The following is a 115,343-nucleotide window of genomic DNA, read 5'->3' as shown; positions in this document are numbered from 1 at the left end:
AGGGCGATTCAACAGGGGGCGGGGTATGGGAAATTCTTGGCGCTTACGCGATTATGTCTTCGCTGCCTTCATGACCATTGGCATGGTGATTTCCGTCGTGATTGTCGGTCCCTTTGCGCCAACGGGCTTGCAACTTCTGGCTTGGGCACCGTTTGGTAGCATTTTTATGACCTTGGGGATGGCACGGTTGCAACGTCGCGGCAGTGTAGCGTTAATGATTCTGCCCTTGGGGTTGTTGTTGGGGTTGATTTCTCCGGTGATTACAGCCTATCTGGCAGCAACGGTGGCAGTCACGGAGATCGTCATGATATTGGTCGGCAACTATCGCCGTAAGTGGAATCGGTTGCTGGGCAATGTTTTATTTTTTGCCAGTGCGAATTTAGGCGGATTGTTATTGGGTGCCTACTTGATCAAAGGTGAAAAGGCAGATCCCTTTCTAGAATTAGTCACCCAACCGATTGTTTTGATGGCATTGACGATCGCCGCTGGCGTGGGGGCAGCAGTGGGTTGGTGGCTGGGTGAATTAGCCATCCAGCAGTTGAGAAAAGCCGGGAAGATGGATGTTGACCTCTAACTCCACTACGTCTGATCGTCTGTTTTTGCGCCAGATCAATCCGTTACTAAAAATTTTGCTGTGTTTGGCGTTCACAAGTCTGGCATTATTTCTCCACGAAATCCCATCATTGGCGGTGTTTGTGGGGGTATTGTTGCTGTTCTCGTTGATTTATGTGCGAATTCAGCTCAAATTCTTACTGTATAGTGCGATCGCCCTGCTTGCATTTATCGTACTTTCGACCTGGTTGCGCGACTTAGAGACGTCGATTGTGAGCGCATTGCGACTGATTGCCCTTTTGCTGCCGATGCCGTTACTTGCCAGCAGTACCCCCCCTGGAGATTTGGTCACGGCGCTACAAACAATTCGTTTACCTGGTTTTCTGGTGCTGAGTTTGATGCTGATTTGGCGTTTTGTCCCACTGATTCAACAAGAAGCCCAACGGATCATCGACGCCAATCAATTACGGGGGGTGGATCTTGCCCGACAACCAATCCATTGGTTCTCTGGATTGCTGATGCCCCTGATTTTTCGCATCGTTGCCTATGCCGATGATGTCACGGTCGGGTTAGAAACACGCGGCTATGATCCAGATGCACCCCGCAGTATTGGAAAACCGTTGCGCTGGCAGTTTCAAGACACGGTGGTAATGCTGGGCGCAGCCCTGTTGATGGGGGTAGTGGGATGGGTAGAATGGAGGGTCTAAATGGCAGCACTGGCACCCATCATTGAAGTCGTCGATTTATCCTTTCGGCATATTGGGCGATCGCAACCAACGATTACAGGGGTGAATTTCAAGCTTTATCCCGGTGAAATTGTACTGATTGCCGGTGCAACAGGCAGTGGCAAAAGTACGTTGCTGAATTGTATAGCGGGTATTGCTCCGATTCATACAGGGGGCGAGATCACAGGCAGCATTCGCTATGCCGCAGAAGAGATCAATGAGTGGTCTGTACGACAGCGATCGCGTCATTTCTGCACCTTGTTGCAAAATGTAGAAACCCAGATTTTTACCGATCGCGTCTCCGAAGAAATTGTGTTTGGCTTAGAAAATTGGAATATCTCCTCAGCACAGATTCCGACACTGGTGAATCATGCATTGGATGAGTTTGGGCTACAGGCTCAGCGGCATTGGTCGATCTCTCAACTTTCTGCCGGACAAAAGCAACGATTGGTGTTGGGTGCCATGCTGGCAATCGGGCAACCCGTTTTGTTGTTAGATGAACCGCTGGCTTATTTAGATGCCAAGGGGGTGGCATTGTTGGTAAAACTTTTGCGCGATCGCGCTCAGCAAGGGCAATCGATTGTATTAGTCGAACATCGGCTGGATGTTGTCCAAGAGATTTGCGATCGCGCCTTTTATTTTGTCGATGGGCAGTTGCAAGAAGGCTGGCGATCGCTACCCGTGACTGATGGGGCAAACCCCATGAATCAAACTCCCATCCTCTCTCAAACACCTGTACTCTGCACCCGAGAACTCAGTTGGGGCGGATATCCAGCATTTCCCGATTTAAGCATCAATCCTGGAGAAACTCTGTTTCTCAAAGCAGACAATGGTTGTGGTAAAACCACCTTACTCAAACTCCTGAGCGGGTTACTCAAACCAACGACGGGGAGGATTGAAGTACTGGGACAGGATATCACCCAACACAGTGTGATTCAGCGATCTCAACAGATTGGCTTTGTCTTGCAAAATCCCAATCACCAGCTTTTTGCCGATAGTGTTCGGTCGGAAGTCTTGCAATCTGGCGTTTCACCCAGTCTTGCCGAAGCCCTATTGACCGAGCTAAATTTGCATGATTTCGCTGACAAACATCCCCAAGCGCTATCGCAAGGGCAGAAACGACGATTGGCATTAGGAGCGGTATTAGCAAGACAACCTCAGATTTGTCTGCTCGATGAAATTGTTGTCGGTCAAGACCCCCACTCCCTTTCATTGATGCTAAACGTATTGAATCAATTTACTCAACACGGAGGTGCCGTGATTTTAACGTCACACGATCCCCTGGCTGCCGCTGCCCTGAACGCCAGAGCCGTTGAGCTTTAGCTGACGCTGCTGATTTATGAATGTGCAGGTGAAACCAAAGGTTTCACCTGCACATTCATAAATCACCGTCCTAATTAAGCAGTCAATTGCTATATCTGTCTAAAACAACCCAATTTGCAATCATCTTTGAATTGATGAAGTCGTTCATACAACAGTTCTGTGACTGCCTCAATCCGTTGATCGGAGCTGAGTGACGGACGCTGTTGGGTTGCCAACTGTTTCAGGGCTGAAGCTGCCGACTTTCGCCTCGACCAATCGCGGATGGCGCGGACTGGAGCTAATGCATCTACTTGCTTGCGGGGATGATGCAATCGCTGAATCTGGCTGGGTTGATACTCGACCCCTACCGATGCACACCAATCCTGCCACTTAAACGACAAAATGCTTGAATGGCTGACAATCGGAATCCAGGGCACTCGCAATGCATCCGCAATAATTGCGCCGTGCATCGCTTCGGTCAACAAGACTTCTGTTTGGCTAATCTGAGCTAATACGCTTTCGGTAGACCCGCGTGGGTCAATATAGCCAAACCCCAAATCTTGACAAACCAGTTCCCACGCGTTGCCCGCCAGCTCAAAATGAGGCATATAAGCAAAGCGATGAGTTTTGGCAGTATCAGCCTGAAACACTTTTCGGATCAAGGCTGCGCCATCGGTGACAGCTAATTCGGGTGAAACCCCCAACGCTTGCGCCGATAGGGGACCACGGAGGCAATAGATTTTGTATGTTTCATCAATTTCGGGTAAGCCATTGCCATAGCCAACCCCTGTGCCAAAAATGATTCTTTTTTTGGCGTGCCGTATGCGAGCAGGGAGTTTGTTATTAATTAATGTACCAATGCCAACAAACGTTGCTGTTTCATCGTGATCAAAAACGCCAGGAATCAGGCGATCCCAGAGCCAGGGATTGAGATCGTCACCGAAATTTTGGGTGCCATCCGGTACTTTGTGATAGAACAGCTTCATGCTCGACTTTCAACCTCATCAAGGGTTCCGGCATGGGGTAAGGTTTCAGTATGCCAAAGCACCAATGGTTTTCGTAGTGTTTGAATGCGGAGCTTGAGTAAGCGATACTGAAATTTCAGATACTTCAGCCCTTTATTCAATACCTTTTGCACCCAAAACAAGTGGGGATATTCAATACTGTGATGCGCTTTGAAGTAGTCCAATTTCTCGTTAGGGTTTGCCTGTTTGTTCTTGATTCTTTCTTTTTCAATGTTGTCTTTAAAGAATTGAAATCGATCGACCGAATCAAGTCGAATAGGGAATTGAGTCTGGCTAGCCGCTAAGCCGATGACGTTGCCATCGCCATCATAGACCCCATTCATTTCAAAGTACATTGCTATTTTTCCCCATTGTTTGAGGAAACTGGCTTCGATACCCTTATCTTTTCTAACTACGAAGAAGAACTCATGAATCCACTTGGTTTCTTGCAAATTGAGATGAAGCGTCTTTGCAATATCTTCGATGATAGTAAGTTCTTTTAAGCCTGCTTTGCGAGTATTGTGTTTGAGAATACCACAACCATGCCGTGCTGTAATTCCGGGTTGCCATTCAATATCCTCTGGAAAGGCACCCAAGAGCCTGACATCAGAATCTAAAAAAATACAAGTTTCAAACAAACTCAATGCTTTTTCTACCGCAAACCGTTTATCGTGATAGCCTTTGATGCTCTCTAGATGATGCTGCACTGCCAGGACATTGGGACACTGAGAAAAATCACTGGGCTTGTCTGTCAAGATGACAAACAGCGTTTCGGGCGAGTGTTGTTGAATGTCTTGTGCAAGAAACAGGGCGTGGGTGCGATACCGTTTGCCGACTGCCAGCGTACAAAAACAAAAGTCCTTAGGCATAGTTTGAGTTTGTTCTGTAGAGATTAGAGAGGTTAGATAGTCTCTTAGACGGAAGAATTAGGGTTTAAGAGGCGATCGCATGGATTAACCTTGCCTTAAAAATTGTCGGGAGATAGTTTAGAATTCCCGCAATTCTACGTTCATTCACAGATCAAACCTATAGCATGGACAGACAGGTCAGGATGAAACGAGAAAAGTGCATAACCCTGAAATCACGGCGATAGCTCCTGACGACAGCTCGCTGGAGACATTAGATTGCTATAGATTAAGGATAAATAGGTTAACACCCGATCTAAAAATTTGCGGATTTCTACTCAGACTTTTACGAACGGTTTTACCTCCTTTAGTTCCCCCAACAGTTCAAAGTGGCAGATTTGATCAAGTCCACGATCCTGATTGAGTCCCTGGAAATTTGAGCCAGTATTCATTCATTTCTTCATCCGTTCTAGCCCATCTTCCTGACATAAAAGATGAGTTTTTTAATACTTTAAAAAAATAATTGAATCGCTACCCTCTGCTATGAACTTTCAGAAACCCGTATGGCTGACACCGCCAATGATACAGGGATTGGGTATCAAGGTTGCAAGCGTGTCTAGGCACAGATTACAGCTTAGATTATTGATAAATCCCTGGTAAAGTCCAGCCATTCCGCTATCAAAATCGGGTAACTCCACAACCCTCATCCCAACCCTGCACCCCTTGCAGGAGATCAATACCGTCAGGGATCGTAGTATTCATGCAATGATTTTTTGTTTCGCAGGCGTCGCCCGCGAAACAAAAAATCGTTCCTTTTTAGGATTACCCCGTCAGGGTTCAGGTGAGGATCTGAGTCAGCCAGCGCACAACCAGAAAGGAAACGCTCAAAATTAAAGCGATCGCCAAAATTGTCCCTAAGATAAAGACGACAATAAACCCCCGATTGCGGCGGCGGCTACGACCGACCTCAGGCACCTGCAAATGATCTTCGAGTAGGCGAATATTCTTGGAGTTCGATTTCCAGGCAACGTCAAACACGTCACCGACGACGGGAACCGTACCAACCAGCGTTTCTAACACAATATTGAGAACCATTTGCCCCAGGGCTGACTTGCTGGCTCCCATTTGAGCTGCTTCAATCACAATCCACGCGGAGAGAATTAGCCCAACCGTATCACCGCCGCCCGGAATCAGACCAATGATGGGGTCTAAGCCAATGCGATAGTTGGTTCCAGGAATGGCGATCGCCTCGTCCATCAACCGACTGAAATTGCGTAAGCGTTCTAACCGGAGCGCTTTGGGATCTACGAGGGGAGACGAAGACGAAGACCTTTTGGGCATAGTGACATCCAACGGATAGGTTGAATTTAAGCGTTAAGAATAGGGACGAATTCTCATTTTTTGAGATTAGCTACAGAAATTACATTAAAAAATATAGCCTTTGTGCTAACTTTTATGAAGTTGCCGATGAGTTATTAAAACGGTTATGAGTTTCGAAATCCCTGAATCTATCAAAGTCTACAGCCAATTTGGTCATCCGCTGATCATGTGGGTGTTGTTGGCACTCACGATCTATGCTTTATATCTGGGCGTTCAGATTCGTCGTACCCGAGCCGCAGAAGGCGACGTTAAAAAGCAATTGATTCAAGGCAAATTTAATATTCGCCACCACCAGATTGGGTCGATCTTATTGGCTTTGATGGTGTTGGGCACCCTGGGTGGCATGGCTGTCACCTACATTAACAATGGCAAACTGTTCTTAGGATCGCATCTGCTGGTGGGCTTAGGCATGACCGGATTGATTGCAACTGCTGCTGCTCTGACCCCTTACATGCAGAAAGGACTGAACTGGGCACGTTACAGTCATATTTTCCTTAACGTCACCTTGTTGGGGTTATTTCTGTGGCAAGCGGTGACCGGGATGCAAATTGTCCAACGGCTGATCGAAAAAATGACGGGCGTGGCTTAGAATCGCCAACTCTATTGGTTTTGCGAGAGCAACGGCGTCGCCGTCGCTCTCGCAAAACCAATGACAGGTCGATTTATCCACCATCCATAGAGTCACCCATAAATGAAACGAGCGGTCTGAAGTTGGGCGTAAGGCGTTGCCTTGCGCCCAACTTCAGACCGCTCGTTTCTGTATCGCATTGTGATCGCAGATCAGGAGAAAGCCCGTCTCATGGCACACTAGCTTAATCGGTGATGTTTGAGATCTGTCGTGAATTGTTAGAAAAGGCGCACTCCGAGCCTTTCCTAACAATTCACAACAAATTTGAAACACTACCCTCAGGATCGTGGATTTAATAAAACTGAAGATTTATGTTTGGAAGCGCAGCTCCGCCGCGCTTCCAAACATAAACGTCCGGGGTTTAATTAGTTTGGGATCCTTAATCAACCGTGCGATATTTAGATGCTTGAGCTGTGAACCTACCGACGAATTCTTTACCCAATTCACCGACTACTCCCTCCTCTGTGAAACTGCCGTCTGAGCAGTCAGTTGTCACCCAAAATCGTAAAGCCGATCACTTGCGGGTTTGTTTGGAAGAAGATGTGCAGTGCCATCAAACCACGAGTGGTCTGGAACGCTATCGCTTTACGCATTGCTGTTTACCAGAGCTAGATCGCCGGGATATTGATCTAACAACCTCATTTCTGGGGAAATCTCTAGGCGCACCCCTGTTGATTTCTTCGATGACAGGTGGCACCGACTTTGCTCAGATGATTAATTATCGCCTTGCGATCGCAGCACAGCAGTATGGGATTGCGATGGGGGTCGGGTCGCAGCGGGTGGCGATCGAAAATCCAGATGTCAAATCTACGTTTGCAGTGCGTTCGGTTGCACCCGACATCTTGCTGTTTGCCAATCTCGGTGCAGTGCAGTTGAACTATAGCTATGGCATCGATGAATGCTTGCGAGTCATTGATTGGTTGGAAGCAGATGCGCTGATTTTGCATTTAAATCCGCTCCAAGAAATTGTGCAAACCAATGGGGATACTAACTTTCGGGGATTGCTGGCAAAAATTGCGATGCTCTGCGAAACATTGCCCGTGCCGGTGATTGCTAAAGAAGTCGGCAATGGTATTTCGGCAACAACGGCAAAGCGGTTAATCGAGTTGGGAGTGAGTGCGATCGATGTGGCTGGAGCCGGAGGTACGTCGTGGGCACGGGTAGAGAGCGAACGGGCAAAAGATTCATTGCAACGGCGGCTGGGTAAGACGTTTGCTGACTGGGGTATTCCGACCGCAGACTGTGTCAGTAGTATTCGGGCGATCGCCCCTGATATTCCGTTAATTGCTTCTGGAGGATTGCGGGATGGTTTAGATGCTGCCAAGGCGATCGCCCTGGGTGCCGATATAGCAGGGTTAGCCTTTCCATTTTTACAAGCGGCGGCTGAATCAGAAGCGGCTTTAGATGAATTGGTCAATGCCCTGATAGCAGAGATCACGACCGTTTTATTTTGTACGGGCAGCGCTACTGTGCAGGCATTGAGACAACCGGGAATTTTGCAAAAGCTAGGGTAGAAACAAGATAAACCACGATTGCTTAATACAGCAGTTGAGGGGGTTGATCAAGACAAGGGTTGTGTGAGAACCCGCGTTCCGCGCGGGTTCTCACACAACCTGATGATTTAACCGTCTCGACGGTTCCGATCCCGACTAAAGGAAATCGAGCGCTGCATAGAGAAACAACCCAAAATAGAGCACACCGAAGGTGAGGGCGGTGTATTGTTCAATAGCCGTATGACGCATGTAGATGAGTTTATTTCTCAGATCTTTTTCCCTCAACATATTTTCCTGACCATAGCAGGGATAGGGTAAAACGCGTTCCATGTCTTGGATGACTTGAATCTTGCGCCAAACCAGACGAGCATAAGATCGGATATAGATTGTCCATAGAATACATAGCACTACGCCCAAGAGTCCGATCGCTGCAATCACCAAACGTTGAGCCTGGGAAAAGACATTTTTGTCGATGGCAATTGAGAGAATCAGCAATAAGCCAGACAAGAGAGAAATGTAGAAACTGTTCATTTGACTGCGTCTGGCGCTGATGCGATCGTGCATTTCAACATAGAGTTTGTATTGCTCGACCAGGACACTATAAAAATGGTCCCCATATTCTTGCTTGAAGGTATGGAGGGACGCCATCTCATCCTTTTCAAACCCTTGGGTTAGAGAAGGTGGGCTATTTTCTGAAGGGCTATAACTCATGACTGCAACCCAAGGGTTCGATATGAAACACGCGCAGATACTTCGCCTTTTAGGATCGGCGTTTGAGAAATCCAGGCTATCCCAAAATTCTGCCAGAGGCAGAGCGTTTCTGAAATTTGCCATTGCCGGGTTGACCCAGCCAGCGATCGCCATCGACAATCAACTCTCCCCGTAAGAAAACTTTTTCAACCTTGCCTACCACGGGTCGTCCTTCGTAGGGCGAATAATCTACGTTGGAATGGTGGCTGCTGGCGCTAAGCGTATGGGCTTTGTTGGGATCAAAGAGAACCAGATCCGCATCGCTCCCTACGGCGATCGTGCCCTTGCGGGGGAATAGCCCAAACATCTTCGCGGGTGCGGTCGAAGTCAGTTGGACAAAGCGATTCAACGTAATTTTGTGGGTGTTTACACCCCCGTCATACAACAGCGGGATGCGAAATTCGACACCGGGCGCACCGTTGGGAATTTTTTCAAAATTGTCTCGGCCCAGTTGCTTAGATTTGTAGACGCCATAGGGCGTTTCGTTGAAGCAGAAAGGACAGTGATCGGTAGAGACAATCTGCAAATCATCAAAGCGGAGTCCGCGCCAGAGAGCATGTTGGCAGGTGTGAGGACGTAAAGGCGGTGTCATCACATATTTAGCCGCTTCGAAGTCAGGGCGATCGTATTCTTCGATCGTCAAAAATAAGTAGTGGGGGCAAGTTTCAGCAAACGCAGGAATACCGCGATCGCGTGCTTCGACGACGGAATCCAGTGCTTCTTCGGCAGAGAGATGGACAAAATACACGGGCATTTCAGCTAACTCTGCCAATCGAATACCCCGATGGGTGGCTTCTGCTTCCATGATTTGGGGACGGGTGAGGGCATGATATTTGGGCGACGTGTTGCCCTGTGCCAGCGCTTCTTCGATTAACACCTGGATCACTCCCCCATTTTCGGCATGGAGGTTGATCATGCCGCCATCTGCCCCTACTGCTCGCATAGCCCGGAAGATATCGGCATCATCCACCATCAACACACCGGGGTATGCCATAAACATTTTGAAGCTGGAGATGCCGTCATGATTGATCAAGTCGGGCAATTCCGCTAAAGAAGCGGGTGTGACCTCGGTAAGAATGATGTGAAACCCATAGTCTACGCAGCATTGGGGTTCAGCCGTAGCCAGCCGTCGATCGAGGGCTTGTTTGGGCGTTTCCCCTTTTTTCTGAAGCGCAAAATCGACAATCGTCGTCGTCCCTCCAAAGGCTGCCGATCGCGTTCCTGTCTCAAAGCTATCGACCGTTTGCGCTGCTCCTAGCTCAAATTCCATGTGAGTATGAACGTCGATGCCACCCGGCAGCACCAGCAATCCCGTTGCATCATGCAAGATGGCAGTGTCGGAGTTAATTTCACGGGCGATCGCTTCAATTCGTCCGTCTTTGACCAAAATATCTGCTCTATAGTCATCTACCGCCGTGACAATTCGACCACCCTTGATCAGCACCTCAGTCATTACACATACTCCTTACAACCTTATAAACAGGACGGATGCAAGAGAAAAAAAGCTTAGGATCACAAATGAATTAACCTGTAATTCTCTTTGAGAGAGCGACGGCTCCGCCGTCGCTCTCTCAAAGAGAATTGGGTTTTATTAAATTCACGATCCTTACCCTGTTTTTCTCCTGCATAGGTTTAAGTTGCCAAAGATACTACATCTACCTGGGTTAGAACTGTAAGGGGACAAACTTCTCTATGATTTGTAATCTGTGATCTGTAATCTGGGGTCTAAACCAATGGCAGGGTCTTGCACCCCATCCTCATCTTTAGGCATATAACAATAGCCGTACGCCTAAAGCTGTTGTAGATGTCAACCTGAGGGCTAATGTTTTAGCAAATTCTTTTTTCTAGCATGAGAAGGCTCATTGAGGCAGTTTCAATTTAGTTGAAACGCTTTAGCAATCACCCTCGCAGCAGAAAAAGAATCATGTTTTTCCACAAAAAAGAACTTATCCACAGCGTCAATATTAAAGAGGCGAACCCCCGTTATGCCCAGTTGTTGCTGGAACAATTTGGTGGTGCCACGGGCGAACTATCTGCGGCGTTGCAGTATTGGGTGCAATCCTTCCATGTTGAAGATGCAGGCATTCGCGATATGCTGCAAGACATTGCCATCGAAGAATTTAGCCACCTTGAAATGGTCGGTAAATTGATCGAAGGACATACCAAAAATGTTGACCAAACTGAAGCATTCAAAAGCACGCTGTTTGCCGTGCGCGGCGTGGGACCTCACTTCCTCGACAGCCAGGGCAGTGCCTGGACGGCTAGCTACCTGAATGAAGGCGGAGACGTAGTTCGCGATCTGAGAGCAAATATTGCCGCAGAAGCGGGCGCACGCCAAACGTATGAAGAACTGATCAAACTGGCAACCGACGAAGAAACCAAACAAACTTTAGTCCATCTGCTAACACGGGAGATTTCCCATACCAAGATGTTCATGAAGGCGCTGGAATCGTTGGGCAAACTGGATGATCCTTTCTTTGGCAACATTCAACCCGACGAAACTGTTGATCTGTACTTCAATCTGTCTTCCAATGGTGGCAAGGATGAACGCGGTCCCTGGAACTCAGATGAAAACTTTGAGTACGTCGCTGACCCCATGTCCAATTCACAGCCTCAGCCTCAGCCTCAACGCCAATAGAAGCGACAATTGCTGACATTGCTATCCATCCTGGATACCAAATCTAAACAGTAGTCAGGATCAATGAAAGTTGCAGATGGAAACATACTCCTGAGCTGCAACTTTTATTTTTTTAAGCTCTGTATCACCTCACAGATGTTGCGGATTTAATTGATGAAATTGGGTGTAGGTGCTGCGCTTCGCGCAGCACCTACACCCAATTTCATTGCTGGATTAAGCAATGTCACCATACGTCATGAAATTGAGAATGGGGATGGGTTGGAAAATGGTGCGCCGTTTTCCAACCCATCCCTTCTTTGGGAATTTAAACCTGTGACGTTAGGCGATTGAGAATCTGGGGCATTCTGGTGTAATACCCGTTAAAGCACACGACTGTAGCCAATATTAATGAAGTTGTGTTTCAAATTGAGGTGGTAATCTCTTGAAATGCTACCCGGTGAGTGTTTCAAACCGTTGAATCTTTTCCGATACAGCATTTCTAAACTTTAGGAACGTACCATGCGAAAAACTGGATTGATGAACTGGTTATCCAGCTTGCGTGTAAACCAAAAAATTGGACTAGGTTACGCGCTAGCACTGGGGATTGCGGTCTCAGGAACCATCATTGGTTTCAATATCGGCGATCGCTATAAAGACCAGGCAAACGTGCAGGAAGATCAAATCCGTAACGAAATGGAGCTACTCCATCGTTTGCAAACGGGCATTCTCCAGACACGAACCCATCAACAACAATTGATTCCGCTGGTGCTGTATCCAGAACAGTTTGACCAGGAGTACGCTCATATTCTGAACCATCGCCACACCATTGAGCAAACTTGGTCGGGACTCAAAGAATTCGCGGATCAAACGTCTATTCAGACTAAAGTCCGCTCTGTTGAAATTCCCCGGTTGATACGAACCTATAATGGGATACCAGAACAATATCTGGCAGAATTAGAACGTCTTGTTTTGCAAATTCATGCCCTCGATTTGGAATCACCAGACACAGTTGCCAACGCTCAGAAACAATTGCTGGATTTTACAAATAGCGATTTAGCACTGAAGTTAGATGCGATTTCTGATGAGCTGGTGGGGGTGATTGAACATAGCTATAACGAAGTTTTGGAATCAGAAATTCAAAGCCGTAATGCTAGTAATGTTGCTCAAAGAATCGTCATTAGCAGTATTGTCTTATCCATCGCCATTGCAATTCTATTAGCCACGTTAATCAGTCGAGCGATCGCTCAGCCGATTCAACTCTTGACCCATGTGGCAAAACAAGCCACCGAAGCCGCTAATTTTGATCTCAAAGCCAGCATTGATAGTAACGATGAAATTGGTGTGCTTGCCCATGCGTTCAATCAACTGATTGATTCAGTCAAACACTTACTGGAAGAACAACAGACTGCTAATCAAACCCTTTCTGCTTATAGCCAAACTCTAGAACAAAACGTAGAAGAAAGAACCCAAGAACTCAGTGCTAAAAATCAGCACTTGGAAGAATTATTAACCCAATTGCACCAAACCCAAATTCAGATGGTGCAAAGCGAAAAAATGTCTAATTTGGGGCAATTGGTTGCGGGAGTTGCCCATGAAATCAATAACCCCGTTAACTTTATTCATGGCAATCTTACCCACGTACAGGACTATGCCCATAATTTACTGAATTTCATTCAACTGTACCAAAAGCACTATCCTCAACCAGCTCCAGAAATTGAAATAGAAGCCGAACACATTGATCTAGAGTTTTTGCAAGAAGATTTACCCAAAATTCTAAGTTCCATAAAAATTGGGACTGATCGCATTTATCAGATTGTGCGATCGCTACGGAATTTTTCTCGCTTGGATGAAGCTGCTTTTAAAGCCGTTGACGTCCATGAAGGCATCGATAGTACCCTGTTGATCTTGCAACACCGACTCAAAGCCAAGTCCGATCGCCCCGAAATTAAAGTCATTCGTCACTATGGCGCATTGCCGTTGATCGAATGTTATGCCGGACAGGTCAATCAAGTTTTCATGAATATTTTGGTGAATGCCATTGATGCCTTAGAAGAGCAATGGTATGGTCAAATGCACCTGGCAGACCCAGATGATGACAGCGAGCAGGCAGCAACCCATCCTCCCCTTCTGCCAATGCTTACGATTCGGACAACGGTTATGGATGCGCAGTGGGTGGAAATTGCGATCGCCGATAATGGGGTGGGAATGCTCGAACAAGTGAAACACCAGATCTTCCAGCCCTTCTTTACAACCAAGCCGCTGGGGCAAGGCACCGGCATGGGGATGTCGATCAGCCATCAGATTATTGTCGAGAAACACGGAGGTAGCTTGACATGCCATTCAACCCCTGGACAAGGAACGGAGTTTATTATCCAGATTCCTGTGCAACCGCCGATGGCTAGCGCGATCGCCACGGTTTGCAGCTAACCAGAACATAACCCAGCCACCAAACGATCGCACGCTCTAGTCTGGATTAATGTGTTTGGGTTCGTCATCCTCATCCCCGTGGGTGGGTTGATTTCGGTTACTGCCCTCCACTTCATCAGCATTAGATGGATGAGACAGGTTGGATAAGTTAGATTTAGGCACCTCCGGGATGGCTTTTCTGCGCCGATTTTGTAGCCCCTTAGCCGTTTGTTGGAGTGCTGCCAAGTAATCTTCATTTTTTAATGCATCATCGTTGTCTCGCCGAGCCTTAACATCCAAATCAAGCGAATGAGCAGGATCAACCGGAGTCGGTGGCTGGGGTGAGGGTGCCGCCGGTGGTTGAGGCTTGTCGCCAGTCGGCTTGGTCTCTGATGCAGGGCGTCGATTTCGCATCAATTTGGCAGTCTTACGCAAATCCTGGAAGTAATCGCTTTCTGTAATTTCTGCGACTTGCTTTTCGCGTTTTTCTTGATCGATTTCGATATTGATCTTGAGGAGCGTTTTAACCTGCCGATAGACCGTCTGTCCGTAATCGCTCTTGTTAAAGCGATCGAGTAAGACTACGCCCACCGCTGTACCTGCTAAAGCGATCGCCCCCGGCACGAGAGGTACCCATCCCCCTTGGGTAAACAAAACCCAGCCGATGGCGTAAAGGGTGCCCGATGCCACCCCCAACACCAAGCCAAACCGTAGGGGATGGCGTAAGTACCATGCCAAAATGCCGCCAACGATCGACCACCCCAAAATCCACAGGATCTCGATCGGTTCTGACCAATACCAAATTAGCGATCGCCCATCTAACACAGCACTGAGAAGCTGGCTTACTGCCTGGGCATGAACTATCACCCCCGACATCTTTTGGTTATCTTCTTTGCTAACGCTATAGGGCGTATAAAACTCGTCCTTAAACTGAGCGGTGGTATAGCCAATCAACACCACTCGATCTTTGACCCACTCAGGTTGGATACGACCTTGCAAGACATCCAATAAACTCACCTGGCGAGCAAATTCATTCCCAGACCGATAGCGCAACATGATCTGATAGCCATTGGTATCCACCCGGTAGTAGCCTGCCATTCCAGACTGTAACCGTGAAATGACCGTTGATCCCAGCAAAAACTCACCCGTTTCTGTAAAGCCCGGTTCAATGCCATCAACGGCAAGATAGTGCATCACCAACCGCAGACTCAGCGTCGGAATGGTGTTGGGGTTATTGTCGATGGCAGGCTGATTGCAAAAATGTTTGACCTGTGTACCGGGAGGGGGTGGCGGCGGTTCCATGTATAGTAACCCCCGACGCAACACGCCGCCCGAATCGATAATTAAATCTGAAAGCCCTATCGTTGTGGGTGACACCTGCGGTGGTGGTGGGGTACCGGGATCATCGGACGCACTGGCTTTACAAACAACAACAACATTCGGGTTTGCGGTTAACTGTTGCAACAACTCTTCCCGACCGGGCGGAATCGGAATATCGCGTGAGATATCCAGACCAATCACGCGCGGTTGATAGGTTTGTAGTTTTGCCAGAAGTTGTGCCAGGGTGCGATCGGAAATCGGCCACTCTTGCAATTGTTGTAAATCACTATCGGTAATGCCGATAATCAATAGCCGATCATCGTCGGGTTCTTGAGGTTGCGACTGGATCTGGTGATCGTACGCAGAGAGTTCCATGCCCTGAAGTAAACCCAGATGACGGGCACTTACAACGGCAGTCGTCAGCAGCAGACTCATAAAAATGACCGGACGACCGACATTTTTGAACCATGAACTGAGACGATTAAAATGGGTCAGTCTGGAAGAGATCATTGGGTACGAAATCAGACAATATTTATCTTTACAGCGCTTGGCGCTTGGATATGTCTAGTGTTGCAAACACGAAATTTTGCAACATGGGGGTTTGGGGGCTGCGCCCCCAAGAGGGGGTTTTACCCCCTCCACCCCCTCTAAAACTTTTAAGTTGGTGTACTAGTTTCTTCGTATACGGCGCTTCGCACGGCATGCAAAGAAACGGTGGCTTTAGCAATTAAACATTGCTGTAAGGATGACAAATGCGAGCGACGACGCCCTCGTCCTACGAAAAAAAAGCTTGCGGTTGATTAAACTCACGATCCGCAGCATCACAAATTAAACAAAACCCGGACGTTTAGTAATTGGCAGCGTGGCGTCGCCACGCCTTCGATACTTAAATCGTTGGTTTTAATAAATCTGCGTCCTTTAGGATCATAGATTAATTAATTGGTAATTCTTTAGAGCTAATGTTCTATAGCGCTTCGCACCCGGATAGATTACGGTCGTCGAGTGAGAGCCGTGCGGCGCGCGGTTCTGATTTAAAACCATGTACGTCATACCATTGAGGCTGGCTATAGGGGCATGGGTAATTGTTTTGAAATGCTCATGGTGCAAGCGCTTCAAGCCAATTGCTAACCAACCAGGTCTGTCACCCTGTTTCAGCGATCGCGACATGCCGTAGATGCGTAGACTTGATTATGGAACATGGATCCGTCAAAGAAAAGTGTCATCCGTATTAGACGTCTAAATCGATACAAAGCTTTAAGATTATTGAACATCCTCATGGATTAGGCATCAGAGATCATAAATTGGGTGCAGTGTATTGCAGCAATGACAGTTGGGTTAGGTTTGCTGCGAAATTTGTTTCCACCGATTTGTATGAAGCAATGGTAAGCAACAACAGACTGGGACTTGTTTTACCCGACGTTTCGCTAGGGTTGCAGGGTTATGCCCGTCCTGTTCTGTAATTTGCGAGCCGCACTAACTCACCCCCCAGAGAATGTAGATGACTAGGTTATTTATGCGCCTTACGACGCTTTCTACGGCACTGTTCCTAAGTCTAGGGATGGTGTTAACCAGCAATCAAGTGTTTGCTCAAGGTAGTGGGTTCAATGCCCCCCCGGTGGGGGCACCTGGCAATCGAGAAGCTGGGTCTGCCCGCTCTGGGTCTTGTACAACGAGCGATCGCGGCTTGGTAGCACTGATCCCCGAATCCAATGTCGGGTTAACCACGGAAGCTTACCCGACATTTTTTGCCTACGTCCCACCCAGTTCTGCAACATCCGCAGAATTTTTGCTGTATGAGGAAGGCACCGATCGGTTGATCTATAGCCAGACGTTGACCTTTCCTGCCAGCCGTTCGGGCATTATCAGCATACCGCTCCCTTCCGATGGCACGGCTTCACCCTTAGAAGTGGGACACACCTACTATTGGTACTTTGCGCTAGTGTGCAATCCCTTAGAACGAGCAGACGATGTCACAGTGCAAGCCAATGTGCAGCGAGTTGCGCTGATGTCGCTGGGTGAGGAGATCGTGAGTCAGTTGGCGATCGCCAGTCTGCAAGATAAGCCCCGCATTTATGCTCAGGCAGGGATCTGGCAAGACTCGCTCAGCCAGTTGGCATCTCTGACCTGTGCCCATCCGAGTGATATGGCGTTGAAACAGGAATGGACTGCGTTATTGGAAGCGGTTGGCTTAGGCGCGATCGCCAACGAACCCCGATTTTAAGCCTCGTTTACAGCATTTTGCCCTAGAAAAATTGGTAGTGATATTCATGTCATGAGCTTTTGTTGCGCGGGCGACGCCCGCGCAACAAAAGCTCATTATTTTTTTAGGACGACCTTAGCTGCAAACTGTGGCGATCGCCGCTATTGATCGGGAACTAAATACCCGTCAAACCTGAGCGTCAGACGCTCCGACGGAGTGAACCAGGTCGTGTTGTGATCGCCTTAAATTGGTGCGAGATACGTAGATTAACATTGTGTCATAAAAATAATTTTCCTAAGAATATATACTGATTACAGCTCTGTAATCCCATTTATTATCCTGAATGGATCTTAAAGTCGTGGATAAATTGAAACTCAATGGTTTTTTGAATGTAGGGCGAAAGCATACCTTGAAAGAACAAGAATTTAGTTTCGATTCATCCGCAATCCTCCGCATTCAAGTATTTTCTTCTCTACCTTGATATAGCTTTACGTAGTCACGTTAGGACGTTGGGGTGTGGGGCGGTGCCCCACGCAGGGGTTTTACCCCTGCACCCCGTCCTAACCTAAGTGCGTAGCGCTATAGCTTGAAAAACAAGCGTAAAGTAACGAATTATGAACCGAACTTTGCATCTTTGTATGGTTGGGCTGACGGTTGGGTTATGGGTACCTGTCAGCGTTGTTGCGTTGAGTCAGTCACCAGCGATCGCTGAAGTTTGTACGCAACAAACCAGCCCTGATTCCCTTGATCTTGAGATTCGCAATGCCACGAGTAGTCCCATTACAGTGCATTGGATCGATACAAATTGTCAGGAAGCCTCAACCAGTGACCCGATTGAACCTGGCAGAGCATTCAAGGGAACGACCTATCCTGGTGATGCCTTCCACATCCGCAATGCTGAAACAGGTGAGCTTTTGCAGGAACTTGTCGTCTCTGAAAGCAGTTCCAACTTTACGATCGGGCTTATCGAAGATGCAGATCCCGGAGCCGCATTTTTAGCCACCTTGAATCAGGTACGCGCAGGCAGAAATTTGCCACCGTTGGAGTATGACCATACTCTCAATCAGTCTTGTCAATGGCTGGCTACTCTCATGGGTCAATATGATGTCATGGATCATGATGCAGTCGTGGTGGGTGGAAGCAGTTATCAAAATATGAGATACCTGGGCGATCGCCTCACCCATTTTGGTTGGCAAGGAGGTGGTTCTGCTGAGGCTTTAGCCGGTGGCTATTTCTCGCGAATCGAGACAGCAGGGAGTACATGGGTTTTAGATTGGAGCAGTAGCGACACCCATTACCGTCCGTTTTTGTCGCTCGATAATCAAGTATTTACCCATGTTGGTTTTGGCTATGCTCCTTCGGCTACCAAGCCAAATGAATATTATGCATGTGCTGTTTTCGGAAATCCTGGTGGCGATCCCTGAGTCTTATGGATGCGATCGCCGTCCTCTATAGTACGTCTGAATAGTGGTATATATGTAATGATTTTTTGTGGCGCAGGCGTTGCCTGCGCCACAAAAATCATTACTTTTTTAGGACTACTCCGAATTGAAAGAAGTGGTGCAGCCCCCGTTCGGGGGCTGCACCACTTCTTTGTCCTAATTTCTATAACTGCGCGATCGCTTCTTTTTCTTAAGGGCAACATCAAGCACTAACTTGCGCCTTAACTTAGAAAACTTGAGTGGTATGAATTGGGCGATCGCTTAACAATGAACTGTAACGAGCGGGTCGCAAATTCACCCCGGCACAGAAAACACCATGACCACCCAAGCTAATCAAAACAACGTTGTCATTGTCAATCAAGATGATGATCTCGATGGGTTCGATACAGTACCCGGAGAACAAACGGCGATCTGCGTCCATAGCAACGGTGTCGGCGGGGCGTTCACATCCTCAATGATGCACGCTCTGATTGTAGATGATCAAACGGCAACATTTCGGGCGACTGAAATTCCCCGCCCAGAACCCACAGCAAATCAGGTTTTGGTGCGAATTAAGGCGAGTGGTGTTAACCCGCTCGATAGCAAAATTCGTACCGGGAAAGCTCCCCATGCCCAACAGGTGCTTCCTGCTGTGCTAGGAATTGATTTAGCTGGAATTATTGAAGCCGTTGGTTCAGACGTCACTGCATTTCAGGTGGGGGATGAGGTATGTGGCATGACGGGCGGAGTCGGCGGATTGCAAGGGTCGCTGGCTGAATTTGCGGCAGTCGATGCCGATTTGTTAGCGAAGAAACCAACCAACCTTACCTTTCGGGAAGCTGCTGCATTACCGCTGGTGTTTTTAACCGCATGGGAAGGACTCGTCGATAGAGCCAATGTCCATGAAGGTCAGAAAGTCCTGATTCTGGGTGGGTCTGGTGGTGTCGGTCACATCGCTGTGCAGATTGCTAAAGCGCGGGGTGCCCAAGTATTTGCAACAGCTTCCGCAGCTAAACATGACCTGGTGCGACAACTAGGTGCTGTACCCATTGACTATCGCAGTATGGCGATCGCCCAGATCGTCCAAACGTTTACGGATGGGCAAGGTTTTGATGTGGTCTACGACTCAGTGGGTGGTTCCACACTAGATGATGCGTTTCAAGCTGTGCGCAATTATGGTCACGTTGTCAGTAACTACGGTTGGGGCAATCATTCCCTATTGCCCCTCTCGCGCAAGGCAGCAACTTATTCCGGTGTGTTTGTGCTGTTGCCTCTGTTGACAGGTGAACGTCGTGCCCATCATGGCGAAATTTTGCGTCAGGCAACCCAATTAGTAGAAGCCAATCAGCTGCGTCCTATCGTTGACCCACGCCATTTCACGTTAGAAACGGTACTGGCTGCCCACGAAGCGGTGGAGCAGGGCACTGCTGGCACCAAAATTGTGATTGATTTGTAACCGCTTACGCTGATTATAGATAGTTCACATGAACAGCTTCCCAGTCGGCTTTTGGTTCATGAGTGATATGAAACAGTACTTCAACGTGTCGCCCTTCTGCATCCAAACCAATAACCAGTAACCCTCGGCTAGTTTCTTCCTGAGCAAAAATGCCTTTTAGATCCGAGAACTTCATGCATCTCCTCCTGTCAGGAACCTGGACGTTTGGCAGCAACGGGTTCAGAACGTTCGTATTGGTCACGGTGGCGTGCGGCTAGTTGCAGATACTCGGGATCCGTCTTCGCCAATTGCCATTTCTCATAGAAAATCTTGGCAGATTCAGCTTTGATTGGATCTTCGGTACGAGGCAGAACGGTCTTAGAACCTGTTGCGTATTTGCGTCCTGACTTGTGATTGGCATAGCGACGCGATCGCGTGTGTCCCATCTGCAAAAATTTTCGTGCCATGTCCATACCCACGAACATCTGCCGAAGTCTAGCTAAAAGACAACCAATTTGGCATTGCTGAATAACGGACTGAATTGAACGTGGAACCTTGGTTTCACGTTCAAATTTATCCCCAAAATCAGCGATGCCCTACGTTTGATGCAGTGTTCTTATCTTGACTGAATCCCTGGCAGATGGAATCGCTCTGCTGGCATACTGCACGCCCAACACCCCATAGTGTGTTAATAAACTGAATGAGGATTGTAGATCGGCTGAAACCAGGTTAGTAGCGCGGCGTCGTCGCGCTACTAACCTTAAAACTTTGGGGTTTAGGTCATTTACAATCCATCCATCAAAAATCCATCGATCAAGAATCCGATTCCAGAGGAACAGAGCCGTGCCCTTCCACAACCAACGTGTGACACCATCTGACCGACAAATGGCAATACGGCTACAGGACGATCGCCAATTAGCATGGTCGGAGTGGGGTTCTGAGGAGGGGATCCCGGTTTTGTTTTGTACGGGGGCGGGAATGAGCGGTTCCCTGGGGTTTGGTGCGACTCATCTGCCGGTGTTGGGATTGCGACTGATAGCGATCGACCGACCGGGATTGGGGCTATCAGACCCTCACCCCAACAAAACCCTATCTTCCTGGGTTGATGATGTGGGGGAGTTGATTCATAGCCAAAATCTCCACACGGTTCTCGCCGTTGGCTTTTCTCAAGGAGCGCCCTTTGCCTTGGCGTTGGCAGCAGCAGGACTGGTAGACGCGATCGCCATTGTGTCAGGACAGGATGAACTGTCGCATCCGAGCATCAAACCGCTTCTGCATGCCGATGTAGCCCAAATGATTACGGCTGTGGAACAGGATGCAGCAGCATTTGAGGAGCATTTTTCTCAGATTGTGACCTGGGAAGGACTATGGCACCTGATTATCAATATGAGTGCAGAATGCGATCGCGCCTTGTATCTGAGTGATGGCTTCAGTCAGGCTTACCAGCGTTGCCTCCAGGAAGGATTTTCTCAGGGATCAGAGGGGTATGCCCGCGATCTGGTGAATGCGGTGAGTGCCTGGTCGTTTGCAGTGGAGGACATTACAGTTCCAGTAGATCTCTGGTACGGCGGTTTGGATACCAGTCCGGTTCACTCTCCTGATTTTGGCGCGACGCTGGCTGCTCGATTACCCCAGGCTACCCGCATCCTCGATCCCAACGCAGGTAGCTCGATTCTGTGGACGCGATCGCATGATATTTTATCGAGGCTGAAAGCTCATTTGTCAGCAACAAACAGCACGATCGTTGATGTGGTTGCCTGGATTTGCATTCAGGATCGACAGGTTTTATGTGCCCGGACGACGGGTAAAGATGCGTTTTATTTTCCCGGTGGAAAGCGAGAAACGGGTGAATCTGACTGGGAAGCACTGCGCCGAGAGGTGCAAGAGGAACTCAATGTCAGCCTGATTGCTGAGACGTTGACCGAGGTAATGATTGTGCAGGAGGTTGCCCATGGCTACACTGAGCCAACTCAGGTGACGATGCGCTGCTTTCAGGCGGAGTATAGCGGTGACATTGTTGCTAACTCTGAAATCGAAGCGATCGCATGGCTGAAGTACAGGGATGTAGACCAATGTGCTCCGGCGACTCAGCGGGTACTGGAGTATTTGTATCAGCAGCAGTGGATTGATTAGAGGCGATCGCTAACGTGTCGCAATCGCTGTTCCAAAAAACGGCGTTCGCTATCATTGGTCACTAATTCTAATGCCCGTGTATAGCTTTGGATTGCATCCTCGAATGCACCAACACGCCGTAATAAATCGGCACGAGTGGCATGAAATAGATGGTAGCTATCAAGCTCCGGGGCAAGGCTATCAATCAGCCCCAATGCGGCGGTTGGACTTTCTGCCATGGCGATCGCCACGGCTCGATTTAAGGTGACAATGGGTGATGGCTGCAAGCGTTCCAGTACTTCATAGAGTCGTACAATCTGTACCCAGTCTGTGTCTTCGGCGCGTGCGGCCTGACAATGAAGTGCGGCGATCGCCGCTTGCAGAGCATACACTCCCGTTCCACCCCGTAGTGCTTCTTCTACTAAAGGCAATGCTTCATTGATTTGTGAATGATTCCAACGGCTCCGATCCTGATCTTCTAGCAAAATCAGATCGCCAGCTTCATCCAGACGGGCATCACGCCGCGAGTCGTGTAACAGCATCAATGCTACCAGTGCTGTGACTTCTGAAGCAGGTTGGGATGCCAGCAATTGCCGTAGCAGTTGCCCCAGACGAATCGCTTCGGTACACAGGTCAGCCCGCGCCATCAAATCTCCTTTGGTCGCCGCATAACCTTCATTAAAAATGAGATAGATGACCGTCAGCACTGCCTCTATCCGAGGGGAGAGATTGGTTGTTTCAGGTACTTTATAGGGAATGCCTGCGTCGCGAATTTTGCGCTTAGCTCGGACTAATCGTTGTGCCATGGTTGCGGTCGGCACGAGAAAGGCGCGGGCAATTTCGTCAGTTTCCAGTCCGCCCAGCATGCGTAATGTCAATGCCACCTGAGTCTCGATCGCCAGTGCAGGATGGCAGCAGGTGAAGATTAATCGCAAGCGATCGTCTGGAATTTCATCGCTATCGTAGGTTGGCTCTTCGCTGGCTGGAATTAACCCCGATGCGGCGTACCATTCCAATTTTTCGGTCAGTCGTGCCTTGCGTCGCAGGCGATCGATCGCTTTATATCGAGCCGTGCGGATAATCCAGGCGCGAGGCAGATCGGGAATGCCGCTATGTTCCCATTGATTCACGGCTGCCGCAAACGCGTCTTGTGCAGCTTCTTCAGCCAGATTAAAATCTCCCACCAGACGAATCAGGATGGCGACGATTCGCCCCCATTCAGCTCGATAGACAGAGGCAATCACCCGAGCAGGGGAACTACCTGGCAACGCCCGAGCACCATCTGAGTTTGGGGTTGAAGCCATACCTGTCATAAAAAGTCACAAAGAATGTTGGGCAGGGTGTCGATCTAAGCGATCGCCGTTCGACTGACGTATACCAACTCCCTAAACTTAAGCTACAGATAGGGGTTGAAAGGGCACTTCCTGCTCATGGGGGATTCCATTCCCCACCCCCTCCAGCAAAATTTGTAGTTAGGATCACAAATTAATGAAAACCCGGACGTTTATGTTTGGAAGCGCGGCAGAGCCGTGCTTCCAAACATAAATCTTCGGTTTTATTAAATCCACGATCCTTAGATTTAGAGAATTTGTATTACGAAGAAATGCAATTACAGAAATAGGATGGCGGATTAGAACAATTGTACTATAGAATGGGTTTTTCAGAGATGTCGATTTGAGCCATTCCCGCTCGACTCATTCATGGCTTGACATATTCAGGTTAGGGCGTTGGGGTATGGAGCAACGCCCCACGCAGAGGTTCCATCCCTGCACCCCGTCCGCACCTGAGTGCGCAGCTATACAAACAAGGTAAATCTCGATCGTACTCAATGACCTGATAAAAAGTTTTCTGTGCCGTGTCGATTTGAGCCATTCCCATTCGACTAAACCGTAAAGGAGGCAATTGAATGAAATATTTGCTGCTGATCTATATGGATGAAAACGCCATGAGTGACACTGAGCGAGAGCATTGCTATCGGGAATCTGCCCAACTCGCTCAAGACCTTGATGCTAAGGGACAATTTCTGGCGACAGCTCCCCTTCATCCTGTTTCAACGGCAACTAGTGTTCAAGTACGGCAAGGCAAATCCCTGGTGATCGATGGTCCATTTGCCGAGACTCGTGAGCAATTGGGTGGGTTTTTCCTGGTTGATGCTCAGGATTTGGATGAAGCCATTGCGATCGCCACCCGCATACCCGGAGCGCGAGTTGGCACAGTTGAAATTCGCCCTGTTCTGGAAATTGTGGGACTTCCAGAGTCGTCATAGTTGCACCCGTCGTCATCATTGCATTCACTGTCAAACCAACCTGCATCTCAAATGCAAGGAGAAACAATCATGACAACTGCAAACACACTCACCGCCAGCGAAGCTGAGATTCGCCAATTAATTGCCGCGCAACAGCGTGCCATTTGTGCCAAAGATATCACCCAAATCATGTCTCACTATGCCAATGAGATCGTGATTTTTGATGTCAAACCCCCTTTCCAAACCAGTGGCAGAGAAGCGGTTCGCCACTTATGGGAAGACTCTTTGCCATGTTTCCCAGACTCGTTTGAGATGGAAACCCGCGACCTGGCGATCGCAGTCAATAACAATTTAGCGACTGCCCATTGGCTATTTCGCTTTAAGGGCGAACAAAACCATCCTGCTACGCAAATGTGGATGCGGGCGACGGCTGTGTGTCAGAAGCATCACGATCATTGGCAGATTTTACACGAACATATTTCAGTGCCATTTGATCCGTCCAATGCGCAAGCAGTGTTCACCCTCAATCCCTAAGATCACCTTTCCGAGCGGGTTTGGCAAACTCATGCAACCCCCAAAACAATCGATTTAAACTTGTCCGCGACACAAACATTGTCACGAAGGAATCGTCATGAAAATCAACTCTTATCTCATGTTTAACGGCAATTGTGAGGCTGCATTCAAGTTCTATGAACAATGTCTGGGTGGCAAGATCACCATGATGATGACCCACAAAGAAGCACCCTCCGCCGCAGATATCTCACCGGAGTGGCATGACAAAATTATGCATGCGTGTCTTGAATTAGAAGATCGCTTCCTCATGGGGTCTGATTGCCCACCCGAGTATTTTGAAAAACCTCAAGGCTTTTGCGTTCAGATCAGCGTGCCCGAACCAGACGAAGCAGAACACATCTTTCATGCTTTATCAAAAAACGGCAAGGTGACGATGGCGATCGCTCAAACATTCTGGTCTACTCGCTTTGGCATGTTGATTGATCAGTTCGGCACACCCTGGATGGTCAACTGCGAACAAGCCGTTTGAGCGTTTAATCACCCGTCACCTCTAGTACAGCAAAACGAAAGTTTTGTAAGGGGTGAAGGGGTTCCATCCCTTCTTGGGGGCGCAGCCCCCAAACCCCCATGTTGCAAAATTTGGTGTTTGCAACACTAGTTTGACAGACTATCCAACAACGACACCGGAGAAACCATGAGTACTCAAATTTTCGTCAATTTGCCTGTCAAAAATCTCCAACAATCCATCAAGTTTTTTACGCAACTTGGATTCAGTTTCAATCCCCAATTCACCGATGAAACTGCCACCTGCATGATTGTCTCTGAGAACATTTTCGTGATGCTTTTGACCCATGAGAAGTTCCAGACATTTACACCCAAAGCGATTTGTGATGCTACCCAAAGTACCGAAGTACTGACATGCCTATCGGTTGAGAACCGAGCAAAAGTGGATGAGATGGTTCGTCAAGCTGTGGCTGCGGGGGGCACAACTTATAACGAGCCTCAAGATCACGGATTTATGTACGCCCACGGATTTCAAGATTTAGATGGGCACATTTGGGAACTGGTATACATGGAACCCAACGCGATGGATCAGGCTGAAGCTGTCAAGGAAAAAGTGGCGATGTAAATCATTCCAGCACCATGGTTTTTGATCTGAATTCAACCATTACACTGTGGAGATTCACAATGATTCAGAATGCAATTGCACATCCAAAAATTGTCGAACCCAACGAGTGGCTAACGGCTCGTAAAACCCTGCTTGAACACGAGAAAGAATTGACCCGGCATCGCGATCGCATCAATGCTGAACGCCGCCGCCTACCGATGGTCAAGCTCAAAAAAGAATATACTTTTTCGGGATCAAACGGTGCCGTCAAACTGGCTGATATGTTTGACGGACAAACCCAACTGATCATCTACCACTTCATGTTTGCGCCAGAGTGGGAAAAGGGCTGCATGGGTTGCACTGGCTACGTCAATGCCCTGGGTGATCTGTCCATGCTGAATCAACGGGACACAACCTTTGCACTAGTTTCCCGTGCCCCGTTGCCCAAATTGGAAGCCTACAAGCGGCAGAAGGGATGGACAATTCCTTGGTATTCCTCCTTTGACAGCGATTTCAACTATGACTTCCACGTCACACTGGACGAAAATGTTACCCCCATCGAGTACAACTACCGCGACAAAGCGGAGCTAGAGAGATTGAACGGTGCCGACGCCATGCAGGGTGAGAGTCACGGGCTCAGCGTGTTCTTCCGCATGGGGGACGATGTGTTTCACACCTACTCGTCCTATGCCCGTGGCGTTGAATCCCTCACCGATACCTACAGCTTGCTGGATATGACCCCCTACGGACGGCAAGAAGACTTTGAAGATTCACCCCCTGGCTATCCGCAACATCCAACCTATGGGTAAAGGTGTCGCACGTTTCAGCTGATTGGAGTGCGATCGCAATTCCCTATCATTCATCCCAAGGAGACAAACCATGGAAACTATCCAAACCGAACAAACCACACCCATGCCTGCTCAGCCTCAGAAAGAACATCAATGGCTCCAAAAACTCGTCGGTGAGTGGACCTATGAAACCGAAGCAATCATGGGCCCCGATCAACCTCCTGTCAAATCAACCGGAACGGAGACCGTGCGATCGCTGGGCGGACTCTGGATATTGGCAGAAGGACAGGGCGAAATGCCTTGTGGTGGCTCTGCAACAACGTTGATGACGCTCGGTTACGATCCACAGAAACAACGCTATGTCGGCACCTGGGTCGGGTCGATGATGACATATCTCTGGCACTATGACGGTGAAATGAATGCAGGGGAAACTGTGCTGACGCTCAACTCTGATGGACCTGTCATGACAGGTGAGGAGAAACTTGGAAAGTACAAAGATGTGATTGAGTTCAAGAGCAACGATCACCGGATCTTGACCTCCCATATGTTGGGCGAGGATGGGCAGTGGCAACAGTTTATGACTGCTCACTATCGACGAACGCAATAAGGCGGATCATTCCGTTAATGAACCCCAGTCCTGCACAAAGACTCAGCCAAATCATGACATCCAGCATGGCGCGGAAGAGTTGCTGATAGTTGAAGGTGCGATCGCTTGTCATGCCCACGAGCCAGGGCATGGCAAGCACTACAACTAAAGGAAAAAACATCCATGCGATACCCACAATCATCTGCCATTCGGGTATCGTATGGATGTTTCGTTTCCATTGCGGAAAATGCAGATCTCAGTTTCCAGGGTTGGCTGAGCAGTAGTTGTTTTGAGTTGGAATGCCAGCAAGATCAACGTCCCTAGCAAAAGCAACCCGTAGCGCAGCCGAAAACGCATCTTTATCATCATTTTCTTCCTCTGCGACCCTCCTTCCATCAATGAAATTTGGAGTGAGTGCCGCGCTCCGCGCGGCACTCACACTGGCAAATTAATCTGATCTGCTGCCGCAAATAACTGATGAATCAACGCAATGTGGAGAGCATTCATATTTTTCGCCCAACCTGTAATCCTCACAATGTCCATCGGATAGTTGTGCCAATTTGCCCGGTTTGAGTGGCAATCAGTTGTGTCCCATCAGCCGTGAATTGGAGAGAAAATGAAGCTGGTAATTTACTTAATACACCTTTAAAGAAGGACGCTGATAGATCTTCTCCTAATACACCTAATAGCTGTCCTTGACGATTCCAAACCCGAATGAGGTTATCTCCACTGGCATCTGCCATCTTCTCACCCAGCGTCGCAATTTGAGTGCCATCTGAGTTAATGGCGATCGCATGGATTGAACCCTCATGGGCTTTCACCGTTACCCCTGGATTGCTTTGAGCATCCCAAACCCGCAATATGCCCATTGAACTGCCTGTAACAACCTGACCCTTGTTGCTCAATTGAATAGACGAAATCGTTTCCGCAGGATTTACGGTCCAGTGACTAAACTCAGCTTTCAACTGCCCTTGCGAATCCCACAGTTTCATGCGTTCTGAGCCCGCTGCTAAAATAGCCTGACCATCGGGGCTAAATTGAGCCATAGAAAATTTTGGCTGATCTTGATTCAAGGTTAGCTGTGGATTTCCTTGCAGATCAAGGACTTGCACAACACCCTTGCCCACTGTCAGGAGATGTTGGCTATCGGGACTAAACTGCATATGTTGATACGGATGTGAGTTATGCGGATGTAAGCCTACCTGCAACCCTTCAAACGATGCTAATTGCGTAGCTTCAATGTCGAGCAACCGGGCTGTAACAACCTGCTCTGGTTGTTGACCTGGGGGAATGACATCAGGATATTCGATCGTCAGAATATAATTGCCATCAGGGCTAATTTGCAGGTTTTGGACATGTACTTGATGACCATCGAAACTGGCGAGTGGATTGAGTTGGCTATCCCAGATTCGAGTGGTGCGATCGCTACCACTTGTAATAATTCGTGAACCATCAGGACTAAATTTCACAGGTCCAACCAACCACCGGAGTTCACGGTTTGCTAGTGGATTGGCATCAGCGTCCAGCACAGTCAGAGTGCTCCGCTCTTCCAATCCGTTCTGTTCCAGGCGATTTAGAACTTGAACGATGCGATCGCCCTCAGGGCTAACAGCACCCACTGGAGTGAGCAACGTAGCATTATGATTCGGTTCAACATTTGTGGCAGCTTGCAGCACGGCGTCAGGAGGTATACTTCCATCCACTTGAATGACATTATTGGCTGACGGTTCCGGTGTAACGTTTACTTTCTCAACAGTCGTGGGAGACTGATTGACGCACGCTATCAAAAACAGAGTGACTGTAAACGCCGCGATATTAGACCATCTTCGCTTCATTTTTTTCATGCTTTGAACGAGTAAATTAATTAACATTGCAGCTACTCCTAGCTATAACGTCTTGAATCTTGAATGGCGTTGCTGGTTTTGAGGATGAATTTGAACGGGAAACCGAAGGTTTCCCGTTCAAATTCATCCTGATTGAGCAATACCTCTTGAACTTTGAATAACTTGTCTAAAAGTAGTGGGTGTTGCCAAGCCAAACTGAAGGAATCAACGCCATTTCGCCACGCTGATATCAGTGCTGATGCAATTGTTCATCTAATCGATGTTTTGCGTTTAGGGCAACTAATCTTGTCAAGACATTACACTCGATTTCAAGAAAATTAGTCGTAGAAAAATCGCATCTCTAACCATTAACCGTACGTCTTATTCGGAGAGAAATCGGAAGACGCGATCGCGAATGGAATCGTAAACGTATCACCAAATATTACCTAATCGATCGCGTTTTTGCCAAATATGTAGCTCATTGGATACAGATGTCAGTACAATATGCCAAATGAGAGATAACATTGACTGCTTTTAGGTACAGAATGAAGCAGCAATGCCTCTGACTTGCCATTTGAGTGAGCGAAGACCTGGATCAGGAAAGCGAAACAAAGAGATCCGATATCCGTTAGCCCGTTGTTCTAGCCGTTTTGCTCCAATATGGCTAAGGATCGTGAATTTAATAGAACCGAAGATTTATTTTTGTCAGCGCGGCGGAGCCGCGCTGACAAAAATAAACGTCCGGTTTTTAATTAATTTGTAATCCTAAAGAGATGCTCAGGTATACCCACATTTATACAAACTATTTGGACATAAGCGGGGCACTATGGAATCAGCTTCATTCATCATCATTTTCATCCAAATCATATTCTTTTTCTGGTTTATCGAAACGCTTGGGAAAATCAAATCATATCTACGAGATATTCGTGATATTGCTCAGCGATCAGAAAGAGATCCTTAAGCCTTCAGCTTGAAGTCGGGCATATTCCGTGTCAATATCATCTACAACCAAAGCAATTAGCAAACCATTTGCCCGATGTGCTTGCATATGGACAGGTTTGAAGCTTTTTAATCCCGTTCTTAGAAAAAGACTTGATTTACTCCATCCACATGCAAACGTTGATTACAAGATGGCTAAACCAATCAGACTGATCAAGCAACTAAATTGAATGCCTAAGCTCAATACTCGTAGTTTTGGATCAGCACCGATGATGTGAATCATAGAGTGTAATAGTCGAAACGTAATATAGATACCGACAAGCAGATCGATGCTATTTCCAGAAACCCCTCGCATTGTTAACAGTAAAACCACTCCTAAATATAGGGGTAGGTTTTCAACCAGGTTAGCCTGCACTCGAAATAATCGCCACATCAAATTATTGTCATCGATCGCTGCAAACTCTTTGGGACTGCCGCCTGCTGCTAGATGGCGAATTCTGACAACCAGCAAAACAATCACAATTGCGATCGTCCAGAGTATAAAAACGACCAATCCCCACAGTGGAATGGTCATCGGTTGAATCGATAAGGATTGGGCGATCGCCAGACCTGCATGGTGCTCAATTTGCATGTTTCTTCTCCCATAGAATCTACGTCTACTGTAAAAAGTTAGTGCAGCAAGATTCTAGAAAAAAGTTGCGAAGCTTTGGGATATTATTGCGATGCGTTGGATGCTAATCGCGATCGCAGCAGTTGTTTGGGCGTCACACCCATATAACGTTTGAAGTAGCGTGTTAAATGGCTCTGGTCACAAAAGCCTGTTTGGGTCGCAATTTCAACAATACTGAGTTCACTATGGTATAAAAGGTGTTTGGCTTGATTCAATCGGCACTGCAAAATGTATTGGTGAGGCGTGATTCCCAAACTTTGCTTGAACAGTCGCAAGAAATGATAGGGGCTGATTTGGGCGATCGCCGCTAGCTCAGCTAACTTCAAATCATGATGGAGATGATGGTATATATACTCTTTCACCAGTGCTAATGTAACGTCAGACAAACCATTGGCATAACTGGAGAGCTTGGGTCGAGTCACACAATAAGTTCGCAATAATTGCACAGCTAATGCAGTTTTTAAGCTATCAACCAGTAAGTGACTGCCCATTCCTCCCAGTTCAGCTTCTTGCCTCAACGTTAAAAGAATGGTTTGAATCAATGGGTCAGACTTGCTCATAAACTGAGGTTGTAATTCGATCTGGTCAGGATTGACCCATTCTTGACCCATCTGTTTTAGCAAGGTTGGCTCAACTGCCAGCACTATAAATTGAGCCGGAGCATCCCAACCGCAGGAATGGGTTATCCCCGCTGGAATAATTGCAATATCTCCAGCCCCCCGTCTTTCGCGCGATCGCTTGCCATCCAGCACTCGGATCCCTGGTGCATTGGTGTTGTCTGAGTCAACTAATCCGCACGCCAGCACATGCATTGTGTGGTGATGTTCATCCGTGGCAAAGGTTGGTTGTTGGTGCAGTTCGAGATGTAGCCCATGCCAACCCAAACTCTTTAAAACAGCAGGATTGGGGACAATTTGATCCGAGGCGCACTCCTGACCATAATCCAGTAGTTTGACAGACGGCGTTGGCTCTCTCATAACCTGTCGCAGCTAAAGGATGTCTCCATTGTGCCTGATTTTTATGGCTGATGATCCTGAAGTCTATGTTCTATTGAGCTAGTCAACCCGAATCAAATGGTCAGCCTATCCGTGGGTTCCACCAGATTCGGTCTTCCATTTGCAATAGATGAGTGATCGCTAGGCTTAGCTGGTCATTATTATCAACGTCTTCTCGACTTAAAGGAAGCGATCGCTCTCTTGCCCATCCCTCAATACGATCGCCCTTTCCTCCATCATCCTTTCTCCTTTCTCAGTGCGATCGCCCTAGTATAAAAAGCGCTCGGAATTTTGTGTAAACCTCGGTTTTAAGAACGAAAAATCAAGGGTTTCAATCCTATCTGACGCGGTTTTCTGAACACTCCCGCATAATTGGCTCAAGGGCAAGTGTTTTTCGTAAGATATCTTTAACTCTTCAGTAACGCGCGGAAGCCTGCTTGATTAAAATGGTCATCTGTCGTCAGTGCCTCAGAAATACCACGCTCTTGCATGACAACAAATGATACACAGTCAATAAGTCCCCACTGTTTATCTAAACGATCTCTAAATAGGTTGAAAGCAGCGTTGTAGAGGTCGCTTGATAATGGAACGATCTCGACGTTAGGATCAGATGCCAGTGATTCGAGTAGTTGAACCGCTGCGACTCGATATCGTTGTTTAGAGAGTGCATTACCAATTTCTAACAGTATTGCTTGCGTTGTCACTAGGCGAGTGCCATTCTTTTCAAATTGATTGGCAAGATCGACTGCCCGTGCGTGGCTCTGGTCTGTGGTGGCAGATAGCGCAATAGCAAACGATGTATCCAGAAAAACTTCAGTCATCTTCCTGGGTAGTATCACCGTACAAATAGTGATCTAAATTTGCTGACCAATCTGGTTCACCTTGTAAATGAAGCGATTTGGCAGTCTGAAGAAATGATTTTGGGGTAGTTGGTTTTTCTGGCGATACGCTTTCAACGGTGATTCGTACTCGTGTGCCAGCTTTTAGATTTAAGGGTGCTGTTGGATGAAAAGTGGTGCCATCAAAGACCGCTTCGACAACCTGAATCATGGCTTTTTCCATAGCTGTCACCTCCATCAAAATTGCTGGATCAATCAACGTAAACCGACCTACTCCTCAAGTTTAACGGATGCCGTTCCCATCTGTGATGTCCTTGGGGCTTTCAACGCGATCGCCCCGGCATAATTGGCTTAATAGCGATCGCCTTTTCCTCCATCATCCTTTCTCCTTTCTCAGTGCGATCGCCACTTCCCGAATCCCTTCGGCAATCTCTTGAAAGGCGGCATCGCGATCGCCCTCATGGTTTAATTTCCCGGAAGCTGCTGACGGTTGCGATCGTAGATTTCGTAAAGTCTTTTGCCCACTTCAATCGGAATGCCTGCGGGGGGACAGATGATTTTGACTCCTTCCACTCCACCTGCAAACAATATACTGAAGACATCTTGCCAGCGTTGCCAGTTTTGGGGGTTGTTTTGGGGCATCCTGGCGAAGCCATTGAGCAAGATTTCAAAGATTTCTGCGTCCGGTTTATTGGGATATTGGGTGCGTAATTTTGTCAGGAGTTGGGCAAGCTGTTGGGTAGCTTCGGTGCTGGGTTCTGGAGCATAGTTATGTTGAATACCCACTTGATCGCCCTGAATTGTTACATCTCCCGTGTTGATGTTACCGACCTGGTTGATGTTGAAAATCGGTTGGTTTTTAGAGGGTTCAGTCATGGGATTAAGGGGTTGAATTTGGGCAATGGTGACTAAAGCATCCATAATGGCGAGTCGGACTGCGCTATCTGGATCTTGAAGGGCGATTTGGCAGAGGAGGGGAATGCTCGTTTCTGCACCTAAACGACCAAGAGATTGAGCGGCTCGAATGCGAATGGTGCTATCTGTTGCATCAGTAAGTAGTGTGCAGAGGGTTTCAATGATGATTTGACGGTTTTCTGGGGTCACGAATTTTTACCCTATGCCACCGACCAATCCACTGCGCTACCCATTTTGCCAAGCGCTTCGATTGCTCGTTCGCGCACTTGAGTGTTGGGGTCTTGGAGAAGTTGAACAAGGGCTGGGATGGCTGTTTCCTGGTTGAGTTGACCGAGAGCGATCGCAGCACTTTGACGTAGGGTTGAATCGGGGTGTTGGATAGTTTCGAGTAAGGGTGTGAGAACCGTTTCGGATGGCATATTGCCGAGGGCGATCGCAGCATTTTGGCGGACGAGTGCATCGGAGTCAGCCAGGAGCTTAAGCAAGGCTGGAACGGCAGCAGGGCGTTTTAGATGACCGAGCGCTTGCGCAGAACGACTACGAACGCTGGGGGCGAGGTCTTGGAGGGCAGTAATGAGGATGGGGGTGATACTTTCGCTGCCAATGTCGCCGAGCGCGGTGGTGATACTTTCCCGAACGCTAGGGACAGGGTCTTGAAGGGCTGTGATCAGATCGGGGAGGATGGTATCGTTGCCAAGTTTACCAAGGGCGATCGCGGCATTTTGGCGGACAAGGGGTTCGGGGTCGTGGAGGGCGGCGATCAGTTGAGGAATGATTGCTGGATATCCCAGTTGCCCGAGGGCTTGAGCGGCTTTGGCGCGAATTTCTGGAAGCGGGTCTTGCAGGTTAGTGCAAAGGGTATCGAGCACCAGTTGTTGGTGAGCGGGGTTTTGAATCATGGGTGCTGCTCTCCGATTTGATCGCCGTGGATGCTGACGCTACCTGTGTTGAGGATGCCGATTTGATCAATATTGTAGATTGTGGTGGTGGGGCTACTGCTACTTTGGCTGACGGGGCGATCGCCTTTCTGCGCTGCCAGACGGGCTTGAAAGATTTCATAGTTGTAGAACTTGCAGTTGGCTTGAATTCCAAGGATGACGAGATAGGCAGTTTGACCAGAACTTGTGGGGATTAAGGTGAGCAAGTGTGGCAGGTGAGAGGACAACACCTCTACATGATTCTTAGCAATAGAGACTAACGTGTCAGCCGTGCTCCTACGCACATAGTCGTTTGCATCTTCGATTGTTTTGAGCAGTCCTGGGAGCGCCGCCTTTGACCCCAGCTTCCCTAACGCCTCAGCCGTTCTCAAACGCACATCGTCGTTTGCATCTTCGAGCGCTTTGAGCAGTCCTGGGAGCGCCGCCTCTGACCCCAGCTTTCCTAACGCCTCAGTCGCTCTCAAGCGTACATCGTCGTTTGCATCTTCGAGCGCTTTGAGCAGTCCTGGGATCGTCGCCTCTGACCTCAGCTTTCCTAACGCCTCAGTCGCTCTCAAGCGTACATCGTCGTTTGCATCTTCGAGCGCTTTGAGCAGCCCTGGAATCGCCGCCTCCGACCTCAGCTTCCCTAACACCTCAGTCGCGCTCCTACGCACAGCGACGTTTGCATCTTCGAGCGCTTTGAGCAGCCCTGGGATAACCGCCTTTGACCTCAGCTTCCCTAACGCCTCAGTCGCTCTCAAGCGCACATCGTCATTTGCATCTTCGAGCGCTTTGAGCAGCCCTGGGATAACCGCCTCTGACCCCAGTTTCCCTAACGCCTCAGTTGCGCTCTTACGCACATCGTCGTTTGCATGTTCTAGCGCTTTGAGCAGCCCTGGGATAACCGCCTTTGACCTCAGCTTCCCTAACGCCTCAGCTGCTCTCCAACGCACATAGTAGTCTGAATCTTCGAGCGCTTTGAGCAGCCCTGGGATCGTCGCCTCTGATCCCAGCCTTTCTAACGCCTCAGCCGCTCTCAAATGCACAGCGACGCTTGCATGTTCAAGTGCTTTGAGCAGTCCTGGGATCGCCGCCTCAGAACCCAGCTTCCCTAACGCCTCAGCCGCTCTCCAATGCACCTCGTCGTTTGCATCTTCGAGTGCTTTGAGCAGTCCTGGGATCGCCGCCTCCGACCTCAGCTCCCCTAACGCCTCAGCCGCTCTCCAACGCACATTGTCGTTTGCATCTTCGAGCGCTTTGAGCAGTCCTGGGATCGCTGCCTCAGAACCTAGCTTCCCTAATGCTCCTGCCGCTCTAAAACGCACATGGTAGTTTGCATGTTCGAACGCTTTGAGCAGTCCCGGTATCGCCGCCTTAGAACCCAGCTCCCCTAACGCCTCAGCCGCGCTCCTACACACAGCGACGCTTGCATGTTCTAGCGCTTTGAGCAGTCCCGGTATCGCCGCCTCAGAACCCAGCTTACCTAACACCTCAGCCGCGCTCCTACACACAGCGACGTTTGTATGTTCTAGCGCTTTGAGCAGTCCCGGTATCGCCGCCTCAGAACCCAGCTTCTCTAACGCCTCGGCTGCTCTCCTATGTACGTAGTAGTTTGCATCTTCCAGCGCTTTGAGCAGTCCTGGGATCGCCGCCTCAGAACCTAGCTCCCCTAACGCCTCAGTCGCGCTCTCACGCACCTCGTCGTTTGCATCTTCTAGCGCTCTGAGCAGTCCTGGGATCGCCGCTTCTGACCTCAGCTTCCTTAACGCCTCAGTCGCGCTCCTACGCACCTCGTCGTTTGCATCTTCTAGCGCTCTGATCAGAACTGGAATGGCAGTTTCAGACCCAATGTTTCCTAACGCATCTGCTGCCCTCAAACGTACTACAAAATCTGCATCTTCCATCGCCTTGAGCAGAGTTGAAATGGCGGTTTCAGACCCAATTCCCACTAAATCATCTGAAGACTTATTTTCTAATGAAGAGTTGTAGAGTTGGAAACTTGTTAAGACGTTCTTGGCACTGCGATGTACAAACGATTGGGGATGATTAAGAGCCTTCCGCAATCCTACAACAGCATATTCCTTTAACTGAGTATTTCTGATTGCTTGTTCTGCACTATGGCGAATATCTGCGTAGACATCTTCCATAGCCATTAGTAACCCCTGAATGGCACTTTCCGAATCAATCCACGCCAAAGCATGAACTGCACTTTTTCGCCTCTGGGGATCTGGTTCTTTAAGTCGCTCAATTAAGTTTGGCACGATTGCATTGGTTTGCATCCTTGCGTAAAGCTGAAGCATAAACGATTCGGGAAACTCTAAGGTATCGATTAGTTGAATCGTGTGCTTTTGAAACTCCGGTTGCACCTCTCCAGCCAACCGCGCCCCCAACATCAAATCCACAGCCAATGCTAGCTCCACCAACCGCATCACCAATGCCTTATCCGTCACTAGCGCTAGCATCAAAGCCACTGGCTCTGTCCATTTCAGGTAATTCAAATACTCCCGCTGCAAGGTGGCGTCATCCAACATATCCAACTTTGCCAACAACCACTCTGCTGCATAGTATTCCTGAATCAACTGATGGCGAAACTCCACCAGCTCGCCATTGCGCTGGAGCAAATGATGCTTGAGTAAGTCATCCAATGCCTTGCGAGGTGCCAGCGGATCGGCAGTCTGCAAATAGTTGGCAAAAACTTGATAGATTTCGCTGGGGGCGATCGCCACTCTTAATTCCGTTGGCTTTTCCCCCTGCATCATCCGCGCCGCCAATACTTGCAGCAACTCTGGCCACAGACGGCGATCGCTCTCCACTACCACATCCTGTTTCAACTGCCGCTCATAGCCCTGGGTAAACGCCCGAAACACCTCACCCAAATTTTGGGGAATGGTCTGGGTCTGTTGAAACAAACTGCACAGCATCCAAAGCAGCAATGGTGTTTGCCCAAACTCCCGCAACCGATCCTTGAGTTGCCGCAGCATCGCCTCCGCCTGCTCTGGCACATACGCCCGGATAAATGCCTGCATCTGGGATTTCGTCAGCGGTTGCATCTCCAGCTTGCGCTCAATTCCCAGATCGCCCCCCAGGCTCAAATCTCGCGTGGTGAAGATCATTGGCACCTTGGGATGATCGCGCCGAAACGCAGAGAGTTGGGTACGCGCCTCCTCTGACGGCAACTCATTCACCCCATCAAACAGGAGGAGTGATTGGTTCAACACAGTTTCTACTTGATCGGAGGTAACCGCAAGATCATGGCGCTTCAACGCATTAACGATTAGCTGAGCGATCGATCCTTGCCAATAGCGCAATTCCACCAAGATGGGGATGCGCAGCGATTGGGCTGAGACCTCGGAGGTTTTCAAAACCTCCGAGGTCTGGGTTGAGATCTGGGAATTTGCCTCTTCTAACATTAGCCGCGCTAACGCCGTAGACTTCCCTGAACCCGGTCGCCCCACCAACAGCACAGGCTCCGGCTTTTCCCCTAGGGCATACTTCCGCAACCCATCTAAAACCGAAAACCGTTCGACTTTTTCTTTCTCTTGCTGCTCCTGTTCTCGCTCTTGTTTTGTCACCGTCTGCACCATCAGCCCAAAGTCAAAAATCGGGGCGGATTCTTGGTTCTGGCGTTGTTTGCCTTCAGCGTCGGTCAGCGTGTAATACTGCCACCACCTTTCATAGGTAGCGGTAAGCGATCGCAAATAGGGCTGAAAGTCGATGTCCGACGGTTGCTTCACTCCATGACTCCAACGGCGATCGCCACTCTGACAGTCAATTCTAAAATTCTAAGAGGTTCTGATGGGTGCTTCACAACCAATTCCATCTTTATCGCCATCAAAATGATGCGGGTCAGATTCTACCACTCGAAAATTGGTATAGGAAACCTCGGCACAATCCAGATCGGGTGGTGGCGGTGGAATACAAACATCAGGATAGGCAGGACTACAATTTTGCTGCGCCAAACTGGGAGAGGCGATCGCTACCACAAACATAACCAACAGACTCAGCAAACCCAACAACACAATCTTTAACAAACTCATACAGTAAACCAGACGAAATACGGCGTTTTCTAATCTTTCTGAAGGTATCCCATTTTTCGGGAAAAGATAGTGATATCCATGTGATAGTTTTTTGTGGCGCGGGTGTTGCTCATCCCGGTCGCAATTTGTCATCCTATTGATCAGGCAGACGATTGGGATACTAGAGCCATGAAGATTTTGTTGGTCGAGGATGATGAAGCGTTGGCAGAGTTGGTCGTGCGATCGCTAACTCGGCACCTTTATACCGTAGAACTGGCAGAAGATGGGCAGATGGGGTGGGAATACGTTCAGGGCACCACCTACGACTTGATTGTCATGGATGTGGGTTTGCCGCATCTGGATGGCATTTCGTTATGTCAGCGATTGCGCTCTGAAGGCTATCTCACCCCCATTTTGTTAATGACGGCGAAGGATAACAGCAGCGAACGCATTCGGGGACTGGATGCTGGAGCCGATGACTATGTGACCAAACCCTTTGATTTAGGTGAACTTCAGGCACGAGTGCGGGCATTATTGCGGCGGGGTGATGCACCTCGGATGCCGATTTTTCAGATTGGTCAGTTGCAACTCAACCCCGTCAGTTGTGAAGTCACGTTTCGCGATCAGCCGCTCAGCCTGACGCCAAAAGAATACAGCCTGCTAGACCTGTTTATGCGTAACCCCTCGCGGGTATTTAGTCGGGGGCAGATTATTGAACATTTGTGGACGTATGATGATCCACCCCAGGAAGATAGTGTAAAAGCTCACATCAAAGGCTTGCGCCAAAAGATGAAAGCCGCAGGGGCAGCCGACTGGATCGAGAATGTTTATGGCTTGGGATATCGGCTGAAGCTGCAGGAGGAAGGGGTTAAGGATAAAGGGTTGGGAGTGCAGGAGGCAGGGGAGCCGCAGAGCCAGAGAGCAGAGCAATCAACACGGGCAAATAGTCCACCCCTAACGGAGAATGATCAAGCTATCATCCATCCTGATCAATCCCTCACTTCTGACTTCAATCAGGCGATGGATAACCTTTGGGAACGTTATCGCGGCTTGATGGCGGAGCGCCTATCCATCTTGCAGCAAGCGGCAGCAGAATTGCAGCTTCATCCTTTGAGTGAAGCATTACGGTTGTCGGCAGAACAGGCAGCCCATAAGCTGGCTGGCGTTTTGGGCATGTTTGAACGCGATAGCGGCAGTGATTTAGCCCGAGCGATTGAGCAGCTTCTAATAGATGCGGCAACGGCTCCGACGCAACTTCAAGAAAACCTACCTGCCTTAGTAAAAAACCTTGAGCAAGTATTGGATTTATCGGCAGCGGCGATCGCAGACCAGGTTATATCAGAGGACATGGGCGATCGCTCAAGCTTGCCTGATTCAGCCCGATTGTTATTGATTGATGCGGATCCGCAATTAGGCGCAGAGTTACAACCATTAGCACAGCTTGATGGACAAACCTGGGAGCAGGTTGAAACATTGGCGCAAGCCAGGGAGATTTTATATCAGCATCCCATCGATCTGGTGGTACTCAGCGTGGCGGATGTAGCGCAGCAGCAACAGAGTTTAGCACTGATTGCTGAATTAACGGCACGAACCCCACCTGTTCCCGTGTTGGTATTAGCAGCGGCAGATGGATTGATTGATCGAGTCGTGATTGCTCGTGCCGGGGCACAGAGATTTTTGGTCAAACCCATGACGACAGCCCAGATTTGGGGTGCGGTCTTGCAGGTCTTACAGCGATCGCGATTGCAAACGATTCATTTACTGGTTGTGGATGATGATCCAATATTTTTGGCAGCCTTGCGGCGCTTGTTAGAACCCTGGGGAATGCGGATGACCGCACTTGATCAACCATTGCGATTTTGGCAGGTCTTGCAAAATACGGTTCCCGATTTACTGATTTTGGATGTAGAAATGCCAGATGTTACAGGCATTGAGCTGTGTCAAGCCGTTCGCACAGACCCGAACTGGCAAGGGCTACCCATTTTGTTTCTAACGGCGCATCAAGATACAGAAACGATTCAACATATTTTTGCGGCTGGGGCAGATGATTACATCATCAAACCTGTGGTGGGTCCGGAGTTGTTGAGTCGGATTACAAACCGCTTAGATCGTAACCGTTTGCTGCAAACCCTTTCGACCAAAGATCCGTTAACAGGGTTAGCCAATCAACATCAGTCGAGTCAAGATCTAACGCGATTACTCGACCAATCGATCCGCGATCGCACACCCTTTTGTTTGGCAACGCTGAAAGCAGCTCAGCTATACCAAATTAATGCTCAGTATGGTCACACCATCGGCAATCAAGTATTGCAGCGGTGGGGGCGTTTATTGCAAGCCGCATTTCGCGGCGCTGAAGTGACTGGCTATTGGGGATATGGCGAGTTTGTGGTGGGGTTGCCCAGTCTCAACCGTGCTGAAGCAAGCGATCGCCTATCGGATCTACTGGCTAGCCTGCGCCATCAAGTGTTTACAACAGACGATGGTACTCGCTTTCAGGTGAGTTGTGACGTTGCCCTGGGAGAATACCCAACCGATGGATTAACAGTACAATCGCTGTATCAGCAGACGAGTCACGGGGGCTTACATGAGTAGTCATTCAACCCAGTTAGTCAAAACACTACAAGCTACCCTGGCAAAAATGGAAGCGTCTTTAGGGGCGATCGCAGAAGCCATTGTTTGGGTTAATCAGGCGGGTGAGATTGAGTGGTGCAATCCCATGTTTGAGCGTCTGGTTGAGCGTGATGCTGATGCCATTTTAGGTAATCGCCTGAGCGCTATTTTGCCCCTATTTCAACAAAATCAATTAATTGATTGCGATCGCTATCCTGACGTGCAATTGCTCCAACATCATTACGAAACATCTGACTATCAATTTTTTAATGGCGATCGCACACTCGTCTTAGAAATTTTAGGGGATTGCCTCGTGTTTTCGGAGACGCAACGAACTGCCATCCTGATTTTGCGCGATGTCACCCAGAGCCAGCAACAACAGGAAGCCACTCTCTCTTTACTACAAACTACGCTAGAATCAACGGCTGATGGCATTTTAGTGGTCGATCGGGCACGCAACACCCCCGTCTACAATCAAAAATTTTTGCAGATGTGGAGGATGCCAGAAGACCTGATGCAACCCAATCGAGCCGATGAGCGGTTGCAATTTCTGGCAGATCAGGTGAAAGAGCCGGAACCATTTCTCAACAAAATTTGGGACTTGTTTTTAAAGCGTCCGGACGTCATGACCGTCGATCTGATCGAGCTAAAAGATGGGCGGGTGTTTGAACGCTATTCACAACCCCAATGGCATGGGGAGAAGATCATTGGACGGGCGTGGAGTTTTCGTGATATCACCCAGCGACAACGGCAAGAAGAAGCGTTACAACAACAAGCTGCCACGATTCAGCAATCTGAAGAACGATATCGGGCAATCTTTGAATATGCAGTCGTAGGAATATATCAATCGACCTATGATGGGCAGTATCTTAGCCTCAACCCGACCCTGGCTGAGATGTATGGCTATGATTCACCCGAAGAGATGATCGCGGCGATACAAAGTATCAAGCAGCAGTTATATGTCAATCCATCAGAACGCGATCGCTTCATTCACATCCTCGAAACCCAGGGCACCATCAAAAACTTTGAAGTAGAAGTCTATCGCAAAGATGGCAGTACGATATGGGTGTCTGAAAATGCCCGTATGGTGCGCGATGCAGCGGGTCATTTGCTGTATTACGAAGGAACCAGTATTGAAATTACCCATCGAAAACGAGCAGAAGCGGCGTTAGAGCAATCCTTATCTCTCCTTAAGGCAACGTTTGAATCTATTACAGACGGGGTATTGGCGGCGGATAGCCATGGCAAAACAATCAGTTACAATCAACGCTTTTTTGAGATGTGGGCGTTTCCAGAAGTGCTACGAGACGATCAAGCCAACCGTTTGCTTTATGCGGCGGAGCAACTGAAAGATCCAGACTATTTTTTGCGGCGGATTCAAGAGTTATATGCCTCCCCTGAGGCTGAAAGTTACGACATCTTAGAACTGAAAGATGGTCGTGTTTTTGAACAATATTCTCGCCCCCAACAGGTCGGCGAGCGAGGCATGGGTCGGGTTTGGAGTCTCCGAGACATTACTGCTCGCAGACGGGCAGAAGAAGATTTGAGGCAGCAGCAAGAGTTATTACGAACGGTGATTGATACTGACCCCAACATGATTTTTGTTAAAGATTGGGAAGGTCGTTACTTACTGGCAAACAAAGCTGCTGCGATGTTTTATAACACGACGGTTGAAGAACTGATCGGCAAACGAGACATTGATTTGCATCCAGATGCAACCAGTGTGGAACGATTTGTTCAAGAAAATCAAAACGTGATTGCAACAGGGCAGGAGTTATTTATTGCAGAAGAACAGATCACAACGGCTGCCGATCACGATGAATGGCTACAGTGGCAAAAACGACCACTCAAAATGCCAGGAAGTAACACCATTAGTGTCTTAGGAATTGGCGTTAATATTACGGAACGCAAGCGGGTTGAAGAAGCGTTACGCAGAAGTGAGCTAAAGTATCGCCATATTTTTGAAAACTCTCAGGTGGGCATTTTCCGGACGCGGTTGGAAGATGGTCTGATCCTGGAAGCCAACCAACACTATATCGAACGGACGGGATATGGATCGGCAGACGAGGTGATTGGTAAAGTGCGTGCATCTGATCTCTATGTCAACCCAGGCGATCGCCAGGATGTGATTAACGAATTACTTCAGTATGGCGAATACAAAAACTACGAAGTGCAGTACCGTAAACAAGACGGCTCATTGGGTTGGGGACTTTACTCAATTCGGTTAAATCGGGAAGAAAATTGTATTGATGGTGTCGAAACCGATATTACTGAACGCAAGCAACTGGAAGAAGAACTCTGGCAATCTCAACAATTTCTTACGAACATTATCGATAACATTCCACTGGCTATTTTTGTTAAAGATATCCGTCATGATTTTCGCTATGTTTTAGTCAATCAAGTTTCAGAAAGAATCTTAGGATTTTCGTCGGCACAGGCTATTGGCTTCAATGATTATGAGTTAACAAGTCCCGATAAAGCCGATATTTTTAAAGCCGAAGATCTGGCAGCCGTCGAACAAAGAGGCTTGGTTGAAAATAATGAAATTTGGATCGAACATCCCACAGGCGATCGCCTGTTAGTGCGGGGCTGGAAGTTTCCATTGTTCGACCCTCAGGGCAACCTCACTTATCTGGTAGGGATTGCCGAAGATGTCACAGAACGGCAGCGACGAGAGCATGCATTGCGGTTGATTGTTGAAGGCACTGCTGCTACCACCGGCGATGAATTCTTCCAGTCGTGTGTGCGGTATTTGGCTGAAGTTTTGCAAGTCCGCTATGCGCTGGTGACGGAGTTCATGAATGAGCAACAAACCCGAGTGCGCACCCTGGCAACTTATGGGGGAGGCATTTTCAGTGAAAATTTTGAATATGACCTGCACGGCACCCCCTGCGAACGAGTATTGCACGGGCACATTTGCTATTGTGCAGAGAAGTTGCAAGAGCAGTTTCCAGAAGAAGCATTATTGCAGGAAATGAATCTGGAAAGTTATCTGGGCGTGCCCCTGACAGATGCGTCTGGCAGGATTTTGGGGCACATTGCGGTGATTGATGTTAAGCCGATGGCAGCAGATTCAAAACGTGAGCTGATTTTGCGAATTTTTGCGGCTCGTGCAGGGGCAGAATTAGAACGCAAACGTGCCAATCGGTCGTTACAGTGTCGGGCACAAGTCGAAGGGTTACTCAGCAGTATTTCTCGCCAATTGATTGATCAGGATGCTGAAACAGCTATCCAGTTTACCTTAGAGGCGATCGGCCGACAAACCGGAGCAGAACGTAGTTGCCTGTTTGAATATACCCCCGATCAAAATGAATGCTACCTCACCCATGAGTGGTATGGGGTGGGCATGAAACCCTTAGATCCTCTGATGTTAGGCTCTGTGGTCGGAGAATTGCCGCAATTTCATAGTCTGATTGTTGGCGGTAATGCGATCCAAATCCCCTTTATTGCAGAATTGCCCAGTGACATTCCCGAGCGCAAACTATTTGAAAGTCAGTCGATTCGTTCGGTCGTGGCAGTCCCGATGGCACATGGGGAAAAGGTCGTAGGTTTCTTAGGATTGGATACCGTTCACTTTACAAAATCGTGGAGTGAAGAAGAAATCAATTTATTGCGATTGGTAGGTGAACTGATCGCGATGGGGCTTGCCCGCCATAAAGCCGAAGAAGCCCTGCGTGTGGCAAAAGATGCGGCTGAAACCGCTAACCGGGCTAAAAGCACATTTCTGGCGAATATGAGTCACGAATTGCGCACCCCCTTGAACGCAATTTTAGGCTTTACGCAGTTAATGGAACGAGACAGATCGTTAACCAGTCAACAACGAAACTTTTTAGCCACGATTAACCGCAGTGGAGAACACCTGCTCAGCTTAATTAACGACGTGTTAGATATGTCGAAAATTGAAGCGGGTCGGATAACGCTGAACGCCAATTCGTTTGACCTCTTGCAACTATTGCGTAGCCTTCAAAGCCTGTTTCGATTGCGTACAGATGTTAAACAGTTAAACCTGATATTTGACGTTGCCGATGACCTGCCGCAATACGTCCTTACCGATGAGGGTAAACTTCGCCAGGTTCTCATTAATCTTCTGGGAAATGCAGTGAAATTTACCCAGGTTGGCGGCGTAACTCTGCGGGTTACCGTTTTACCTGCAACCCCTGCTAATCCGACGGCTTCAGACACACTTCTGCTTCAGGTTGAGGTCGAAGATACGGGTCCCGGCATTTCCCCCGGCGATTTAGATCATTTATTTCGCCCCTTTATTCAAGGCTCTAATCATGACCATACCAGGGAAGGAACGGGTTTAGGGTTAAGCATCAGTCACCAATTTGTCCGCTTGATGGGAGGCGATCTCCAGGTCACAACTCGATTGGGACAGGGGTCAACCTTTCATTTCACTCTGCCTGTGACCGTGGTGGATGCATTAGCCGACCAGATGCGACCCCTGGAGACTCGCCGCGTTGTGGGTCTTATTCCGGGACAGATGCCCTATCGCATTCTGGTGGTAGACGATCGCCAGGAAAATCGTAATCTGATTGAACAATTATTGCGGCTCGTTGGCTTAGATGTCTGTAGTGCGTCTGATGGGCAAGAAGCGATCGCCCTTTGGCATAGTTGGCACCCTCACCTGATCTGGATGGATATGCGGATGCCTGTCATGGATGGCTATGAGGCAACGCGACATATTCGGCAACTGGAAGCTGCCAACCCCGACACCCCTCGGACTATTATTATTGCCCTGACCGCCAGTGCCTTCGAAGAACAGCGATCGCATATTCTTGCCGCAGGTTGCGATGATCTGGTGCGCAAACCTTTTCGAGAACACCTGATCTTTGACAAAATGGCAGACTATTTGGGGGTGAACTATGTCTATGAAACAGGCGATCGGCTTGACGTTGAAGCTGAACAATCCATTGCCGATGCATCATCGTTGCCCCTGGATGCCACTGCGTTACACGGGATGCCCCCAGAGTGGATTGCAGAGTTACATGAAGCTGCCACTCGCGTTAATGCTCGCTTGATCTCACAATTGCTAGACCAAATTCCCGTCGAACAAAAAGCGATCGCCATTGCCTTGAGCGAATGGGTTGACAGTTATCGGTTTGACCTGATTTTAGAACTGACCCAACCCTATCTATAGCAACCGCAGAGCTAGTTAGGACAGGGGCGCGGGGGCTAGTACATATTTAGCGAATCAAACAGTGGAATATCAAGCCTTTCACCCTCATCCCCCAACCCCTTCTCCCATTAAGGGCGAAGGGGAGCAGAACTTGGTTTCAAAGTCCCTCTCCCTCTCTGGGAAAGGGATTTAGGGTGAGGGCTGACGAGACTAGGATCGCTATAGTGTGATGCAGTTGTCCTGTAATCTTGCGGTCGGTGCCTACTCTGCCAGAGAGCGGCGATCGAATCACTCGTTCTAGGGCTACTATGGATTAACCTTAATAAAGAACATTGTCAACGACAATGTTCTTTGCTTTTTTAGTGCGACCCCAATTCTATGCGATATCTAATTACGAGCGCTCTTCCCTACATCAACGGCATCAAGCATTTGGGCAACCTGATTGGCTCTATGCTCCCTGCGGATGTATACGCTCGCTTCCTGCGCCAGGAGGGCGAATCAGTGCTGTTTGTCTGTGGCACCGATGAACATGGCACCCCGGCTGAGCTAGCCGCCTTAGAGGAAGGATTGGATGTAGATGCGTATTGCAAACGGCAATACGAACGTCAGGCAGATGTCTACAGTCGCTTTGGGTTGTCGTTTGACTATTTTGGGCGGACGTCTTCCCCGGAAAACCATGAGCTGACCCAGCATTTCTACCAAAAGCTAGATGAAAACGGCTTTATGGAAGAACGGGAAATCAGCCAGATGTATTCGCTTGAAGATCAGCGGTTTTTGCCCGATCGCTATGTGATTGGCACCTGCCCCAAATGCGGCTACGAATCTGCCCGAGGCGACCAGTGTGAAAACTGCACCTCGGTGTTAAATCCCACAGATTTGATCAATCCTCGATCGGCAGTATCTGGTAGCACCAATCTAGAAATTCGCCAGAGCAAGCATTTGTTTCTTAAACTGGATCAACTGAGTGATGAAGTGCGGACCTGGGTCGATCAGCAAACCGATTGGCCACTGCTGACAAAATCGATCGCCATGAAATGGCTAAATGAAGGCTTGCAAAGTCGTTGCATCACGCGCGATTTGAGTTGGGGAGTGCCTGTGCCCCGACAAGGGTTTGATGGCAAGGTGTTTTATGTCTGGTTTGATGCTCCCATTGGCTATATTTCTGCGACCAAAGCCTGGGCAGCGCAAGCTCCCGAACGCAATTGGCTGAGCTGGTGGCAAGATGCCCCCGATGTTCGCTATGTGCAGTTTATGGCAAAGGATAATTTGCCGTTTCATACCATCATGTGGCCTGCCATGATCTTGGGCACACGGGAACCCTGGACGATGGCAAATTATATCAAGGGCTTCAACTGGTTGAACTATTACGGCGGCAAGTTTTCTACAAGTTCCAAACGGGGCGTGTTTTTAGATCAGGCACTGGATATTGTCCCTGCCGATTACTGGCGCTATGCCCTGATTGCTTCGGCACCTGAATCCTCTGATTCTGCATTTACCTGGGAACAGTTTCAAACCAAGATCAACAAAGATCTGGCAGATAACTTAGGAAATTTCATTAACCGCATTCTCAAATTTGCCGTCTCTCGGTTTGATGCCACCCTCCCCGAAGGCGGTACACCCGGAGAAGTAGAACAGCGACTGGAAGCAACTTGCAAAGAGTTGGTTAGTACGATTCGAGAGTGTTTGCAAAATCTGGAGTTTCGCAAAGCCGCTGATACACTCTGTGCCTTGTGGACCGCAGGCAATCAATACATTGACGAACGCGCCCCCTGGGCATTGTTTAAAACCGATCGAGAAGAAGCAGCGCTGGTGATTCGCACCTGTGTGAACTTGATTCGGATTTATGCGATCGCCGCTGCACCGTTTATTCCTTTCACCGCTGAGGCGATCGCAGATGCCCTGCATTTGTCCGAAGCCGAGCGTTCGAGTAGCTTTGAAGCTGCCGTTGATTTCACGGTCTTGCAAGCAGGGCGATCGTTTGATGTGCCCCCCCCCCTATTCCAAAAGCTGGATGACGACCAGATCGCAGCCCTTAAAACTCAATATGGTGGCGACAAAGCGTGATGCTATTGCTCAACGCCGACTATTGCCACGATTTTTGACTTTACCCTGTCCCCGCCCATTGCCATTGCCATTGCCACGCCCCCGCCCATTGCCATTGCCATTGCCATTTCTATTATCCGAACGCGGTCTGCTCACCTGACTGGGTCGGGCGGGTTGGCTTCTGGCAGACGGGGTTGGCGGAGATGGGGCAGCAGCGGGGCGCGGCGGATTGGAGCTGGGTGCAGCCGGAACAGCCGCCGGGTTAGGTGGAGTGCTGACGGGAGTGGCAACGGGAGCGCTCGGTAGGGTTGCTGGCTCTGCTACGGGCTCTGCTACGGGCTCTGCCACCGACGTTTTCAGAGTAGATGCCAGAGGTTGGATCTGCTGAGCAAAAGCCGTTACCGTTGTCTGAGCAGGCTTAGATGGTGTCGAGGCGGAGGTTGGCGCAGAGCGGGGACTCAACCCGATCGCAATCAATGCCATGGGACCCAACAACAACAGTGATAAAAGCCCTGTAGTCCAGGGTTTGCGGGATGGGTGTTGGATAGCCTCGGAGACGTGGGCAAGCGTCTGAGTTGCCGCAGCTACAAGCGGTTGCCGAGGAGCGATCGCCACGGTGGGTGCAGTAGATGGCACCATGGGCACAGGGGCGATTGCCGCTGTAGATTGCCCAGAGGCAGCTTCATGGGTGAGTTCATGGGTCGCAGCCAGGGCTGGAGTCGGGTAGCCCGAATTAAGCTGGGGTTGGGGCAGCAATGCTAACCATTGATCAACCGTAGCAGGACGGTGCTGCGCTTCCATCGCCATCCCTTGCAAGATGGCTTGATTAAGAGACGCACTCAAGTCAGGTCTGTAGTGTTTTGGTTCGACCAATGGACTGCGATCGCGCAAGATCGCAGCGACTGGGATTTTTGTCGTCAATAACGTATACAACGTTGCTGCCAGACCGTAAATATCTGTAGCGGGTGTACGTTTTGCTTGCGGCAAATATTGTTCAATCGGTGCGTATCCCGTAGAAATGATGCCAGTATGAGTTTGCGTTAACCCCGGTGTAAATTCACGCGCAATGCCAAAGTCAATTAAGACAACATCGTGGGTTCCTGCACGCACGATAATATTTTGCGGTTTGACGTCTCTATGCAGCAATCCATGCTGATGAATCACGGTCAGAGCCGCACCCACTTGGCGAATATAATGCAGAGCGATCGCCTCTGATACTGTACCGTTCGACAGCACCATTTCTGCCAATGTATTTCCCGGAACGTAGTCCATGACAATATGGGGCAGATCATCTTCCACAAAAAAATCGATCACCCGCACAATGTTGATATGAGAGAATTTTGCTAATCGTCGGGCTTCTTCTTGAAACTGCTGTTGCGAGGCAGCAAAATCAGGATCTTGCCGCAGCCGGTCATTCAATGTTTTGATCACCACGGTTTGATGCAACACAGAGTGGGTCGCTTTGTAAGTGATCCCAAAGCCACCACTCCCCAATGTTTGATTGAGGATGTATTTACCCTGCTGTAATGTCTTACCAATGGGGTGGGTCATAGCAACAAACAAAAACCACGGTCTCTAGCAATTCTCAATAACATGGGATACTCGTTGTTGTGTGAGAGCCGCGCAGAGCGCGGCTCTCACACAACAACCACGACCTAACCAGGTGCAAAGCGCTGTAGTCTGATAGGCTGGGATGGGTTTGAAAAATAACCCACACCGTTGAGACATATCGTCCCAAGATACTAGTCTTTGACTCTACCCGTCGAGTTCCCCAGGACATAAATCGGGATAAATCGGGTAAATTCTATACAGATGAGGGTCGTCTGACAAAAAAGAGCGCATAAAATAAAGCTGCCATAACCCAAAAAATCAACACACTTAGTTTTGGATCTCCGGCATCATTGGCATTCCAAATGGCGGGAGACGGCAACGCTGAATCTTTCGTATTAACCACTAACGCCACAAACAAATTATTGGCGGCGTGCATCCCTAATGCTAATTCCAAGCGGTTATCTTTTAGGGTAATTACAATAAGAAATACACCCAATGAGAAGTAATACAAAGCTAACCAAATGACGCCCCGTTGCATTTCTGGATTGCCAAAATGTAACAGCGCAAAGAGTGAACTATTCAACACAATCAACGCCAGCGGATGCCGGGTCAGCAAGGCTAAACTTTGTAAGATATACCCGCGAAATAACAATTCTTCAGCCGATGTTTGCAAAGGTGTCATCACCAATGCCACTGGCAATAATATAAACCACTGAGCTGGATCAAAATGTAGTGAATAGTTGCCAGGAGCCAGATAATAATCGGCTGCGGTTAAGATAGCCAGCAACAAAAACCAGACGCCAAACCCTGCCAGCATGCGACGCCACTGAAATGAAGCATCGGCACTAATCAGGCTACGAAATTTTCGTTGGTGTAGCGATCGCACTACAATAAACAGTCCTAAAAACAGGAACAAAAACGATACATTGAAAACAATGTAAGACCCCACGGATGGGGTTATCAAAAAAACTTGTAATTGTTGTTCAAACAGTTGGGGTGAGCTAACGATAGAGGCTCCCCCATCGGGGTTTGCGATCAAAAAAGCAATGAGCGCAGAAATACCGGAAAAAACAATTCCCAACCCCCACCAACACAGCAAAATGATCAAGATGCCGAGCAGATAGCGCCACCAATTATTTTTGCCCTGCCGAGCTGCACTGAGAAAACTATGGCTCATGGGAGTTGCCGCTAACGTCGCTAAAAAGGATGGATCAATGGGCAATCTGAATGCCACTGGTAATCGATTGGGTGACCCATAATTCTAGATCCGGATCGGGAAATAGGGCGCGGATTTTAGCTTCTATGGCTTGCGCTTGTGCCAAAGACTCTGCCAATGCAAACAGCGTCGGACCTGACCCCGACATCATTGCCCCCAAACTATCTAACGTCTGCATCGCATCGCGAACCTTGGCGACGGGTGGATAGTTGGGTAACACTACTTTTTCTAGATCATTGTGCAGTAATGCGCCGATCTGGGCGAAATTACGCTGACAAATCGCCGCGACAATGGGGCCTGAGTGGACTTCTCGGCGGCGTCCTTCCAGGCGATCGCCCTCTGAAATATAAGACGCCCCAAACTGCTGACGATAGGTTTGGTATGCCCAGGCAGTAGAGACTGAAAGGCTGCGATATTTTGCTAACACGACATACAAACTGTCTAAACCGGGCAGGGGCGAGAGTTGTTCGCCTCGGCGGGTGGCGATCGCCGTACCCCCTTCAATACAAAACGGCACATCCGACCCCAGCGTTGACCCCAGTTCTTGTAGCTCAGGCTGGGTTAACCCCAAACCCCACATTAAATCAATTCCCACTAACACCGCAGCCGCATTGCTGGAACCCCCGGCTAACCCAGCCCCGACCGGAATCTGCTTGTGAATAGAAATTTCTAAGCCACCGTATTGATTAAAGGCTTCCGGGAATAATTTCGCCATCAACACCGCTGCCCGATGTGCCAGATTGGTCTGGTCTGTTGGCACGTCCGGATGGTCGCAGTGAATCCTAAAGTGATCGGTACCATTTGCCCGCAGATCAATGCGATCGGCTAAAGCAATACTCTGGAGAACCATCGCCAATTCGTGATACCCATCTGGGCGATCGCCCAGAATTTCAAGGTAAAGGTTAATTTTGGCAGGGGCAATAAGAGAGTAAGCGTGCATTTAGGGTACTAAAGGTGATGAAAGGGTAGGAAGGTTTGCAGGTTACGGGTTCGGCGCTACTGGCTTTCCTTCCCCAGTCTATTACTCAACGTGACCCATTCAGCGACACTGAGGTCTTCGGCACGAGCCTGAGGGTTTACCTGTAAGTCGGTCAGAACTTGGGTGAGGCGATCGCTTTCAATCAGACCCTTCAGATTATTTTTCAGCATCTTACGTTTTGCACTGAATCCGAGCTTCACCAGCGTTTCTAAATCGCGCGGAGATTCAGCAACTAACTCAGGTGGGCGCGGTTTGAGGCGAATGACGGCAGAATCAACCTTTGGGGGTGGATAAAAAGCTTTAGCCGGAACAATGCTGATCAACTCGCACTGGGCAAGATATTGAACCCGCACCGATAGCGCTCCAAAACTACGAGACCCCGGTTTGGCACACAGCCGTTCAGCCACTTCTTTTTGCACCAGCAATACAAGGGCATCAAATGGGTTGGGGTTGGGGTTTGAAATGGTTCCGAGTAAGGTTTCGAGAATGGGACCTGTAATGTAGTAGGGAAGATTGGCAACAACTTTATTGGCATGTTGCCATTGCGGAAAATTGGCTAAATAAGCTGCCAAATCTAACGTCAAAATATCTCCCTCAAGCAACAAAAAATTAGTTGCCGAACGAAACTTTTGCACCAGTTTTTTACACAAATCACGATCAATTTCGACGGCAACCAAAGACTCAACTCGCGGCAATAACCGAGTCGTCAAAATACCTGTGCCGGGTCCAATTTCTAATAGGCGATCGCTTGAACTCAACTCCGCAGCTTCGACAATTTGTTTAAGTGCTGCTTCACTCTGCAACCAGTGTTGAGCAAATTGTTTTCGGGGTCGAGCCACCATGTTCTGTTTCTATCTCCGTTAATGTTTGGCATTTATAGCCAAGGGGTGAGGCAATTGGAATTACAGCTTGAAGATTGTTTATAAAGGCAACACGCTCCTAGGGACTGAGAGTTAAATAACGTCGATGATTTGTTGTAGGGGCGAACGGCTGTTCGCCCTTACGAACGATTCAATAGTCGATCTGATTTAATCCACGATCCTAAGAGGATGTTTGAAAAGTGGTTGGTTGTGATTTTCGATACCAGCTGAGCCCCCTAGCCCCCGCGCATTCGCGCCGCTGCGCTAGAAAAAGGGGGGAAACTGGTTCTAAAGTCTCCCTTTTTAAGGGGGTTTAGGGGGATCTGAAACATTTTGATACCAACAGTGGGACTTTTAAAACACCCTCTAAACAATCTTCAATCGGGTAAGTGAACTGCTGATCATAGCTCTCATCCTCCTCCCTGGCTACCCGGACGATGAAATTCAAATTGTCTCCGCATCCTCAATTCATCGCCCCACCAATGTGATACCCCGTAGGGCGGTGTGCAAGTTCGTTCAGTACAGAAATGTGTGTGGACGCTCCGCGCCCCACAACACCGTCCTAAATCAACCTGCACAGCGCGACAGGGTTTGAGAGAGCGACGGCTACGCCGTCGCTCTCTCAAACCGAATGACAGGGTACTCGATCTGTCATCCGTAGTAACGCTCAGCATCAGTTAAGGATTAAAACAATACGTCTCAATCTATGTCGAGAGGAGTATCATACTCAGAATCTAGTTAAGAGATTATTAAATAATACGTTTACCAATGGCGATCGCAAATTTAACTCAAGCGTTGGAGTGACAAAGGATTGTAGCGACATTCTTGATAAAGAACCCCCCATTGTGCCTCCAGAATCCGTAGCTAAATTTGTGGCAATGTATACACAGTGTTTTTAATTTTTATTCCCTGTTCTTTAGAACTTTTAACATAAGGCTAGTGTTGAGTATGAATACTAAATCTGCCTCTCCTGTTGCTCAATCCCTTGGATTTTCTAAGTTTGCCTCCAATTCTCTAACCGATACTGCTCATCTGGCGCAAAAAAACGCGCACTCCCTCGCTTCCCTGTGGGCACGCAAATACATCCACTCTACGACCGCTCCCGTTGCCGATGCTCAGGCTGTAACGAACCTGTCGAGAAGTGGTGAAAGCCTGGAGTCGTTGCTGTCACCTGAAGGGCGTCACCACACCTCCAGCAAGTTAAAGAAGTACTTAACCCAAGCCAGTGCATTGGCCTGGTCTACCACAGAAACCCTGTTGGCAGAAGAGATTCAGAGTCACCAGATCAACCCAGATTTGATCAACCCCTGGCACATTGCGGCAGATTCGCACAACTTGTTTCACAAAGCCCTCGATACCTATGCCAATTGTGAAACGCCACAGCGGCTATCGGTTAGTGTGGGGCGGGATTTGGGGCAGGTTCGACAAAAATTTACGGCAGTTGACCCGCGTGTAATCGGGTTTGTCAGTATGCAATTTCACTACACGGGCAAAAATTTGCTAGAGCGGTTGTCGCCCTTAGAGCGATCGCTGCTGACGCCCTACTTCAAAGTCATGGACGACCACATGTATATGCCGTTGCAAAAGGCATACGAAGCGGCTGCCTGCCATGCCCTCACCTCTCCGGCACTGGTTGCTGTGCAACGGTTGCTACCCATCAGCACGGCGATCGCCTACTCGATCTGCAACCAAATCAGCCAGGTTTACCCTGCATATCAGACCTACAGCGGCTCGCTGAGTTCCACCTCAGTGCGCATTTCCAGCCTGCGAGATGCAGAAATGTTCCAGGTCTATTTATGCCTCTGTGCCTTAGAAGGCGATATGCGCTCAGTACAACAAGAACTATTCCCGCTTTGCGTCATGTTGTACCCCAAACTCAACGTCAAATGGAACCTGGTGCAAGATATGTTGCAACACCTGGAGTGGGAAATTCACGATCGCCTGGAAAAATCAGATGCTACCCTGTTTTTGCCCTACTTGCACACGTTAATGGACATGTTTTCTCCAGAAGTCTTCGGCAATTTTGGGATGCCTCAAGCGTCGTAGAGTGATACCGGGTTCAAGGCATTGCTTAGGAGCACAAAGTCACTAAAACCCGGACGTTTATGGGTTGTCAGGGCGACGTCACCCTGACAACCCATGATCCTTAGACAGACGAGTTCAGCGAGGGCAAAACCATGACTCAGCTTTACTTTATTCGGCATGGATTGGCAGGTGACTTTGGCGATTATGCTGACGATAACCTGCGACCGCTGACTAAAGAAGGACAGGAAAAGACTCGTCAGGTGGCGAGACGGCTATCGCAACTGCAACTCCGATTTGACCTGATCGTCACAAGCCCGTTAGTGCGAGCCAGACAAACTGCTGATATTTTGCAAGAAACGGGGTTGGCAACGCACCTGGAAGAATCAAGGGATCTGGCTCCGGGAGGTCGATTTGAAGACTGGCTGACGTGGTTGGGGGATTGGCAGCAGTTAAACCAACCTACCTTAGCGCTGGTCGGACACGAACCGACCTTAAGCCATTGGGCAGAACAACTGATTTGGGGAGACGCAACGGGGCAGTTGGTGCTAAAAAAAGCCGGTGTGATTGGGCTAACCGTACCGGAGTCGGGCAATCCGGTGGGCAACAGTGAATTATTTTGGCTGACGCCACCCCGGCTGTTGTTGTAAAAAATCTTCAGTGTGAGAGTTGCGCTTCGTGCAGCTCTCACACCTAATTTCATCGCTGGATGCAATCATGCCTCTGGAAAGCCGTTAAATCGTGATTCTTCTTAAAGATGTAAAGCACGCCACTGCAAAACCACTAAAATATTGCTCTTAATCATGTGTGTAGCCTCTGCAATTGAGTTAGGACAGGCGATGTGTGGAAACGCTACGCTCTGCGTAGCGTTTCCACACATCATTAGCCTTGCGAAGAAGCCTGAGGGTTGAGTCTGCCCCCCTTAACACCATCAGGGTGATTGTCTTGTAAGGGAAATTTTTATGATGATTAGCCAATTTACTAAGCGTCTGAAGCGGTGGCGATCGCTTTTGATCACGGTTATGGTGGCGCTGACGGTGGTGCTGGTGACGAACTGTGGCGGTTCACCGGACACAGCCAGTTCACCCGATGCAACGGGTTCATCTGCGGCTGAACCAACCGCTCTGGTGTTTGGGTTAGGCGGTCAACCTGCCAACCTGGAACCGGGGAATATCACCGATAACAATTCGATTTACGTTCACGATCAGATTTACGATCGCTTACTGGGGTTCAAAGACGGCACGACCGATCTACAGCCCGGTCTGGCAACCGAGTGGTCATCTGATGATGGCAAAACCTGGACATTTAAACTGCGCGAAGGGGTCAAGTTCCACGATGGCACGGACTTCAACGCCGAAGCCGTCAAGTTTAACGTCGAACGCTGGTGGGATCCAGCGGCACCCACAGGCTATCGAGATGCCGGACGGGGCTATGAAATCTGGCCCGGTTTGTTTGGCGCATTCAAAGGCGATGAGGCGTCGATTCTGCAAGCCGTTAATGTGGTGGATGACTACACCGTTGAGTTTGTTTTAGCTCAGCCGTTTGCCGCGTTTCCAGCGGCGATTGGGTCGGGTTACTTTGGCATTGCCAGTCCCAAAGCAATTCAAGATGCTGGGGCTGATTATGGGGTTGCAGGCTCAACTGCTGTCGGTACAGGTCCCTACATTTTGGAAGAGTGGCGATCGGGCGATCGCATCATCCTCAAAGCCAATCCCGATTATTGGGATGGGGCACCCACCCAGGCGCAAGTTGTCTTTCGGTTTATTACCGAACCGGCTGCCCGGTTAGCAGAATTGCGATCGGGTTCTGTCGATTTCACGGTAGAACTGGCTCCCGATCAGCTCGAAGAAATCAAGGGCGATGCCAATATCGAACCTGTCTTCCGAGAATCATTTAACGTCGGTTATTTTGCCCTCAATACCAGCTACGAACCGTTGTCTAAGCTGGAAGTGCGAAAGGCGATCGCCATGGCAATTAATCGCGAAGAAATTGTCAAAGCCTTTTGGGGAGATACTGCCGTCGTTGCCGATCATTTCCTGCCGCCATCGATGGACGACTACACCGATCAGGAGTTCAAAGGCTATCCCTACAACCCAGAAGAAGCTAAAAAACTGCTGACCGAGGCAGGCTATGCCGACGGCTTCCCTCTGGAGCTATGGTATATGCCTGTCTCTCGTCCTTACTACCCCACCCCGAAGCCGATCGCTGAAGCATTTGCAGCCGACTTGAGTGAACTGGGTATTCAAATCACCTTCAAAACCAAAGACTGGGCAACCTACATCGAAGATAGTAAGAAACCACCCGGATATCAGTCGTTTATGCTGGGCTGGACAGGGGATTATGGCGATCCCGACAATTTCTACTACTACCACTTTGGACCTGGTGGCACCTCTGACCTGGGCAATTGGGAAAACCAACAAGTGTTTGATCTACTCGACCAGGCACGCGCTGTAGATGACCCGACCGAACGAGCAAAGCTCTATGGCGAAATGGACAAAATCACCTCAGCAGAGGCATTGCGAATTCCGATCGTGCATTCGCGTCCGTTGCTGGCAAAGCGCAAGGGCTTAGAGAATTGGGTTCCCAGTCCCTTAGGCTCAGAAAAATTCAACGCGATCACCAAGAGCTAAGAGAGTGTTTTAAAGGTTCTACGGTTGGTAGCAACCTGTTTCAGATCCCCCTAAATCCCCCTTCAAAAGGGGAACTAAAGCTTATACCAGCGAATCGTAGGGGCGAAGCATTCGAATCCTGATTTTTCGCCATTTACTAAGGATTATGGATTTAATAACCCGTAATTTTTGGGTAAGAGCGCACCGCGGTGCGCCCCTACAGAGCACTTGACTGATAGGAATTAGATAATCCGCGATCCTAAGGATTAGCTAGCGAATGCTTCGCCCTTACAGAAGCAAGGGATTTGTCCGCCAATACTATCTCCCTGAGTCAGGTGTGTTGGGCGATCGCCATACCTGACCAGCAGTATTGGATTGCTTCGTATGTGAGAGCCGCACGGAGTGCGGCTCTCACACCACATCCATAATCTGGGGTTCCATTCAAACTATTATTTTTAATTCAGAGCTTTATGCTGCGATATATCGCCCGACGGTTGCTGGGTTTGCTGCCTGTGATCTTTGGGATCACGTTGCTAGTCTTTGCGTTTTTGCATCTCATCCCCGGTGATCCCGTAACGGCAATGGTGGGCGAACGGGCAACCCCCGACCAAATTGAAGCCCTGCGCGAACAAATGGGGCTGAACCAGCCACTGCCGCTACAATATCTGACGTTTGTGGGTAGCCTGTTGCGGCTCGATTTTGGCAACAGCATTGTCACAGGCATTCCCATTCGTGAAGAAATTGGTCGGCGTTGGGCAGCCAGCTTTGAGCTATCGACAGCCGCCATGATATTTGCGGTATTAATCGGCATTCCCGCTGGAATTATCGCCGCTGTTTATAAAGATAAATGGGCAGATAATCTGGCAATGATTGGGTCGTTGATTGGCGTCTCAATGCCCGTCTATTGGCTGGGGCTGCTGTTGATTTATCTATTTGCGGTGAATTTAGGGTGGTTGCCGCCCAGCGGTCGTCTGGGGGTGAGTGAGGGCTTTGCCTTCAAACCGTTGACCGGATTTTATGTCTTGGATGCGGTATTACAGGGCAATTTTCCTGCACTGAAAGACGTATTGGCGCATCTAATCTTACCGGCGATCGCTCTGGGTACGATTCCATTGGCGATCGTTGCCCGACTGACCCGCAGTGCCATGCTCGAAGTCATGTCGCAAGACTACATCCGCACGGCCAGAGCCAAAGGCGTCTTAGAACGCTGGGTGATTCTCAAACATGCGCTAAAAAATGCCCTTTTACCCGTGATCACGATTATTGGCTTGCAATTTGGCACACTGCTCAGCGGTGCAATTTTAACCGAAACCATCTTTTCTTGGCCGGGCTTAGGCTCCTGGATTTACAACGCCATTCTGGCAAGAGATTACCCTGTGGTTCAAGGTGGCGTCGTCTTCATTTCCGTTACCTTCGTCTTGATCAACCTGCTGGTCGATCTGTCCTATGCCCTTTTCGATCCCCGTATTCAGTACAAGTAAAGACTCACAGCGATACGGATTACAGCGCTTCGCGCTTGAGTATGTTTAGATTTTTTGTTGTGTGCCGCGCGCCGCGCGGCTCTCCCTCAACACGTTGTGCTTGACGCCAGAGAGAATCGCTATATGGCAACCGTCGAGACAGTTAAATCAGGAGATTGTGTGAGAACCCTCGCTCCGCGAGGGTTCTCACACAACACCCGTACTTGACACCAGAGAGAATTGCTATAGTTTATGGGATAAAACTGCCATCGACTAAAGCGAACCCAGTACGGACACGGTATAGTGATGACGACGTGTACTAAGCTAAATCAGAATGCTGTTGGCAGCAGCTTTCTGCGTACCCAGTGATTCTTAATACCAAGTGATACTTAAATGAACGTTTTGCTTTTGTATCCCTGCTTTCCAAAAAGTTTCTGGTCATTTGAAAAGACAATCGCTCTGCTCAATCGCAAGGCAATGCTGCCGCCGCTTGGCTTAATCACGGTTGCCGCCATTTTGCCACAGGAATGGACATTTAAGCTGGTCGATCGCAATGTCCGCCAGGTGACAGAAGCGGAGTGGGCATGGGCGGATCTGGTGATTATGTCTGCCATGATCGTGCAAAAAGAAGATTTGCTAGACCAAATCCGGGAAGCCAAACGTCGCAACAAGCCTGTTGCTGTAGGTGGTCCCTACCCGACTGCCTTACCCCAAGAAGCGGCTGAAGCCGGGGCAGATTATTTAATCTTAGATGAAGGCGAAATTACCTTACCCCTATTTGTGGACGCGATCGCTCGCGGCGATCGCTCAGGCACCTTCCGGTCAGGTGGCGAAAAACCTGACGTCAGTCAAACCCCGATCCCCCGGTTCGATCTGCTGGAATTTGACGCCTATTCGGAAATGTCTGTGCAGTTTTCGCGGGGTTGCCCATTTCAGTGTGAATTCTGCGACATCATCGTTCTCTACGGTCGCAAACCGCGCACCAAAACCCCTGCCCAACTATTAGCAGAACTCGATTATTTGTATAGCCTGGGCTGGCGACGCAGCATTTTCATGGTGGACGATAATTTCATTGGCAATAAACGCAACGTCAAGCTGTTCCTCAAAGAACTATTGCCCTGGATGGTCGAACACCACTATCCCTTTTCCTTTGCGACCGAAGCTTCGGTGGACTTAGCCCAAGATCAGGAATTGATGGATCAAATGGTGGCGTGCAACTTTGGTGCCGTATTTTTGGGCATCGAAACGCCCGACGAAGCCAGCCTCACGCTCACCCAAAAGCATCAAAATACCCGCGATTCGCTCAGTGATGCAGTCTTGTCCATTACCCGCACAGGCTTACGGGTCATGGCTGGGTTCATCATCGGTTTTGATGGTGAAAAGAAAGGAGCAGGCGATCGCATTGTCAAATTTGTCGAACAAACCTCCATTCCCACCGCCGTATTTAGCATGTTGCAGGCATTACCCGATACTGCCCTGTGGCATCGCTTAGAAAAAGAAGGGCGACTGCGCAACAAGTTTGCCAATATCAACCAAACTACGTTGATGAACTTTGTGCCCACGCGACCGCTCGAAGAAATTGCCCAGGAATATGTTGAAGCCTTTTGGCAATTGTATGACCCCGAAAAGTTCCTAGACCGAACCTATCGCCACTATCGCTTATTGGGCGAGGCAACCTATCCCAAAAAGGGCAAAGGATCTCGCAAACCGATTAATTGGGTAACCATTCGGGCATTGCTGATCATCTCCTGGCGGCAAGGCGTTTTACGCAAAACCCGGTGGCAATTTTGGCGCAATCTCTGGAATATGGCGCGGTTCAATCCAGGGGGGATCAGCAGCTATCTTGCAGTCTGCGCTCAAATCGAACATTTTCTGGAATACCGTCAACTGGTGCGCGATCAAATCGGTGCCCAGGTGGCTACATTCCTGGAAGAAGAAGCTCGCCTGAAAGCCACAGCGCGTGAAACTGTTGAAGAAAAGGCGATCGCCTGATCATCCTGACACCCTTAAAACTCATGACTTTTTTGGGGAGAGTACGGCTTTGCCGCACTCTCCCCAAAAAAGTTATTCAGTTCCTAAGCGTGTAGCGCTTGACTAAAAATAATGGTGCAGTACGCATTAGACGCACCACACCATCATTTCTCATAAACCGCTCTGCAACCTCTGGTGTTGCAACAACGAGCATGGAGGGATTCGAACCCCCGACCCTCAGGACCGGAACCTGATGCTCTATCCACTGAGCTACATGCCCTTAAACCTTAAGAGAGTATAGCACTTTGCCAACATCCATGCCGTATAAACTGTTATTTGTTTGTTTGGGTAACATCTGCCGCTCTCCTTCGGCAGAAAATATTATGAGACACCTGGTCGCTCAGCAACAGTTAGGCGATCGCATTGTTTGCGATTCTGCGGGAACGTCGAGCTACCACATTGGCAGTCCACCCGATCGCCGTATGGCAGCAGCAGCCAGCCAACGAGGGATCACCCTGACCGGACGAGGTAGACAATTCCAACGGTCTGACTTTGAAGACTTTGACCTGATTTTGGCAATGGATCGAGACAATTACCACGATATTCTTGCCCTCGATCCCAAAGGATTGTATCGAGACAAAGTAAAGTTGATGTGCGATTTTTGTCGGCAGCACTCTGACCAAGAAGTGCCCGATCCCTATTACGGAGGTGCCGAAGGCTTTAACTACGTCATCGACCTGTTGTTAGATGCCTGTGGCGGTTTGCTCGAGAAATTAAAGTCAAAAGGTGAATTCCACCCGTAGAGATGTGATTAATCGCGTCCCTTTCAATAAAACTTGGGAATTGATGGTGGTCAGCGCGGCGACGCCGCGCTGACCACCATCAATTCCCAGATAAATCCACGACCCTAATTCACCAAATGATGCTCAACGGCAAACCGGACTAGCTCTGCACGGTTGCTAGTATTGGTTTTTCTTAGTAAATTGCTGACATATTTCTCGACCGTACGAGGGCTGAGGTGCAGGCGATCGCCAATTTGGTTATTAGAAAGCCCCGCCGCTAAAAACTCTAAAACGTCATGTTCTCGTGTGGTGAGGTCAAGTTTCGTCTCAAACTCGTAGTCTTTGACCACAGAGGTGCCTTTTTCTGAGTTAGATGGCGTAGATTGCGATCGCACCCGCCACTCTGATTGGATGATCTGCGATCGCTCTAGTAAATTTCGAATCACAGCTCCTAGCTCTTCTAAATCAAACGGCTTGGGCAGATACGCATCACAGCCCAGCTGATAGCCTCGAATTCTCTCTTCAGTGTTCGTCCGAGCGGTCAAAAAAATCACAGGTAGTAAGCGGAAAGCCGGTTGTCGGCGAACTTGGCGGACAAACTCATAGCCATCAAGCCGTGGCATCGTGATATCCGTCACGATCAAATGGGGTTGATATCGATCAACCATTTCTAAAGCCTTTTGACCATTTTCGGCGGTAACAACGATGTACCCCGCAATTTCAAGATAGTCACCGATGGATAGTCGAGTTCCCGGATCATCATCCGCAACAAGAATGGTTAGAGGCATGGGCAACAAACCAATAAGGAACTCATTTGAGTGTGGATATCTCAGTCCATGTTGTTAGAGATAAGAGTTTAAAATTCAGGCTTGCAGGGTTTTCGCCAGACACAGACGCAAATCTGCATACCTTTATTCTTGAACTTGGTTATGAAAAGCAGTATTTAGTACTAAGGAGCACAACTTCAATAAAACCCGGACGTTTATTTTTGTAAGCGCGGCGTTACCACTCCCCTAAAAATAAACCCTCAGTTTTATTTGATCCATGACCCTTAGGAATGGATAAATAAAAAACTAACCCATTTATAAGATATAAGATATCTCTCATGATTAGAGTTCAGAGAATTATTCCAGATTACTGATATGATAAGCCTGAACAAAACTTTAGGATTCTTCATAAGGAAATTGGCGCATACACCTAGTTTTCCCAGATTGTGGTGTAGGAGATAGCAGGAGTGCAAGAGAATTTACCGAGCTTAGCGATTAGCACCCATCAGCAACGCAGCCAGCCAGAACCTATTCGCATCGGGGTTATCGGAGTTGGCAATATGGGTCAGCACCATACGCGAGTTCTGAGCCTATTAAAAGACGTTGAATTGATCGGGGTTTCTGATGTTAACGTAGAACGCGGATTAGATACAGCAAGTAAATACCGCGTTCGTTTTTTTGAAGACTATCGAGACTTGCTCAAATATGTCGATGCCATCTGTATTGCAGTGCCCACCCGGCTGCATTACGAAGTGGGCATGACCTGTCTTCAGGCGGGCGTCCATGTGCTGATCGAAAAGCCCATAGCCGCCAGCATTGCGGAAGCAGAATCTTTAGTAAATGCAGCGGCTCAGTCTCGCTGCATTTTGCAAGTAGGGCATATTGAGCGGTTTAACCCTGCCTTTCAAGAGTTAAACAAAGTCCTCAAAACAGAAGAATTGCTGGCGTTAGAGGCTCATCGCATGAGCCCGTATTCGCATCGGGCAAACGATGTCTCTGTGGTACTGGATTTAATGATCCACGACATCGATTTGCTATTAGAGCTGGCAGGAGCCCCTGTGGTGAAGCTAACGGCGAGTGGTAGTCATGCGGCTGATTCGGGTTATTTAGACTATGTCACCGCAACCTTAGGGTTTGCCAACGGCATTGTTGCCACGCTGACCTCCAGTAAAGTGACCCATCGAAAAATTCGCCGGATTGCAGCACATTGCAAAAATTCACTGACAGAGGCAGATTTTCTCAATAACGAAATCTTGATCCATCGTCAGGTTACGGCAAATTGCCTGACTGATTATGGGCAAGTGCTTTATCGGCAGGATGGGTTGATTGAGAAGGTTTACACCAGCAACATTGAACCGCTCCACGCTGAGTTAGAACACTTTGTTAACTGTGTCCGGGGTGGGGATCAACCGTCAGTCGGCGGCGAACAAGCTCTCAAAGCACTGCGGCTTGCCAGTCTGATTGAACAAATGGCGTTAGATGGGCAAGTCTGGAACCATTCCAACTTAGAAATGTCAGCCTTGGAAGCTCAAACGGTTTTGTTTAGCTAGCCCCACCAAGGGATTCGTAGTTCACTAAAATCCCAATAAAATCCAAGTTTCGCTGTGGCACAGCAGAGCCGCGCCACAGCAAAACTTGGATTTTATTTTTTTAATCTTGGATGCCAGAGATCAGGTTAATCGTGTCCAGTTCGCGATCGCTGACTGCCGCATAGGGCACATAGCCTTGATCCAAAACCTTTTGCCTAAACTCATCAATTCGATTACGGTTGCTGCCCTGGTAGCCATTGCCATTATCGACATAATCGACCACCAGCACAGCTTTGCCAGCATTATCAATCCGTTCCAACCATTTCAACCGAAACTGAATGTCTGAAGTGGGTTGGGGTTGGGTTTCGTTATAAAACAAGTCCTCAACGCCAATGCCGCTAATAGTTTTGAGATAAGCGCCCGTCTGGTCGTATGCCAAAATATTCTCGCCATTTTGGGGAACGATAGCAAAGTCTGGTTTACCCAGGGTTTTTCTCGCGTAGTGGGCGATGCGTTTGACAAAGGTAATCATCCGTTGAGCCGCAACCGAACGAGTTAACGTCAGCCCTTCATCATTATTATTGTCGCTCCAATATTCAAACGCATCGATGATATCCAGATAGACGCCATCAAATCCGGCATTGACAATTCGCTTAAGATACCCAAAAACAATGTTCTGCCAGGCTTTGAGCCAGTACCGAGTTTTATAATTGCCCTGCCAATCGGGGTTGGTCAAGCCTAACCAGGAAGGCGCATCGCCATCGGGCTGGTTAAGCTGCGTATGAGCATCCAGAGAAACCCACGTTTGTTTGAAATAATACCGATAATCTTCGGCTTCCCCAATGCTTAAATATGCCAACACCGTTTTTCCCTGCCGGTGCAACGAATTGATCTGTTGACGAGTATATCGACCCGACTGACTGCCATCTTTGGAGTAGTCGATAGTGACCACATCAAAATTGCTGGCACGAATCTTGGGAATCGAGGCGTTTTGCAGTTGGTATAACCAGCGATCGCCCAATGTGTTGGTAGCGGCTTGGGTCGAAAGGGTTGGGCTGGAGGAAGACCGCGTCTGGGGGTAGATAGGCAACATGGTGAATGGCAACGGCTAATGGGGACAACCGAGCGATGATTTTCAATTGTAGGAAATCGGGTGGCTAGCTGCCTACAAAAGGCGTTCCCCAAAACTCCCAATTTTCTTTGTTAAAGGGCGATCGCCACTTGTAAATCAGGGCAGATTCAAGCGCCTGCCGCAGCCGTGTTCGCTCCGGCGCATGCGACCAAAAACAGATATTCACCGAGACTGGCAACTTGTGAGGGCGATGTGCCATCACATAATTCATTAAATAGCGTTTGCAGTCATGCTCCCCTTTCCAGCGTTGATTAGACTTGATGGTTTCTCCGACATATAAGAGAATCGGGAGTTCATAGTCAATCACAAAATAAAGGGCAGCGGTGCCTTCATCGTAGGCTTTCCATCGCCAAAATGCTGTGTTTTGCTGGGGCAAACTAAACGGCTGGATGGCATCGGGGTCAGTTTGTTCAGCAGAGAGAGGTAACTCAAATAAACTACCTTGCTGAAGCGGTAAACTCTGCTGAATCCCTTGCTGATACTGAAAGATGCGCTGCTTCCATGCCACCAGGGTTGCCGAACTCATTTCAAGTGACTGGGGTTGCTGTCCTGAAATCCGGCTCTCTCTTAACTCTTCGTCAGAAAATAATAGGGGCTGATTATTGAGGCTGGTCAAGTCTGACCTCCACATTTAGAGTGTTTTCACTAAAAACTACACTATATGTGGAGCTAAATTCAAGAGGAGAAATTTCTGCGAACAGTTTTTATTGGAGCTAGTACAGCAAAACGAAAGTTTTGTAAGGGGTGAAGGGGTTCCACCCCTTCTTAGCCTGGATTATTCATGACCCCTTCTAAGAAATGGCTGAACTGCTTATCCAGAATGGCTTCTAGCGATTCTTCGATTTCGACAGTGTGTTTTTATACATGAAACTTGAAACGAAACGCGCAGAAGGGTTTCAGAATTGTCAAAAACTCTGGTGAATAATCCAGGTTAGGGGCGAAGCCCCCAATCCCCTGGTGTTGCAAAATTTGGCGTTTGCAACACTAGGGTTATAGCGCTTTGCGTTCGGATAGAACCCGATCATTATTTGAAAGCCATGCTCCGTATGGCTTTCAAACGATAATTTGCATTTCACTCGATTAAAAACTGCTATAGCGATCCTATTTGATTTGTGAACCTGATCCGTTGTGAAAGCGCCCGCCCTTCGGGCGGGCGCTTTCACAACGGATTTAGGATTGCTATATATCTAAAAAATCTACCCAATATCGTATTTACTATCGCGACGATCTAATAATCGACCTGTGTAACTATCATTTTATGAATCACCAATCCATCAACCTGTCATTCGTTTTGAAAGAGCAATGGCGTCACCGTAACTGGCTGAAAACGAATTGAAATTTGATTCAATCCAACCCTCTACGTAGATCAACAGAAAGAATGGCACACTCCATTTTTAGGATCTCCGTATCCTTAGCACGCACAGCCTAAACATTAAAGCATTGGCTAGGGTCTAAGTACTTATTTGCTTTGCTGAGAGGTATATTTGTTTACTACTGAGGGCTTTCTCGATCAAACGCGCTAGGCTATGAATCGACGATTATCTAATGAGTAGTGCATCTATCTTGGTTGGTAAAAAAGAAGAATTTCTTACAAAAAACTGACTAACTCTTATCTCTCAAACTTGGCGATCGCACCCCATTAAAACCAACACACTTACGTGTAAACACAGGACATGTCCGGCTGATTCAAGCGAACCAATGATTCTCTGAAGCTTCAATTTTAGAGATCTTTCTTGAAGTTTATGTAATGGTACGAGTTTACCTAGAGACAAGGACAAGGTTTCATTAATAACATAGGCACAAGTAAGGGAATTCATTGATTCGCATCTCCAAAGTATTTAGCTTGCTGCATCTCCAAATAAGTCTGCTGATTTTAGGCACCTCATCAAACCAACGGATCGACACAACTTACTGATACAAGGAGAACTATGAAGCTGAAATCTGTTGCTGCGTTCACGGGATTACTTGCTGGTAGCTTGCTGGCTCTCTCTTCTACCCCGGCGCAGGCTTTTTCGTTTACGACTAATTTAGGGGCAGGCAGTGCCGCTCCCAAAGGAGACATCTGGTTAGATTCAGTTGAACTAGGAGACGGTTCGGTTATCGATAACTTCTCACTCGTCAACACTGCCAAGATTCTCTATAACGATCCCTATTCGGGTGGCAACAGTGGAGCCGCTAGCTCTGATATTGGCGACAATGCAAATGGGGCAAAACAAGAAGCGGCAAGTGAAGCAACGGTTGTCGCTAGCTTGGGAAATACAAACCTCAACAACATTATTGATACAGAAGATAATGGCACCTTTAAGATGAACCTGTTCTTCGACAGTGCTGTCGATATGCTGTTCTTCTGGGAACGCGGCATGAACAGCCGTCTGGGAGTGCAAGCCATTGATGCCAATGGCAACCTGTTAGGTAATTTCCTCCAAGTCTATTCCAAGGATTGGGACTACGCAGGCTTCGGCATCGACACCAAGGAAATTGTTGGCACTCAACGGGTGGGTTCGTTGGGTATTAGTCTGGCAGATTTGGGTGTTTCGGGTCCTATTGCCGGGATTCAGTTGTTGGCAAACGGCAGCTACTACAACGGGCCTGACTTTAAGGTTGTGGGTTCGTCAGCTGATGTCCCTGAGCCTGCAACGCTAGCAGGAATTGGGCTGGTTGCGGGTGCGATGGCGTTATCTCGTCGTCGTAAGGCATCTCAGGAAGCATAGACCGGGTTGGCAAAGCCTTGCCGCTCGTCTCATTCTGCATATTAAACCGTAACGGATCAAGGGTATGGGGCTGCACCTCCATACCCTTTGTCCATTCATACCGCTATACAGTGCTGATTTGGGCTATGAAATTGGGTGGGCGTGCTGCGCTCTGCGCAGCACGCCCACCCAATTTCATAGCCAGATTAAGCCTGTGGTTTAATCTCTAAACCCTGGCTGGATGATTTGCGGATAATATTGACTGCAACATGACCGCTAAAGTCAGGAATCGGCGGCGTCATTTTACACAAATGAACTTGCACCTGATTGACTTTTTGAGATGTGAGAATTTTGGTTGCGATCGCCTCTGCCAGGGTTTCGATCAATGAAAATTTCTCCGTTTTGATCAATTGCTGCACCGCTACAACATTACTGCCATAGTCGTAAGTGTCTTCTAAGCGATCGCTTGCACCCGCTGGAGCTAAATCGAGCCAGAGTTTTAAGTGAACTTCAAACCATTGCCCCAGACGTTGTTCTTCAGACAAAAAGCCGGTGTATCCATAGGCACGAATCCCAGTGATTTCTATAAAATCGCCTGTCATGTCATTTACTCAGGCCCCTAACGAACCTTCCAAAATTTGCATAATGTCATCCACCGGGCGACCTAAAATTCGGGCGAGGGGGGTCAGCAGTGTGCTATCGATATCTTCTTCGCCAAAGAAAATAGCTTCTAACTTTTCTGGGGGAAGTCGGTAAGAATCACAAAACCGAGAAAATTCTTTATCGCTGACATCTAGTTCGTCCTGGCGATCGCGTAAGAGCGCGGCGATCGCCGCAATTCCCGATTTGGGAGCCGCTGTTTTAGAGAGATACCGATGCACTAACTCATCAATCTGCGTCGAACTGCCGCCAGATAAACTGATCAAATCGTAGCAGGCAAGCCTTAAAGCTTTGCGCAGCTTTTCATCATCATTGAGAACCTCGACAATGCGAACTGCAAAGTCTGGTTTACAAAACCCAACCACTTCGTCTTCATAGGTCACAGATACATAGCTATCGGCAGGATAACACTGCCAAGCTGGAGGTTCATCGGGTAGCACCATGACTGATTCTCCGTAAGCAAACCAAGATTATAATATTCTGCTACCTACCCATCGCAACCAAAAGATACAGCTTATTATTCCAAAAAGTTGAATTGCTGTAGTCCACATCATAGACCTCTCATAGTCCGCCATAGGGTGCCTATGAAATGTGGGGTGAGTGCCGCGCTGGGCGCGGCACTCACCCCACATTTCATAGCCCAAAGCAGCGACGCTGAATTCTTTATAGAGTGGCTACAGATGTTATAACAGACGTGTAGGGTTCACAAAACATCTATGGCAGGGATTTATAAACTGGAGATTGCAGAGAGTGTAGAAGACCTTAAACAATTGTTGCGATCGCAAAAAAGTGGCTCAGACAAAGAACGAGTCCAGCTGTTGTATTTACTCAAATCTGAACAAGCAAAAACGGTACAAGCCGCTGCTGCAATCCTGGGACGACATCGGGTAACGGTGCAAGAGTGGTTGAGACTTTACCGCAAAGCAGGGCTTTCAGGCTTACTCACTCACAAACCACGAGTTGGGCGGCAGCATAGCATTCCGCAATGGGCACAAGATGCCCTGAACAAACGCCTGCATCAGGAAGAAGGATTCAACAGTTATGGTGAGATTTGTCAGTGGTTAGAAAGCCAACTGGGCATCGTCTCTCCTTACAAAACCGTGCATCAATTGGTGCACTACCGACTAAAAGCCTCTGCCAGAGTTGCTCGTTCCGCCAGTACCCAGCCATCAGATGAGCCAGTGGAAGGGTATACAAAATCAGTCTAAGAACGCAATCAATCCAATTGAAAAGAGCTGGCAATCGCTCAAGCCAGGACTTCTACAGGAGTAACCCGAACCCCCTGACCAGTGATATTAGTTCAGCGAAAACAGTTGTAATTAATGACCTGGACTAACCGTCCCTTTCTCAGGATGTGTGAGACGCTAGCCGTGACGCATTGCAGGCACTTTATCGCTATAGCGACTCAATTGCCGTTTTTATGCGCTTGAGTGCTTCCTGGATATTGTCCAGAGAATTCGCATAGGACAAGCGCAGATACCCTTCCCCCAGGTTGCCAAAAGAAGTCCCCGGTAAAACAGCAACGCCAGCATCTTGCAGCAGATAGTCTGCCAATTGGTTACACGATAGAGGCAATTGGGTCACATTCGGAAAAACATAGAAAGCCCCCGCAGGCTTGCGGCAAGAAATACCCGGAATGGCATTTAAACCCGCGACGATCGCATCTCGTCGGTGTTGAAACTGTTTCACCATTTCGACGACGGTATCTTGAGAACCCCGCAGAGCAGCAGCACCCGCAATTTGAGTAAACGAACAGGTGCAAGAATTGGAGTTAATCATCAATTGGGCTAACTTGTCGGCGATCGCTTTGTGGGCAACGCCATAGCCAAGCCGCCATCCGGTCATCGCATAGGTTTTAGAATGACCGTCTAACAAAATCGTGCGCTCTTTCATCCCCGGTAAGCTGAGGATGCTGTGGTGAGTTTGGTCATAAAGAATGCGCGAGTAGATTTCATCAGACAACACATAAAAATCATGCTTTTGAGCAAGATAGGCGATCGCTTCTAAATCTTCCAATTGCAGCAACCCCCCCGTTGGATTTTGGGGTGAATTGAGGATTAACAGGCGAGTCCGATCGGAAATCGCTGCTTCTAGATCAGGCAAGCGAAAGCGAAAATCGACCTCTTCTCGTAATGGCAGCGCAACAGGTTTACCCCCGACAAATTGGATAATGGACTCATAGACCGGAAATCCTGGATTGGGATAAATGACTTCATCACCGGCATTGACTAACGCCAGGATAGTAAAGAAAATAATGGGTTTTCCGCCCGGTGTAACAACCACTTCATCGGGATTGATGGGGATTCCTCGTGTAGTTGTAATGTAATCGGCGATCGCCTGCCGCAGTTCAATTAACCCTGCCGCCGGTCCATACCCTGTATACCCTTGCTGAATAGCTTGAGAGGCGGCTTCGCAAATTGATTCCGGCGTTTTGAAATCGGGCTGACCAATTTCCAGATGAATGATGCTGCGACCTTGGGCTTCTAATTGTTTGGCTCTTGCCAGCACTTCAAATGCAGACTCTGTACCCAATTGATTCATCCGCTCGGCAAACTTCATGGTTCCCTCTATCAACGTTACAGACTTCTCTTTTCAGGGCAAACTAAATGACATCCACATCAGTTATGTAAACAAGCAATAACTTTTTATGAGGTTTGCCTGAATCGACCCCATAAGAAGTTATTGCTTGCGTCCTTTTAGGCATTGCTGGGTCTACGTTAAAAATTGAAAGTGCACCCAGGGTCTGCCATTCCAATCGCTACCCAGATCCAGCATTACACCCTTTTACTCTTGGTTGTTAAAAATCATGGATTTAATCAAACCCAACGTTTATTTCAGCGGCACTCCTGAGGATCACCCACCTAATCAGCTGTAATTCTTTTTAAGAAAGCGACGGCTTCATTGAACACGATCCTAATAGCAATTGAGTGGTTAAGGAGCGTGAAAAACTAGTACACCAACTTAAAAGTTTTAGAGGGGGTGGAGGGGGTAAAACCCCCTCTTGGGGGCGCAGCCCCCAACCCCCCATATTGCAAAATTTGGTGTTTGCAACACTAGTATTACAAACCTTGAGTTTTGCACCATGAGGGTTGGAGATTGCACCTATGAAGTATTCCCCTCCCTCTACCCTTTACGAAACTCTTAAGCAAGTCTACTGGAGCTAAAACCTTGCGCCACCAGCGCACTAGTGGGGCGTTTGGCATAAATATCGAGATTAGCTTTTATCCCCTAACCCCTCCTCCTGTGGGGAGAAGGGGAGCCGGGTTGAAAGTCCTTCTCTCCAGGGGAAAGGGATTTAGGGTGAGGGCAAGAAAGGCTACTGTTTTTTAGACCATTATGCGAAGCACCAGTGCAGCGATTGAAGAGTGCATCTTACTACCTACCTAATAGTTTAGTCGGAGATAAACTCAGTAGTGCAAACACTACATTTTGCAACAGCAGGTCTTCGTAATTTCACGCAAGTTTTGTCTCGCCATTCATAAAGTCTGGAACACAACTGTGGGTTAAAGGGCGCTGTCCCCTGCCTTTTGAACAATCCATCCCCGAGTTGAGTTAGACACAGTACAATTTGTCACTTTTGTTTTTTAAGAGGTATAATCTCTTGTTTTACCAATATTGCAGAATGTGACTTGTGCTATCGAAAGGGGTTCAATCGCTGAGCGCGCCGAGTCTATTGACTAACCTCCGCTGAGTGATCAAAACAATATAGCGATGTGCAAGGTCGTTCAGTACAGCAATGGTGTTGTGGAGCGCTGTGCGCTCCACAATAGCGAACTGAATCAACCCACGCAGCGCTATAGATTTCATGCCATCGAACATTACACTGCTCCATACAACCCATGAACCCAGACATTGACGCGATCCTTTCTGAGCAATCTGAGTCGGAATGGGTTCTTCGACTAGATTTGACGCAAGCTACAGGTGCAATAGCCGCTATGTCTATCGATCCGACCGCTTTAGTTCCCCCTCATTTATCGTCTGTCGAAAAGCTAGAAGGCATTTTGGATGCCCTTTCAGACAGTCTCGTGTGGACTGATGCCAATGGTAAGGTGGAGTGGTGTAATACTGCTTTTGCAACCCTGCTCCACAAAAAACGTCAAACCTTGTTAGGGCATAGTTTAGTCAGACTGTTACCCCTGGCTCATCAAGGGCAAATATTAAGCCGTGAAGCCCATCCAATTCACCTGGCACTCACCCATGCCCAGAGCGGTTCAGATCTATATGAGTTGCGGCAGGCGCATAGTATTCGCATCTTAAACATTTCTTGGGCAAAGTTTACGACTGCCACCCAGGCATCAGGGGTCGTTTTGACGCTCAGTGATGCTGCCCATCAAACGCTTCAGCGATCGCAGATTCCTGCAAAACGCAAGCGCAACGCCCCAACTCCGGTTAAATTGGCGGTCGAAGCATTACCCAATTTGCCCATAGAAGCGTGTGGTACCCACGATGCACTGACGGCTTTGCCCAATCGCCTCCTATTTATCGATCGCCTACAACGCACGGTACCGCTGGGTGAGCAGCATCAAGATAAGCGGTCTGCCCTGATGCTGCTCGATATCGATCGGTTTAAGGTAATCAATGACAGCCTGGGACGACAGGTTGGCGATCAGTTGCTCAAGGCGATCGCCCAACGGTTGACCGATCTACTTACCCCCGTGGATATGGTGGCGCGGATCGGCGAAGACGAGTTTGGCATTTTGCTAGAAGACATTCCCATCACCAGCACAGCCACGCAAATTGCAGAGCAGATCAAGCGAGATTTGGGGTTGCCGTTTAACCTCAAGGGTCGTGAAGTTTTTATTACCGCTAGCATTGGCATCATCCCCAGTATTGCCGGATATCAACAGACCGAAGAATTGCTGCGCGATGCAGAAATTGCCATGTATCAGGCAAAACAATCGGGGCGAGGGCACTATGAAGTGTTTAACTCAGCACTGCAAGCCCAGGCACTGGCAGTATTGCAACTAGAGACAGACCTGCGACGGGCGATCGATAATCAAGAATTTCAACTGCATTACCAACCCATCTTCTCGCTCAGAAGTAACGAAATTATTGGACTAGAAGCATTGATCCGCTGGCAGCATCCGATCCGTGGCTTGGTATCTCCGGCTGACTTTATTCCGGTTGCCGAAGAAACTGGCTTAATTGTGCCCATTGGGTATTGGGCATTGCGTCAGGCGTGTTGGCAACTGCGGAAGTGGCAGCAACAGTTTATTTTCAATCCATCGTTATTCATTGCTGTCAATATTTCGGGAAGACAGTTTGCCCAGCCCGATTTGGTTGAGCAGGTCGGGCTGATGCTGCAAGAAACAGGTCTAAATTCTAAAAATCTAAAACTAGAACTGACCGAAAGCACCGTAATGGAAGATGTAGAATCTGCCACAACGATGCTGTCTAAACTACATAATTTAGGAATTCAACTATCGATTGATGATTTTGGGACGGGATATTCGTCGCTGGCGTACCTCAGCCGTTTTCCAATTGATACACTCAAAATCGACAAATCATTTGTGAATAATGTAGATTCTGACCCAGAAAAGATGGCAATTATCCGCACGATCGTGATGTTGGCGTGGAATTTGGGGATGGATGTGGTTGCAGAAGGGGTAGAGACAACCAAACAGCAGGTGCAATTGAAAGCATTACAGTGTGAAAGTGGGCAGGGATATTTCTTTTCTAAACCGCTTAACTATGAAGCGATGACCGAGTTTTTGAGCCAGCATCTTTAGGGATTGTGGATTGAATAAACCCCAATTCTTTTTGAAAGCGTCGGCTCATCGACGCTTTCAAAAAGAATTACAACGAAACATTGATTCTTTATTTCTTTTGCACACATTTGCACACAAAACTACTTCTCCGGTCTTAAGTGCTTGTGTCGCAGACCCAACAGTGGCACAGTGAGTTTGGTCTGCGCCTTTTGCTGCCATCACCGGCTAATGGGTCTAAAATTGAGCCAGAATCAGGAAAATTGGGTGTGCCAAGGTTGAGAGGTAAGCACTATAAGGGACTGGAAGTAAAATAAGAGCCTTGAGGTCATTTTTACGGATACATCCGCCCCGATAGTTATAGCGCCTCGTACCTGGATAGATGACGGGTACTGAGTAAGAGCTACGTAAAGCGTGGCTCTTACTCAGTACATGCCACTTCACACTACTGAGAATTACTATAGAAATTCATATAGACCATATAGACTTTTGGGCAAAATACGGATAACCCGCGATTTGGCTGACTAGCGATCTACAAACGCTATGCTACGTTTATCTCTTAGAGAGCTTATATTCACAAATGGGTAATTAACAAAATCCGGCTTTCCTGGTTTTAGGTCTGCATTAATCAGAAAACAGATCGATTGCTTTACTCTGTTAATTTCCTGGAAGAAGAGCAACCCAAAAAAATGCCCAAGGTGATTTTAGTCATTGATGACGATATTCATATTCGAGAAACTATCCAAGATTTTTTAGAATGTGAAGGATTCCAGACAATTATTGCTGAAAATGGCAAAAAAGGAATTCAACTTGCCGTTGAAAATTTGCCTGATTTGATCATTTGTGATATTCAAATGCCCGAAATTGATGGGTATCAAGTGTTAGAGTCGTTGCAGGAAAACTCTCTAGCCGCAACTATTCCCTTTATTTTTCTAACGGCAAAGGTTGGACGACCCGACATTCGGCAGGGCATGACCTTGGGTGCGGATGACTACCTCACAAAACCTTGTCTTCCAGACGAACTATTACAGGCTATTCAAAGACGCCTAAAAAAGCACAGTGCGTTTCAGGCGCAAACGCAAGATCAGCTAGACCAATTGCGGCAAAGTATCGCTCTTTCGTTGCCTCATGAATTGTGTACGCCTCTATCTGGTATTTTTACGACGGTTGAGCTACTACGACTGTCTGCAAATGAACCTGAAAAAGTTTTAGAACTAGCCGATATTCTCCAGACCTCTACAGAACGCTTGTATCGTCTAGTCCAACAGTTTTTAGACTATGCCAAGCTGGAACTTTTAATGCGTGACCCGGTGAAGCGGCAAACCTTGATTCAAGACGATACTCATAATTCTCAAATTGTGATTGAACGGGTTGCCCAAAAAATTGCTGAGCGAGTAGAACGACAGACGGATCTGAAACTAGATCTAAAAAATGCTGCGATCGCCATTCCGATATCGGAAGTCCAAAAAATTTTGCAAGAGTTGATCGACAACGCCTTTAAATTTTCCGACCCCGGCACTCTGGTGAAGATTGTGAGCCAGCCCGATTCAACCTACCTGGTGATTGAAATTACCAATGAAGGGCGCGGCATGACGCCTGAGCAAATTCGCAATGTGGGTGCGTATCAACAATTTGAGCGTCGGTTTTATGAACAACAAGGGGCTGGGTTAGGGTTGGCGATCGCCCAACGCTGGATCGAGTTATATCAAGGGACTCTGTCTATTGTGAGTACACCTGGGCAACAGACCACCGTAAAAGTGTTGCTGCCGCTGTCCAACGCTTGATTGCTGATGGGCTAACAAGCATATCCCTTTTTGAGAGAGCGACGGCTCCGCCGTCGCTCTCTCAAAAAGAATTTTTCGATCGAGTGGAGTATGGATTATTTTTCAAAAGCCATGCTCTGCATGGCTTTTGAAAAATAATTGGGTTCTGGTCGAGTGCGAAGCGCTAGATAACTCCGTCTACAAAGACGATACATCCCAGCCAAAGGCAAGTTGACCCGCCAGGGTGCGTTGGGCGTCTTCGCGCAATGGATGATAACGAGCTCCCTGGATATCGCGGAACAATTTCTCTAGACCCTGTTTGCGATAGAACGCACTGCCTCCGGTAATATCCATTGCCAGATCGGCTACATTCAGCACAGCTTTGGCAACCAGGGTTCGCCCGGTCATAACTTGATGGGTTGTTTCAAAACTGGGTTGACTGGCAACCGCCGTCGAAATCATATGCTGAAGAGCTAATTTTGCTGCCATTAACTCATTCTCTAACCCTCCTACCTTATAGCAAAGATGCTCATCAGTGCGATGCTTCATGGTTAGTTCAATGGTGCGATCGCGTATGGCTTCAGCAACGCCCACGTAAACGCAATACACCAATGGAATCGCAATCATGGAGATCAGATGAAAGATAAAATGCCATTTCCCTTGTTCTCGGCGTAATGCGATCGCGGCATCGGGTACAAACACATCCGATAACACAACATCATGGGAACCTGTACCCCGCATGCCCATTGCTTGCCAGGTGGGTTCTATCGTAACGCCCTGCGCATTCATCGGCACGGCAAAATGTAATACAGTTGCCCCTATTTCGGGATCTTGGTACACCGCACTGGTCATTAATAAATTTGCCGCAGGCGCACCACTGGCAAATACTTTACGGGCTGTAATCAAAAACCCACCGTCTACTTTGGTAGCTGTTCCGGCGCTCTGCAACCAATCCGAGCCACCACTGCTGAGCAAGATCAGCTGTTCGGCTGCTACCCGTTTTAATAAACCCTCTACAGGTGCATTTTGATGCTGCCACCGCCAGGTAGGTACCATTACTTGGTGAGTATGCATCGAAAATGCTAGCGCGGTTGAACTGCAATGGCGACCTAAGATGCGCAGTACGGCACATAGATCGCTATAGCTGGCTCCGCCACCCCCTAATTCCGCCGGAACACCGGCGGCTACTAATCCAGATAATTTTAATTGGGCAATATGATCGGCAACAAATAGATCATGCTCATCTGCTTCAATTTCTTTAGCAGCGAACTGGTTTCCTAAAGAAGTTGCCAGGGCTAACCAATCTATTTTTTCGTATGGATTCGTCAATGGAGTTTGTAGCGCTAACATCGAACCGTCTCCTTTAAATCTTGTGATGATCTCATTCTGATTTGCCGGATAAGGTGATACAAGTTCAATATCTGAACCTGACCTGAAATCTCCCTGGAAGCGCCATGAGAAAGGGATATGGACAATTTTGTCCGGTAGCAAAAGCGGCTGAAGTATTGGGCGATCGCTGGAATCCTCTGGTACTGCGAGAGATGCTCTATGGCAATCGCTACTTTAATGACATCAGTCGAGGGGTACCGTTGATGTCGCGTGCCCTGTTAGTGCAACGACTCAAAGAGCTTGAGAAATTGGGAATTGTCGTGAGCCATGAAAAAGAGACAGGTCAGGGATATGAGTATCGACTTACACCCGCTGGAGAAGCCTTGCGACCGATTATTGAAGCTATGGGCGTTTGGGCACAACAATGGGGCAACGAACAAATTGCGCCAGAAGATTTAGACGATGCGTTGTTGATGTGGGGCATGAGGCGGCGCATCAACTTAGAAGCCGTACCAAGGCAGAAAATGGTACTTCAGTTTGACTTTCGAGGGCTAACCAAAGGAAAAAAGACTCAGCGCAGTTGGTGGCTCGTGATTGAAGATCAGGAGGTTGATGTCTGTCAAAAAGATCCGGGCTTTGATGTGCATGTCTTAATTGCAGCAGATTTGAGTGCCTTTACCCATGTCTGGATGGGCTATACCCGTTTGCAACCAGAACTTCAGCAAGGGACGATTTGTTTTGAGGGCGATCGCGATTGGGTACGTCAACTGCCAACATGGCTCTATCTCAATGGTGAATGGCGCTATGGTATGGGCATTGATGCGTCTGCGTCGCAGTTGATGCAAACCTATCAGCCTATTGTCCTAGACTGCAACGAAGTCCCCCAGACTGAAGCTCGCCCGGTATAGGTTGGGCGATCGCTCAATCGTTCTAGCTGCGCCTTTACAAATCTCGGTGGGTGAAGGCTTTGGCATGGTCGCCAGTGTAAGCGGCAACAATATGTCCATCCCCTACCAATTGATATTGATAGGTCACTAAGCCTTCTAAGCCAACAGGTCCACGGGGTGGCATTTTTTGGGTGCTGATCCCCACCTCAGCCCCAAACCCATAGCGAAAGCCATCGGCAAATCGGGTAGAGCAATTGTGAAATACGCCAGCGGCATCTACTTGCGCCATAAAGGACGCGGCTGTTTCAGCGGTTTCAGTAACGATCGCTTCGGTATGACGAGAACCGTAGGTGTTGATATGGGCGATCGCATCTTCCAGCGACTCCACCACTTTGATCGACAAAATCAGATCACAATATTCCGTTGCCCAGTCTTCATCGGTGGCAGGTAGGATGGCTGTGGAAAGCGTTAGCTCTGCGGTTGCTGCCAGGGTAGGGGCATCGCCACGTAATTCAACCTGTTTGGCTTGCAACGCGGGGATGACAGCTTTCAGATACTCAGGGGCGATCGCCTGGTGTACCAATAGCGTTTCGATCGTATTACAAGCAGATGGATATTGGGTTTTGGCATCAACGGCGATCGCCACGGCTTTTGCTACATCGGCGGTGCGATCGACGTATAAATGGCAAATGCCGTCGGCATGACCCAGCACTGGAATGCGCGTATTGTCCTGGATGAATCGGACAAAACTATTGGAACCTCTGGGAATGATCAAATCGACATACGACTCTAACCGCAACAACGCCAGGGTTTCTTCGCGGGTTGTGAGCAATTGCACCGCTGCCGGATCCACCCCAGCTTGTTCTAACCCGTAGTGAATCGCTCGGATCAGGGCTTCGCACGAATGAACTGCCTCTTTACCGCCTTTGAGAATGACGCCATTGCCAGACTTAATTGCCAGCGATGCGATCTGCATCACGGCATCGGGACGGGCTTCAAAAATTACGCCCAGCACCCCCAGTGGACAGGCGATCCGGCGCAACTCTAAGCCTGTATCCAGTTCTCGGTGAATCTGCACAGTACCCACTGGATCGGCTAAACGACCGACATCTCTGACCCCTGCGATCGCCGCTTTCAGCTTTTGGGCATCTAACTTCAGCCGACCATATAGCGATGTTGCCAACCCCTCAGCCAGGGCAGCCGTGCAGTCTGCCTCGTTAGCTGCCAAAATTTCTGGCGTAAAGTGTTCCAGGGCTTGAGCGATGTGTTCAATGGCTTGATTACGCGCTGCCCCGGATAACACTGCCAGTTTACGAGCGGCGTCACGGGTTTGCTGAGCCAGATCGGTCAAGGAAAGGGGTGCAGTTTGGGCGAGTGTCATCTTACGTCTGTATGTCTAATTGGGCGGTCGCGACCTATTGTTATCCTATTGGATCAGGGCTTCAGTTGTGTCTCTGAAGCAGAGCCAAATTCTACAGCAATCCTATATGGCTTGTGAGAGGCGCACCCCGAAGGGGTGCGCCTCTCACAAGGGGGTGGAGGATCAGGATGAAAGGCGCGTTGATCCCATCCATTACGCCGTGCGGATCACGCCATTTTCGGGATTGACCAGCCGCAATAGCTTTTGTTTAATTTGAATGTCGAACACTTCCCACTTAATCCGGGTGTATTCGCTATTTTCATTGAATCCCGAAAGAAATCCCATGGGGATCTCAAACCCTCCTGCCATCGATCGCCCCCCCCCAAAGAACCGACCTTGCGTATCTTGTCCGAAGGCTTCTTTGATAAACTCATCGGGATCAAGGGTCAACTTATTGGTACGTAAGGAACCAATCACCACTTCTAAGTCTTCGTCTTCGTCGTGAACGATGCCATAGACGACAGCTGTATGGACGTTTTCTTCAGTCACCAGAAAATCGGCAGCTTGTGGGATCGCATCGCGATCGTCATAGCGCAAATAACCAACCCCTGCAATCGAAAAGTTGTTTTGTAAAATGCGGTTGCGTAGCGATCGCTCAATCACATCCATCACACGTTTAGAACGAGAAGCTTGCAATACCGCATTGAGTAACTGCGCGTCGTAAAAGCGACTGAGATACCCTGCTGCCAAAAAATCTTCTTCCTGCGCTTGCATCAGCCGATCCGTATCCGATCGCAAGCCATGCATCAATGCCGTCGCGCATTTGACATGTTCACTAACGCTGCTGTCAAGTCGCAGCAAACCTGCTTGTAGATATTGGGTAAAAATCGTCGCCGTTGCTCGCGCCTGGGGTCGAACGTCGATAAACTCGGCATCTAAATCACCCTGCATCGTGTGGTGGTCAATTACAACGGTGATGGGCACGTTGCTATGCTGCATTAAATCCAGCAGTTGGGTGGTAGTGCCCTGGTTGTCGATAAACACACACCCCTGGTAGCCCGATAGATCCTTATCCCTTGCCATTTGGGGGGTCAACCGTTGCACAGGCAAGCCTGTAATTTTTACCAGGGCAATATTTTCTTGATGGCTCAGCGTGCCCGCATAGACAATATCGCAGCGAATTTTATATTGCTGGGCAATCAGCTTGTATGCCCAGGCACAGGATAAGGCATCGGGATCAGGAAAGTCCTGCAAAATCACGAGTTGGCGATCGCCCTGATGGCGTTCCAAAACCGCCTGCAAATCTGCAACTTTTTGTTCGCCTAGCCGCTTGCCTTGGGGTGCGACAAGCCCCCTGTCTTTGCCGACTGAATATTCGATCTGAGTATTACCCAAAACCCCAGATTCTTTAGTGGAACTTATGCCGTCAGTGTCAGTCATTATCGGTAAGAGATTTAACGACTTTAATGAATCAGTTTGCATACAAGGGTTCAATAAAAAAGTTGGTAGATTTGCCTGCAAGTTCATCCTTGCAGATTGACAGGATATCGAAAGCCTGACGTTCAGTCTTCTCAGGTTGGATGCGCTCTATAAGCTCTAAAAAAGTGTGGAGTGCAATTAACTGAACGATAGGTTTAGAAGCAGAAGAAAGAGAACCCCCCCTGTGGGGAAAAAATTTGAGATCCTCTGCTGGCAGTCAATTGAAATTACTCACGCATGGCTTAACAAAATTGGGTCGAGAATAAAAGCACGGGTGGGATCTTTATGCCGGTACCGTTTTCACGTATACCTAAAAGATCCTCCCTGGTTTGTAACATTCTGTACGCAGATGAATGGATAACAGATATCGTAGGGAAAATCTTCAGGAGAAAAGATTTATCACTAAAACGCTGTCTTTAAAGGGTGCTTAAACAATTTAGATAATGTTTTGTTTCGTATGAGCTGACGATAGGCTGAGTTTTGATAATAAGGGTTTTGATCCAATCTATCTAAGTCATACCAAGTTTTGTCGTCCATCGCTATTCGCCAAGATGCGTAGGGCTAAAGGGGGACGTTGTGGCGTTCTTTGTCCTCCATAGATGGGGGCTCGATAAGCGGCTTGACAGCGTGATTTAACCTCACTGTTGAGACCCCAGCCGAGCCGCAACCTGCCGGATAGGACGCTACACACTCAGGATCAACACGACAATGGGTTGAAAAGCGGCACCCTACCCGGCTTTTCAACCTATCACCCGTCTTAACTGAATTGAATAAAGCTATCTCTGTCCTCCAAAATCCCACCCCCAATCTTGAACCAGGACGAGTGGGAACGATCGGTTATCTACTTAGATCTTGGCAAAAAAATCAGTGAGTGGCACTCTACCGCAGGAATAAGCTAAAAGGGTTAGTCAATTGTGCGATCGCTTGCTCTATCAGCTGACCTGGGGCGAGAACACGACCTAAACGCCAATCACATACTTTTGCCACTCTTTGTGGAGACCACTCTTAATATGCTTGGTCACTTCAAAGTAAAGACCACTGTAAGGTTTATGCGGCGTGTGTCGGAGCAACATACTGGCTTCTCTGGGGGTGCGGTTGCCTTTTTTGACGTTACATCGAACACAGGCGGTTACAATATTTTCCCAGGAATCGTTGCCACCTCGCGATCGCGGAGTCACATGATCTAACGTTAGCTCATCTCCTGCATAACCGCAGTATTGACAAGAGTGACTATCTCGGTGGAGGATATTTCTTCGGGTCAGTGGGATTTCTTTGTAGGGCACGCGTACATAATGACGCAGACGAATCACAGACGGCAATGGCACTTCGTTATAAATCATCTTGCCATTGTGCTCTATCTGCTCCGCCTTACCTTTGAGCAACAAGACGACCGCTCTCCTCCAACTCGTGATGTTGAGGGGTTCATAGGACGCGTTCAAAACCAGAACCTTGCCCATTGATGCTATTAGTTAGATCAAAGATTTTTACAGATACTAACACAGTTAGCGCTTTCTCAAGCAGATTCGCCTGATCTAGCTGTTAGCTGGCTTCGTGTTTTCGTGAAAACAGCCTATCAGACTCAAAGTTATAGCGCTACGCATTAGGGTTAGGACGGGGGTGCAGGGGTTCCGCCCCTGCGCCCCCACCCCCCGATGTCCTGACTAAATTGCGTAGAACCATAGAGTCTAAAAATAGAATAAAATCCCAGCTTTGTTGCGGCGCGGCTCCGCCGCGCCGCAACAAAATTGTTTTTCTTAGAACCACAAATCTTCAGGCTATAGAATCTATCCGAACGGTTATTCGAAGAGTTGATGTTTTGGATCCTGCGGATCCGAAACATCGACCCTTCGAATGATGAACATGACCAGGTTGAACTATGGATAGCAAAGTTAAAACGCAGGTCTGGGTCGTTGACCAGGGAAACGGGCGATCGCGCATCGATCAGCTGGCAACCGAAGAACCGCTAGAAATTCGCCTGGTGCATCCCCAACGCACCGTTGCTATCACCATGCGCACACCGGGGGCTGATTTTGAACTGACTGCCGGATTTCTCTATAGCGAAAATATTGTGCAGCAGCGACACGATATTCAAACGCTGCGGTATTGCGTTGATCCCGATGTAGACGGTGAACAGCGATATAACATTGTCAATGTTTTGCTGCGAGATGGACTTGATGCGGATTTACAGCCGTTAGAACGGCACTTTTATACCACCAGTGCCTGTGGCGTGTGCGGCAAAGCAAGTTTGGATGCGTTGAAGGTGCGAGGATGTGCGATCCTGTCAGATTCGATGACAGTGAGTGCATCGGTCGTCTATAGCTTGCCCGATCAGCTGCGATCGCGACAAACTATTTTCTCCAGTACGGGCGGACTGCATGCGGCTGCCCTGTTTGATCTCGACGGCAACTTACTGTCGTTAAAGGAAGACATCGGACGACACAATGCCCTGGATAAACTCATCGGCACAGCATTACTCAGTGGAGAATTGCCCTGGCGCGATCGCATTCTCCTGGTGAGCGGTCGATCTAGCTATGAAATTTTGCAAAAAGCTCTGATGGCAGGCGTTTCTATCGTTTGTTCTGTTTCTGCACCGAGTAGCCTTGCTGTTGCGATCGCTGCCGAATTTAATATCACCCTGATCGGGTTTTTACGCGGCGAACGCTTCAATATCTATACAGGTCGGCAACGGATTCTATAGTAGTCGAGGGGTTGATGAGGACAACGGTTGTGTGAGAACCCACGCTCCGCGTGGGTTCTCACACAACCTCCTGATTTAACTGTCTCGACGGTTGCTATATAGCAATCCTGTTTGATTCGTGAAAATGATCAGTTGTGAAAGCGCCCGCCCTTCGGGCGGGCGCTTTCACAACTGATTTGGAATCGCTATATCTCTTGACTAACGAAATGTTGCCAGAATGGAAGGATGAACCTGTAAATGTTTGACCACTAAACTATGTAGCCAAACATTCCACAACATCATTGCCAACGCCGTTGCCAAGGCTGCTCCAGCAATACCAAACCAACGAATACCAATCCCATTCAAAAGGATATTTACCAGGGCACTCACGCCCATCACCAGTGCAGATTGAGATTGGTGTCCGGTCATCATCATCAAATACCCGACTGAACCGGCTCCTACATTCACCAACTGTCCCACAATCAAAATGATCAGAGCCGTCTTGGCAGCAATAAATTCAGTGCCAAACAGTTGCAGTACGGGTTCAGCAAACGCCATTAAGCCAAGACCGATCGCCAATGCCGGATAAAACATCCACCGAGCAATCGTTGAGACCAATTGCTGCAATCCCTGGCGATCGCCCTGGGCGTAGAGGGAGGCAATCATTGGAGCCGAGATGGCATTGACTGCGCTCAAAATAAAGTGAACCCAGAGGGAGGTTTTAAGCGCAGCACCATATAAACCGACGGCTTTAACCCCCAACATGGAGCCAATCATTAACGTATCAGATTGGCTTAACACTAAATACGAACCATCAAATAACATCAGGGGGAGTGCAACGTGCCACCATTGATCGAGCGCAAAGACAGGATCGGCTTGAAATACATCGGTTGGCAATGTCCGCTGAAATACTACGGATTGCACCATCAGCACTCCCAACAGTGACACCATCGCCAGAACAATCACAATGGTAGGGTTCAAATCAGATCGAGTTTGCCACAGACCCGCGATCCCTACTAAGACAATCGGCTGAGCGATCGCCGCAGGGGCATATGCCAACACAATTTGTTGAAAGGCTCGAATGATTTGCTGCTGAAGATTGATCAACGCCATTAACGGAATCAACCAGACTCCGACGAGCAAGGGGGTTGCATAGGGCAATATGTGGCGTCCGTTGAGCCACAGCAACACACCCGTGCTACACAATGCTGTGACGCAACTGGCAATTACCGTTTGTTGCCAACTACCCCGCAACAGACCTCGCAGCCGTGACCAGTCTTGCTTGACCCGATACTCAGACACAAACCGTAAGGCAGCAGTGGGTAAGCCCAACCCTGCCAGTAAAGCCAGGGAAATATCAAGGGCAATGACATACTCATAGATGCCGTACTGGGTCACCCCCATCCACCGCGCCAGCAAGATTTGAGCCGTGTAAAGGCTAACCAGGCTGATCAGTTGTACGCTCAGCGACGCTCCTGCTCCTCGGACTAGTGTGCTCAAGATTTGCGATCGCTGCAATGTCACCCAAAACTTGGGCAAGCCAAACTGGCGCATTCCTCTTTTCCGGTTTAGGAACTATATTAGCCTACTCCCCCCAGGTTCAGCCTCAACGCAATCCAGCTGACTAGCACAATCAAGCCAATCGCCCGACGAAAGTAATTGACACCTTCAAACAGTTCTTGCCATGCCCAGGTAAACAATGTGCCAAATGCCACTAAATCCAACGCCGTTCGGATGGTGCCATTGGGGAGGATGAGTTGCAGCAAGGTTGCCGCTAACCACACCAAAATTGGTAGATTGGGCATCTGAGCAATTACAATTTGTCCACTACTATCTCGAAAAGTCCGATCGAATAGTGTAGTTTTCTTTGCTTCAGGCGTTTCTAGATCACGGTTTAATTGAGCTGGCATTGGTTCTATTTCAACTCGTATTTGAGCTTAATACTAGTCCTGTTCCATAGGACTGCGCCTATACCAAGCGTTAGATTCAATCAAACAATTTAAGATCATTCATTCATCAACCTGAAATAACATTGAGAGAGCGACGGTTTTGCCGTTGCTCTCTCAACGTGATTTCGTGGTGCTTCCCCATCTCATACCCATACGAACGGTTCTAGCACCGGCATCGCTCATACCGTCTCTTGTTGTGCGAATTCTTTTTGAACATAGTCACGTAAATGGGGACGTAGCACATTGGTAATCACTACACCAAAAACTGCGCCGCCCAATCCACCTCCGATCGCACCGCCGATAATACCTAAAAAGCGAATCCCAACCGCAACCAATATTCCCAATACAAACAGGCTTGCCCAGGTTTGCCAATACTTAAAAGCATACTTGGAGTAGCAGGCTTTCCAGGCTTGTTGACGCTGCTTGGGGGTGAGATTCGCCAATTCAGGAATATCTTTAGTAGACCAATACATTTGCATAATTAAAACACTCCATCGATGAAGAATTTGAAATTACATATCGTAACGTTGCGCTTGGGTAGAGCCAGATGATGCATTTGAAAACCTGATTCTGCAAGCTGTTCAACCCATAGGGATGGTATTCATGAAATAATTTATGGTTAGAGAAATGATTCTGCCTGGAGTATGTTTTAAAAGTTGTTTTTTCGGGCGCTTCGCGCCCGAAAAAACAACCCTCTTAGCGAGTTTTAAAACACGCCCTAGCAAAAAAAGATGACTTTTTTAGGGCTATCCAATCTCTCTTTAGCAATACCGTATTTTTGGGTTCACATTATACCGATTTAAACGGAACTTAATGCTTGAAGATACGGGTTGAGCGCTCTATCCATACAGGGTTCTGAACTAACGTCATGCTGGGAATGGGAGTTTTCTCGCGGGGCAACTCCGTTCTCTACAACACTGGTAGATCATGCTATTCGCTTAGTTCCAGAATAGGAATGGGTTGTGAATAGGCGCAAAGAGCAGCTTTTCGAGCCATTGCCAGATCTAACGCGATCGCCTCAGACGTTATGATTTAGCTCAAACCGTGATGATGAGGCTTACCCACATAACAAAGCCGCGGATCAAAGTCCGAAGGGTTACGGAATAATGAACGTTGCATCTTTATCCAGATTCATGTTGGTTCCGTACAATTCCCGAATGCACTGCCATTTTTTTAAGGCAAACTGTCATTAACTTTTGGTTTTGGACAAACGCCTCGGACCTCCGGGGCGTTTTTATGGCTGAAATTAGCACCGCCCCATCCCTCAACAAAGGATGGGCGTGACAGCCGCGCTTCGCGCGGCACATCACCCGTTTTAATCGTCGATTTTTAATGGACAGACCACTATCCCATAGCCAATGTTTTTACGAGAAAAGCCCATTTATCAGAGGCTTCTTCGATAACTTTGGTGGTTGGTTTTCCGGCTCCATGCCCCGCTTTGGTTTCGATACGAATCAACACAGGTGCTTCGCCCTGGTGAGCAGCTTGCAGGGCAGCAGCAAACTTGAAACTATGGGCTGGAACCACCCGATCGTCATGGTCAGCCGTGATAATTAATGTGGCAGGATAGGCTGTCCCTGGTTTCAAGTTATGTAAGGGGGAATAGGCATACAGGGCGGCGAATTCGTCTGGATCCTCAGGTGACCCATAGTCTGAGCACCATGCCCAACCGATGGTAAATTTGTGGAAACGCAGCATATCTAGGACACCAACCGCCGGTAAAGCAGCGGCAAACAGATCGGGACGCTGAGTCATACAAGCTCCAACCAGCAAGCCACCATTACTGCCCCCGGCGATCGCCAGTTTTTGGGACGACGTATAGCCATGGGCAATCAGCCATTCAGCAGCACTGATAAAGTCATCAAATACATTTTGTTTATTGAGCTTAGTGCCTGCCTGGTGCCAGTCTTCACCATATTCACCACCGCCGCGCAAGTTAGGAATGGCAAAGACGCCCCCCATCTCCATCCAGATCAGATTGCTGGGCGAGAAAGACGGGGTAAGGGAAATGTTGAACCCTCCATACCCATAGAGATAAGTGGGATGATTGCCCTCTAGCGCCAAGCCCTTTTTATGAGTAATGAACATGGGCACTTGCGTACCATCTTTGCTGCTATAAAAAATTTGTTTCGTTTCGTAGTCGTTGGGGTTGAAATCGACCTGAGGCTGTCGGAATAGTGTGCTTTCACCCGTTACCAGATCGTAATGGTAAATCGTATTGGGAACGGTGAAACTGGTAAAGCTATAGAACGTTTCTGTGGCGTCACGTTTGCCACTAAAGCCACCAACGGAGCCAATGCCGGGTAACTCTACCTGCCGAACTTCGGTACCTTGCAGGTCAAAGATTTTTACTTGATTGTGAGCATCTTTGAGATAGATGGCGACAAATTGATGATTGAGGATAGTCAACCCTTCTAGAGTTTCTGCCGCTTCAGGGATGATATCCCGCTGTGTACCTGTGCTGAGATCGATGGCGATCGCCTTGCCCCTGGAAGCGTCTCGATCGGTACGAAAGAAAAACACCCCATCGTGATGGTCGATAAAGCTATAGGATGCTTCAAACTCCTGAATCAGTTCCACCACGGGTGCGTCTGGGGTTTCCAGATCTTTGTAAAAAATTAGATTTTTCGGATCCGTGCCCTTCCAAACTGAGATGATCAAATAGCGTCCATCTTCAGTGACACTGCCGCCAAAGCCCCATTCTTTTTGATCCGGGCGTTCGTAGACCAATCTATCTTCAGACTGGGGAGTGCCCAAGCGATGGTAATACAGCTTCTGGAAATAATTCACCGCCTCCAGTTTGGTGGCTTCATTCGGCTCGTCATAGCGCGAATAGAAAAAGCCCTGGTGATCATGAGTCCAGGATGCTCCCGAAAATTTTACCCAGCGCAGATGATCTGCCAGGTCGGTGCCCGTTTCGACCTCTCTCACCTTCCACTCTTGCCAGTCTGACCCAGAGATGGAAATACCGTAAGCCATGCGGTTGCCATCTTCACTAATTTCTAAGCCCGATAGTGCCACAGTGCCATCGTCTGACAAGGCGTTGGGATCAAGCAATACTCTGGGTTCTGCATCCAGACTGGGTAAGGTGTAAAGGACACTCTGATTTTGTAAGCCGTCATTTTTGAAGTAAAAATAGCGATCGCCTTGCTTAAAGGGCGTCCCATATTTTTCGTAATCCCAAAGCTGGGTGAGGCGATGTTGAATGCGATCGCGAACTGGAATCTGGTGCAGATAACCAAAGGTAATCTGGTTTTGGGCTTCAATCCAGGCGCGGGTTTCAGCGGAATTGGGATCTTCTAGCCAGCGGTAGGGGTCGGCAACTAACGTACCATGATAGTCATCGACGTATTCAGCTTGACGGCTGATGGGATAGGGAAAGGGGCGATCGCTAGAAACCATAGCTCAGAAGATAGGAGGACGACTCTAATCTATCGCTAAATTCACCTCAATCTATAGAAATTGTGTGCCTGACGATAGAAAATGAGCTAGGAGCGATCGCCTTTGGGCTGATTACCAACCTGGGTTCATGGCTCCTGAGGATCGTGGATTTAATAAAACCAAAGACTTTGGTTTTGCAAGTGCGGCAACGCCGCACTTGCAAAACTAAATTTCCGGGTTTTATTAAGTTTGTGATTCTAAGGATCACAGATTCATTAACCTGTCATTCTTTTGGAGAAAGCGCTGGCTCCGCCATTGCCTCTCCAAAAGAATTGGGTTTTGTTCCATCATCAGTTGAATTGAGTACCCGGATAAATATCAGAGTGAGTCAAACCCGTCCAAAAGATATCTTAATTATTGATGATGACCCTCATAACCTACGCCTTCTCGCCGATACATTGACCAAAGTAGGCTACGAAGTTCGGGGGGTAATTAGTTCGGCAATGGCGTTGAGAGCGGTGCATTCTGCTCTGCCAGATTTAATTTTGCTCGATATCAGAATGCCAGACCTGGATGGATATGAAATCTGTCAAACCTTCAAAGCCGATCCCAAAATCAGCCATATTCCCATCATTTTTCTGACGGCACTAGATGAAGTGATGGATAAGGTGAAAGCCTTTGCCGTTGGAGGTGCAGACTATATTATCAAACCCTTTCAGATGCAAGAAGTGATTGCTCGCATTGAAAATCAATTGATGTTGCAATCTGCCCGAGCAGAAATTTGCGAGCTCAATCTTCAGCTTGAAGAACGAGTCAAACAACGAACAACAGAACTGGAAACCAGCAATCAAGAACTCCGACGAGAAATTTGCGAACGCCAACGTGTTGAACTGGCTCTGCGAGATAGCGAAGAACGATTTCGCCTGATTGCAGAAAACATGAGTGATTTGGTGTGTTTGCATCAACCCGATGGACGATTTATTTATCTCAGCCCGTCTTGCCAACAAGTGTTAGGTTTCACTCCCGAAGAGTTAGTGGGTGTCAGTCCCTATACCCTTTATCTGCCAGAGGATATCGACCGCATTCAGCGAGAAGCTCATCAACTGATTTTGGATGGGCAACTTGTATCCATTCGATATCAAATGCGGCGCAAGTCAGGAGAATACATTTGGCTAGAAACGCTGGCAAAACCCATTCTAGATGAACAGACTCAAGAGGTGATTCGTCTGGTGACCGCCTCGCGTGATATCACCGCCAGAGTTCTGGTTGAGCAACAACTCAGCCATGATGCCTTGCACGATGCCCTTACGGCTCTGCCCAATCGGACATTGTTTATGGAGCGGGTTGACTTAGCCCTAAAACATTCACAACGACGAGAACACTACTTGTTTGCTGTGCTATTTATTGACCTGGATCGGTTTAAGTTGGTGAATGATAGCCTGGGTCATTTAGTGGGGGATCAAATATTAGTGGCGATCGCCCATTTATTAAAAAGCTGTCTGCGAACGGTCGATACGGTTGCCCGTTTGGGCGGAGATGAATTTACGATTCTGCTGGATGACATTCAAGACTTAAAAGATGCCACACGCATTGCCGAACGGATTCAAGAACAACTCAAAACACCGTTTTATCTAGAAGGCCATACAGTCACCATCAGTGCCAGCATTGGCATTGTTTTGGGGTTTAAAGATTACGAGCAAGGCTCCCATCTGTTGCGCGATGCAGATATTGCCATGTATCGTGCCAAAGCCAATGGCAAAGCCCGGTATGAGATTTTTGATCGGGAAATGCACGCCCAGATTTTGCGTGTGTTACAAATGGAAAGTGATTTAAGACGCGCACTTGAACGCCAAGAGTTTTTGTTGTATTACCAGCCCATCATCTCGATCCTGACTCTAAAATTGGTTGGCTTTGAAGCACTGATTCGCTGGCAACATCCCGAACGAGGATTGGTCAACCCCGATGAATTTATTCCCGTTGCCGAAGATTCGGGTTTAATCATCCCCATTGGTGCGTGGGTGCTGCGTCAGGCCTGTCAACAAATCCGCCTCTGGCAAGCTGATCATGCCCAGGCAAAGACATTGACGATTAATGTCAATTTAGCCAGTCAACAAATCAAAGAACCCATATTTTTACAGCAATTAGAAGAGATTTTGAGGGAAACTGAGCTGAATGGACACTCCTTAAAATTAGAAATTACGGAAAGTATGCTGATGGATAATACAGAAGCCGTTATCCAAATGCTGTCTGACATTCGAGCCAAAAATATTCAACTCAGCATTGATGATTTTGGCACTGGCTATTCTTCGTTAAGTTATTTGCAACGATTCCCTGTTAATACACTCAAAATCGATCGCTCTTTTATCAGCCAGATGAGTTCGAATGACGAAAGTGTGGGGATCGTGCAAACCGTAGTTACCCTGGCACACACCTTGAAAATGGATGTGATTGCGGAAGGGGTAGAAACGGCGCGTCAGTTAGAGCAATTAAGTAAGCTGGGCTGTGATTTTGCCCAGGGTTACTTCTTTGCCCAACCGATGGATGCGGCAGCAGCAACGGCTATTATTCGGCAACAGGTCTAGCGATCGCCATCAAGTTCAAACAGTGCCATTAAAATTTTGCGGACGCCAACGGGCGGCGATCGGCATTCGCCAACCTGTGCCAAAGGCTCGATCGGTGACCTTTAACCCAGGAGGCGACTGTTTGCGCTTAAATTCAGAGCGGGTTACTAGCTGCATCACCCGTTTCACAACATCGGCATCATGCCCTGCTGCGATTACTTGATCGAGCGATTGATGGCTCAATACCAACCGATCTAAGATATCGTCGAGAATTTCATACGCAGGCAAAGAATCTTGGTCAACTTGCCCCGGCTTCAGTTCTGCACTGGGGGCTTTGACTAAAACATTCTCGGGAATGGGAGGAGCAAGAAACCCCGACAGAGACAGGTTAACGGCTAACGCATCCTGATCACTCTCGTTCCTGAAGTCGTCCGCTGTTTGCCTTTGGCTGACGTATTGATTGAGCCAGCGACAGATGGAGTAGACCCTGGTTTTGGGCACATCAGCGATCGCCGCTAAGCCCCCATTCATATCGCCATAGAGGGTGCAATACCCCACTGCCATTTCTGATTTATTGCCCGTAGAAATGAGCAAGTGCCCAAATTTATTAGATATTGCCATCAACAAATTGCCACGAATGCGCGACTGAAGGTTTTCTTCGGCAATCCCAAAGTCTGTCTCTGCAAATAGCTCAGCAAACGTTTGGTCATAGGTTTTCATCAGGTCGCCAATGGGTAAAATTTGGGTTTGAATTCCTATATTTTTTGCCAGTTCCAAGGCGTCTTTGACGGAGTGATCAGAACTGTAAGGCGATGGCATCAATATGCCCAAAACATGGTCAGCACCGACGGCAGCCGCTGCGATCGCCGCAACGAGAGATGAATCGATGCCACCACTCAACCCCAGCACGACTTTAGAAAAGCCACATTTGCGGACATAGTCTCGTACCCCCAAGACTAGTGCTGTCCATAATTCTGCATCTTCAGTTTCCGCTTGGGATGCGATCGCCTGGAGTGAGGCAGACGTTAAATCTTTTGACTCAGGATTGAACTCAAAATGGATCAGATCAGTGTCAAAAGCACGGCCCCGACCAACCATTTTCCCGGTTCGATCAAATCCCACACTACTACCATCAAAGATCAGATCATCATTACCCCCCACCTGATTGGCATATAAAATCGGCAGTTGATAGCGGATTGCGGCATGACGCAACATCGCCTCACGCAAATTTTGTTTGTTGATGCTGTACGGTGACGCCGACAAATTCACCACCAGTTCGGCTCCTCCCTTTGCCAATTCAGCGATCGGGTCTACTTCATAGGTGCGTTTGCCCCAAAATTCTTCATCATTCCACAGGTCTTCGCAGATGGTGACCCCTATCCGAATCCCATCCAGCATTAAAAAATTGCTCTGCAACCCTGGCTCAAAATAGCGAACTTCGTCAAAGACATCGTAGGTGGGCAACAGCCGCTTATGAAAGACTTGCTGAATCGTGCCCTCTGCCAATAAAGCGGTGCTATTAAACAACGGTTTGCCTCCCTGATGAGGCGATCGCTCGTTGGGGGTCACCGTTCCGACTAACACTGCCAGTTGGGGTGGTAAATCCTGCGCCAGTTGGGCTAACACCTGCGCCATGACGTTAACAAAACCGGGCTGCAACAATAAATCACGCGGCGGATAGCCACACAGCGATAATTCGGTCGTAATCAACAATCGAATATTATGCTGCACAGCGTCCTGAGCTGCCTTCAGAATCTGCTGAGCATTACCCGTTAAGTCTCCGATGATAGGGTTCAGTTGGGCGATCGCAATTTTCATAAGGGTTAGGGTTAGAGATAGGGTAGTGGGTTTTAGTTTTCTTTTTATAGCAATTGGATAGCCATTGGATGGTTCATGAGGACGGGGTGCAGGGGTGGAACCCCTGTCCGGAGGCACAGCCCCCGCCGCCCCTGTCTTGACCAGCCCTTCGGCTGCTATATAGCAATTAGAACGGGGTGCAGGGGTGGAACCCCTGTCCGGGGGCGCAGCCCCCGCGCCCCCGTCCTAACCAGCCCTTCGGCTGCTATAGAATCACCTTAGAATTACGAATGAATTAATTTATCCTTCTGTTTGGGAGAGCGATGGCTTCGCCATCGCTCTCTTAAACGGAATCGGTTTTAGTGAATGCTCCTAACAATGAATCAGTGTCAGAGCCATTAAATCCTGTCAGGGCGTAGCATTTGGGCAAAGCTTTTCAAGATAAATTAAAAATTTTTTATCCAATGCTATGTCCCTACGCCAGGTCAACACACCCTGAATTAGAACCAAGAATCGGTGATGCTTAGGATCGTGGGTTTAATAAAATCGAAGATTTATTTTTGGAAGCGCGGCGGAGCCACGCTTCCAAAAATAAACGTCCGGGTTTTAGTTAACTTGTGATCCTTAGATAAACACCAATGGTTTATCTTTTAAGGGTGCAAACGCTTCGGCATCAAAGCGATAGAGACTGGCGGGGCGTCCGGCTCCACGCGAGACCTTAACCCCGGTATCGGAAAGAAATCCCAATTTCAGCAAGCGAGTACGAAAATTGGAATAATCCGAGAAATTTTCGCCTAACACGGTGGTATAAAGCTGATATAAATCGCTCAGGGTAAACAGCTCAGGCAATACTTCAAAAGCGACGGGGCTATATTCCAACTTATTGCGCAATCGACGATACCCGTAGGTAAGAATTTCGTTATGGTCGAAGGCAAGTTTGGGAATTTGTTTCATGGGATACCAGGCAATGCCGCTGACGCCATCGGCAATTAACTCAGCTTCAGCAAACCGCGCCAGGGCGAAATAGCTGACCGAAAGATAGCGCTCCCCATAACTGGTTGTCGATTCACGGGGATCACGAGCCGGACCCCCAAAGGTATACAGTTGTTCCAGGTACAGGTTTTCGGCGCGGATTTTTTCGGATAACACTCGATAAGCAGCTGCTTCCAACGATTCGCCTTGTCGGACAAGGGTTCCAGGAAGACACCATTGTCCGAGGTAAGGTTCGTCATGACGCATCACCAACAACACCAGTAGCCGATTTTGATCAGTGTCTACTGAAAAAATGACATTATCGACTCCGACTTTAAAGTCGGCTAATGCACGCTGGGAGATGGGAGCGTCAGTTTTTTTGGGGCGGCGTCCTGGCATTCGTACAAGCGTTCTCGGTGAATGTATTCCTCGATGGGGGGCGTTAAGACATGGGTGTCTTTTTGCTCGCGGTAAGCCGTGGAAGAGAGTTTGAGCCCTCTCAAATTGGCGATCGCCACCTGTGCCCCCATTGCCCGGAGACGGTCTAACTCAGACTCGACCAGAGGGTACCCAGGGCGAGGTACCACCAGTAGCTTAACCTGTTGCAGCAATTCTTCAACCCGATACCAGCGAGGCAGTTGATCCACCAGATCTCCACCAATCACCAGCGTGAATTGGGCATCCGTCCAATAATTCTGAGCATTTTCGACCGTAATGATCGCTCTGGGGCTACTCAGTTCTTGCTGAAGTTGAAGATTGTGCCGGGGCGGGTCGATGTCATCAATTAGCAATTGCAACATCGCTGCCCGATGGGCGAGCGGGGTTTGGTGCAACTTAAACGGATTGTCAGATGCCCATACAGCCACCCAATCAAACTGATGAGATAACCAGTTCAATATTTTTTGATGAGCAGCAGTCGGCGGGTCTGCACTAGTACCAAAAAGCGCAATCTGGGTCATAGGATCGTCAGGGGTTAGGAAAGGATGAAGGATACAAGTCAAAAGCGCATAGCTAACAGCTAACAGCGCATAGCTAACAGCTAACAGCGCATAGCGCATAGCGCGTAGCGCATAGCGCATAGCTAACAGCTAACAGCTCATAGCTAACAGCTAACAGCTATTCGCTTTATAGATTCGATCGCGGGTTTGCTGGGTCAGGGTTTGCAGGGCGTCTGATAGAATCGGGTCGATCGCTTGTGCAGCATGGAGTTGCCGGGTTGCTGGAGGTAGACTGGCGATCGCCGTTTGAGTCCGTTGGGCGATCGCTGTTAGAGATTCGGTAGGGTGGAGTCGTTGACCTTGTTTCATCATTGGTTGCAGTAAAGGTTCTTCGGGGTCGTGGGCAGCTTCGGTGAATAAACCCAGGCGATCGCTGGCAATCCGTCCATTCTTATAGCATCGGAAGATTTGTTTCCGTCCTGGGTAAGTGCTTTTGCTATCTGCCGCTTTCATCACGGGAATCGTGTCAATTTCAACCAGCTTATAAACCCCATTAACAGGCGTACCCGTCACCAGTTTGGTTCCTATACCGTACCCATCAAGGGTGGCTCCGGCTTCGTTCAGTCGGTGGATTTCGTACTCATCCAGATCGCCACTGGCAAAAATGGTGATATCGGGTAATAGCGATCGTACCGTTTGCGAAAGGCTAACCAGATCTCCAGAGTCTAAGCGCACCCCACTTAATTCGATTTCGCCTGCTTTCACCTGGGCGGCAAGGCGTTGGGCAGCAGCAACGGTATCGTAGGTATCGATCAACAACGGCGCTTTAGGAAAATAGCGATGGAATGCAGCAAACGCCTTATCTTCACTCCCTTCCAGTGCCGACAACGCCATTACCAACGCATGCGCCATCGTACCGCTGGGGGTTTGCCCCAATTTCAAAGCAGCTAGAACGTTAGAGGTGCCATTCATGCCAGCGGCGATCGCGGCTCGGGCTGCCCAGAGTGAGGCTTGAGGAGAAAACGCCCGACGTGTACCAAATTCCAACAGCAATGCGTCTGCCCCTGCCACGTCTCTAATGCGGGCAGTACGAGTAGCAATCAAAGTTTGATAATTCAGCGTATTTAGCAAATAGGTCTCGACCAGTTGCGCTTGCCACAAAGGTGCTTCAATGCGCAGTAACGGTTCGTTAGCAAAAACGACAGTTCCCTCGGGCACTGCCCAGACATCGCCACTAAAGCGAGCGTCTGTTAATAATGACCAAAATTCCTCAGGAGCATGGCTAAAAATCCCCGTTGCCCGTAATGCTGCCACTTGCTCTGCACTAAAGCACAAGTGTTCTAAATAACCCAGAGCTTGCTCTAGCCCCATGGCGACCAGGTAAGAAAAGCCCTCCGGCAAACGACGAACAAATAGCTCGAAGCTAGCACGCCGCTGATCTAACCCCTCTCCGACATAACACGCGGACATAGTCAGTTGGTAGAGATCAGTCAACAAACTGTAGTCTTCAGGACTATGAACGAGTTCTGACGAGTTCACAGACATTGTACGGTTCCTGACAAGGTGTTGTTTTTAATTATAGTTAAAACAACCAAAATTTATCTGATGTTTCCGCAATTATATAGAACTTTCACAGAAAACTTTATGGAATGGAAGCTTCTCATTTAGCTCTAGAAACAAAACCACTGGGGATCTTAGCCCAGACAATATCAATCTCTGAAATGAAGATAACAGCAACGTTTTTGTTGAAAGCACCAAAAGCCCGATCCTGTCGTTGATGCATCATGACTTAGAGCGCCTTGCACCTGGATTGATGACGGCTGTTGAGAGAGCCGCGCTCTGCGCGGCTCTCTCTCAACACCGCAGACTTCGCGAGTAACGCTGTCATGGCTAAAGCCGTGCAATGGAGGAGATTTTGCAATAAGCTGTAGGGGGTGTAGCCTGTTTAATTTCTCCTCGATTCATGAACAAGTCCTTGGATGAAGCGCGATCGCTGGAACTTGCTCAGCAAGTCAAGAGTAAAGCTCAAACAACCTTTGAAAATGCCTACAGAGCCGCATTGGCAACCAAGGGATCGGTATATGTGCAGGGGTTTCTCGTGATCGCCAAAAAACCTCGGCATCCGATTGAGCATAGCTGGATTGAGGTAGACGACCACATTCTGGATCCAAACTTATCTTTTCTTAATAGTAAAATTCAAAATCTTTATTATTTTCCTGCCCAATCCATTACCGTCAAGCGCCTGAAAGCCTCTGTCGAAGAGGCTAAAGAAGATTATCCGGATGATGATCCCTTACCTATCTACGGCACTGAACCCTATGAATACTATGGGGATGTTATGTTGGGGGGGAAAGAATATGTGGACGCATTTCGAGCCGCACAACAAAAGTGTGAAGAACTAACGCGATCGCAGTCTGAACAAAACTAACCCGAATCTCGGTCGATCGGCTTAGCCGAGGAGTGAAGCATATCTGGCAGAACTGGCTTTTCAACGAATCGGTTAGGGCTGTGACTGCGCCGATCGATTTACTATATGGGCTCCGGGAACACTAGAAGTGCATCTGTCATAAATAGGGTTGGAATTGGGGGATGGGGGCAGTGCCTTCGACTAGGGGGCGCAGTCCCTGTATTCCTCATAACCAAACCCGACCTGTGAAAACCAGTACTGAGCACTCGCACCCGTTCTAGATCAGAGGAATAGCCCATGCATAGTCATTACAGTGTGCTCATTGTAGATGACTCTGAAACAGATAGAGTTACGTATCGTCGGTTTCTTCAGCACGATCCAGTCTGTGACTACACCATCACGGAAGCCATATCGGGCGAACAAGCGTTGACTCTATATCAGCAACTCAAGCCTGATCTAGTACTGCTCGATTTTATGTTGCCAGATCTCGATGGCTTAGAGATTTTGCAAGCTTTGCAGCACATGAGCAGCGATCGCCCACCGCTAGTGGTCATGTTGACCGAGCAGAGTGATGTCACCGTTGCCGTTCAGGCAATAAAGCTAGGGGCACACGATTATCTCAATAAAAAAAGGCTGGCGGCTGAGACTCTCTGTCATGTCGTGCGGAATGCTATCGAACAGCGGCGACTCCAGCAAGAATTACAACGGCAGCAAGAGCAACAACGCATGGTCAGCGCGATCGCGTTGGATATTTGTCAATCACTAGAGCTGAATCAAATCTTGACCACAGTTGTGACTCAAGTCCAGCGGTTTTTAAAGTCCGATCGGGTCGTGGTTTACCAATTTACCCCAGAGATGAATGGCACCATCGTGGCAGAATCCGTTTTGCCCGATTGGAATGCCAGCCTGAATACCCAAATTCAAGATTCTTGTTTTCAAGAAAATCTAGGGGGCACGTATCGTCAGGGCAAAAGTCGGGCGATCGCCAATATTTATGAAGCTGGTCTCAGTGAGTGCCATATTAAACTCCTAGAGCGCTATCAGATTAAGGCAAATCTGATTGTTCCTGTTTTGCTAACCTCTGATTCTGATTTAGAAACGCAGTCCGCTATCTCTTTGCCTTCCAAGCCCAATCTCTGGGGTTTACTGATTGCCCATCAATGCTCGTCAGTGCGGCAGTGGCAAGACACTGAAGTGAAATTATTAGAGCAACTTTCAGTGCAACTGGCGATCGCCATTCAGCAAGCAGAACTTTATCAAAAGTTACACCTTAGCAAACAGCAACTCGAACACATCAATCAATCCCTAGAAAGTCGGGTGGCAGACCACACTGCCCAGTTAATGCAAACCAACGATCGATTGCAACGAGAACTGTTTGAACGGGAACGAGTCGAACGCTTACTGCGAGTTTCGCAAGCTCGATTCCAAGCTTTTATGGATCATAGCCCTGCTACCGCCTGGATTACCGATAACGCAGGGCGAATGCTCTACGTCAGTCAAACGTACTTAAAAACGTTTCTGTTGCCGAGCGGCAACCTGATTGGCAAAACTGTATTTGACCTATACCCCGCAGAAATTGCCCAGCCGCTGTTGACCAACACACAACAGGTGGCAGCTAGCGGTCAAACGTTGGAGGCGATCGAAGTCGCCCCACGATACGACGGCACCCTGGGTGAATTTTTGGTCTACAAATTTCCGATCGCTGACTCGACCGGGCAGTGTCTGGTAGGCGGCGTTGCCATCGACATTACCGAACGCAAACGCACAGAGCTAGAGCTAAAACAAGCCAAAGAAGCCGCAGAAATTGCCAACAAAGCCAAAAGTATCTTTCTGGCAAATATGAGCCACGAACTGCGTACCCCGCTCAACGTGATTTTGGGATTTACCCAGCTGATGCGGCGAGATCCCCAGCTCACTGCCGAGCAAAGCGAACATTTGCATACGATTCATAGCAGCGGGGATCATCTGTTACATCTGATTAATGAAATTCTAGATCTATCTAAAATTGAAGCCGGACAAAGCAGCCTGGATGAAAGCAGTTTTGATTTGCTGGCGTTGGTGCAAATCCTTCAGAATATGTTTCGTCAGCGGATTGAAGATAAGGGCTTGCAGTTGCAGATTGATCTGGCTGATGATGTGCCCCACTATGTGATTGCCGATGTGCAAAAACTGCGCCAGGTTTTGATCAATTTGCTCAACAACGCCATCAAATTTACTGTCAAAGGTTATGTAGCATTGCGGGTTCGATGCCGTTTTGACGAAGCCCCTTACCCCATTGCCTTGCACTGTGTGGTAGAAGATACGGGCATTGGCATTGTTGAAGCAGATCAATCCACCATCTTCGATGCATTTGTGCAAACCCAGGCCGGCAAAACGACCTCCGGGGGTACCGGGTTAGGGCTAACCATCAGTCGCAAATTTGTCCAGTTGATGGGAGGAACGTTGAGTGTATCGAGTGCGGTAGGCAAGGGCAGCCGATTTGAAGTAATTGTGCCGGTGCGGCTCACAACAGCGACGGAAGTTCCGGTCGTGCAAGTGCCCCGACAAATTATTGGATTGGCTCCCGATCAACCCACCTGTCGCATCCTGGTAGTCGATGATCAGCCCGTCAATCGTCAACTGTTGGTGAAATTATTGAGTCGTTCTGGGTTAGAGCTGCAAGAAGCTGCCGACGGTCGAGAAGCAATTCTGCGGTGGCGAGAATGGCAACCCGATTTGATTTGGATGGACATTCGGATGCCATACCTCGATGGCTATGAGGCAACTCACCAGATCCGCATGGAGGCAAATCAAGCAGCAGGAATGGACTCAACTGATACTCGAACTGATACCCGCTCCTCCCCGGTTATTATTGCCCTGACAGCTCAGGCATCTCAAAGCGATCGCAGCCTTGCCCTGGCTTCAGGCTGTAACGATTTCTTGAGAAAACCTTTCCAGGAAGAAGAAATATTTGCCAAGATGGCAGAACATTTGGGCTTACGGTATCTCTACGCGGAAACTGAACCGGCGATCGCGTTTGACGCTTGCTCAACCACCTCTTCTGACTCAAGTCCACTAGTTGCAGCAGATCTGGCAGTGATGCCTGCTGAGTGGCTAAATGCTTTACATCAAGCTGCCCTATATTGCGATGACGATCGCATTCTGGTCTTAATTCAAAAAATTCCAGCCGAGCATAGTCGCCTGATCGCCAACCTCAGCCATCTCGCTCGCAATTACGAATTTAAATTATTAAAACAACTGACCCAAAACTTTTAGATGAAAACAGAGAAAAGAGTGGGCTACTACCGAATTTACACCCTCTGTAAAGATCTGAGCTTCCCAAAAAGCGATCGGTAGCGCCCTCTCCATAGCATTCATTCACCTGTGAATTTAATCTATCAACCTGGTTTGTCAGGTGTGTGTTGGCAAGATGAATTTGACATGACACTTTGCTTGTAGGAGAGTTTTTAGAGGCGATTTCATCAAAGCCCTAACAATCTCTGTCTTAAAATTTTCAAACCTCTATCGTAAGAAGGGCGTACTTTGTTGTCGGTTCAATATACAACAGAGATACAATCGATTACGCTTAGGATGGTACATATGAAAACCAATGTAATGACTCAAGTCGTACGTAAAATTAGCAAAGTATTTTGTGTATTGATGTGCGTATTGACGGTGGGTTTAGGGTTCCCAAACGTGCTGCTCAATGTCACACCTGCGGCTGTAGCAGCTCCCTACCAGCTTGCCTCTACAGGTGTGCGTGACCAAATTGAAGGCACAGCCAAGCAGGCACAAGGACGGGCACAACAAGATCTGGGTAGAACCAAAGGCGCATTCAACAACGCTGGCAATCGAGTTGAAGGGAAAGTCAAGCGCGACCTGGCTCGGACCAAAGGTGCGGTCAACGAAACCAAAGCCGTTGTCAAAGGCAGAGCAGAACGGGATGCCGCTAGAACCCAGAGTGCGATCGAGCAAGCGGGTGCAAAAGCACAGCAAAATACCAATGGTATCGTTGATACGGTCAAAGACTTTTTTGCTCAGTAGGTCATCCCTATAGCAATCTTACCGTAGCAATCTCAAACGGGTTGCGAGAGGCGCACCCTTCCAGGGTGCGTCTCTCGCAATAACCGCAATCTCTCCTCTAGTTCTGACGGATTTTGTAGTGGAGTCACCCCATCCTGTAAGAGCGTAGCATTTGGGCAGGAATTTTCGAGGTAAATCCAGCATCTTTGACCCAGTGCTATGCCCCTACGCTGGGGCAACACAAACTGAGTTAGAACTAGTCTCTCCCGATGCGAAGCGCTATAAGGGAGCGATCGCTCCCTTATAGCAGTATGCAAGTTCGTTAAGTACAGAAACGGTGTTGTGGGGCGCTCCGCGCCCCACAACACCGTACTGAATCAACCTGCACAGCGCGCTATATACAAAAGACGTTTGGTAAATTATCTAGACCCTATTTAAACTCTCGCAAGCACTGGATTTTTACGTCATCCGATTGACCATTGCTATGATTGCAAAATCGATCATTGCAACCGTAACGCCACAGGGGATGCTGACTATATGGATCTAACTATTCTTTATTGGATATTAATTGCTGTCATGCTGGTCGGCATTGTCGGAGCCATTATTCCGGGAATACCGGGTCCCAGTCTGATTTTGGTGGCAGTTTTAATCTGGGAGGTTGCCACCGGGTTTGCCGACTTCAACCTGCCGATTATTTTTATTATGTTGATTCTGGCTTTGAGTGCTGGCGTCGAACTGTTAGCAGCCTACTGGGGGGCAAAGCAGGTCGGGGCAAGCAAATGGGGGCAGATCGGGGCGATCGCCGGTATGACTCTCGGCTTTTTTGGGCTGTTGCCAACCTTACCCGTCGGAGGCCCCTTAGTGGGCATTCTATTAGGGGCAGTGTTAGGAGCCTTTCTCGGTGAGTTCCTTTACCGAAAAGAGATGTTGCCAGGAGAACGAGCAAAATTTGCTTTAAAAGTTAGCATTGCTGTTGTCGTGGGGTCACTCATTGGCAATATTGCAGAAGTATTATTGGCGATCGCCGCTGTCGCCTTATTTATTTTCAATACCTGGCCCCCAGTTGCAGGTTGAATCTGTGTTGATAGGTCAACCTCTAACGCCGTCTATCCTGGCGTTTGTCTTTCTTGCCCTTCGGATCTTCATCTTCAGTTTCGCGTTCTGCCACAGGTGTGACGACTGGGCTAGGTTCTGCCACTTGAGTGGGCACCGGACTGGTGGTTACTCCGGGGGTGCTCATGACAGAAGCAGGGGCAACAGAAGCAGGGGTTGTAGGGGCAGTGATGGGACTCAGGGCACGTTGTACCAAAATAGGAACCGCCGTTGCACCTGTTAATGAGGCAGTACCAATTAAACCTTGAATTAATAGAATTTTGAGCTTATCACTGCGTTTACGCGGCTCAGATGAAGTGCTTAAGGGGTCTGACATAGGAACTCCAGAATCGATGTGATAGTTTTTTAACTGGTATTTAGCCAAAAGCAATAGTAGTACAGAAAACTATGTCGTAGACGTATTTAGTTTGCCCAATGTTGCCGAATTACCCTACCTTAAATGGCAAATCTCTCAGGATCTCAGATGCCCAATATCAGTGATTGAGAGTATCCCGCATCCTTTTTGCTCAACAGTCCAGACCAGCTCTAAAGGGTAGATGTAAGACAAATCGGCTACCTTTGCCCTCCTCTGATGTAACGGTAATATTGCCATCGTGCAATCGTGCCAGCTTTTGTGCCAGTGCTAAGCCCAAACCTGTACCTTCATATTTGCGTGCCAGCCCCGAGCTAACCTGCTGAAACGGCTGAAATAGCTTTGCCTGGTCTTCGATAGAGATGCCGATTCCAGTATCAATTACAGCGAAATACAACATCTGATCAACCTGGGTAACGTCTAACCGCACAGACCCGACATCTGTAAATTTGACGGCATTAGAGAGCAGGTTAACCAAGATTTGTTTGAGCCGACGTTTATCAGCGGTACAGATCGTGATATTGGGGGCGATCGCCATTTCCAGTGTTAGTCCTCGTTTGGTAGCGGCTTCTTGTACCAGGTGCATACAAGCTTCGCAGACTTCTTGAACGACGACGGTTTCTAAAAATAGTTCTTCTTTACCGGCTTCTACTTTTGATAAATCGAGTAAATCATTAATCAGCTCCAGTAAATGTTTACCCGAGGCATCAATCCCTTCAATATACTGCTGTTGTTTTTCATTGATCGATCCAAATACTTGCTTAAGCAGCACACTGGTGAAGCCCAAAATGCCGGTTAATGGGGTTCGCAGCTCGTGGCTCATGGTGGTCAAAAATTCACTTTTAGCGCGATTGGCTGCATCCGACAGTTGCTTTTCGAGTTCGAGTTCGCGGGTTCGGTCTTGCACTAATTGCTCTAAATGTTCGTAACTTTGGGCGTTATACAGTGCGATCGCTGATTGTTCTGCCAGTTGTTGAAGAAATTGGATCTCTTCCGTTGTAAAGGTGCGATCGCGACTGGTCATCCACAGTTCAATACCACCAAAAAATTTTTCTCGAATAAAAATCGGCACACCCACCACTGAACAAACCTGATACTGCTGGATGAGTTGTTGCCGCACAAGATTGGGGGGTAACTGCCTGTAATCGGGGGCATGAAACACCCGACGAATCTTTGGATCATCCGACAGATCCAGGACATCAAACCAATCAGAACGATTCGCCCGAAAGTTTAGTACCGAAGGCATGTGTTCATGGGCTGACCATTCGTTACGAATAAAAACGATGTCATTTTCCATGCCATAAATAATCACCCGATCGACAGCAAAACATTCGCCCGTTTGCTTAACAATTTCCTGCAAAATATAATCGGGGTCAAGGCTGGAATTTAAGCTATGGCTAATCTGGTTGAGCAATTTTGCTCGCTGAGCTTGTTGCTGTACCTGCTGAAATAACTCTGCCTGATGAATAGCGATCGCACATTGATCGGCAATTGCTTTGACCAACGAAATATCTTCTTCTGTCCAGAGCCGTTCGCGATCGCACTCATGTAAGCTAAATCCGCCCAAAACGGTAGTTTGGTAGACCAGTGGCATGATCAGAATAGACTGAACCGAGAAATTTTGGGCTATCTCCCGTAATTCAACGGCAACAGAATCATCAAATTGAGGGATAACCAGTGGCTCCCCCTGCTTTAATAGCGACTGAAACTGCTGGCAAAAAATACACCTGTTTCCCAGTAAGCGATCGGCTTGGTCAGAGGCTTCGCTGATATACAAAACTTGCATGTGTTGATTCAGATTGGGACGAATAATCAAACACCGACTCACCGCCAGCGCTTCCTGCAACGAATTAGCCGTCGCTTGTAGCAACTCCTCTAAAATCAACGTTTCGCGCATTGCCTGGACAATGCGATTGATCATGGTTTCTCGTTTTGCCTGTCGATGAATGCGCTGAATGGCAGCCTGCTGTTGGTGTCGCAGTTGAACCTCTTGTAGCGATCGCCTTAATACGGTCGGCAATCGAAATAATCGTTCTTTCAGAACAAAATCAGTCATCCCCGCTTTGATGCATTCGACCGATGCCTCTTCACCCAACATGCCAGTAACCAAGATGAAGGGAATATCTTGTCCTGACTGCCGTAGCGCCGTTAATGTGGCATAAGCATTAAATCCAGGCAAATTAAAATCTGACAAGACCGCATCATAAGTTTTCTGGCGGAGTAGGTGTTCGTAATCCGTCAGTGAATCGACCACATCATAAATAAACTGAAGCCCTGCTTCTTCGAGGGTGATCAGCGTTAACTCTACGTCAAAGTCAGAATCCTCAATGATCAATAGCCGGAGAGGAGTCTCTTGAGATGGAGATGCGATTGCAAACCGCTGACCCTCTGACATAAATTAAACGTGGTGTTAAAAGTGCAGCAACGGAGGATGGTTGAGCGACATCCAGTAAAACCCCACCTGACGAGCAACTTCAGTAAATTGCTGGAAATCCAGGGGTTTCACAATATAACTGTTGACACCCAAATCATAACAAGCATTTAAGTCACTATCCTCTTGAGACGAGGTCATCACAACCACCACTAGCGTTTGGGTGCGCGGATGTAAACGCAGTGTTTGCAATACTTTGATGCCACTAATCTTTGGTAATTTTAGATCCAGGATAACCAGACGAGGCAGCACATGGGTCGGAGGTTCGGTGTCTGAGCCAAGTAAGTACTGCAAGGCTTGCTCGCCATCGTTGACAATATCCATCCGACTGGCTAAAGGATCATCTTGCAGCGCCAGTCGCACCAGTTCGACATCATTTGGATCGTCTTCCACTAAAAGAATGTGGCTTGGCTCCATTACCACCGTGCTTTTATCCTCTAATGAGTTATTAATTGAGCGCTGATTAATTGGGTAGCTTTGGCGCAATTCCAATATTCACCATGAGATGGTCCGGCATCCATTGCCATAGCGACCATCTCCTGTCCTGCTGATCGAGCAACTTTGGCGAACAGATTATCTGTGTCAATGTATACGTCTCGGATTTGGAGATGATCTTCCGGTTCTAGCTTGAACATGGCTCGGAGAGGATAGGCTATTAAATCTGAAGAGTGAATGAGATTTAGCCATTTCAATCCATAGGTTGAATTGCGTTTGGCAAATTCTTTTGCGCGACTGGGATGAGTACCTAACATCGTGTTAAAAAATAGAATTGGCGACCCCATCGTTGTGATGGTTTTGAGGCAAACTTTTATTGATTTAGGTTCATCGCTTAAATTTTGAATGAGTTCTCGAATCTGAAATGCAGGGTCATCTTTTTCAAACCGATCAGAAAATAGAATATCCCAAAGAATAACCGTACCTAACGAATGGGCAATGATATGTAAATCGGTCTCTTGAGGATTATCTTTACAAAATTGTAAAAGCTGTTGAGCGATCGCCCCTCGAATTTCGATTCCACGCTGCGAATGGAGATAGGTAAACATATCTCCAACAAATTCAGACAAAAACCCTTCTCTAAAGGTTCGATAGCGAAAGCAATCTGCGATATCTGTACTGAGGTCTTCTTGTTGAAGCGATCGCAAATCTTGATCGATCCAATCCCACATGCGTTCAACGTCGCTTAATGCATTTCCCCAAAAACATGAATAGAAGAGGGGAACGGTTTCACCTCGTTGGTTTAAATCCTTTTTAATAGCAAGTTTCAAAGGATTTGCGTACTTTACATCACGAGTGGCGACACCATGAACGAAAAAAACCAGCATATGTTCCAACCCAAATGCGTCTCAACCCAAATTCCTTAGGATCACACATTCATTAAAACCCGAAGATTTATATTTGGCAGCGCGGCATCGCCGCACTGCCAAACATAAATCTTCGGGTTGATTTTATGGTGAAAGGATAATTTTGAAATTTCAATCCTTTGTTTTATTCTCCAAAGAAAGCTAACCGAAGAAGAGGGAATTCAAGAATTTTTCTACGACAAAATTGACCCATCTCATCAGGGAAGACACCTCTTACAGCGCTTCGCGCTCGACTAGAACCAGATTATTTTTTGCAAGCCATGCTCCGCATGGCTTGCAAAAAATAATCTGTACCCGCTCGATCAAAAATTGAGGGATTTTCGAGGTCAATCAAGGATGTTTTGCCAAATGCTACGCCCCTATGCTCACCCGTTTTAACTTGAGGTTGGGGTCAGATGTTTGGCTTGTGCCTGGGGCTGACCAATGCCGTAGGTAATCGCATAGCTTTGTGCCAATAGCCAAAACCATAGGGCTGGATATCGCGGTTCTAGCCAGGGTTGTAGCGATCGCGCCAGTTTGGGAAGCCAACCCAATAGCCAGCCAATCACTGCACTCAACGTAAAATTCACATAGCTACCTAGCCAGCGCAGGATATCGTGAGGACCCGCCAGTTCCCAGATCCAGAGTAATAGCGATGGATTTTGTTGAGCGGCTTTGAGTGCCATGCGGTTAAAGGGAATCCACCCCGCCCGATCTTTGATAAAGCGATCGCTCACCTCTTCCGATTCACCTGCCAAAATGCCAAAAAAGGTATTGAGCATGGCATTAACCAGATAGGGCGGCAAAAACCGTCCCGTTGGCACCATCATGCCTTTAGAAAACAACCAGGTGACTGCAATGTTGCTTTGAAATGCGCGAATTTGATTCAGCGATCGAGCAGATAATAAGTTGTGTCGTAGGGCAGTATCGAGAAGTTCCGTCAGCCGTGGCAGATTTCGCACCAGCGAACCAAACCCCGTAAAGACTAAGGGCGATTGCAACGACGCTGCATCGCCAATGGCAATCAGCCGATCAACCGCCACCTGGCGATCGCCCCCGCGAATGCTGAAGTGTCCGGGAATATAGCCAAAAGTCGGCTTCTTCCAGACTAATTTCTCCAGATCGCAGCGACGATATTCGGGCAAAATCGTGAAAAAATCCTCATACATTTCCAACAATGAACCGGGATTTTCAGGATTGACCTGATGGTAATGAAACAGATAAAAAGTTAGCTCGTTGCCTTTGCCGGGAAACAATTCCCAAATCAGTTGCCGTCCGCGTGAAATATCACCGTGGGTGTTGAGTACATCGCCATATCGCGCATCCCAAACCCCAGGTTCAAACCCACCTTCAATAACGGCACCCACCGTTGGACAAACACTATCAAAGGCACGGCCACCATTTAACTGCCACGCAATGGGTGAAGCGGTTCCCATCGCATCCACCAACAAGCGTCCCTGAGCTTGTCGCAACGTTTGGCTGGGCAAATGCTGAACGGCTACAGTCACAGCTTCCGGGTCAACATCTACGCGATAAAATTCCGTTTCGTCCCAAATCTCACCGCCCGCTGCCTTTAGCTTCTCGCCGCAGAGCCACAACAGTTTTTCTGCATCAATGCCAATATTCAACACCGTCGGTGTATGTAAAACAGCCGCTTTGGCTTGGGGTGGATTGTTGGCATCAAAAAATTTGTGGAAGCCGTCCACATATTCTCTAGCGATCAAGCTTTCAAACTCCGCTGCTGAAAACAGACCCAGATCCAGCAAGCTCTGAAACTCATTCCGAGAAATGTTCCATTCCCGGTTCATTCGACCAAAAGGTAAGCGCTCAATTAACAAGACACGATGCCCCAGTTGTGCCATCACAGCCGCATGAATCACGCCCAGGGCTCCGCCGATGTAGATCAGGTCGTAGGAGATAGGGGGGGATGAGGGAGATAGGGGAGATGGGGAAGATAGGGGAGATGAGGGAGATTGTTGAAAAATTACCTGTTTGGGCTGTTGTGGATGGCGGACGCCTTCACGCCAGCGTTTTTCCCACCAATAGACGCGGGTCAGGTCATTTTCGCCATTGGGCATGCGACGAAAGTACTTGACGGTTTCGGGATAATACGGCTCCAGCCCTTCGAAAATAGAGTGTTGCGAGAAATCAATTGCCGGTGGTTCTGGATAACAATGGGGAAACTGTTGTCTGAGATTTTCGGTCAAGTGCTGAAGAAATTGTTTTTCCTGTGCAATTGGACGGGGTGCCCAACGAAAAACTTTGAGATAGGTGGTACGTTGCAATGACCAAACAAAAACAGACCACTCGAAGGGAAGTTGATCTAAACTTTCTGGAACAGCCGTCGATGCCGTTGTAGTTTCGCAGATCGTTAAGCAAAATCCATCCGGAGTAATACGTTTTGTTCCTAAAAGTGGTTCAAACGTTTGCTGTAACCAGTGTTTGACGCTAAGGGTGTCTGGAGTAGGAACTTCTAGGTAGAGAACTTCTCTCATCTTTATAATATGCACTCCAAAAATATGAACTTCAAAAAATGTCTGAACAAGCCCGTCAAACGGTCGATTCTGTCTGGTTTTGTTCAGGTGGTGTGAGGACGTCGGTGGACTCCTCGATATACCCTAAAAAAATCACAAATCCCTCTTAAAATTGCTGTGATGACTCCCAAAAATACGTTACACTTCTGCAATACAAGCATTGCTTAAAAAACTTTACAGCTTTCTCATAATCCTGTTTTGAAATTACGTTTGACAAGAGAGTAGGTTTTAACCGCACAGCTATGGATTATCCCATTCCAGATAGCCCTCAGGAAATAGTTGCTCTTCGGCAAAAGCCAGTCGATGAAGAATTGATTGCAGCCGCGATCGCAGGAGTCGTTCGGGTGGCTCGCTCTCAAGGGCGATCGCTACAACAAGTAACGGATGAGGTTTTGGCGGATGATGCGTTGTTAGACCGAAATGTGAGAGTGTGGCTCAGCCATATTGTGGCTCAGGCGTGGGAGACGTTACCTGAGGAGTTGTGATCCCGTCTGTCTAAAAAAATCAGAGCCATTGCGGATGTTTCTCGCGTGCATCTGCTTGACCGATGCCAGGGATACTCTATCGCTGCTCTCAGAATCGTTACGAAAGTAATCTCCTTAAGCGATTTCAATTGCTGATGTTTCGATTATCGTTGTTATTTGATTATTTCTCTAGGATGCAAGCATATGGGCAGTAACGGTCGTCATCCTCTTCACCCTACCCGTATCGATATTTCCTCAGATGTCCGGGCACAGGTTATCGATAGTTTGAATCAATCTTTAGCGTCTACCTTAGACCTGAAGACGCAAGTGAAACAAGCCCATTGGAATGTAAAAGGAATGGACTTTTACCAACTGCATGAGCTATTTGATGAGCTGGCAGCGGAATTGGAAGAGTTTATTGACCTGCTGGCAGAGCGGGTTACAGCGTTGGGCGGTTTGGCGTTGGGAACGGCACGCATTGCGGCAGCAACCTCGACGTTGCCCGAATATCCGCTGGACATCTTAGCAGGGAAAGACCACGTCATTGCCTTAGCCGATCGCTATGCGATGTATGGCAAGTTGGTGCGAGACGGCATCGCCCAGACTGACGATTTAGGGGATGCAGATACGGCGGATCTCTATACGGAGGTATCGCGGGCAATTGATAAACGGCTATGGTTCCTAGAAGCACACTTACAAGCCGATGCAACTGATGCGGCGATCGCTGTACCCACTGCGGCAACTGCACCCAAGGCGATCGCTTCATCTTCTAAAACGAAGGCAGCGGCAGCAAAAATGACGACACCCAAGGCGGAAGCTCCTAAAGCTGAAGCTCCCAAGGCTGAAGATTCAAATCCGGAACCCCCTAAAGCCACGACGACCAAAGCCTCTACCACGAAAGCCAAATCAACCACAGCAGCTAAAAAACCGGCAGCTAAAGCATCGGCAGCTAAAACATCGGCAGCTAAAACCAAAACAACATCAACCCGGTCTGCAAAGTCGTCGAAGACAAAATAATGGTCTAGAAAAGGTCATCCCAATAAATCGTAGGGGCGAAGCATTCGAACCATGATTTTCGCCATTTACCCAAGACTATCTAACGAATGCTTCGCCCTTACAGGAGTCACATCTTTTTCAGAAGTCCCAGTTTAGTTGTGGCGCGGCGACGCCGCGCCACAACTAAACTGGGACTTCATTTTATTTCTGGTTCTTAAGGATCGTGGATTTAATATGGCTCTACGCTTTTATTAAATCCACGATCCTACAGCCATTTTCAATTGCTTAAGCTACAGATTTTTTGTTGTGTGCCGCGCTCCGCGCGGCACACAACAAAAAATCTAAACACATCCCAGCGCGAAGCGCTGTAAGTTGTGCAACCTGAGGTGTGGGAGCGCAGCCCCCAGGCATGGGTAAAAACCCTGCACCCCGTCCTAATCTAAGTACGTAGCGTTATATATTTGGCAGCGCAGCAACGCCGCGCTGCCAAATATAAACGTCCGGGTTTTATTTAGCCTGTGATCTTAAGGACTTAATTCAGTGGATAGATTGGCTTGAGAGGCTTGCCAATCTTGGACAATACGGTTGATTGAACCGGCGATCGGGACGGCAACTAAAATGCCTAACAACCCTGCCACTTGTGCCCCCACTAACAAAGCCAGCAAAATCCAGACAGGGTTTAACCCAATCAATTCGCCCAACAGACGCGGTGTCACAGCATTATCAATCACCTGATCAATCACAAAGGCAACGAGCAACACTTCAACGCCCAGCCCAAAACTTTTTAAGCTTACCAGGGCACTCACCAGCACAATGCTCAACGTATCGCCAAAGGGAATTAAGACGGCAATGCCGATTCCTGAGCCAAACAGGAGCCAGAAAGGAACGTTGAGGAGAAAGAAGGCAATGGTCAGGGTGGTTCCCATAAGTGCAGCGATGGTTGCCTGACCGATAAAATAATTTTTAAATTGCAAGCGCAACGCTTGTTGGACTTCCATGCCCAAATCTTTAGGAAACCAGCGAAATAACCCCTGCCAGAATTCTTCGCCGTGCAGTAATAGATAGAGGGTGAACACGACGATCAACAGTCCTTCAACCACGCTATCAGTCACTTCTAAAACTAGATCGAGAATTTGACTGGGTAAGGTTTGCAATTCGCCCGAAATCAGGTTAGTCAGTCGGGACATAATCTGGCTTAGATCCACGGGTAGATTGTCTACCAGTTTTGAGTTTTCTAAGGTTTGGATTTGTTGATCGGCAGACTCAATCCAACTGGGTAGACGATCGACCAGTTCGTGTAACTGCTGTAGCAGGGTAGGCGCGATCGCAAGTCCAAAAATGACGACCCCAATCAGTGCTAAAAAGGCGATCGCCAAAATGGCATAGCCTCGCTTTAACCCACGTTGTTGCAAATACTGCACCGGAAAATCCAAAATAAATGCCAGCACATTAGCGATAACAAAAATGGTGATCAGGTTTTGAAACGATTGAAATGCCCGAAATAGTAACCAGATATTCAATATCGTCAGGGGAATCGCTAGCTCAACGAGTAACCAACGGGGCAATTTATTCAGAGATTCAAGCATTATGATACCGATTGCAACTAAATTTAAACTGAATCTAAAACCGACGAACGACGTTTGGGGTTGCACGCATCCAAGTCGGGCTAGCAGGGCTAAGGTCGTTATACATTCCCCTCCATCCGCCCAATCCGCTGTTTCACCAACTCAATTTTGCATGATTATTTTGCTCATGGGTGTGTCTGGTTCCGGAAAAACAACCATCGGTCAACGTTTGGCAACGTGCCTGGGGTGGCAGTTTTATGATGCCGATGACTTTCATCCGATCAGTAATATCGAAAAAATGCAACATGGCATCCCCCTAACGGATGGCGATCGCATTCCCTGGTTAGCTGCCCTACATGACGCCATACACCTCTGGGTAGAGACTCATACGAATGTGGTATTGGCATGTTCTGCCTTGAAAGCCAGCTATCGAGATAGCCTCTACTACCCGACCGATCCGATAAAACTGGTCTATCTCAAAGGTTCGGTCGAGTTGATTCGTCATCGGCTCAGCCAACGTAACAACCATTACATGCCACCGACGTTATTACACAGTCAATTTGATACGTTAGAAGAACCCCAAGATGCAATCGTGGTCGATATTGCCCAGTCTCCTGATGCGATCGCCCACCAGATCCAACAACAGATTCAAAAACAGTGCTGCTAAATGTATATGTAGCAGCCGAGAGGCGGGTTGAACGGGGTGCAGGGGTGGAACCCCTGCCTGGGGGCGCAGCCCCCACACCCCCACCGTCCTAACCATCTACTCAATTGCTATAAATTGCCAAATTACCTTTATCCTGGCTCTCTCCCAAAGGTTGCTACGGTGTACCCACACGTCTCCTATGCTTGCTAAGAATCACAAATTAATTAAAACCCGGACGTTTATTTTTGAAAGCGCGGCGGAGCCGCGCTTCCAAAAATAAATCTTCGGGTTTATTAAATCCACAATCCTAAATCTTGGATTGATCCCCCCTACCCCCCCTTGAAAAGGGGGGAATTGGTTCGGCAGTTCCCCTTTTTTCTAGCGCAGCGGCTGCGACCTCAGCACCACCCGTTATCATCAATGCCACCAAGGATTTGAACCGATGCAAACCGTTACCTCTACCACTGCCACCCGCACTGAAACCGATAGTATGGGCGCGATCGCTGTTCCTGCTGACCGTTATTGGGGCGCACAAACCCAGCGATCGCTGATCCACTTTGCCATTGGCAATGACGTCATGCCCAGAGAGTTGATCCGGGCGATCGCAATTCTCAAAAAAGCAGCGGCACAGGTCAATCAAGATCTGGGCAAACTTCCATCAGACAAAGCCCGTTGGATCATTCAAGCTGCCGATGAAGTCATGGCAGGCAAGCTGGACGATCACTTTCCCCTCCGCATCTGGCAGACCGGGAGTGGCACCCAGACGAATATGAATGCGAATGAAGTGATTGCCAACCGTGCCATTGAGCTAGCCGGAGGCACGTTGGGCAGCAAGACACCGATTCACCCCAACGACCATGTCAACCTATCGCAGTCATCCAACGATACCTTTCCGACTGCCATGCACATTGCTGCCGCCGAGGAGATCGTTCATCGCTTGCTGCCCATGCTGACGAAGCTTAGAGATGCGCTGCACGAAAAATCAGACGCATTCCAAAGCATCATCAAAATTGGGCGGACTCATTTAATGGATGCCGTGCCGCTGACGTTGGGGCAAGAATTTTCCGGTTACGTTGCCCAACTCGATAAGGATTTGGTACGCATTCACGCTACATTGCCTGATTTATATGAATTGGCGATCGGTGGAACGGCGGTGGGCACTGGGTTGAATGCGCCGCCAGGGTTTGCCCTGCAAGTTGCTGCAACTATTGCCGATCTGACGGGGCTACCCTTTACCAGCGCTCCCAATAAGTTTGCTGCCCTGGCATCCCATGATGCGATCGTGCAAGCCAGTGGCAGTCTGAAAACGCTGGCAAGTTCTTTAATGAAAATTGCCAATGATCTGCGTTGGCTGGGGTCGGGACCTCGGTGTGGTTTGGGTGAATTACTGTTGCCCGAAAACGAACCCGGTTCGTCGATCATGCCTGGAAAAGTCAACCCTACCCAATGCGAAGCCATGACCATGGTCTGTGTGCAAGTCATGGGCAATGATATGGCGATCGCCCTTGCTGGCTCTCAAGGCAATTTTGAGCTAAATGTTTTCAAACCCGTCATGATCCACAATTTACTGCATTCCATTCGCTTACTAGCTGATGCCTGCTCCCTGTTTACCGATCACCTCGTGGTTGGCATTCAACCCAATCACGAACAGATCCAGCACTTCTTAACCAACTCGCTGATGTTAGTCACTGCCCTCAACCCCCACATTGGCTACGACAACGCCGCAAAAGTTGCCAAAAAAGCGTATGCCGAACGTAAAACATTACGTCAAGCATGCGTCGAATTAGGCTTCCTCACCGCCGCAGAATTTGACCAGTTAGTTCGTCCTGAAAGCATGATTGGCACACCCTCTTAACCTTGAGCGCAGTCGAGCTGATTGCCCTTCGACTGCGCTCAGGGCGCGGGTTGGTTGCCCTTCGACTCCGCTCAGGGCGCGAGCTGGTTGAGCGAAGTCGAAACCAGCAGAGAATGAATCTCCCAAGACCTCGGAGGTTTTGCAAAACCTCCGAGGTCTTAACGTCTCGCTGCCACCCCACACCTGACTGTTGACAAAACACTCACTCTGCAAAATTGAGGAGAACCATACCCTTTACGTTCGACTCCGCTCACGGCAAGCCCATCCCTTCACCTCCCGTTCGACTCCGCTCA

At 48.4% G+C, this 115,343-nt stretch carries 93 protein-coding genes, 1 tRNA gene and 3 pseudogenes; 46 read left to right on the top strand and 51 right to left on the bottom strand.

Annotated elements, in window-relative coordinates; translation table 11 throughout:
• The first annotated feature begins 25 nt into the window (after positions 1-25).
• From ACR6Z4_RS16350 to ACR6Z4_RS16340, 3 genes are read left to right on the top strand one after another with little or no spacing between them, the layout of a single operon-like run.
• Complete coding sequence (locus ACR6Z4_RS16350) at positions 26-574, top strand: hypothetical protein (protein ID WP_479718357.1); 549 nt, start codon at positions 26-28, stop codon at positions 572-574.
• Positions 561-1,259, top strand: a complete 699-nt coding sequence (locus ACR6Z4_RS16345; RefSeq protein ID WP_479718356.1) for an energy-coupling factor transporter transmembrane component T family protein — start codon at positions 561-563, stop codon at positions 1,257-1,259. The genes ACR6Z4_RS16350 and ACR6Z4_RS16345 overlap by 14 nt, the downstream gene beginning before the upstream one ends.
• Positions 1,260-2,600 carry an ABC transporter ATP-binding protein gene (locus ACR6Z4_RS16340; protein ID WP_479718355.1) on the top strand — a complete coding sequence of 447 codons (1,341 nt, stop codon included), beginning with the start codon at positions 1,260-1,262 and terminating at the stop codon, positions 2,598-2,600.
• A gap of 89 nt (positions 2,601-2,689) precedes the next feature.
• Here the strand turns inward: ACR6Z4_RS16340 and ACR6Z4_RS16335 are convergent, their stop codons facing one another.
• The 3 genes from ACR6Z4_RS16335 to ACR6Z4_RS16325 all read right to left on the bottom strand — a co-directional run bounded on the left by ACR6Z4_RS16335 (position 2,690) and on the right by ACR6Z4_RS16325 (position 5,769).
• Positions 2,690-3,565 carry a polysaccharide pyruvyl transferase family protein gene (locus ACR6Z4_RS16335; protein ID WP_479718354.1) on the bottom strand — a complete coding sequence of 292 codons (876 nt, stop codon included), beginning with the start codon at positions 3,563-3,565 and terminating at the stop codon, positions 2,690-2,692.
• Positions 3,562-4,452: a hypothetical protein gene (locus tag ACR6Z4_RS16330; RefSeq protein WP_479718353.1), complete on the bottom strand. Its 891-nt coding sequence runs from the start codon at positions 4,450-4,452 to the stop codon at positions 3,562-3,564. The genes ACR6Z4_RS16335 and ACR6Z4_RS16330 overlap by 4 nt, the downstream gene beginning before the upstream one ends.
• Positions 4,453-5,265: 813 nt before the next feature.
• Complete coding sequence (locus ACR6Z4_RS16325) at positions 5,266-5,769, bottom strand: DUF4112 domain-containing protein (protein ID WP_479718352.1); 504 nt, start codon at positions 5,767-5,769, stop codon at positions 5,266-5,268.
• A 145-nt stretch (positions 5,770-5,914) separates the two neighbouring features.
• On the opposite strand from ACR6Z4_RS16325, the gene ACR6Z4_RS16320 reads away from it, so the two are divergent.
• Both ACR6Z4_RS16320 and fni read left to right on the top strand, forming a co-directional pair.
• Positions 5,915-6,397 (top strand): DUF4079 domain-containing protein, encoded by a 483-nt coding sequence (locus ACR6Z4_RS16320; protein ID WP_479718351.1) that lies wholly within the window; start codon positions 5,915-5,917, stop codon positions 6,395-6,397.
• 503 nt (positions 6,398-6,900) lie between these two features.
• Positions 6,901-7,950, top strand: a complete 1,050-nt coding sequence (gene fni, locus ACR6Z4_RS16315; RefSeq protein ID WP_479718366.1) for a type 2 isopentenyl-diphosphate Delta-isomerase — start codon at positions 6,901-6,903, stop codon at positions 7,948-7,950.
• Positions 7,951-8,085: 135 nt separating this feature from the next.
• On the opposite strand, the gene ACR6Z4_RS16310 is transcribed toward fni, so the two are convergent.
• A complete protein-coding gene (locus ACR6Z4_RS16310; RefSeq protein WP_479718350.1) occupies positions 8,086-8,640 on the bottom strand; it encodes a RipA family octameric membrane protein in 555 nt (184 codons plus the stop codon).
• A 76-nt stretch (positions 8,641-8,716) separates the two neighbouring features.
• A complete protein-coding gene (gene hydA, locus ACR6Z4_RS16305; RefSeq protein ID WP_479718349.1) occupies positions 8,717-10,132 on the bottom strand; it encodes a dihydropyrimidinase in 1,416 nt (471 codons plus the stop codon).
• Between the two features lie 471 nt (positions 10,133-10,603).
• Here hydA and ACR6Z4_RS16300 point away from each other — a divergent pair, with 471 nt between their 5' ends.
• From ACR6Z4_RS16300 to ACR6Z4_RS16290, 3 genes are all read left to right on the top strand, one after another.
• The gene (locus tag ACR6Z4_RS16300) at positions 10,604-11,317 is read left to right on the top strand and encodes a manganese catalase family protein (RefSeq protein ID WP_479718348.1); all 714 of its coding nucleotides are present in this window, start codon (positions 10,604-10,606) and stop codon (positions 11,315-11,317) included.
• Positions 11,318-11,470: 153 nt separating this feature from the next.
• Entirely contained in the window at positions 11,471-11,647 is a 177-nt protein-coding gene (locus ACR6Z4_RS16295; RefSeq protein WP_479718347.1) for a hypothetical protein, read from the top strand.
• A 168-nt stretch (positions 11,648-11,815) separates the two neighbouring features.
• Positions 11,816-13,723 carry a sensor histidine kinase gene (locus ACR6Z4_RS16290; protein WP_479718346.1) on the top strand — a complete coding sequence of 636 codons (1,908 nt, stop codon included), beginning with the start codon at positions 11,816-11,818 and terminating at the stop codon, positions 13,721-13,723.
• Between the two features lie 36 nt (positions 13,724-13,759).
• On the opposite strand, the gene ACR6Z4_RS16285 is transcribed toward ACR6Z4_RS16290, so the two are convergent.
• The gene (locus ACR6Z4_RS16285) at positions 13,760-15,532 is read right to left on the bottom strand and encodes a CHASE2 domain-containing protein (protein ID WP_479718345.1); all 1,773 of its coding nucleotides are present in this window, start codon (positions 15,530-15,532) and stop codon (positions 13,760-13,762) included.
• 988 nt (positions 15,533-16,520) lie between these two features.
• Between ACR6Z4_RS16285 and ACR6Z4_RS16280 the strand changes: the two genes are divergently transcribed.
• From ACR6Z4_RS16280 to ACR6Z4_RS16270, 3 genes are all read left to right on the top strand, one after another.
• On the top strand, positions 16,521-17,243 hold the full coding sequence (locus tag ACR6Z4_RS16280; RefSeq protein ID WP_479718344.1) for a DUF928 domain-containing protein: 723 nt from the start codon (positions 16,521-16,523) through the stop codon (positions 17,241-17,243).
• A gap of 593 nt (positions 17,244-17,836) precedes the next feature.
• Positions 17,837-18,646, top strand: coding sequence for a CAP domain-containing protein (locus ACR6Z4_RS16275; RefSeq protein WP_479718343.1), 810 nt, complete (start codon positions 17,837-17,839; stop codon positions 18,644-18,646).
• 475 nt (positions 18,647-19,121) lie between these two features.
• Positions 19,122-20,099, top strand: coding sequence for a zinc-dependent alcohol dehydrogenase family protein (locus ACR6Z4_RS16270; protein WP_479718365.1), 978 nt, complete (start codon positions 19,122-19,124; stop codon positions 20,097-20,099).
• 13 nt (positions 20,100-20,112) lie between these two features.
• Here ACR6Z4_RS16270 and ACR6Z4_RS16265 read toward each other — a convergent pair whose 3' ends face one another.
• Together ACR6Z4_RS16265 and ACR6Z4_RS16260 are read right to left on the bottom strand one after the other, a co-directional pair.
• Positions 20,113-20,274, bottom strand: a complete 162-nt coding sequence (locus ACR6Z4_RS16265; protein ID WP_479718342.1) for a hypothetical protein — start codon at positions 20,272-20,274, stop codon at positions 20,113-20,115.
• 13 nt (positions 20,275-20,287) lie between these two features.
• A pseudogene (locus ACR6Z4_RS16260) lies at positions 20,288-20,560 on the bottom strand (DUF4385 family protein); the annotation flags it as partial.
• 361 nt (positions 20,561-20,921) lie between these two features.
• Between ACR6Z4_RS16260 and ACR6Z4_RS16255 the strand changes: the two are divergent.
• Positions 20,922-22,211, top strand: coding sequence for an alpha/beta fold hydrolase (locus ACR6Z4_RS16255; protein ID WP_479718341.1), 1,290 nt, complete (start codon positions 20,922-20,924; stop codon positions 22,209-22,211).
• Here ACR6Z4_RS16255 and ACR6Z4_RS16250 read toward each other — a convergent pair.
• Both ACR6Z4_RS16250 and ACR6Z4_RS16245 read right to left on the bottom strand, forming a co-directional pair.
• Positions 22,208-23,494: an RNA polymerase sigma factor gene (locus ACR6Z4_RS16250; RefSeq protein ID WP_479718340.1), complete on the bottom strand. Its 1,287-nt coding sequence runs from the start codon at positions 23,492-23,494 to the stop codon at positions 22,208-22,210. The two genes, ACR6Z4_RS16255 and ACR6Z4_RS16250, sit on opposite strands and share 4 nt — an antisense overlap.
• A gap of 415 nt (positions 23,495-23,909) precedes the next feature.
• Entirely contained in the window at positions 23,910-24,062 is a 153-nt protein-coding gene (locus ACR6Z4_RS16245) for a hypothetical protein (protein ID WP_479718339.1), read from the bottom strand.
• A 34-nt stretch (positions 24,063-24,096) separates the two neighbouring features.
• Here ACR6Z4_RS16245 and ACR6Z4_RS16240 point away from each other — a divergent pair, with 34 nt between their 5' ends.
• From ACR6Z4_RS16240 to ACR6Z4_RS16215, 6 genes are all read left to right on the top strand, one after another.
• A complete protein-coding gene (locus ACR6Z4_RS16240) occupies positions 24,097-24,456 on the top strand; it encodes a YciI family protein (RefSeq protein ID WP_479718338.1) in 360 nt (119 codons plus the stop codon).
• A 69-nt stretch (positions 24,457-24,525) separates the two neighbouring features.
• Complete coding sequence (locus ACR6Z4_RS16235; RefSeq protein ID WP_479718337.1) at positions 24,526-24,969, top strand: YybH family protein; 444 nt, start codon at positions 24,526-24,528, stop codon at positions 24,967-24,969.
• Positions 24,970-25,066: 97 nt separating this feature from the next.
• Complete coding sequence (locus tag ACR6Z4_RS16230; protein WP_479718336.1) at positions 25,067-25,477, top strand: VOC family protein; 411 nt, start codon at positions 25,067-25,069, stop codon at positions 25,475-25,477.
• Between the two features lie 165 nt (positions 25,478-25,642).
• Entirely contained in the window at positions 25,643-26,077 is a 435-nt protein-coding gene (locus ACR6Z4_RS16225; RefSeq protein ID WP_479718335.1) for a VOC family protein, read from the top strand.
• A 59-nt stretch (positions 26,078-26,136) separates the two neighbouring features.
• On the top strand, positions 26,137-26,865 hold the full coding sequence (locus tag ACR6Z4_RS16220) for a DUF899 domain-containing protein (RefSeq protein WP_479718334.1): 729 nt from the start codon (positions 26,137-26,139) through the stop codon (positions 26,863-26,865).
• A gap of 70 nt (positions 26,866-26,935) precedes the next feature.
• Entirely contained in the window at positions 26,936-27,451 is a 516-nt protein-coding gene (locus ACR6Z4_RS16215) for a DUF1579 domain-containing protein (protein WP_479718333.1), read from the top strand.
• Here ACR6Z4_RS16215 and ACR6Z4_RS16210 read toward each other — a convergent pair.
• Positions 27,420-27,611: a hypothetical protein gene (locus ACR6Z4_RS16210; RefSeq protein ID WP_479718332.1), complete on the bottom strand. Its 192-nt coding sequence runs from the start codon at positions 27,609-27,611 to the stop codon at positions 27,420-27,422. The genes ACR6Z4_RS16215 and ACR6Z4_RS16210 overlap by 32 nt on opposite strands.
• A gap of 2 nt (positions 27,612-27,613) precedes the next feature.
• Between ACR6Z4_RS16210 and ACR6Z4_RS16205 the strand changes: the two genes are divergently transcribed.
• Positions 27,614-27,754 (top strand): hypothetical protein, encoded by a 141-nt coding sequence (locus ACR6Z4_RS16205; RefSeq protein WP_479718331.1) that lies wholly within the window; start codon positions 27,614-27,616, stop codon positions 27,752-27,754.
• A gap of 206 nt (positions 27,755-27,960) precedes the next feature.
• Here ACR6Z4_RS16205 and ACR6Z4_RS16200 read toward each other — a convergent pair whose 3' ends face one another.
• The 7 genes and pseudogenes from ACR6Z4_RS16200 to ACR6Z4_RS16170 form a co-directional block, all read right to left on the bottom strand.
• The gene (locus ACR6Z4_RS16200) at positions 27,961-29,265 is read right to left on the bottom strand and encodes a WD40 repeat domain-containing protein (protein ID WP_479718330.1); all 1,305 of its coding nucleotides are present in this window, start codon (positions 29,263-29,265) and stop codon (positions 27,961-27,963) included.
• A 47-nt stretch (positions 29,266-29,312) separates the two neighbouring features.
• Positions 29,313-29,468, bottom strand: coding sequence for a hypothetical protein (locus ACR6Z4_RS16195; RefSeq protein ID WP_479718329.1), 156 nt, complete (start codon positions 29,466-29,468; stop codon positions 29,313-29,315).
• Positions 29,469-30,205: 737 nt separating this feature from the next.
• Positions 30,206-30,343, bottom strand: a pseudogene (locus tag ACR6Z4_RS16190) (VOC family protein); the annotation flags it as partial.
• A 33-nt stretch (positions 30,344-30,376) separates the two neighbouring features.
• On the bottom strand, positions 30,377-30,823 hold the full coding sequence (locus ACR6Z4_RS16185; protein ID WP_479718328.1) for an MAPEG family protein: 447 nt from the start codon (positions 30,821-30,823) through the stop codon (positions 30,377-30,379).
• Between the two features lie 83 nt (positions 30,824-30,906).
• Positions 30,907-31,839 carry a helix-turn-helix transcriptional regulator gene (locus ACR6Z4_RS16180; RefSeq protein ID WP_479718327.1) on the bottom strand — a complete coding sequence of 311 codons (933 nt, stop codon included), beginning with the start codon at positions 31,837-31,839 and terminating at the stop codon, positions 30,907-30,909.
• A gap of 425 nt (positions 31,840-32,264) precedes the next feature.
• Positions 32,265-32,678 (bottom strand): type II toxin-antitoxin system VapC family toxin, encoded by a 414-nt coding sequence (locus tag ACR6Z4_RS16175; RefSeq protein ID WP_479718326.1) that lies wholly within the window; start codon positions 32,676-32,678, stop codon positions 32,265-32,267.
• Positions 32,671-32,907: an antitoxin family protein gene (locus tag ACR6Z4_RS16170; protein ID WP_479718364.1), complete on the bottom strand. Its 237-nt coding sequence runs from the start codon at positions 32,905-32,907 to the stop codon at positions 32,671-32,673. The genes ACR6Z4_RS16175 and ACR6Z4_RS16170 overlap by 8 nt, the downstream gene beginning before the upstream one ends.
• Before the next feature lie 79 nt (positions 32,908-32,986).
• On the opposite strand from ACR6Z4_RS16170, the gene ACR6Z4_RS16165 reads away from it, so the two are divergent.
• Complete coding sequence (locus tag ACR6Z4_RS16165; RefSeq protein WP_479718325.1) at positions 32,987-33,133, top strand: hypothetical protein; 147 nt, start codon at positions 32,987-32,989, stop codon at positions 33,131-33,133.
• A gap of 28 nt (positions 33,134-33,161) precedes the next feature.
• Here the strand turns inward: ACR6Z4_RS16165 and ACR6Z4_RS16160 are convergent, their stop codons facing one another.
• The 4 genes from ACR6Z4_RS16160 to ACR6Z4_RS16145 are packed head-to-tail and all read right to left on the bottom strand — an operon-like array spanning position 33,162 to position 38,568.
• On the bottom strand, positions 33,162-33,800 hold the full coding sequence (locus ACR6Z4_RS16160) for a HEAT repeat domain-containing protein (RefSeq protein ID WP_479718324.1): 639 nt from the start codon (positions 33,798-33,800) through the stop codon (positions 33,162-33,164).
• 11 nt (positions 33,801-33,811) lie between these two features.
• Positions 33,812-34,510, bottom strand: a complete 699-nt coding sequence (locus ACR6Z4_RS16155; RefSeq protein ID WP_479718323.1) for a HEAT repeat domain-containing protein — start codon at positions 34,508-34,510, stop codon at positions 33,812-33,814.
• Entirely contained in the window at positions 34,507-38,265 is a 3,759-nt protein-coding gene (locus tag ACR6Z4_RS16150; protein WP_479718322.1) for a HEAT repeat domain-containing protein, read from the bottom strand. Before ACR6Z4_RS16150 ends, ACR6Z4_RS16155 begins: the two co-directional genes overlap by 4 nt.
• Positions 38,266-38,313: 48 nt before the next feature.
• Complete coding sequence (locus ACR6Z4_RS16145; RefSeq protein WP_479718321.1) at positions 38,314-38,568, bottom strand: hypothetical protein; 255 nt, start codon at positions 38,566-38,568, stop codon at positions 38,314-38,316.
• 168 nt (positions 38,569-38,736) lie between these two features.
• Here ACR6Z4_RS16145 and ACR6Z4_RS16140 point away from each other — a divergent pair, with 168 nt between their 5' ends.
• The 3 genes from ACR6Z4_RS16140 to metG all read left to right on the top strand — a co-directional run bounded on the left by ACR6Z4_RS16140 (position 38,737) and on the right by metG (position 48,340).
• A complete protein-coding gene (locus tag ACR6Z4_RS16140; RefSeq protein WP_479718320.1) occupies positions 38,737-41,139 on the top strand; it encodes a response regulator in 2,403 nt (800 codons plus the stop codon).
• A complete protein-coding gene (locus tag ACR6Z4_RS16135; protein WP_479718319.1) occupies positions 41,132-46,297 on the top strand; it encodes a PAS domain S-box protein in 5,166 nt (1,721 codons plus the stop codon). The genes ACR6Z4_RS16140 and ACR6Z4_RS16135 overlap by 8 nt, the downstream gene beginning before the upstream one ends.
• A 357-nt stretch (positions 46,298-46,654) precedes the next feature.
• Positions 46,655-48,340 carry a methionine--tRNA ligase gene (gene metG, locus ACR6Z4_RS16130; protein WP_479718318.1) on the top strand — a complete coding sequence of 562 codons (1,686 nt, stop codon included), beginning with the start codon at positions 46,655-46,657 and terminating at the stop codon, positions 48,338-48,340.
• A gap of 9 nt (positions 48,341-48,349) precedes the next feature.
• On the opposite strand, the gene ACR6Z4_RS16125 is transcribed toward metG, so the two are convergent.
• From ACR6Z4_RS16125 to rsmA, 4 genes are all read right to left on the bottom strand, one after another.
• A complete protein-coding gene (locus ACR6Z4_RS16125) occupies positions 48,350-49,870 on the bottom strand; it encodes a serine/threonine protein kinase (RefSeq protein WP_479718317.1) in 1,521 nt (506 codons plus the stop codon).
• A 253-nt stretch (positions 49,871-50,123) separates the two neighbouring features.
• Positions 50,124-51,104 (bottom strand): lysostaphin resistance A-like protein, encoded by a 981-nt coding sequence (locus tag ACR6Z4_RS16120; RefSeq protein WP_479718316.1) that lies wholly within the window; start codon positions 51,102-51,104, stop codon positions 50,124-50,126.
• Positions 51,082-52,026 (bottom strand): 4-(cytidine 5'-diphospho)-2-C-methyl-D-erythritol kinase, encoded by a 945-nt coding sequence (ispE, locus tag ACR6Z4_RS16115; protein WP_479718315.1) that lies wholly within the window; start codon positions 52,024-52,026, stop codon positions 51,082-51,084. The genes ACR6Z4_RS16120 and ispE overlap by 23 nt, the downstream gene beginning before the upstream one ends.
• 56 nt (positions 52,027-52,082) lie before the next feature.
• On the bottom strand, positions 52,083-52,904 hold the full coding sequence (gene rsmA / locus ACR6Z4_RS16110) for a 16S rRNA (adenine(1518)-N(6)/adenine(1519)-N(6))-dimethyltransferase RsmA (RefSeq protein WP_479718363.1): 822 nt from the start codon (positions 52,902-52,904) through the stop codon (positions 52,083-52,085).
• A gap of 969 nt (positions 52,905-53,873) precedes the next feature.
• Between rsmA and ACR6Z4_RS16105 the strand changes: the two genes are divergently transcribed.
• The 5 genes from ACR6Z4_RS16105 (at position 53,874) to ACR6Z4_RS16085 (ending at position 61,008) form a co-directional block, all read left to right on the top strand.
• Positions 53,874-54,971, top strand: coding sequence for a hypothetical protein (locus ACR6Z4_RS16105; protein WP_479718314.1), 1,098 nt, complete (start codon positions 53,874-53,876; stop codon positions 54,969-54,971).
• A gap of 131 nt (positions 54,972-55,102) precedes the next feature.
• Positions 55,103-55,597, top strand: coding sequence for a phosphohistidine phosphatase SixA (sixA, locus tag ACR6Z4_RS16100; protein WP_479718313.1), 495 nt, complete (start codon positions 55,103-55,105; stop codon positions 55,595-55,597).
• Between the two features lie 315 nt (positions 55,598-55,912).
• Positions 55,913-57,577, top strand: coding sequence for an ABC transporter substrate-binding protein (locus tag ACR6Z4_RS16095; protein ID WP_479718362.1), 1,665 nt, complete (start codon positions 55,913-55,915; stop codon positions 57,575-57,577).
• Positions 57,578-58,026: 449 nt separating this feature from the next.
• Positions 58,027-59,037: an ABC transporter permease gene (locus ACR6Z4_RS16090; RefSeq protein WP_479718312.1), complete on the top strand. Its 1,011-nt coding sequence runs from the start codon at positions 58,027-58,029 to the stop codon at positions 59,035-59,037.
• Positions 59,038-59,409: 372 nt separating this feature from the next.
• Positions 59,410-61,008, top strand: coding sequence for a B12-binding domain-containing radical SAM protein (locus tag ACR6Z4_RS16085; protein WP_479718311.1), 1,599 nt, complete (start codon positions 59,410-59,412; stop codon positions 61,006-61,008).
• Between the two features lie 186 nt (positions 61,009-61,194).
• Here the strand turns inward: ACR6Z4_RS16085 and ACR6Z4_RS16080 are convergent.
• Positions 61,195-61,267: transfer RNA gene (locus tag ACR6Z4_RS16080), tRNA-Arg, on the bottom strand.
• Between the two features lie 37 nt (positions 61,268-61,304).
• On the opposite strand from ACR6Z4_RS16080, the gene ACR6Z4_RS16075 reads away from it, so the two are divergent.
• On the top strand, positions 61,305-61,790 hold the full coding sequence (locus tag ACR6Z4_RS16075; RefSeq protein ID WP_479718310.1) for a low molecular weight protein-tyrosine-phosphatase: 486 nt from the start codon (positions 61,305-61,307) through the stop codon (positions 61,788-61,790).
• A 104-nt stretch (positions 61,791-61,894) separates the two neighbouring features.
• On the opposite strand, the gene ACR6Z4_RS16070 is transcribed toward ACR6Z4_RS16075, so the two are convergent.
• Positions 61,895-62,557 carry a response regulator transcription factor gene (locus tag ACR6Z4_RS16070; RefSeq protein WP_479718309.1) on the bottom strand — a complete coding sequence of 221 codons (663 nt, stop codon included), beginning with the start codon at positions 62,555-62,557 and terminating at the stop codon, positions 61,895-61,897.
• Positions 62,558-63,003: 446 nt separating this feature from the next.
• Here ACR6Z4_RS16070 and ACR6Z4_RS16065 point away from each other — a divergent pair, with 446 nt between their 5' ends.
• Positions 63,004-64,086: a Gfo/Idh/MocA family oxidoreductase gene (locus ACR6Z4_RS16065; protein ID WP_479718308.1), complete on the top strand. Its 1,083-nt coding sequence runs from the start codon at positions 63,004-63,006 to the stop codon at positions 64,084-64,086.
• Positions 64,087-64,186: 100 nt separating this feature from the next.
• Here ACR6Z4_RS16065 and ACR6Z4_RS16060 read toward each other — a convergent pair whose 3' ends face one another.
• Both ACR6Z4_RS16060 and ACR6Z4_RS16055 read right to left on the bottom strand, forming a co-directional pair.
• Positions 64,187-65,158, bottom strand: coding sequence for an MJ1477/TM1410 family putative glycoside hydrolase (locus ACR6Z4_RS16060; RefSeq protein ID WP_479718307.1), 972 nt, complete (start codon positions 65,156-65,158; stop codon positions 64,187-64,189).
• A gap of 64 nt (positions 65,159-65,222) precedes the next feature.
• Positions 65,223-65,813, bottom strand: a complete 591-nt coding sequence (locus tag ACR6Z4_RS16055) for a GIY-YIG nuclease family protein (RefSeq protein ID WP_479718306.1) — start codon at positions 65,811-65,813, stop codon at positions 65,223-65,225.
• A gap of 1,312 nt (positions 65,814-67,125) precedes the next feature.
• On the opposite strand from ACR6Z4_RS16055, the gene ACR6Z4_RS16050 reads away from it, so the two are divergent.
• Positions 67,126-67,908, top strand: a complete 783-nt coding sequence (locus tag ACR6Z4_RS16050) for an exosortase-dependent surface protein XDP2 (protein WP_479718305.1) — start codon at positions 67,126-67,128, stop codon at positions 67,906-67,908.
• A 185-nt stretch (positions 67,909-68,093) separates the two neighbouring features.
• On the opposite strand, the gene folB is transcribed toward ACR6Z4_RS16050, so the two are convergent.
• Together folB and ACR6Z4_RS16040 are read right to left on the bottom strand one after the other, a co-directional pair.
• Positions 68,094-68,489, bottom strand: coding sequence for a dihydroneopterin aldolase (gene folB / locus ACR6Z4_RS16045; protein WP_479718304.1), 396 nt, complete (start codon positions 68,487-68,489; stop codon positions 68,094-68,096).
• A 9-nt stretch (positions 68,490-68,498) separates the two neighbouring features.
• The gene (locus ACR6Z4_RS16040) at positions 68,499-68,990 is read right to left on the bottom strand and encodes a hypothetical protein (protein ID WP_479718303.1); all 492 of its coding nucleotides are present in this window, start codon (positions 68,988-68,990) and stop codon (positions 68,499-68,501) included.
• 273 nt (positions 68,991-69,263) lie between these two features.
• On the opposite strand from ACR6Z4_RS16040, the gene ACR6Z4_RS16035 reads away from it, so the two are divergent.
• Positions 69,264-69,755, top strand: a complete 492-nt coding sequence (locus ACR6Z4_RS16035) for a helix-turn-helix domain-containing protein (RefSeq protein WP_479718302.1) — start codon at positions 69,264-69,266, stop codon at positions 69,753-69,755.
• Positions 69,756-69,942: 187 nt separating this feature from the next.
• Here the strand turns inward: ACR6Z4_RS16035 and ACR6Z4_RS16030 are convergent, their stop codons facing one another.
• Positions 69,943-71,106, bottom strand: a complete 1,164-nt coding sequence (locus tag ACR6Z4_RS16030) for a pyridoxal phosphate-dependent aminotransferase (RefSeq protein WP_479718301.1) — start codon at positions 71,104-71,106, stop codon at positions 69,943-69,945.
• Between the two features lie 1,280 nt (positions 71,107-72,386).
• On the opposite strand from ACR6Z4_RS16030, the gene ACR6Z4_RS16025 reads away from it, so the two are divergent.
• Together ACR6Z4_RS16025 and ACR6Z4_RS16020 are read left to right on the top strand one after the other, a co-directional pair.
• Positions 72,387-74,276, top strand: a complete 1,890-nt coding sequence (locus ACR6Z4_RS16025; protein WP_479718300.1) for a sensor domain-containing protein — start codon at positions 72,387-72,389, stop codon at positions 74,274-74,276.
• A gap of 620 nt (positions 74,277-74,896) precedes the next feature.
• Entirely contained in the window at positions 74,897-76,036 is a 1,140-nt protein-coding gene (locus ACR6Z4_RS16020; protein ID WP_479718299.1) for a hybrid sensor histidine kinase/response regulator, read from the top strand.
• 177 nt (positions 76,037-76,213) lie between these two features.
• On the opposite strand, the gene ACR6Z4_RS16015 is transcribed toward ACR6Z4_RS16020, so the two are convergent.
• The gene (locus tag ACR6Z4_RS16015) at positions 76,214-77,365 is read right to left on the bottom strand and encodes an acyl-CoA dehydrogenase family protein (protein WP_479718298.1); all 1,152 of its coding nucleotides are present in this window, start codon (positions 77,363-77,365) and stop codon (positions 76,214-76,216) included.
• A gap of 104 nt (positions 77,366-77,469) precedes the next feature.
• Between ACR6Z4_RS16015 and ACR6Z4_RS16010 the strand changes: the two genes are divergently transcribed.
• The gene (locus tag ACR6Z4_RS16010; RefSeq protein WP_479718297.1) at positions 77,470-78,252 is read left to right on the top strand and encodes a winged helix-turn-helix transcriptional regulator; all 783 of its coding nucleotides are present in this window, start codon (positions 77,470-77,472) and stop codon (positions 78,250-78,252) included.
• A gap of 34 nt (positions 78,253-78,286) precedes the next feature.
• Here ACR6Z4_RS16010 and ACR6Z4_RS16005 read toward each other — a convergent pair whose 3' ends face one another.
• From ACR6Z4_RS16005 to ACR6Z4_RS15995, 3 genes are all read right to left on the bottom strand, one after another.
• Positions 78,287-79,612 carry a glutamate-5-semialdehyde dehydrogenase gene (locus ACR6Z4_RS16005; RefSeq protein WP_479718296.1) on the bottom strand — a complete coding sequence of 442 codons (1,326 nt, stop codon included), beginning with the start codon at positions 79,610-79,612 and terminating at the stop codon, positions 78,287-78,289.
• Positions 79,613-79,804: 192 nt separating this feature from the next.
• Positions 79,805-81,031, bottom strand: coding sequence for a DHH family phosphoesterase (locus ACR6Z4_RS16000; RefSeq protein WP_479718295.1), 1,227 nt, complete (start codon positions 81,029-81,031; stop codon positions 79,805-79,807).
• A gap of 998 nt (positions 81,032-82,029) precedes the next feature.
• The gene (locus tag ACR6Z4_RS15995; protein ID WP_479718294.1) at positions 82,030-82,527 is read right to left on the bottom strand and encodes an HNH endonuclease; all 498 of its coding nucleotides are present in this window, start codon (positions 82,525-82,527) and stop codon (positions 82,030-82,032) included.
• A gap of 419 nt (positions 82,528-82,946) precedes the next feature.
• Here ACR6Z4_RS15995 and fdhD point away from each other — a divergent pair, with 419 nt between their 5' ends.
• Positions 82,947-83,768, top strand: a complete 822-nt coding sequence (gene fdhD, locus ACR6Z4_RS15990) for a formate dehydrogenase accessory sulfurtransferase FdhD (RefSeq protein ID WP_479718293.1) — start codon at positions 82,947-82,949, stop codon at positions 83,766-83,768.
• 198 nt (positions 83,769-83,966) lie between these two features.
• Here the strand turns inward: fdhD and ACR6Z4_RS15985 are convergent, their stop codons facing one another.
• The 4 genes from ACR6Z4_RS15985 to ACR6Z4_RS15970 form a co-directional block, all read right to left on the bottom strand.
• A complete protein-coding gene (locus ACR6Z4_RS15985; protein ID WP_479718292.1) occupies positions 83,967-85,301 on the bottom strand; it encodes an oligosaccharide flippase family protein in 1,335 nt (444 codons plus the stop codon).
• 26 nt (positions 85,302-85,327) lie between these two features.
• Positions 85,328-85,657 (bottom strand): hypothetical protein, encoded by a 330-nt coding sequence (locus ACR6Z4_RS15980; protein WP_479718291.1) that lies wholly within the window; start codon positions 85,655-85,657, stop codon positions 85,328-85,330.
• Positions 85,658-85,875: 218 nt separating this feature from the next.
• The gene (locus tag ACR6Z4_RS15975) at positions 85,876-86,175 is read right to left on the bottom strand and encodes a hypothetical protein (protein WP_479718290.1); all 300 of its coding nucleotides are present in this window, start codon (positions 86,173-86,175) and stop codon (positions 85,876-85,878) included.
• 865 nt (positions 86,176-87,040) lie between these two features.
• Entirely contained in the window at positions 87,041-89,098 is a 2,058-nt protein-coding gene (locus ACR6Z4_RS15970; protein ID WP_479718289.1) for a prolyl oligopeptidase family serine peptidase, read from the bottom strand.
• Between the two features lie 362 nt (positions 89,099-89,460).
• On the opposite strand from ACR6Z4_RS15970, the gene ACR6Z4_RS15965 reads away from it, so the two are divergent.
• Positions 89,461-91,659, top strand: coding sequence for a two-component system response regulator (locus tag ACR6Z4_RS15965; RefSeq protein WP_479718288.1), 2,199 nt, complete (start codon positions 89,461-89,463; stop codon positions 91,657-91,659).
• Positions 91,660-91,674: 15 nt separating this feature from the next.
• On the opposite strand, the gene ACR6Z4_RS15960 is transcribed toward ACR6Z4_RS15965, so the two are convergent.
• The 4 genes from ACR6Z4_RS15960 to ACR6Z4_RS15945 form a co-directional block, all read right to left on the bottom strand.
• Complete coding sequence (locus ACR6Z4_RS15960; protein ID WP_479718287.1) at positions 91,675-93,456, bottom strand: NAD+ synthase; 1,782 nt, start codon at positions 93,454-93,456, stop codon at positions 91,675-91,677.
• A gap of 603 nt (positions 93,457-94,059) precedes the next feature.
• On the bottom strand, positions 94,060-94,806 hold the full coding sequence (locus tag ACR6Z4_RS15955; protein WP_479718286.1) for an NUDIX hydrolase: 747 nt from the start codon (positions 94,804-94,806) through the stop codon (positions 94,060-94,062).
• Positions 94,752-95,366: a nicotinate-nucleotide adenylyltransferase gene (locus ACR6Z4_RS15950; protein ID WP_479718285.1), complete on the bottom strand. Its 615-nt coding sequence runs from the start codon at positions 95,364-95,366 to the stop codon at positions 94,752-94,754. Before ACR6Z4_RS15950 ends, ACR6Z4_RS15955 begins: the two co-directional genes overlap by 55 nt.
• Before the next feature lie 150 nt (positions 95,367-95,516).
• Entirely contained in the window at positions 95,517-96,890 is a 1,374-nt protein-coding gene (locus tag ACR6Z4_RS15945) for a nicotinate phosphoribosyltransferase (RefSeq protein WP_479718284.1), read from the bottom strand.
• 418 nt (positions 96,891-97,308) lie between these two features.
• Here ACR6Z4_RS15945 and ACR6Z4_RS15940 point away from each other — a divergent pair, with 418 nt between their 5' ends.
• The 5 genes from ACR6Z4_RS15940 (at position 97,309) to ACR6Z4_RS15920 (ending at position 102,828) form a co-directional block, all read left to right on the top strand.
• Positions 97,309-97,773: a hypothetical protein gene (locus ACR6Z4_RS15940; protein ID WP_479718283.1), complete on the top strand. Its 465-nt coding sequence runs from the start codon at positions 97,309-97,311 to the stop codon at positions 97,771-97,773.
• 276 nt (positions 97,774-98,049) lie between these two features.
• The gene (locus ACR6Z4_RS15935) at positions 98,050-101,007 is read left to right on the top strand and encodes a response regulator (RefSeq protein WP_479718282.1); all 2,958 of its coding nucleotides are present in this window, start codon (positions 98,050-98,052) and stop codon (positions 101,005-101,007) included.
• 324 nt (positions 101,008-101,331) lie between these two features.
• The gene (locus ACR6Z4_RS15930) at positions 101,332-101,775 is read left to right on the top strand and encodes a CsbD family protein (protein ID WP_479718281.1); all 444 of its coding nucleotides are present in this window, start codon (positions 101,332-101,334) and stop codon (positions 101,773-101,775) included.
• A 151-nt stretch (positions 101,776-101,926) separates the two neighbouring features.
• Entirely contained in the window at positions 101,927-102,061 is a 135-nt protein-coding gene (locus tag ACR6Z4_RS15925) for a hypothetical protein (protein ID WP_479718280.1), read from the top strand.
• 230 nt (positions 102,062-102,291) lie between these two features.
• A complete protein-coding gene (locus ACR6Z4_RS15920; protein WP_479718279.1) occupies positions 102,292-102,828 on the top strand; it encodes a DUF456 domain-containing protein in 537 nt (178 codons plus the stop codon).
• Between the two features lie 22 nt (positions 102,829-102,850).
• On the opposite strand, the gene ACR6Z4_RS15915 is transcribed toward ACR6Z4_RS15920, so the two are convergent.
• From ACR6Z4_RS15915 to ACR6Z4_RS15895, 5 genes are all read right to left on the bottom strand, one after another.
• Positions 102,851-103,183 carry a hypothetical protein gene (locus ACR6Z4_RS15915; protein WP_479718278.1) on the bottom strand — a complete coding sequence of 111 codons (333 nt, stop codon included), beginning with the start codon at positions 103,181-103,183 and terminating at the stop codon, positions 102,851-102,853.
• 190 nt (positions 103,184-103,373) lie between these two features.
• Complete coding sequence (locus ACR6Z4_RS15910) at positions 103,374-105,614, bottom strand: GAF domain-containing protein (RefSeq protein WP_479718277.1); 2,241 nt, start codon at positions 105,612-105,614, stop codon at positions 103,374-103,376.
• Between the two features lie 15 nt (positions 105,615-105,629).
• A complete protein-coding gene (locus ACR6Z4_RS15905) occupies positions 105,630-106,067 on the bottom strand; it encodes a response regulator (RefSeq protein WP_479718361.1) in 438 nt (145 codons plus the stop codon).
• A gap of 20 nt (positions 106,068-106,087) precedes the next feature.
• Positions 106,088-106,816 carry a lipase family protein gene (locus ACR6Z4_RS15900; RefSeq protein ID WP_479718276.1) on the bottom strand — a complete coding sequence of 243 codons (729 nt, stop codon included), beginning with the start codon at positions 106,814-106,816 and terminating at the stop codon, positions 106,088-106,090.
• A gap of 569 nt (positions 106,817-107,385) precedes the next feature.
• A complete protein-coding gene (locus ACR6Z4_RS15895; protein WP_479718275.1) occupies positions 107,386-109,485 on the bottom strand; it encodes an NAD(P)/FAD-dependent oxidoreductase in 2,100 nt (699 codons plus the stop codon).
• Positions 109,486-109,766: 281 nt separating this feature from the next.
• Between ACR6Z4_RS15895 and ACR6Z4_RS15890 the strand changes: the two genes are divergently transcribed.
• On the top strand, positions 109,767-110,009 hold the full coding sequence (locus ACR6Z4_RS15890) for a hypothetical protein (RefSeq protein ID WP_479718274.1): 243 nt from the start codon (positions 109,767-109,769) through the stop codon (positions 110,007-110,009).
• Between the two features lie 183 nt (positions 110,010-110,192).
• Positions 110,193-110,750 (top strand): annotated as a pseudogene (gene dps, locus ACR6Z4_RS15885) (DNA starvation/stationary phase protection protein Dps); the annotation flags it as partial.
• A 758-nt stretch (positions 110,751-111,508) separates the two neighbouring features.
• On the opposite strand, the gene ACR6Z4_RS15880 reads toward dps, so the two are convergent.
• Positions 111,509-112,570: an AI-2E family transporter gene (locus ACR6Z4_RS15880; protein ID WP_479718273.1), complete on the bottom strand. Its 1,062-nt coding sequence runs from the start codon at positions 112,568-112,570 to the stop codon at positions 111,509-111,511.
• A 151-nt stretch (positions 112,571-112,721) separates the two neighbouring features.
• Between ACR6Z4_RS15880 and ACR6Z4_RS15875 the strand changes: the two genes are divergently transcribed.
• Together ACR6Z4_RS15875 and fumC are read left to right on the top strand one after the other, a co-directional pair.
• Positions 112,722-113,216 (top strand): gluconokinase, encoded by a 495-nt coding sequence (locus ACR6Z4_RS15875; protein ID WP_479718272.1) that lies wholly within the window; start codon positions 112,722-112,724, stop codon positions 113,214-113,216.
• A gap of 421 nt (positions 113,217-113,637) precedes the next feature.
• Positions 113,638-115,050: a class II fumarate hydratase gene (fumC, locus tag ACR6Z4_RS15870; protein WP_479718271.1), complete on the top strand. Its 1,413-nt coding sequence runs from the start codon at positions 113,638-113,640 to the stop codon at positions 115,048-115,050.
• Positions 115,051-115,343 lie beyond the last annotated feature (293 nt).

This window comes from Calyptranema fuscum S582 (assembly GCF_055793305.1).
The sequence above is the reverse complement of the archived record's forward strand: the minus strand, read 5'-3'. Positions and strand labels throughout refer to the sequence as shown.

What these genes read in the sequence shown, in the direction of transcription:
- ACR6Z4_RS16350 (WP_479718357.1), top strand. Translation starts at nt 26, where the DNA reads ATGGGAAATTCTTGGCGCTTACGCGATTATGTCTTCGCTGCCTTCATG.
- ACR6Z4_RS16345 (WP_479718356.1), top strand. Translation starts at nt 561, where the DNA reads ATGTTGACCTCTAACTCCACTACGTCTGATCGTCTGTTTTTGCGCCAG.
- ACR6Z4_RS16340 (WP_479718355.1), top strand. Translation starts at nt 1,260, where the DNA reads ATGGCAGCACTGGCACCCATCATTGAAGTCGTCGATTTATCCTTTCGG.
- ACR6Z4_RS16335 (WP_479718354.1), bottom strand. Translation starts at nt 3,565, where the DNA reads ATGAAGCTGTTCTATCACAAAGTACCGGATGGCACCCAAAATTTCGGT.
- ACR6Z4_RS16330 (WP_479718353.1), bottom strand. Translation starts at nt 4,452, where the DNA reads ATGCCTAAGGACTTTTGTTTTTGTACGCTGGCAGTCGGCAAACGGTAT.
- ACR6Z4_RS16325 (WP_479718352.1), bottom strand. Translation starts at nt 5,769, where the DNA reads ATGCCCAAAAGGTCTTCGTCTTCGTCTCCCCTCGTAGATCCCAAAGCG.
- ACR6Z4_RS16320 (WP_479718351.1), top strand. Translation starts at nt 5,915, where the DNA reads ATGAGTTTCGAAATCCCTGAATCTATCAAAGTCTACAGCCAATTTGGT.
- ACR6Z4_RS16310 (WP_479718350.1), bottom strand. Translation starts at nt 8,640, where the DNA reads ATGAGTTATAGCCCTTCAGAAAATAGCCCACCTTCTCTAACCCAAGGG.
- hydA (WP_479718349.1), bottom strand. Translation starts at nt 10,132, where the DNA reads ATGACTGAGGTGCTGATCAAGGGTGGTCGAATTGTCACGGCGGTAGAT.
- ACR6Z4_RS16300 (WP_479718348.1), top strand. Translation starts at nt 10,604, where the DNA reads ATGTTTTTCCACAAAAAAGAACTTATCCACAGCGTCAATATTAAAGAG.
- ACR6Z4_RS16295 (WP_479718347.1), top strand. Translation starts at nt 11,471, where the DNA reads ATGAAATTGGGTGTAGGTGCTGCGCTTCGCGCAGCACCTACACCCAAT.
- ACR6Z4_RS16290 (WP_479718346.1), top strand. Translation starts at nt 11,816, where the DNA reads ATGCGAAAAACTGGATTGATGAACTGGTTATCCAGCTTGCGTGTAAAC.
- ACR6Z4_RS16285 (WP_479718345.1), bottom strand. Translation starts at nt 15,532, where the DNA reads ATGATCTCTTCCAGACTGACCCATTTTAATCGTCTCAGTTCATGGTTC.
- ACR6Z4_RS16280 (WP_479718344.1), top strand. Translation starts at nt 16,521, where the DNA reads ATGACTAGGTTATTTATGCGCCTTACGACGCTTTCTACGGCACTGTTC.
- ACR6Z4_RS16275 (WP_479718343.1), top strand. Translation starts at nt 17,837, where the DNA reads ATGAACCGAACTTTGCATCTTTGTATGGTTGGGCTGACGGTTGGGTTA.
- ACR6Z4_RS16270 (WP_479718365.1), top strand. Translation starts at nt 19,122, where the DNA reads ATGCACGCTCTGATTGTAGATGATCAAACGGCAACATTTCGGGCGACT.
- ACR6Z4_RS16265 (WP_479718342.1), bottom strand. Translation starts at nt 20,274, where the DNA reads ATGAAGTTCTCGGATCTAAAAGGCATTTTTGCTCAGGAAGAAACTAGC.
- ACR6Z4_RS16250 (WP_479718340.1), bottom strand. Translation starts at nt 23,494, where the DNA reads ATGGCTTCAACCCCAAACTCAGATGGTGCTCGGGCGTTGCCAGGTAGT.
- ACR6Z4_RS16245 (WP_479718339.1), bottom strand. Translation starts at nt 24,062, where the DNA reads ATGGCTCAAATCGACACGGCACAGAAAACTTTTTATCAGGTCATTGAG.
- ACR6Z4_RS16240 (WP_479718338.1), top strand. Translation starts at nt 24,097, where the DNA reads ATGAAATATTTGCTGCTGATCTATATGGATGAAAACGCCATGAGTGAC.
- ACR6Z4_RS16235 (WP_479718337.1), top strand. Translation starts at nt 24,526, where the DNA reads ATGACAACTGCAAACACACTCACCGCCAGCGAAGCTGAGATTCGCCAA.
- ACR6Z4_RS16230 (WP_479718336.1), top strand. Translation starts at nt 25,067, where the DNA reads ATGAAAATCAACTCTTATCTCATGTTTAACGGCAATTGTGAGGCTGCA.
- ACR6Z4_RS16225 (WP_479718335.1), top strand. Translation starts at nt 25,643, where the DNA reads ATGAGTACTCAAATTTTCGTCAATTTGCCTGTCAAAAATCTCCAACAA.
- ACR6Z4_RS16220 (WP_479718334.1), top strand. Translation starts at nt 26,137, where the DNA reads ATGATTCAGAATGCAATTGCACATCCAAAAATTGTCGAACCCAACGAG.
- ACR6Z4_RS16215 (WP_479718333.1), top strand. Translation starts at nt 26,936, where the DNA reads ATGGAAACTATCCAAACCGAACAAACCACACCCATGCCTGCTCAGCCT.
- ACR6Z4_RS16210 (WP_479718332.1), bottom strand. Translation starts at nt 27,611, where the DNA reads ATGTTTTTTCCTTTAGTTGTAGTGCTTGCCATGCCCTGGCTCGTGGGC.
- ACR6Z4_RS16205 (WP_479718331.1), top strand. Translation starts at nt 27,614, where the DNA reads ATGCGATACCCACAATCATCTGCCATTCGGGTATCGTATGGATGTTTC.
- ACR6Z4_RS16200 (WP_479718330.1), bottom strand. Translation starts at nt 29,265, where the DNA reads ATGAAGCGAAGATGGTCTAATATCGCGGCGTTTACAGTCACTCTGTTT.
- ACR6Z4_RS16185 (WP_479718328.1), bottom strand. Translation starts at nt 30,823, where the DNA reads ATGCAAATTGAGCACCATGCAGGTCTGGCGATCGCCCAATCCTTATCG.
- ACR6Z4_RS16180 (WP_479718327.1), bottom strand. Translation starts at nt 31,839, where the DNA reads ATGAGAGAGCCAACGCCGTCTGTCAAACTACTGGATTATGGTCAGGAG.
- ACR6Z4_RS16175 (WP_479718326.1), bottom strand. Translation starts at nt 32,678, where the DNA reads ATGACTGAAGTTTTTCTGGATACATCGTTTGCTATTGCGCTATCTGCC.
- ACR6Z4_RS16170 (WP_479718364.1), bottom strand. Translation starts at nt 32,907, where the DNA reads ATGATTCAGGTTGTCGAAGCGGTCTTTGATGGCACCACTTTTCATCCA.
- ACR6Z4_RS16165 (WP_479718325.1), top strand. Translation starts at nt 32,987, where the DNA reads ATGCCGTTCCCATCTGTGATGTCCTTGGGGCTTTCAACGCGATCGCCC.
- ACR6Z4_RS16155 (WP_479718323.1), bottom strand. Translation starts at nt 34,510, where the DNA reads ATGATTCAAAACCCCGCTCACCAACAACTGGTGCTCGATACCCTTTGC.
- ACR6Z4_RS16145 (WP_479718321.1), bottom strand. Translation starts at nt 38,568, where the DNA reads ATGAGTTTGTTAAAGATTGTGTTGTTGGGTTTGCTGAGTCTGTTGGTT.
- ACR6Z4_RS16140 (WP_479718320.1), top strand. Translation starts at nt 38,737, where the DNA reads ATGAAGATTTTGTTGGTCGAGGATGATGAAGCGTTGGCAGAGTTGGTC.
- ACR6Z4_RS16135 (WP_479718319.1), top strand. Translation starts at nt 41,132, where the DNA reads ATGAGTAGTCATTCAACCCAGTTAGTCAAAACACTACAAGCTACCCTG.
- metG (WP_479718318.1), top strand. Translation starts at nt 46,655, where the DNA reads ATGCGATATCTAATTACGAGCGCTCTTCCCTACATCAACGGCATCAAG.
- ACR6Z4_RS16125 (WP_479718317.1), bottom strand. Translation starts at nt 49,870, where the DNA reads ATGACCCACCCCATTGGTAAGACATTACAGCAGGGTAAATACATCCTC.
- ispE (WP_479718315.1), bottom strand. Translation starts at nt 52,026, where the DNA reads ATGCACGCTTACTCTCTTATTGCCCCTGCCAAAATTAACCTTTACCTT.
- ACR6Z4_RS16105 (WP_479718314.1), top strand. Translation starts at nt 53,874, where the DNA reads ATGAATACTAAATCTGCCTCTCCTGTTGCTCAATCCCTTGGATTTTCT.
- sixA (WP_479718313.1), top strand. Translation starts at nt 55,103, where the DNA reads ATGACTCAGCTTTACTTTATTCGGCATGGATTGGCAGGTGACTTTGGC.
- ACR6Z4_RS16095 (WP_479718362.1), top strand. Translation starts at nt 55,913, where the DNA reads ATGATTAGCCAATTTACTAAGCGTCTGAAGCGGTGGCGATCGCTTTTG.
- ACR6Z4_RS16090 (WP_479718312.1), top strand. Translation starts at nt 58,027, where the DNA reads ATGCTGCGATATATCGCCCGACGGTTGCTGGGTTTGCTGCCTGTGATC.
- ACR6Z4_RS16085 (WP_479718311.1), top strand. Translation starts at nt 59,410, where the DNA reads ATGAACGTTTTGCTTTTGTATCCCTGCTTTCCAAAAAGTTTCTGGTCA.
- ACR6Z4_RS16075 (WP_479718310.1), top strand. Translation starts at nt 61,305, where the DNA reads ATGCCGTATAAACTGTTATTTGTTTGTTTGGGTAACATCTGCCGCTCT.
- ACR6Z4_RS16070 (WP_479718309.1), bottom strand. Translation starts at nt 62,557, where the DNA reads ATGCCTCTAACCATTCTTGTTGCGGATGATGATCCGGGAACTCGACTA.
- ACR6Z4_RS16060 (WP_479718307.1), bottom strand. Translation starts at nt 65,158, where the DNA reads ATGTTGCCTATCTACCCCCAGACGCGGTCTTCCTCCAGCCCAACCCTT.
- ACR6Z4_RS16050 (WP_479718305.1), top strand. Translation starts at nt 67,126, where the DNA reads ATGAAGCTGAAATCTGTTGCTGCGTTCACGGGATTACTTGCTGGTAGC.
- folB (WP_479718304.1), bottom strand. Translation starts at nt 68,489, where the DNA reads ATGACAGGCGATTTTATAGAAATCACTGGGATTCGTGCCTATGGATAC.
- ACR6Z4_RS16040 (WP_479718303.1), bottom strand. Translation starts at nt 68,990, where the DNA reads ATGGTGCTACCCGATGAACCTCCAGCTTGGCAGTGTTATCCTGCCGAT.
- ACR6Z4_RS16035 (WP_479718302.1), top strand. Translation starts at nt 69,264, where the DNA reads ATGGCAGGGATTTATAAACTGGAGATTGCAGAGAGTGTAGAAGACCTT.
- ACR6Z4_RS16030 (WP_479718301.1), bottom strand. Translation starts at nt 71,106, where the DNA reads ATGAAGTTTGCCGAGCGGATGAATCAATTGGGTACAGAGTCTGCATTT.
- ACR6Z4_RS16025 (WP_479718300.1), top strand. Translation starts at nt 72,387, where the DNA reads ATGAACCCAGACATTGACGCGATCCTTTCTGAGCAATCTGAGTCGGAA.
- ACR6Z4_RS16015 (WP_479718298.1), bottom strand. Translation starts at nt 77,365, where the DNA reads ATGTTAGCGCTACAAACTCCATTGACGAATCCATACGAAAAAATAGAT.
- ACR6Z4_RS16010 (WP_479718297.1), top strand. Translation starts at nt 77,470, where the DNA reads ATGAGAAAGGGATATGGACAATTTTGTCCGGTAGCAAAAGCGGCTGAA.
- ACR6Z4_RS16005 (WP_479718296.1), bottom strand. Translation starts at nt 79,612, where the DNA reads ATGACACTCGCCCAAACTGCACCCCTTTCCTTGACCGATCTGGCTCAG.
- ACR6Z4_RS16000 (WP_479718295.1), bottom strand. Translation starts at nt 81,031, where the DNA reads ATGACTGACACTGACGGCATAAGTTCCACTAAAGAATCTGGGGTTTTG.
- ACR6Z4_RS15995 (WP_479718294.1), bottom strand. Translation starts at nt 82,527, where the DNA reads ATGGGCAAGGTTCTGGTTTTGAACGCGTCCTATGAACCCCTCAACATC.
- fdhD (WP_479718293.1), top strand. Translation starts at nt 82,947, where the DNA reads ATGGATAGCAAAGTTAAAACGCAGGTCTGGGTCGTTGACCAGGGAAAC.
- ACR6Z4_RS15985 (WP_479718292.1), bottom strand. Translation starts at nt 85,301, where the DNA reads ATGCGCCAGTTTGGCTTGCCCAAGTTTTGGGTGACATTGCAGCGATCG.
- ACR6Z4_RS15980 (WP_479718291.1), bottom strand. Translation starts at nt 85,657, where the DNA reads ATGCCAGCTCAATTAAACCGTGATCTAGAAACGCCTGAAGCAAAGAAA.
- ACR6Z4_RS15975 (WP_479718290.1), bottom strand. Translation starts at nt 86,175, where the DNA reads ATGCAAATGTATTGGTCTACTAAAGATATTCCTGAATTGGCGAATCTC.
- ACR6Z4_RS15970 (WP_479718289.1), bottom strand. Translation starts at nt 89,098, where the DNA reads ATGGTTTCTAGCGATCGCCCCTTTCCCTATCCCATCAGCCGTCAAGCT.
- ACR6Z4_RS15960 (WP_479718287.1), bottom strand. Translation starts at nt 93,456, where the DNA reads ATGAAAATTGCGATCGCCCAACTGAACCCTATCATCGGAGACTTAACG.
- ACR6Z4_RS15955 (WP_479718286.1), bottom strand. Translation starts at nt 94,806, where the DNA reads ATGCCAGGACGCCGCCCCAAAAAAACTGACGCTCCCATCTCCCAGCGT.
- ACR6Z4_RS15950 (WP_479718285.1), bottom strand. Translation starts at nt 95,366, where the DNA reads ATGACCCAGATTGCGCTTTTTGGTACTAGTGCAGACCCGCCGACTGCT.
- ACR6Z4_RS15945 (WP_479718284.1), bottom strand. Translation starts at nt 96,890, where the DNA reads ATGTCTGTGAACTCGTCAGAACTCGTTCATAGTCCTGAAGACTACAGT.
- ACR6Z4_RS15940 (WP_479718283.1), top strand. Translation starts at nt 97,309, where the DNA reads ATGAACAAGTCCTTGGATGAAGCGCGATCGCTGGAACTTGCTCAGCAA.
- ACR6Z4_RS15935 (WP_479718282.1), top strand. Translation starts at nt 98,050, where the DNA reads ATGCATAGTCATTACAGTGTGCTCATTGTAGATGACTCTGAAACAGAT.
- ACR6Z4_RS15930 (WP_479718281.1), top strand. Translation starts at nt 101,332, where the DNA reads ATGAAAACCAATGTAATGACTCAAGTCGTACGTAAAATTAGCAAAGTA.
- ACR6Z4_RS15920 (WP_479718279.1), top strand. Translation starts at nt 102,292, where the DNA reads ATGGATCTAACTATTCTTTATTGGATATTAATTGCTGTCATGCTGGTC.
- ACR6Z4_RS15915 (WP_479718278.1), bottom strand. Translation starts at nt 103,183, where the DNA reads ATGTCAGACCCCTTAAGCACTTCATCTGAGCCGCGTAAACGCAGTGAT.
- ACR6Z4_RS15910 (WP_479718277.1), bottom strand. Translation starts at nt 105,614, where the DNA reads ATGTCAGAGGGTCAGCGGTTTGCAATCGCATCTCCATCTCAAGAGACT.
- ACR6Z4_RS15905 (WP_479718361.1), bottom strand. Translation starts at nt 106,067, where the DNA reads ATGGAGCCAAGCCACATTCTTTTAGTGGAAGACGATCCAAATGATGTC.
- ACR6Z4_RS15900 (WP_479718276.1), bottom strand. Translation starts at nt 106,816, where the DNA reads ATGTGGGATTGGATCGATCAAGATTTGCGATCGCTTCAACAAGAAGAC.
- ACR6Z4_RS15895 (WP_479718275.1), bottom strand. Translation starts at nt 109,485, where the DNA reads ATGAGAGAAGTTCTCTACCTAGAAGTTCCTACTCCAGACACCCTTAGC.
- ACR6Z4_RS15890 (WP_479718274.1), top strand. Translation starts at nt 109,767, where the DNA reads ATGGATTATCCCATTCCAGATAGCCCTCAGGAAATAGTTGCTCTTCGG.
- ACR6Z4_RS15880 (WP_479718273.1), bottom strand. Translation starts at nt 112,570, where the DNA reads ATGCTTGAATCTCTGAATAAATTGCCCCGTTGGTTACTCGTTGAGCTA.
- ACR6Z4_RS15875 (WP_479718272.1), top strand. Translation starts at nt 112,722, where the DNA reads ATGATTATTTTGCTCATGGGTGTGTCTGGTTCCGGAAAAACAACCATC.
- fumC (WP_479718271.1), top strand. Translation starts at nt 113,638, where the DNA reads ATGCAAACCGTTACCTCTACCACTGCCACCCGCACTGAAACCGATAGT.